This is a genomic window from Paucibacter sp. Y2R2-4 (genome assembly GCF_025717535.1).
Taxonomy (GTDB): domain Bacteria; phylum Pseudomonadota; class Gammaproteobacteria; order Burkholderiales; family Burkholderiaceae_C; genus Paucibacter_A.
The window spans coordinates 442,819-556,847 of the sequence record NZ_JAJIRO010000003.1 but is presented as its reverse complement, the minus strand read 5'-3'; the positions used below and the strand labels follow the sequence as shown (position 1 = coordinate 556,847).

The 114,029-nt window shown below is 61.4% G+C and carries 99 protein-coding genes, 3 pseudogenes and 1 riboswitch (2 of these 103 only partly in view); of the genes and pseudogenes, 56 read left to right on the top strand and 46 right to left on the bottom strand.

Features of this window, described 5'->3' with window-relative positions; translation table 11 throughout:
* The 3 genes in view from LNV06_RS13790 to LNV06_RS13780 are tightly spaced (at most 39 nt apart) and all read right to left on the bottom strand, a layout consistent with a single transcriptional unit that may run on beyond the window.
* Positions 1-804 carry the 5' portion of an S-(hydroxymethyl)glutathione dehydrogenase/class III alcohol dehydrogenase gene (locus LNV06_RS13790; protein WP_263539140.1) on the bottom strand. It extends 303 nt beyond the left edge of the window, so only the first 804 of its 1,107 coding nucleotides appear in the window; it begins with the start codon at positions 802-804; the stop codon falls past the left edge of the window.
* A complete protein-coding gene (gene gshB / locus LNV06_RS13785; protein WP_263538865.1) occupies positions 804-1,766 on the bottom strand; it encodes a glutathione synthase in 963 nt (320 codons plus the stop codon). Before gshB ends, LNV06_RS13790 begins: the two co-directional genes overlap by 1 nt.
* A 39-nt stretch (positions 1,767-1,805) precedes the next feature.
* Positions 1,806-2,972, bottom strand: coding sequence for a benzoate/H(+) symporter BenE family transporter (locus tag LNV06_RS13780; protein ID WP_263538864.1), 1,167 nt, complete (start codon positions 2,970-2,972; stop codon positions 1,806-1,808).
* Positions 2,973-3,083: 111 nt separating this feature from the next.
* Here LNV06_RS13780 and LNV06_RS13775 point away from each other — a divergent pair, with 111 nt between their 5' ends.
* The gene (locus LNV06_RS13775; protein ID WP_263538863.1) at positions 3,084-3,857 is read left to right on the top strand and encodes a class II glutamine amidotransferase; all 774 of its coding nucleotides are present in this window, start codon (positions 3,084-3,086) and stop codon (positions 3,855-3,857) included.
* A gap of 16 nt (positions 3,858-3,873) precedes the next feature.
* On the opposite strand, the gene LNV06_RS13770 is transcribed toward LNV06_RS13775, so the two are convergent.
* The 3 genes from LNV06_RS13770 to LNV06_RS13760 all read right to left on the bottom strand — a co-directional run bounded on the left by LNV06_RS13770 (position 3,874) and on the right by LNV06_RS13760 (position 10,781).
* Entirely contained in the window at positions 3,874-5,721 is a 1,848-nt protein-coding gene (locus LNV06_RS13770) for a potassium transporter Kup (RefSeq protein ID WP_263539139.1), read from the bottom strand.
* Positions 5,722-5,826: 105 nt separating this feature from the next.
* Entirely contained in the window at positions 5,827-7,962 is a 2,136-nt protein-coding gene (locus tag LNV06_RS13765) for a S9 family peptidase (RefSeq protein WP_263538862.1), read from the bottom strand.
* A gap of 83 nt (positions 7,963-8,045) precedes the next feature.
* Positions 8,046-10,781, bottom strand: a complete 2,736-nt coding sequence (locus LNV06_RS13760; protein WP_263538861.1) for a TonB-dependent receptor plug domain-containing protein — start codon at positions 10,779-10,781, stop codon at positions 8,046-8,048.
* 129 nt (positions 10,782-10,910) lie between these two features.
* Here LNV06_RS13760 and LNV06_RS13755 point away from each other — a divergent pair, with 129 nt between their 5' ends.
* Complete coding sequence (locus LNV06_RS13755) at positions 10,911-11,885, top strand: LysR family transcriptional regulator (protein WP_263538860.1); 975 nt, start codon at positions 10,911-10,913, stop codon at positions 11,883-11,885.
* A 28-nt stretch (positions 11,886-11,913) separates the two neighbouring features.
* Here the strand turns inward: LNV06_RS13755 and gshA are convergent, their stop codons facing one another.
* Positions 11,914-13,209 (bottom strand): glutamate--cysteine ligase, encoded by a 1,296-nt coding sequence (gene gshA / locus LNV06_RS13750; RefSeq protein ID WP_263538859.1) that lies wholly within the window; start codon positions 13,207-13,209, stop codon positions 11,914-11,916.
* Between the two features lie 157 nt (positions 13,210-13,366).
* Between gshA and LNV06_RS13745 the strand changes: the two genes are divergently transcribed.
* Entirely contained in the window at positions 13,367-13,786 is a 420-nt protein-coding gene (locus LNV06_RS13745) for a response regulator transcription factor (protein WP_263538858.1), read from the top strand.
* Between the two features lie 114 nt (positions 13,787-13,900).
* Here LNV06_RS13745 and amt read toward each other — a convergent pair whose 3' ends face one another.
* The 3 genes from amt to LNV06_RS13730 are packed head-to-tail and all read right to left on the bottom strand — an operon-like array spanning position 13,901 to position 16,611.
* Positions 13,901-15,451 carry an ammonium transporter gene (gene amt / locus LNV06_RS13740; RefSeq protein WP_263538857.1) on the bottom strand — a complete coding sequence of 517 codons (1,551 nt, stop codon included), beginning with the start codon at positions 15,449-15,451 and terminating at the stop codon, positions 13,901-13,903.
* Positions 15,452-15,483: 32 nt separating this feature from the next.
* Positions 15,484-15,822: a P-II family nitrogen regulator gene (glnK, locus tag LNV06_RS13735; RefSeq protein ID WP_263538856.1), complete on the bottom strand. Its 339-nt coding sequence runs from the start codon at positions 15,820-15,822 to the stop codon at positions 15,484-15,486.
* 30 nt (positions 15,823-15,852) lie between these two features.
* The gene (locus tag LNV06_RS13730; RefSeq protein WP_263538855.1) at positions 15,853-16,611 is read right to left on the bottom strand and encodes a TorF family putative porin; all 759 of its coding nucleotides are present in this window, start codon (positions 16,609-16,611) and stop codon (positions 15,853-15,855) included.
* Positions 16,612-16,915: 304 nt separating this feature from the next.
* Between LNV06_RS13730 and LNV06_RS13725 the strand changes: the two are divergent.
* Together LNV06_RS13725 and LNV06_RS13720 are read left to right on the top strand one after the other, a co-directional pair.
* Positions 16,916-17,059, top strand: a pseudogene (locus LNV06_RS13725) (magnesium chelatase domain-containing protein); the annotation flags it as partial.
* A 457-nt stretch (positions 17,060-17,516) separates the two neighbouring features.
* Positions 17,517-17,726, top strand: a complete 210-nt coding sequence (locus LNV06_RS13720) for a hypothetical protein (protein WP_263538854.1) — start codon at positions 17,517-17,519, stop codon at positions 17,724-17,726.
* Between the two features lie 15 nt (positions 17,727-17,741).
* On the opposite strand, the gene LNV06_RS13715 is transcribed toward LNV06_RS13720, so the two are convergent.
* The 3 genes from LNV06_RS13715 to LNV06_RS13705 form a co-directional block, all read right to left on the bottom strand.
* A complete protein-coding gene (locus LNV06_RS13715; protein WP_411970120.1) occupies positions 17,742-18,449 on the bottom strand; it encodes a DNA/RNA non-specific endonuclease in 708 nt (235 codons plus the stop codon).
* Between the two features lie 218 nt (positions 18,450-18,667).
* Positions 18,668-20,041, bottom strand: coding sequence for a Y-family DNA polymerase (locus tag LNV06_RS13710; protein WP_263538852.1), 1,374 nt, complete (start codon positions 20,039-20,041; stop codon positions 18,668-18,670).
* A 20-nt stretch (positions 20,042-20,061) separates the two neighbouring features.
* Positions 20,062-20,526 carry a LexA family protein gene (locus LNV06_RS13705; protein WP_263538851.1) on the bottom strand — a complete coding sequence of 155 codons (465 nt, stop codon included), beginning with the start codon at positions 20,524-20,526 and terminating at the stop codon, positions 20,062-20,064.
* 501 nt (positions 20,527-21,027) lie between these two features.
* Here LNV06_RS13705 and LNV06_RS13700 point away from each other — a divergent pair.
* The 11 genes and pseudogenes from LNV06_RS13700 to LNV06_RS13655 all read left to right on the top strand — a co-directional run bounded on the left by LNV06_RS13700 (position 21,028) and on the right by LNV06_RS13655 (position 30,586).
* The gene (locus LNV06_RS13700; protein ID WP_263538850.1) at positions 21,028-21,702 is read left to right on the top strand and encodes a hypothetical protein; all 675 of its coding nucleotides are present in this window, start codon (positions 21,028-21,030) and stop codon (positions 21,700-21,702) included.
* A 142-nt stretch (positions 21,703-21,844) separates the two neighbouring features.
* On the top strand, positions 21,845-22,351 hold the full coding sequence (locus tag LNV06_RS13695) for a hypothetical protein (RefSeq protein WP_263538849.1): 507 nt from the start codon (positions 21,845-21,847) through the stop codon (positions 22,349-22,351).
* A gap of 74 nt (positions 22,352-22,425) precedes the next feature.
* Positions 22,426-22,920 carry a hypothetical protein gene (locus tag LNV06_RS13690; protein WP_263538848.1) on the top strand — a complete coding sequence of 165 codons (495 nt, stop codon included), beginning with the start codon at positions 22,426-22,428 and terminating at the stop codon, positions 22,918-22,920.
* 1,695 nt (positions 22,921-24,615) lie between these two features.
* Positions 24,616-25,107 carry a hypothetical protein gene (locus LNV06_RS13685; RefSeq protein ID WP_263538847.1) on the top strand — a complete coding sequence of 164 codons (492 nt, stop codon included), beginning with the start codon at positions 24,616-24,618 and terminating at the stop codon, positions 25,105-25,107.
* A gap of 185 nt (positions 25,108-25,292) precedes the next feature.
* Positions 25,293-25,655 carry a hypothetical protein gene (locus tag LNV06_RS13680; RefSeq protein ID WP_263538846.1) on the top strand — a complete coding sequence of 121 codons (363 nt, stop codon included), beginning with the start codon at positions 25,293-25,295 and terminating at the stop codon, positions 25,653-25,655.
* 67 nt (positions 25,656-25,722) lie between these two features.
* A complete protein-coding gene (locus LNV06_RS13675) occupies positions 25,723-26,283 on the top strand; it encodes a hypothetical protein (protein WP_263538845.1) in 561 nt (186 codons plus the stop codon).
* A 48-nt stretch (positions 26,284-26,331) separates the two neighbouring features.
* Positions 26,332-26,790, top strand: a complete 459-nt coding sequence (locus LNV06_RS13670) for a hypothetical protein (protein ID WP_263538844.1) — start codon at positions 26,332-26,334, stop codon at positions 26,788-26,790.
* A 108-nt stretch (positions 26,791-26,898) separates the two neighbouring features.
* On the top strand, positions 26,899-27,201 hold the full coding sequence (locus LNV06_RS13665) for a hypothetical protein (RefSeq protein ID WP_263538843.1): 303 nt from the start codon (positions 26,899-26,901) through the stop codon (positions 27,199-27,201).
* Between the two features lie 810 nt (positions 27,202-28,011).
* Positions 28,012-29,136: a hypothetical protein gene (locus LNV06_RS13660; protein ID WP_263538842.1), complete on the top strand. Its 1,125-nt coding sequence runs from the start codon at positions 28,012-28,014 to the stop codon at positions 29,134-29,136.
* Positions 29,137-29,241: 105 nt separating this feature from the next.
* Positions 29,242-29,396: pseudogene (locus LNV06_RS22665) on the top strand (transposase); the annotation flags it as partial.
* A gap of 155 nt (positions 29,397-29,551) precedes the next feature.
* A complete protein-coding gene (locus tag LNV06_RS13655) occupies positions 29,552-30,586 on the top strand; it encodes a hypothetical protein (protein WP_263538841.1) in 1,035 nt (344 codons plus the stop codon).
* A 441-nt stretch (positions 30,587-31,027) separates the two neighbouring features.
* On the opposite strand, the gene LNV06_RS13650 is transcribed toward LNV06_RS13655, so the two are convergent.
* Positions 31,028-33,004, bottom strand: coding sequence for a hypothetical protein (locus tag LNV06_RS13650; protein WP_263538840.1), 1,977 nt, complete (start codon positions 33,002-33,004; stop codon positions 31,028-31,030).
* A 1,358-nt stretch (positions 33,005-34,362) separates the two neighbouring features.
* Between LNV06_RS13650 and LNV06_RS13645 the strand changes: the two genes are divergently transcribed.
* The 3 genes from LNV06_RS13645 to LNV06_RS13635 all read left to right on the top strand — a co-directional run bounded on the left by LNV06_RS13645 (position 34,363) and on the right by LNV06_RS13635 (position 39,308).
* Entirely contained in the window at positions 34,363-35,946 is a 1,584-nt protein-coding gene (locus tag LNV06_RS13645) for a P-loop ATPase, Sll1717 family (protein WP_263538839.1), read from the top strand.
* A gap of 226 nt (positions 35,947-36,172) precedes the next feature.
* Positions 36,173-37,381, top strand: coding sequence for a hypothetical protein (locus LNV06_RS13640; RefSeq protein ID WP_263538838.1), 1,209 nt, complete (start codon positions 36,173-36,175; stop codon positions 37,379-37,381).
* Positions 37,382-37,874: 493 nt separating this feature from the next.
* Positions 37,875-39,308 carry a hypothetical protein gene (locus LNV06_RS13635; RefSeq protein ID WP_263538837.1) on the top strand — a complete coding sequence of 478 codons (1,434 nt, stop codon included), beginning with the start codon at positions 37,875-37,877 and terminating at the stop codon, positions 39,306-39,308.
* A gap of 43 nt (positions 39,309-39,351) precedes the next feature.
* On the opposite strand, the gene LNV06_RS13630 is transcribed toward LNV06_RS13635, so the two are convergent.
* Entirely contained in the window at positions 39,352-39,654 is a 303-nt protein-coding gene (locus tag LNV06_RS13630; protein ID WP_263538836.1) for a helix-turn-helix domain-containing protein, read from the bottom strand.
* 121 nt (positions 39,655-39,775) lie between these two features.
* On the bottom strand, positions 39,776-40,036 hold the full coding sequence (locus LNV06_RS13625; protein WP_263539138.1) for a helix-turn-helix domain-containing protein: 261 nt from the start codon (positions 40,034-40,036) through the stop codon (positions 39,776-39,778).
* 231 nt (positions 40,037-40,267) lie between these two features.
* Here LNV06_RS13625 and LNV06_RS13620 point away from each other — a divergent pair, with 231 nt between their 5' ends.
* The 5 genes and pseudogenes from LNV06_RS13620 to LNV06_RS13605 all read left to right on the top strand — a co-directional run bounded on the left by LNV06_RS13620 (position 40,268) and on the right by LNV06_RS13605 (position 46,435).
* Entirely contained in the window at positions 40,268-40,732 is a 465-nt protein-coding gene (locus tag LNV06_RS13620; protein ID WP_263538835.1) for a hypothetical protein, read from the top strand.
* Between the two features lie 48 nt (positions 40,733-40,780).
* A pseudogene (locus LNV06_RS22660) lies at positions 40,781-41,077 on the top strand (HAD domain-containing protein); the annotation flags it as partial.
* A 54-nt stretch (positions 41,078-41,131) separates the two neighbouring features.
* Positions 41,132-41,494: a hypothetical protein gene (locus tag LNV06_RS13615; protein ID WP_263538834.1), complete on the top strand. Its 363-nt coding sequence runs from the start codon at positions 41,132-41,134 to the stop codon at positions 41,492-41,494.
* 73 nt (positions 41,495-41,567) lie between these two features.
* Positions 41,568-43,022 (top strand): alpha/beta hydrolase, encoded by a 1,455-nt coding sequence (locus LNV06_RS13610; protein ID WP_263538833.1) that lies wholly within the window; start codon positions 41,568-41,570, stop codon positions 43,020-43,022.
* 62 nt (positions 43,023-43,084) lie between these two features.
* Positions 43,085-46,435, top strand: coding sequence for a CHAT domain-containing tetratricopeptide repeat protein (locus tag LNV06_RS13605; protein ID WP_263538832.1), 3,351 nt, complete (start codon positions 43,085-43,087; stop codon positions 46,433-46,435).
* Between the two features lie 132 nt (positions 46,436-46,567).
* Here the strand turns inward: LNV06_RS13605 and LNV06_RS13600 are convergent, their stop codons facing one another.
* Both LNV06_RS13600 and LNV06_RS13595 read right to left on the bottom strand, forming a co-directional pair.
* Complete coding sequence (locus tag LNV06_RS13600; protein WP_263538831.1) at positions 46,568-48,763, bottom strand: sensor histidine kinase; 2,196 nt, start codon at positions 48,761-48,763, stop codon at positions 46,568-46,570.
* A complete protein-coding gene (locus LNV06_RS13595) occupies positions 48,723-49,421 on the bottom strand; it encodes a response regulator transcription factor (RefSeq protein ID WP_263538830.1) in 699 nt (232 codons plus the stop codon). Before LNV06_RS13595 ends, LNV06_RS13600 begins: the two co-directional genes overlap by 41 nt.
* A 252-nt stretch (positions 49,422-49,673) precedes the next feature.
* Here LNV06_RS13595 and LNV06_RS13590 point away from each other — a divergent pair, with 252 nt between their 5' ends.
* From LNV06_RS13590 to LNV06_RS13565, 6 genes are all read left to right on the top strand, one after another.
* A complete protein-coding gene (locus tag LNV06_RS13590) occupies positions 49,674-50,603 on the top strand; it encodes an AAA family ATPase (RefSeq protein ID WP_263538829.1) in 930 nt (309 codons plus the stop codon).
* On the top strand, positions 50,600-51,076 hold the full coding sequence (locus LNV06_RS13585) for a CBASS system Cap8 protein (protein WP_263538828.1): 477 nt from the start codon (positions 50,600-50,602) through the stop codon (positions 51,074-51,076). The genes LNV06_RS13590 and LNV06_RS13585 overlap by 4 nt, the downstream gene beginning before the upstream one ends.
* Complete coding sequence (locus tag LNV06_RS13580; RefSeq protein ID WP_263538827.1) at positions 51,073-51,573, top strand: HORMA domain containing protein; 501 nt, start codon at positions 51,073-51,075, stop codon at positions 51,571-51,573. Before LNV06_RS13585 ends, LNV06_RS13580 begins: the two co-directional genes overlap by 4 nt.
* Positions 51,573-52,478 carry a CBASS oligonucleotide cyclase gene (locus LNV06_RS13575; RefSeq protein ID WP_263538826.1) on the top strand — a complete coding sequence of 302 codons (906 nt, stop codon included), beginning with the start codon at positions 51,573-51,575 and terminating at the stop codon, positions 52,476-52,478. Before LNV06_RS13580 ends, LNV06_RS13575 begins: the two co-directional genes overlap by 1 nt.
* Positions 52,479-52,488: 10 nt before the next feature.
* Positions 52,489-53,253 carry a DUF6602 domain-containing protein gene (locus tag LNV06_RS13570; RefSeq protein ID WP_263538825.1) on the top strand — a complete coding sequence of 255 codons (765 nt, stop codon included), beginning with the start codon at positions 52,489-52,491 and terminating at the stop codon, positions 53,251-53,253.
* 434 nt (positions 53,254-53,687) lie between these two features.
* A complete protein-coding gene (locus tag LNV06_RS13565) occupies positions 53,688-54,155 on the top strand; it encodes a magnesium chelatase subunit ChlI family protein (protein ID WP_263538824.1) in 468 nt (155 codons plus the stop codon).
* A gap of 25 nt (positions 54,156-54,180) precedes the next feature.
* Here the strand turns inward: LNV06_RS13565 and LNV06_RS22595 are convergent, their stop codons facing one another.
* Positions 54,181-54,933: a glycine zipper 2TM domain-containing protein gene (locus LNV06_RS22595; protein ID WP_318013492.1), complete on the bottom strand. Its 753-nt coding sequence runs from the start codon at positions 54,931-54,933 to the stop codon at positions 54,181-54,183.
* A gap of 97 nt (positions 54,934-55,030) precedes the next feature.
* The gene (metH, locus tag LNV06_RS13555) at positions 55,031-57,778 is read right to left on the bottom strand and encodes a methionine synthase (protein WP_263538823.1); all 2,748 of its coding nucleotides are present in this window, start codon (positions 57,776-57,778) and stop codon (positions 55,031-55,033) included.
* Between the two features lie 53 nt (positions 57,779-57,831).
* Positions 57,832-57,950, bottom strand: a riboswitch (S-adenosyl-L-homocysteine riboswitch).
* A gap of 86 nt (positions 57,951-58,036) precedes the next feature.
* Here metH and LNV06_RS13550 point away from each other — a divergent pair.
* Positions 58,037-59,230, top strand: a complete 1,194-nt coding sequence (locus tag LNV06_RS13550) for an HD-GYP domain-containing protein (protein WP_263538822.1) — start codon at positions 58,037-58,039, stop codon at positions 59,228-59,230.
* 10 nt (positions 59,231-59,240) lie between these two features.
* Here LNV06_RS13550 and LNV06_RS13545 read toward each other — a convergent pair whose 3' ends face one another.
* From LNV06_RS13545 to LNV06_RS13525, 5 genes are all read right to left on the bottom strand, one after another.
* Positions 59,241-60,299, bottom strand: a complete 1,059-nt coding sequence (locus LNV06_RS13545) for a homocysteine S-methyltransferase family protein (RefSeq protein ID WP_263538821.1) — start codon at positions 60,297-60,299, stop codon at positions 59,241-59,243.
* Between the two features lie 126 nt (positions 60,300-60,425).
* Positions 60,426-61,142 (bottom strand): PEP-CTERM sorting domain-containing protein, encoded by a 717-nt coding sequence (locus LNV06_RS13540; protein WP_263538820.1) that lies wholly within the window; start codon positions 61,140-61,142, stop codon positions 60,426-60,428.
* 197 nt (positions 61,143-61,339) lie between these two features.
* Positions 61,340-62,200: a ProQ/FINO family protein gene (locus tag LNV06_RS13535; protein WP_263538819.1), complete on the bottom strand. Its 861-nt coding sequence runs from the start codon at positions 62,198-62,200 to the stop codon at positions 61,340-61,342.
* A gap of 109 nt (positions 62,201-62,309) precedes the next feature.
* A complete protein-coding gene (locus tag LNV06_RS13530) occupies positions 62,310-62,996 on the bottom strand; it encodes a DUF4197 domain-containing protein (RefSeq protein WP_411970119.1) in 687 nt (228 codons plus the stop codon).
* A 38-nt stretch (positions 62,997-63,034) separates the two neighbouring features.
* Positions 63,035-64,030 (bottom strand): fumarylacetoacetate hydrolase family protein, encoded by a 996-nt coding sequence (locus LNV06_RS13525; RefSeq protein ID WP_263538818.1) that lies wholly within the window; start codon positions 64,028-64,030, stop codon positions 63,035-63,037.
* Between the two features lie 87 nt (positions 64,031-64,117).
* On the opposite strand from LNV06_RS13525, the gene LNV06_RS13520 reads away from it, so the two are divergent.
* The 3 genes from LNV06_RS13520 to LNV06_RS13510 all read left to right on the top strand — a co-directional run bounded on the left by LNV06_RS13520 (position 64,118) and on the right by LNV06_RS13510 (position 67,982).
* Entirely contained in the window at positions 64,118-65,116 is a 999-nt protein-coding gene (locus tag LNV06_RS13520; RefSeq protein ID WP_263538817.1) for a DUF3108 domain-containing protein, read from the top strand.
* Between the two features lie 178 nt (positions 65,117-65,294).
* On the top strand, positions 65,295-65,582 hold the full coding sequence (locus LNV06_RS13515) for a BTH_I0359 family protein (RefSeq protein ID WP_263538816.1): 288 nt from the start codon (positions 65,295-65,297) through the stop codon (positions 65,580-65,582).
* A gap of 99 nt (positions 65,583-65,681) precedes the next feature.
* Positions 65,682-67,982, top strand: coding sequence for an ATP-binding protein (locus LNV06_RS13510; protein ID WP_263538815.1), 2,301 nt, complete (start codon positions 65,682-65,684; stop codon positions 67,980-67,982).
* Here the strand turns inward: LNV06_RS13510 and LNV06_RS13505 are convergent.
* Positions 67,972-68,388: a VOC family protein gene (locus tag LNV06_RS13505; RefSeq protein WP_263538814.1), complete on the bottom strand. Its 417-nt coding sequence runs from the start codon at positions 68,386-68,388 to the stop codon at positions 67,972-67,974. The genes LNV06_RS13510 and LNV06_RS13505 overlap by 11 nt on opposite strands.
* Before the next feature lie 31 nt (positions 68,389-68,419).
* Here LNV06_RS13505 and LNV06_RS13500 point away from each other — a divergent pair, with 31 nt between their 5' ends.
* The 7 genes from LNV06_RS13500 to glcF all read left to right on the top strand — a co-directional run bounded on the left by LNV06_RS13500 (position 68,420) and on the right by glcF (position 75,416).
* Positions 68,420-68,908 (top strand): retropepsin-like aspartic protease family protein, encoded by a 489-nt coding sequence (locus LNV06_RS13500; RefSeq protein ID WP_263538813.1) that lies wholly within the window; start codon positions 68,420-68,422, stop codon positions 68,906-68,908.
* A complete protein-coding gene (locus tag LNV06_RS13495; protein ID WP_263538812.1) occupies positions 68,908-69,870 on the top strand; it encodes a TraB/GumN family protein in 963 nt (320 codons plus the stop codon). The genes LNV06_RS13500 and LNV06_RS13495 overlap by 1 nt, the downstream gene beginning before the upstream one ends.
* A gap of 76 nt (positions 69,871-69,946) precedes the next feature.
* Positions 69,947-70,768, top strand: a complete 822-nt coding sequence (locus LNV06_RS13490) for a PhaM family polyhydroxyalkanoate granule multifunctional regulatory protein (RefSeq protein WP_263538811.1) — start codon at positions 69,947-69,949, stop codon at positions 70,766-70,768.
* A 150-nt stretch (positions 70,769-70,918) separates the two neighbouring features.
* Positions 70,919-72,394 (top strand): FAD-linked oxidase C-terminal domain-containing protein, encoded by a 1,476-nt coding sequence (locus tag LNV06_RS13485; protein WP_263539136.1) that lies wholly within the window; start codon positions 70,919-70,921, stop codon positions 72,392-72,394.
* Entirely contained in the window at positions 72,348-73,475 is a 1,128-nt protein-coding gene (gene glcE / locus LNV06_RS13480; protein WP_411970116.1) for a glycolate oxidase subunit GlcE, read from the top strand. The genes LNV06_RS13485 and glcE overlap by 47 nt, the downstream gene beginning before the upstream one ends.
* On the top strand, positions 73,462-74,154 hold the full coding sequence (locus LNV06_RS13475; RefSeq protein ID WP_263538809.1) for a class I SAM-dependent methyltransferase: 693 nt from the start codon (positions 73,462-73,464) through the stop codon (positions 74,152-74,154). Before glcE ends, LNV06_RS13475 begins: the two co-directional genes overlap by 14 nt.
* On the top strand, positions 74,154-75,416 hold the full coding sequence (gene glcF / locus LNV06_RS13470) for a glycolate oxidase subunit GlcF (RefSeq protein ID WP_263538808.1): 1,263 nt from the start codon (positions 74,154-74,156) through the stop codon (positions 75,414-75,416). The genes LNV06_RS13475 and glcF overlap by 1 nt, the downstream gene beginning before the upstream one ends.
* 235 nt (positions 75,417-75,651) lie before the next feature.
* Here the strand turns inward: glcF and pssA are convergent, their stop codons facing one another.
* From pssA to LNV06_RS13445, 5 genes are read right to left on the bottom strand one after another with little or no spacing between them, the layout of a single operon-like run.
* Entirely contained in the window at positions 75,652-76,269 is a 618-nt protein-coding gene (pssA, locus tag LNV06_RS13465; protein ID WP_263538807.1) for a CDP-diacylglycerol--serine O-phosphatidyltransferase, read from the bottom strand.
* 42 nt (positions 76,270-76,311) lie between these two features.
* Entirely contained in the window at positions 76,312-77,430 is a 1,119-nt protein-coding gene (locus LNV06_RS13460) for a nucleotidyltransferase domain-containing protein (RefSeq protein WP_263538806.1), read from the bottom strand.
* Positions 77,412-78,329, bottom strand: a complete 918-nt coding sequence (locus tag LNV06_RS13455; RefSeq protein ID WP_263538805.1) for an HprK-related kinase A — start codon at positions 78,327-78,329, stop codon at positions 77,412-77,414. The genes LNV06_RS13460 and LNV06_RS13455 overlap by 19 nt, the downstream gene beginning before the upstream one ends.
* Positions 78,326-78,583: an HPr-rel-A system PqqD family peptide chaperone gene (locus tag LNV06_RS13450; RefSeq protein WP_263538804.1), complete on the bottom strand. Its 258-nt coding sequence runs from the start codon at positions 78,581-78,583 to the stop codon at positions 78,326-78,328. The genes LNV06_RS13455 and LNV06_RS13450 overlap by 4 nt, the downstream gene beginning before the upstream one ends.
* Before the next feature lie 60 nt (positions 78,584-78,643).
* The gene (locus LNV06_RS13445; protein WP_263538803.1) at positions 78,644-79,345 is read right to left on the bottom strand and encodes a hypothetical protein; all 702 of its coding nucleotides are present in this window, start codon (positions 79,343-79,345) and stop codon (positions 78,644-78,646) included.
* 294 nt (positions 79,346-79,639) lie between these two features.
* Here LNV06_RS13445 and LNV06_RS13440 point away from each other — a divergent pair, with 294 nt between their 5' ends.
* Positions 79,640-80,428, top strand: coding sequence for a substrate-binding periplasmic protein (locus tag LNV06_RS13440; protein ID WP_263538802.1), 789 nt, complete (start codon positions 79,640-79,642; stop codon positions 80,426-80,428).
* Between the two features lie 30 nt (positions 80,429-80,458).
* On the opposite strand, the gene ypfJ is transcribed toward LNV06_RS13440, so the two are convergent.
* Positions 80,459-81,352, bottom strand: a complete 894-nt coding sequence (gene ypfJ / locus LNV06_RS13435; RefSeq protein ID WP_263538801.1) for a KPN_02809 family neutral zinc metallopeptidase — start codon at positions 81,350-81,352, stop codon at positions 80,459-80,461.
* 110 nt (positions 81,353-81,462) lie between these two features.
* Between ypfJ and LNV06_RS13430 the strand changes: the two genes are divergently transcribed.
* A complete protein-coding gene (locus tag LNV06_RS13430) occupies positions 81,463-82,386 on the top strand; it encodes a GGDEF domain-containing protein (RefSeq protein WP_263538800.1) in 924 nt (307 codons plus the stop codon).
* A gap of 7 nt (positions 82,387-82,393) precedes the next feature.
* On the opposite strand, the gene trhA is transcribed toward LNV06_RS13430, so the two are convergent.
* The gene (gene trhA / locus LNV06_RS13425) at positions 82,394-83,041 is read right to left on the bottom strand and encodes a PAQR family membrane homeostasis protein TrhA (protein WP_263538799.1); all 648 of its coding nucleotides are present in this window, start codon (positions 83,039-83,041) and stop codon (positions 82,394-82,396) included.
* A gap of 71 nt (positions 83,042-83,112) precedes the next feature.
* Here trhA and LNV06_RS13420 point away from each other — a divergent pair, with 71 nt between their 5' ends.
* On the top strand, positions 83,113-83,943 hold the full coding sequence (locus LNV06_RS13420; protein ID WP_263538798.1) for a substrate-binding periplasmic protein: 831 nt from the start codon (positions 83,113-83,115) through the stop codon (positions 83,941-83,943).
* Positions 83,944-83,996: 53 nt separating this feature from the next.
* Here LNV06_RS13420 and LNV06_RS13415 read toward each other — a convergent pair whose 3' ends face one another.
* Positions 83,997-85,694, bottom strand: a complete 1,698-nt coding sequence (locus LNV06_RS13415; RefSeq protein WP_263538797.1) for an alkaline phosphatase family protein — start codon at positions 85,692-85,694, stop codon at positions 83,997-83,999.
* A 93-nt stretch (positions 85,695-85,787) separates the two neighbouring features.
* Positions 85,788-86,453, bottom strand: coding sequence for a diguanylate cyclase domain-containing protein (locus LNV06_RS13410; protein WP_263538796.1), 666 nt, complete (start codon positions 86,451-86,453; stop codon positions 85,788-85,790).
* Positions 86,454-86,817: 364 nt separating this feature from the next.
* On the opposite strand from LNV06_RS13410, the gene LNV06_RS13405 reads away from it, so the two are divergent.
* The 4 genes from LNV06_RS13405 to LNV06_RS13390 all read left to right on the top strand — a co-directional run bounded on the left by LNV06_RS13405 (position 86,818) and on the right by LNV06_RS13390 (position 91,494).
* On the top strand, positions 86,818-87,405 hold the full coding sequence (locus LNV06_RS13405) for an ECF-type sigma factor (protein WP_263538795.1): 588 nt from the start codon (positions 86,818-86,820) through the stop codon (positions 87,403-87,405).
* Between the two features lie 10 nt (positions 87,406-87,415).
* Positions 87,416-90,265 (top strand): serine/threonine-protein kinase, encoded by a 2,850-nt coding sequence (locus tag LNV06_RS13400; RefSeq protein ID WP_263538794.1) that lies wholly within the window; start codon positions 87,416-87,418, stop codon positions 90,263-90,265.
* Positions 90,262-90,615 (top strand): hypothetical protein, encoded by a 354-nt coding sequence (locus LNV06_RS13395; protein WP_263538793.1) that lies wholly within the window; start codon positions 90,262-90,264, stop codon positions 90,613-90,615. Before LNV06_RS13400 ends, LNV06_RS13395 begins: the two co-directional genes overlap by 4 nt.
* Before the next feature lie 126 nt (positions 90,616-90,741).
* Positions 90,742-91,494 (top strand): PEP-CTERM sorting domain-containing protein, encoded by a 753-nt coding sequence (locus tag LNV06_RS13390; protein WP_263538792.1) that lies wholly within the window; start codon positions 90,742-90,744, stop codon positions 91,492-91,494.
* Between the two features lie 39 nt (positions 91,495-91,533).
* Here LNV06_RS13390 and LNV06_RS13385 read toward each other — a convergent pair whose 3' ends face one another.
* Both LNV06_RS13385 and LNV06_RS13380 read right to left on the bottom strand, forming a co-directional pair.
* Positions 91,534-92,136, bottom strand: coding sequence for a PEP-CTERM sorting domain-containing protein (locus tag LNV06_RS13385; protein ID WP_263538791.1), 603 nt, complete (start codon positions 92,134-92,136; stop codon positions 91,534-91,536).
* A gap of 43 nt (positions 92,137-92,179) precedes the next feature.
* Positions 92,180-93,802 (bottom strand): alkaline phosphatase D family protein, encoded by a 1,623-nt coding sequence (locus LNV06_RS13380; RefSeq protein WP_263538790.1) that lies wholly within the window; start codon positions 93,800-93,802, stop codon positions 92,180-92,182.
* A gap of 170 nt (positions 93,803-93,972) precedes the next feature.
* Between LNV06_RS13380 and LNV06_RS13375 the strand changes: the two genes are divergently transcribed.
* Positions 93,973-94,848, top strand: coding sequence for an ion transporter (locus LNV06_RS13375; RefSeq protein ID WP_263538789.1), 876 nt, complete (start codon positions 93,973-93,975; stop codon positions 94,846-94,848).
* A 40-nt stretch (positions 94,849-94,888) separates the two neighbouring features.
* Positions 94,889-96,280: a TAXI family TRAP transporter solute-binding subunit gene (locus tag LNV06_RS13370; RefSeq protein WP_263538788.1), complete on the top strand. Its 1,392-nt coding sequence runs from the start codon at positions 94,889-94,891 to the stop codon at positions 96,278-96,280.
* On the opposite strand, the gene LNV06_RS13365 is transcribed toward LNV06_RS13370, so the two are convergent.
* On the bottom strand, positions 96,277-97,677 hold the full coding sequence (locus tag LNV06_RS13365) for a metal-dependent hydrolase family protein (protein WP_263538787.1): 1,401 nt from the start codon (positions 97,675-97,677) through the stop codon (positions 96,277-96,279). The two genes, LNV06_RS13370 and LNV06_RS13365, sit on opposite strands and share 4 nt — an antisense overlap.
* 201 nt (positions 97,678-97,878) lie before the next feature.
* On the opposite strand from LNV06_RS13365, the gene LNV06_RS13360 reads away from it, so the two are divergent.
* Together LNV06_RS13360 and LNV06_RS13355 are read left to right on the top strand one after the other, a co-directional pair.
* Entirely contained in the window at positions 97,879-98,925 is a 1,047-nt protein-coding gene (locus LNV06_RS13360) for an ABC transporter substrate-binding protein (protein WP_263538786.1), read from the top strand.
* 11 nt (positions 98,926-98,936) lie between these two features.
* Positions 98,937-100,610, top strand: coding sequence for a diguanylate cyclase domain-containing protein (locus LNV06_RS13355; protein WP_263538785.1), 1,674 nt, complete (start codon positions 98,937-98,939; stop codon positions 100,608-100,610).
* Positions 100,611-100,634: 24 nt separating this feature from the next.
* On the opposite strand, the gene LNV06_RS13350 is transcribed toward LNV06_RS13355, so the two are convergent.
* Genes LNV06_RS13350 through LNV06_RS13340 form a run of 3 tightly spaced genes read right to left on the bottom strand, consistent with a single transcriptional unit; the run spans position 100,635 to position 102,803 of the window.
* Positions 100,635-101,234, bottom strand: a complete 600-nt coding sequence (locus LNV06_RS13350; protein WP_263538784.1) for an NAD(P)H-dependent oxidoreductase — start codon at positions 101,232-101,234, stop codon at positions 100,635-100,637.
* Positions 101,235-101,292: 58 nt separating this feature from the next.
* Positions 101,293-101,664, bottom strand: a complete 372-nt coding sequence (locus LNV06_RS13345) for a MerR family transcriptional regulator (RefSeq protein WP_263538783.1) — start codon at positions 101,662-101,664, stop codon at positions 101,293-101,295.
* 56 nt (positions 101,665-101,720) lie between these two features.
* The gene (locus LNV06_RS13340; protein ID WP_263538782.1) at positions 101,721-102,803 is read right to left on the bottom strand and encodes an RDD family protein; all 1,083 of its coding nucleotides are present in this window, start codon (positions 102,801-102,803) and stop codon (positions 101,721-101,723) included.
* Between the two features lie 152 nt (positions 102,804-102,955).
* Between LNV06_RS13340 and LNV06_RS13335 the strand changes: the two genes are divergently transcribed.
* From LNV06_RS13335 to LNV06_RS13320, 4 genes are all read left to right on the top strand, one after another.
* Positions 102,956-103,963: an NAD-dependent epimerase/dehydratase family protein gene (locus LNV06_RS13335; protein ID WP_263538781.1), complete on the top strand. Its 1,008-nt coding sequence runs from the start codon at positions 102,956-102,958 to the stop codon at positions 103,961-103,963.
* A gap of 2 nt (positions 103,964-103,965) precedes the next feature.
* Positions 103,966-104,490 carry a GNAT family N-acetyltransferase gene (locus LNV06_RS13330; RefSeq protein WP_263538780.1) on the top strand — a complete coding sequence of 175 codons (525 nt, stop codon included), beginning with the start codon at positions 103,966-103,968 and terminating at the stop codon, positions 104,488-104,490.
* A gap of 176 nt (positions 104,491-104,666) precedes the next feature.
* Complete coding sequence (locus tag LNV06_RS13325; protein WP_263538779.1) at positions 104,667-106,994, top strand: M14 family zinc carboxypeptidase; 2,328 nt, start codon at positions 104,667-104,669, stop codon at positions 106,992-106,994.
* Positions 106,995-107,586: 592 nt separating this feature from the next.
* Entirely contained in the window at positions 107,587-108,666 is a 1,080-nt protein-coding gene (locus tag LNV06_RS13320; protein WP_263538778.1) for a patatin-like phospholipase family protein, read from the top strand.
* A 12-nt stretch (positions 108,667-108,678) separates the two neighbouring features.
* Here the strand turns inward: LNV06_RS13320 and LNV06_RS13315 are convergent, their stop codons facing one another.
* The 5 genes from LNV06_RS13315 to LNV06_RS13295 form a co-directional block, all read right to left on the bottom strand.
* Complete coding sequence (locus tag LNV06_RS13315; RefSeq protein WP_263538777.1) at positions 108,679-109,035, bottom strand: hypothetical protein; 357 nt, start codon at positions 109,033-109,035, stop codon at positions 108,679-108,681.
* 111 nt (positions 109,036-109,146) lie between these two features.
* A complete protein-coding gene (locus tag LNV06_RS13310) occupies positions 109,147-110,310 on the bottom strand; it encodes an AraC family transcriptional regulator (protein ID WP_263538776.1) in 1,164 nt (387 codons plus the stop codon).
* A 54-nt stretch (positions 110,311-110,364) separates the two neighbouring features.
* Entirely contained in the window at positions 110,365-111,954 is a 1,590-nt protein-coding gene (locus LNV06_RS13305; RefSeq protein WP_263538775.1) for an FGGY-family carbohydrate kinase, read from the bottom strand.
* The gene (locus LNV06_RS13300) at positions 111,951-113,570 is read right to left on the bottom strand and encodes a glycerol-3-phosphate dehydrogenase/oxidase (RefSeq protein WP_263538774.1); all 1,620 of its coding nucleotides are present in this window, start codon (positions 113,568-113,570) and stop codon (positions 111,951-111,953) included. Before LNV06_RS13300 ends, LNV06_RS13305 begins: the two co-directional genes overlap by 4 nt.
* Positions 113,567-114,029, bottom strand: partial view of an FAD-binding oxidoreductase gene (locus LNV06_RS13295; protein WP_263538773.1) — the end only. Its footprint extends 1,163 nt past the window's final position; the window shows 463 of its 1,626 coding nt (coding positions 1,164-1,626); the start codon falls outside the window, past its right edge — the gene reads right to left on this strand; the stop codon is at positions 113,567-113,569. The genes LNV06_RS13300 and LNV06_RS13295 overlap by 4 nt, the downstream gene beginning before the upstream one ends.

Genomic DNA, 114,029 nt, shown 5'->3' with positions numbered 1-114,029 from the left:
CACCTGGGTGTTGCCGATGCACTCAAAGCTGTAGTCGGCGCCACCATCGGTCAGTTGCACGATGTGGTCGACCACATTGGCCACATCCTTGGGGTTGATGAAATGCGTCATGCCGAACTGGCGCGCCATCGCTTCACGCGCCGGGTTCAGGTCAACGCCAATGATCTTGTCGGCGCCCACCATCTTGGCGCCTTGAATCACGTTCAAGCCGATGCCGCCGAGGCCGAACACCACCACATTGGCTCCCGCCTCCACCTTGGCCGTGAACAGCACGGCGCCCACGCCGGTGGTGACGCCGCAGCCGATGTAGCAGACCTTGTCAAAGGGCGCGTCTTCACGAATCTTGGCCAAGGCGATGCCGGGCACCACGATGTGATTCGAGAAGGTTGAGGTGCCCATGTAGTGAAAAATGGGCTTGCCGTCGATGGAGAAACGCGAGGTGGCATCCGGCATCAAGCCCTTGCCTTGGGTCGAACGAATCGCCTGGCAGAGATTGGTTTTGCGCGAGAGGCAGAACTTGCACTGCCGGCACTCGGGCGTGTAGAGCGGAATCACATGGTCGCCGGGCTTGAGCCAGGTGACGCCCTCACCCACTTCCAGCACGATGCCTGCGCCTTCGTGGCCCAAGATGGCGGGGAAGATGCCTTCCGGGTCGGCACCCGAGAGCGTGTAGTAATCGGTGTGGCAAATGCCGGTGGCCTTCACTTCCACCAAGACCTCGCCAGCACGCGGGCCGTCGAGTTGCACCTCTTCGATCGTCAATGGGGCGCCGGCCTTCCAGGCCACAGCAGCACGGGTCTTGATCATGCTTGTTTCTCCGAGAGGAGCGCTGCTTCCAGCGCGTCAATGAACATTTTGGCTACATCAAAGCCGGTTTGGTCGGTGATTTCTTGGAAGCAGGTCGGGCTGGTGACATTGACCTCGGTAAGGTTCTCCCCAATCACATCCAGTCCCACCAGCAGCAAGCCGCGCGCAGCCAGGATGGGGCCGACGCTTTCGGCAATCTCACGATCTCGCTCGCTGATGGCGCGTGCCACGCCCTTGCCGCCGGCTGCCAAATTGCCACGCACCTCGCCGCCTTGCGGAATGCGCGCCAGGCAGAAAGGCACGGGCTTGCCGCCGATCACCAGCACGCGTTTGTCACCGTCCTTGATGGCGGGCAAGTAACGCTGCACCATGACGGTCTCGGCACCGCCCTTGTTCAGCGTTTCGATGATGGCACCCAGGTTCATGCCGTCGGCGCCGACGCGGAAAATACCGGCGCCGCCCATGCCGTCCAGCGGCTTGAGGATGATGTCGCCATGCTCGGCATGGAAGGCGCGGATGGCCGACTCGCTGCGCGTCACCAAGGTGGGAGGGCAGAACTGCGGGAACTGCATCAGAGCCAGCTTCTCCGGGTGGTCGCGCAGCGCTTGCGGCTTGTTGAAGACGCGCGCGCCCTCGCGCTCGGCTTGTTCCAGCAAATGGGTGGCGTAGAAAAACTCGCTGTCAAAAGGCGGGTCTTTGCGCATCAGCACCGCATCGACTTCGGCCACCACGAGATCGACCCGCTCGCCTTCGGCAAACCAGTTGAGGGCGTCGCCCGTCAAGGTGATGGCGCGCGACTGGCGCGCCTCCACGCGACCGCCGGAGCGCCAGATCAGGTCTTGCGGCTCACAGGCCCAGAGCTGATGGCCGCGCTTGGCGGCCTCGCGCATCATGGCGAAGGTGGAGTCCTTGTAGGTCTTGAAGGTCTCCAGCGGGTCGGCAACAAAGAGCAATTTCATGGTTCGGTCTTTCTCTAAAAACATTGAATCTGGAGGGCTTCACCTACGGCGAACTTGTTGCGCCAGCAGCGCCAAGCTGCCGGCCACCACGCCCCAAAACGCCGAGCCAATGCCGGCGATGCTGACGCCGGAGAGCGTGACCAAAAAGGTCAGACAAGCCGCGTCACGATGTTGTTCTTCTTTCAAGGCCGTGGCCAGGCCGCCGGCAATCGTGCCAATCAGCGCCAGCCCGGCCACCGCCGCCACCAGCTCGCGCGGAAAGGCCGCCAACAGCCCCACCACCGCGCCGCCGGCCAAGCCCACGGCCAAATAAACCAGACCCGCCATCATGGCCGCGATATAGCGCCGGCGCGGGTCTTCATGGGCCTCTCGGCCATTGCAAATGGCGGCGGTGATGGCGGCCAGATTGAAGGCATAGCCGCCGAAGGGCGCCAAGGCCAAGCCCACCACACCGGTCGCCGCAATGCTTTTGGACACCGGGATTTCATAGCCCGCCGCCCTTTGCGCCGCTACACCCGGCAAATTCTGCGAGGCCATGGTGACCAAGAACAAAGGCAGGGCCACGCCGACCACGGCCGCCAGGCTCAGCGTGGGCGTGGTCCAGACCGGCTGAGCCCAGGCCCAGTCCACCGCGCCCAAATGCAAGCCGCCCTGGCCCGCCGCCACCAAGACGCCGACCAACAAGACGCTGGGCACGGCATAGCGCGGCCACAGGCGTTTGCCCAAGAGATAGGCCCCAGCCATCATCAAAACCAACAAGGGCGCGGTCTTGACCGACAAGACCGCGTCCAGGCCGAAACGCGTCAACACGCCGGCCAACAAGGCCGCCGCCACCGAGAGCGGAATGCGCCCCATCAAGCGCTCAAACCACCCGGTCACACCGAACAAAACAATCAAGGCGGAGCTGATCAAAAAGGCGCCGATGGCTTCGGGCATGGACAGTCCGGCTGTAGCCGCAATCAGCGCCGCGCCGGGGGTGGACCAGGCGGTCAAGATCGGTTGGCGGGTCCAGGCCGACAGGCCGAAACTGGTGATGCCCATGCCCAGGCCCAGGGCCCAAATCCAAGAACTGGTCTGTGCCGGCGTCGCGCCCAGCGCTTGGGCGGCCTGAAAAATGATGGCCACCGAACTGGTGAAGCCCACCAGCACCGCGACAAAACCCGCCACAAAGGCCGAGACTGAGAGATCATTGAGCCACTGCTTCATGCCCGCAGCATAGCGGGCTGGCGCAAGCGGCGCTGCGCCGTGGGCTTTGCCCGTCAGCCCGCTTCGGTGTTGGTGAATCAATGAAACTTTGAGGAAAGCGAGCGAACACGCATGTGCCGGTTTCTTGCCTATCTGGGTCCCTCGATTTTTCTGGATGAGTTGGTCTGCAAGCCACAGCACTCCTTGGTGCGGCAGTCGCTGCGCGCGGACCAGGCCAAAGCGGTCACGAATGGCGATGGCTTCGGCATTGGCTGGTATGGCGAGCTGAAGTCACCGGGCATTTACCGCGAGGTGATGCCCGCCTGGTCGGACGAGAACCTCTTGGCCCTGTGCGCCAATGTGCGCTCCCACCTCTTCTTTGCCCATGTACGCGCTGCCACCGGCACTGGCATTGCCCGGCAGAACTGCCACCCGTTTCGCTACGGCCCTTATCTCTTCATGCACAACGGCCAGATTGGCGGTTATGGCCAGATCCGCCGTGCCATGGAGGCGCGCCTGCCCGACCACCTCTATGCCGAGCGGCGCGGCGCCACCGACTCAGAGCTGCTCTTCCTCTTGATCGTGGCCCGCATCGAGGCCGGGCAAACCATTCCGGATGCCGTCAGCCAGATCCTCAATGAGACCCTGGCCATGATGCATGTGCTGCACATCCAAGAACCACTGCGTTTTGCCGGCGCCTTGGCCGACGGGCGGCAGGTGCACGCCTTTCGCTTTTCGAGCGACAAGCGGGCGCCGACGCTTTACATCCGACAAGTGGAAGGCTCAGGCCTGGTCGTCGCTTCAGAACCTTTGGAAGACTCGCAAAGCGGCTGGAACTTGATCCCGCCGGGCTCGGTGGTGCACCTGACTGAGCAAGGGCAAAGCGCCATGCTCGCCCTGGACTGAGTTCAGCCGGCTCGGCTCAGATCTCTACCTTGGAGCCCAACTCGACGATGCGGTTGGTGGGCAGATGCAAGAAGTCTGCGGCCGCGGCGGCATTGCGGTGCATGCTGGCGAAGAGCTTCTCGCGCCAGAGCGCCATGCCGCTGCCGACGGTCGGGATCACGATATCGCGCGAGAGGAAATAGCTGGTTTCCATCTCTTCCAATTGCACGCCGTGAGACTGCAGCAACTTCAAGGCGTCGGGCACATCCGGCTCATTCTTGAAGCCGAAGTGCAGGGCCACGGCCCAGCAAGCATTGCCCAGGGACTGGACCTCCAGACGCTTGTCGAAACCAATCCACGGCACCTCATGGTGCTTGACCGTCACGAACAAGTTCTGCGCATGCAGCACCTTGTTGTGTTTGAGGTTGTGCAGGAGCGCATTCGGCGTCACGCCGGCCTCGGCGGACAAGAACACGGCCGTGCCTTCCACCCGCAGCGGCGGATTGACGAAGACCGCGTCCAGGAAGCTCGGCAACTCGATCGCGTCCTCACGCAGCTTGTCGCTGAGTTGGCGGCGACCCTGCTTCCAAGTCAGCATCAGGGTGAACATGCCGATGCCAATCATCAGCGGGAACCAGCCGCCGGCCACCAGCTTGAGCAAATTGGAACTCAAGAACACCACATCGATGACAAAGAAGAAACCGGTGGCCAAGATGCACAGCGCCAGCGGGTACTTCCAGCCATAGCGGATGACGAAGAAGGTCATCACCGTGGTGATGGTCATGTCGATGGTCACCGCGATGCCATAGGCGCCGGCCAGCTTGCTGCTGGAGCCAAACAAGACCACCGCCAGCACGATGAAGACAAACAAGCCCCAGTTGACGAAGGGCACATAAATCTGGCCGATATCACGCACCGAGGTGTGCAAGATGCGCATGCGCGGCAAGATGCCCAGCTGCACCGCCTGCTTGGTGACCGAAAACGCTGCAGTGATGAGCGCCTGCGACGCGACGACGGCCGCCATGGTGGCCAAGACGAAAAGCGGGATCTCGGCCCAGTCCGGCGCCAAGAGGAAGAAGGGGTTCTTGATGGCCGAGGGCTCGTTCAAGAGCATCGCGCCTTGACCGAAGTAATTGACCACCAAAGCGGGCATGACGACGCCGTACCAAGCGATGCGAATCGGCTTTTTGCCGAAGTGGCCCAGGTCGGCGTACAGCGCTTCACCCCCGGTCACGACCAGCACCACCGCACCCAGGGCGATGAAGGCGACCAGCTTGTGCGACATGCAAAAGTCCCAGGCATAGGCTGGATTGACGGCCACCAGCACATGCGGGTTCTCAAAAATATGCGGCAAGCCCAAGAGCGTCAGGCTGCCAAACCAGGCCAGCATCACCGGGCCAAAGGCCTTGCCAATACCGCCGGTGCCGAAGCGCTGCACGGCGAACAGGCCCGCCAAGACCACCAAGGTCAGCGGCAGGATCAGGTCATGCAATTGCGGCGCATAGACATCAATGCCCTCTACCGCTCCCAGCACCGTCATGGCCGGGGTGATGACCGCGTCGCCGTAAAAGATGGCGGTTCCAAACAGGCCCACCAGCAAGAGCACCCGGCGCAGCGTTGGCTTGTCATTGACCGCATTGGTGGCCAGCGCCAGCATGGCGATCAAACCACCCTCGCCGTTGTTGTCGGCCCGCAAGATCAGTAATACATACTTGATCGAGACAATGATGGTCATGGTCCAGAACAAGAGCGACAAGACGCCCAGGATGTTGTCCGCCGTCGGCGCCACATGGCCGCCATGGAAGACTTCCTTGAGCGCATACAGCGGGCTGGTACCGATGTCGCCATAGACGACCCCCAGAGCACCGAGGGTCAGACCGGCCATGGCCGATGGCGAATGCGCCGATTTGGGTGAACTCACGTGATGTTGCTGCAGCCGAGGCAGCGTCAAGCCAAAAGCGCTATTTTGCGCCTGCTTTGCTGCACCGCGTCAATCAGCACTAGCAGCAGCCGAAGCGGCCTTGTCTTTTGAACTCAGCGCCTCAGGGTCCGAGACCAGGGCCGGCGTTGCGGCCGGGGCCTTGATGACCTGGCGCACAAACTCCAAGGTCGCCTGGAATAGGTAGTCGCGGTTGTCCGCCTTGGTGAAGCTGTGGCCCTCATCTTCGGCGGTCAAGAACCACACCGGCGTGCCCTGCGCACGCACCGCCTGCACCATCTGCTGTGCCTCGGCATAGGGCACGCGCGGGTCATTGCGGCCATGCACCACAAAGAGTGGCTTCTTCACCTCGGCGGCCCGGTTCAGCGGGGAGATCTGCTGCAGGAACTCGCGCATCTTGGGATCACGCTCGTCGCCGTACTCGGCGCGACGGTTGTCGCGGCGGTAGCTTTCGGTGTTCTCCAAGAAAGACACAAAGTTGGCAATGCCCACCCGGCAAATGCTGCCGGCAATGCGCTTGGACTCATGCGTCGCCACCGCCAGCGACATATAGCCGCCATAGCTGCCGCCGGCCACCACCACCTTGGCGGCGTCCATATCGGCGCGGGTGGCGATCAAGTCCAGCAAGGCGCTGATGTCCTTGACCGAATCTTCGCGGCGCCGGCCGTTATCCAAGTTGAGGAACTTTTTGCCGAAACCGTCCGAGCCACGCACATTCGGCAAGATCACATGCATGCCCATTTGCTCGACCAGATGGCGCAGCGTGGCAGTCAGATAGCCCGGGCGAGACTGCGAAGCCGGCCCGCCGTGGATGCTGATGTAGACCGGCCGCGGGCCTTTGAAGCGGGCCGGCGGCGCGATGTGCAGGCCCGAGATGCTCAGGCCGTCAAAACTGGTCCAACGCAGGCTGGCGTATTCGCTCTTGGACTCACTCCTGGCATCGCCCTTGTCCTGGCCTTCATCGCTACCAGTCCAAGCGCGCAATTCATCGCGGCTTTGGTCATAGACCTGGATGCGCCCAGGGTGCTGAGCCGACATCTGATCAAAGGCCAAGAGCGGCAGCCGCGCATGCCAGCGCGGATTTTGAATCAGCCCGGCCGGCAAATGAGCTGCAATGCGCTGCGGCGCCGCGCTGCTGCCCGGCGTGTACAGGCGCAGCACCGACACGCCGTCTTCGTTGTGCACCAAGGCCAGCGGGCGATCGCTGCCGACGGGCGGTGCAGCCAGCACTTCGAGATCGGCCTTGAACTCGCCCAGCAAGCCGGAACGCCGGCCATTTTGGAGGTTCAAGGAACTGAGCTGTCGGAACTCACCGTTGTGGACACGGCGGCTCCAGAGCATTTCTTCATCGGCCTCAGCGAAAGCCGAGAAGTCCGCCTCGCTGGCCAGCACCGAGGCGCCCAGCGGCTGGGCTCGGCCGCTTTCTGCATCGATGCGCATCGTCTGAGTGCGGCCAGCGAGGGTGCGGTTCACCACCACCTGGCCACTGGGAGAGACACGCAAGTCGGTGTAACGCCCGCCTTCGACCAGGCCCAGGGTTCGGCCCTCTTCCGGCTTGAGCGGGTCCACCCAGCGCAGCTGGCTGACGGACTTGCGCGCGCCGCCTTGCAAGGCCGGATCGGCCTGGCGATCGAGACTGTCCATCACATAGACCAAGCCACGGCCTGCGGGCAGGAATGCGTATTCGCTGACGCGAACGCCGACCGGCGTCAGCGCCAAGGGCTCTTCAACCGAGCTTGCTGCTTGGCCTTGGCTATCCTGCATCTGCAGGCGAAACAGTCGATAGGCCTCATCGCCGCCCTGGTCGCGGCTGAAGACCAAGAACTCACCCCTGCCTGGCTCCCAACGGGCGGACTCCACCTTGTCGCGCCCCCGCGTCAAAAGCCTAGGCTTGGCGCCGGGCTCGTTCAGGCTGTGCAGTTGCTGGCTGCCGCCGGCCATCGCCAGCACCAGCATCTCGGCGCGCAGCGGATGCCAGTCCAGAAAGCGCACCGCGCTCGGCTCCTTGCGCTCGGCGGTGCGCAGGCGCTCAAAAGCGGGAATGCCATCCGCCACCAGATTGGCCGCGGGCAAGACCGGCTGAACCCAGCGGGCCTGCGTGCCGAGTGCGGAGAGGCACAAACACAGAGCAAGGCTCAAATGAAGCAGGCGGCGGGGGTAGCGAGGATGGCGGGGCGATAGATTCATTGCGATGGAGGCAAAGAGGAAAGCAAACGCCGGGCCTCAGCGCATGGCGGGCCCGGCATCGAAGGATAAAGGCTGGCGAAGAATCAGAACTCGTAGCTGGCCGTCACGGACAGGTAGCGTCCATAAGGGTTGCTGTAAGTGCTGTCGAATCCGGTATCGCCTTCGGTCGGGTCAAACGGTGGCTTGGCCCCAGTGAAGTTGCGCAAGGTAGCGCTCAGCTTGAGTCCGTTAAAGCCCCGGTAGACCATGGCCAGGTCGCCGGTCACCCAGGCCGCCATGGTGCACAAGTCCTCGCGCTTGGCTTCGACCAATTCGGCCTGGCAGCTGCCCGTGGCGCTGTGGCTGCGGAAGCTGCCGGCGTAGTTGCTGGTCAAGGTGAGCGACCAAGGGCCGCGATCCCAATCCAGGCTCACCTTGCTCTTGACGCGCGGCACACCATAGAAGCCCAGCGTCTCGATGACCGGCTGACCCTCCTCGGCCTGGCGCTTGCGCGTCAGCATGCGCGAGCCGCTGAACTTGATCTTGAAGTCATTGCCCTCGCTGGCACTCCAGCGGAAGCTGCTCTCAAAGTCGATACCGCCGGTCTTGGACTGCGCCAAATTGCGGAACTTGCGCAGCACCTGGGTGATCTGCCCCGGTTTGCCGGGCACATCGCTGGCAAAGCGGATCACCGAATCTGAGAACTCCGATTCGCGGTCAATCACCTGCTGCGCCGTCAGGCGGTCGACCTCGCCCTTGCGGTCGAAGTACCAAGCGTCCAGCACCAGTTCCGCCCCCTTGGCAGGTTCAAACAAGAGTCCCAAGGTGTAGGACTTGGACTTCTCCGGCTGCAGATTCGGATTGCTTTGGTTGACGCTGGAGATGCGGCGTTCGCAATCGTCGTTGCCGGTGGATTTGACCGGGCAGAGTTGCTTGTCTTGCACGGTGGAGAAAGCGAACACGGCCGACTTGGCGATCTGCGACAGCGAGGGGGCGCGGAAACCGGTGGCATGCGTGCCACGCAGCGCCAGCCCGTCCATCAGCTTGTACTTGGCGCCCAGCTTGCCGGTCACGGCCGAGCCGAAGTCGCTGTAGTGCTCCCCGCGCAGGGCCACCTGGGTTTCCAGGTTCTTCACCAATGGCAATTGCAACTCGGCATAGGCGGCCGCCACGTTTCGACTGCCCTGGGCCTCACCGATGCCGCGGCCGATGATGTCGCCCTTGGCCATCAAGGGGTCGGCCTCGACCGAGAAGGTCTCGCGCCGCAGTTCACCGCCCAGACCCAGCATCATGGCGCCTCCGGCCAGCTCCCCTAACTCTCGACTTCCGCGTGCATCCAAGGAGCTGGTGACGCTACGACCCTCGTCCAGCGTATTGCGGGCAATACCGGCAATGGCCTCGGCAGAATTGCTGCCGCCAAAGCGGTAGCTGCCGGTTTCCAGCGCCTTGTTCAGGCCCGACAAACTCAGTCGCCCCTCACCGATGCGCTGGTTTTTCTGGATATGGTGCAAGAAGCCGGTATCGACGTCCCAGCCGGCGACCAGCGTCGTGGCGCTTAGCACAAAGCGCAGGTTGTCCGCCACGCTGCTGCTGGCGGACGGGATGTCGGCAAAGCGATAGCGCAGACCCAACACCGTGGGTTTGGTGAAGCTGTAGCTATTGCTGCCGACCTTCATCACCACCGGCTTGGCCACGGTGGCCAAACGGGTCGGATTGTCAGGATGGCTGCCCGGCAGCGCCAGCCCGTTGAAGAGCACTGCATTGCCCTTGGCATCGCCCCATTGCGTCAGCGCTTCGGTGCGCGAGGTCGAGGCCTCGGCGTAGGCGCTTTCCACCCGAGAAGCCAGCAACTCGGCGGAAAGAATCGTGTCCTTGCCAAGCGCCAAACTGCCACGCAGGAAGCCGGCCTTGCGGGTCTGGTCGCCGGTGTATTGAATGCCGGCGGCGTCCGCGTTGAATTTGCAAACCGGCACCGCATTGGTGGCCGAGGTCGGCAGCTGATTCTCCGGCGCGCAGCCCGGCATCATGGCCCGGAAGCTGCCCGACTTGCCGGCGTTGTAGGTGTAGAGATTGCCGGGGTAGGCGCTGGTGCTGTCGGTGGTCAAGCGGCCAAACAAAGGGCCGAACAAGTCTTGGCGCACACGGTCCGGCGCCTCGGCAATCATCACGCCGTCACGCTTGTAGACGTCGATGCCGCCAAACAGATTGAAGCCATCGCTGTCCAGATTGCCAAAGCCCAGCATGGCACTGCCGGTGGCAGTCTTGAACAGGCCGTCGAGCAGGCTTTGCTGGGCGTTCAGAGAAACCAGTTGGCCGCGGTAGTCCTTGCGCAAGATGATGTTGACGACGCCGGCCATGGCGTCCGAGCCATACAGGGACGATGCGCCGTCCTTGAGGATTTCAACCCGCTCAATGGCCGAGACCGGAATCGAGTTGACGTTGAACACCGTGGACTGACCCGAGTTCGGGTCCACCACAGCGGCCGGGGCCAGGCGGCGGCCGTTGATCAAGGTCAGCGTGGCCGCCGAGCCCATGCCGCGCAGGCCGATGGAGGCCGTGCCGGTGGCGAAGCCGTTGCCGGTGTCCATATCGTTGAGGCTGCCGGTGCCGGTGCTGCTGTCCATGCGCAGCAGCTCGTCCAATGAGGTCGCGCCGCTGCGCTCAATCATCTTGCGCGAGATCACGCTGACCGGGGCCGGCGTCTCCGAGTCCAGGCGCTTGATCATCGAACCGGTGACTTCGACTCGCTCCAGTTTGGACGCCGGCTCGCCCTGCTGCGCCTGGGCAAGCCCGCAAGTGCTGAGAACGGCCAAGGCAATCAGATGAAAACGCTGCTGCACGAATATCTCCAGTTTGAAAAGAAAGAGGGGGTCCGGTGCTGCAGCTGAGACTGCCTCTGCGCACTAGCGGCGCAAAGTTAAGGGAATGTGTCGAAGCGGCCATGAGCTATGGTTTGCTAAAGTTTCCGAATGGTTATTTCAAGCACGGCCGCCCCGCAAACCCCTTCGCCCGAGGCCGCCGAGAGCTTCATCAGCCGACGCCTGAGCCTGCGTCATTTGCGGGTCTTGCAGGCGCTTTCAGAGGCAGGAAGCCTCAGCGAAGCGGCCGAAACCCTGCATGTCACCCAACCGGCCGTCAGCAAGGCGCTGGCCGAAATTGAGGCTGGCCTGGGACAAACCCTGTTCCAGCGCCGCGGCCGCAGCCTGCGCGCAACACCGCTGGGCCAACGCCTGGTGGCCCTGGCCCAAAAGCTGGAGGCCGATCTGCAGCGCGGCAGTGGCGATGTGGCTTCGATGGTGCGCGGCGCTTCGGGTGAGTTGCTGATCGGCGCCACCAATGCGGCCCTGGCCCAGGTCTTGCCTGACGCGATGGCCGCCATGAAGCGGGACTACCCCAACATCACCTTGAGTGTGCGCACCCATGCGCTGACTTCGCTGGTGGCGGAGCTGCGTGAAGGCCGTTTGGATCTGGTCATCGCCCGCATGCCGCCACAAGACATGCCGGCCGACCTGGATGCGCATTGCCTGTTGGCGCAACGCGAGGTGCTGGTCATCAGCACCGTGCACCCGTTGGCCAAGGGCAGTGCCAAGCTGGGCTGGGACACACTCAACAGCCAGGGCTGGATCTGGCCGCTGCCCGGCACCCGCTCACGCCTGCTGCAAGACCGACTGTGGCAAAGCATGAAGCTGCCCTTGCCCACCAATCTGATCGAAACGGGCGACATCACGCTGACGCTCAGCATGATGAAACGCATGCCGCTGCTGACCCTGCTGCCGCTGCATGTGGCCCGCATTGCGGCGCAGAATGAGTTGGTGAAGATCTTGCCGCTGGACGCGGACCTGGGCCTGGCCAATCTGACGCTCTGGCACCTGCCCGAGCCTCAAAGCGAGGTGGTTGAGCACTTCAAACAATTGCTGCGCACTGCGGCCGAAGTCCGGGCCTGAATAAAGGCCCGAAGGCCCAGCTCTTGGCTTAAGCGTAAACCTCGGCTTCGGGGTCGGTCACTTCCAGCTCATAGCTGGCCGCCAGCATGGCCAGGCGAGCAATCACGCCATACATATAAAAGCGGTTCGGGCCGCTGGCGCCGGGCTTCTCGCCGGGGCGCGGCAGCTGCGAAGCCTGCGAGAAGGCCAGCGGCACAAAGCTGGAGCCGGGCGAGTTGAGGTTTTCGTCCGCGCCGCGGTCTGCATGGACGCGGTAGAAGCCTCCCACCACATAGCGATCCATCATGTAGACGACCGGCTCGGCCACCGCTTCGTTGACCCGCTCATGCGTGACCACGCCCTCTTGCACGATGACCTGGTGCACTTCTTGGCCGTCTTTGATGACGCTCATCTTGTTGCGCAGGCGCCGGCTCGGGTCGGCCAATTCTTTCGCATCGCGCACCGTACAGATGCCCATGCCGTAGGTGCCGGCATCCGGCTTGACGACGACAAAGGGCTTCTCCTGAATGCCGTACTCCTTGTACTTCTTGCGCGTCTTGCTCAACACCAGATCGACCTGGGTCTGCAGCGCTTCCAGGCCCTGGCCTTCGTTGAAATCAATGCCGGTGACCGGCACGGTCAAAGGGTTGATCAGCCAAGGGTCCATGCCCAGCAGCTTGGAGAACTTCTTTGCCACGTCTTCATAGGCCTTGAAGTGCTGGCTCTTGCGCCGCACCGTCCAGCCCGCATGCAAAGGCGGCAAAAGGTACTGCTCATGCAAATGCTCCAGTTCCCGAGGCACACCGGCCGACAAGTCGTTATTGAGCAGAATCGTGCAGGGGTCAAAGTCCTTCAGGCCCAAGCGGCCTCGGTTGCGCAGCAGCGGCTCCACCGTCAGCGTGCTGCCGTCAGCCAGCCTGAGCTCGGTGGGCTCGGTCACCTGCGGGTCCAGCGAACCCAGGCGCACATTCAAACCCGCCTGGGTGAAGATGCGCTTGAGCGTGGCAACATTGCTCAGATAGAAAGTGTTGCGGGTGTGGTTTTCGGGGATCAGCAAGAGGTTCTTGGCCTCGGGGCAGATCTTCTCGATGGCCGCCATTGCCGCTTGCACCGACAGCGGCAACATCTCTTGCGTCAGATTGTTGAAGCCGCCCGGGAAAAGATTGGTGTCCACCGGCGCCAGCTTGAAGCCGGCATTGCGCAGGTCCACCGAGCTGTAGAAAGGCGGCGTGTGCTCCATCCATTCGAGCCGGAACCAGCGTTCGATGGCCGGCATCGATTCCAGCACGCGCTGCTCGAGTTCATTGATCGGGCCAGTCAGTGCGGTGATGAGGTGGGGGACCATGGTGTGAAGCTCGGAGCTGGGTAGCTGGGTTGAGGTCATTCTAGAGACCTCAGCATCTGGGGCCGGGCCTTTAAAAACCAAGGCGTTTGTCCGAATAAAGGTCAAAGAAAGGCCGAACAAACAAAGCTATGCTGAAGCTCAGCGCAGCGTACCTGCAATGGACAAGGACTCTATGCAAGCCAAGATTCTGGTGGTGGAAGATCACGCCGACATCCGGCGGTTGATTCGTTGGGCGCTCGAAGACACCGGCCACACCTTGTATGAAGCGCCCAATGGCACTTTGGGACTGGAGATGGCCCGCACCGTGCAGCCCGATTTGGTCTATCTGGACCTGATGATGCCCGGCGGGCTGGACGGCATTGAGGTCTGCGCCCAGATTCGCAAAGAACCGTCCCTGGCGCACACCTTGGTGGTGATGCTGACCGCCGACGCGGCCCAAGCAACCAAGGCCAAGTCCTTGGCCGCCGGCGCCAATTTCTTCCTGCCCAAACCTTTCAGCCCCGCCAAGTTGCTGGAGCTGACCGAGGTGCTTCTGAAAGCACGGCCCAGGCCCGAAGCCGGGCCGGAGCGCAGTTAAGAAGAACGGCTCTGCTGCGGGCCGAGAGGGCCATGAAAAAAGGGCTGCCTCGCGGCAGCCCTTGGTATTCAACAAGCGCGACGCAGAGGCGCGCTTGTTTATCTTGACTTGCTCTTACTTGTGATAGGCCGTCTCGCCGTGCGAGCTGATGTCCAAGCCTTCACGCTCTTCTTCCTCGCTGACGCGCAGGCCGATCACCAGATCGACGATCTTGTAGGCGATCACCGAGACGACAGCCGACCAAACCACGGTCACGCCCACGGCCTTGGCCTGGGTCCAGACCTGGGTGGCAATGGAGTAAGCGTCCGGCGTGATCATGGAAGCCGTGACCCAGTCACCGACGGCGCTGGGGCCACCCAGAGCGGGTGAGTTGAAAACACCCGTCAGCAAGGCACCCACGATGCCGCCAACACCGTGCACGCCGAAGACGTCCAAGGAGTCGTCAGCACCGAGCAGCTTCTTCAAGCCGGTCACACCCCAGAGGCAAGCGAAGCCCGCCACGAAGCCGATCACCAAAGCGCCCCCGATGCCCACATTGCCAGCGGCCGGTGTGATGGCCACCAAGCCCGCCACAGCACCCGAGGCCGCACCCAGCATCGAAGCCTTGCCCTTGTGCAGCGCTTCGCCGATGGACCAAGCCAGCACCGCGGCCGCAGCGGCCACAAAGGTGTTGATGAAGGCCAGCGCAGCGAAGCCGTTGGCCTCCAGTGCAGAGCCGGCGTTGAAACCAAACCAGCCCACCCACAGCAGCGAAGCACCCACCATGGTCAAAGTCAGGCTGTGAGGTGTGAAAGCTTCCTTGCCGTAACCGACGCGCTTGCCAATCATGTAAGCACCCACCAAGCCGGCCACAGCCGCGTTGATGTGCACCACGGTGCCGCCGGCGAAGTCCAGCGCGCCCCATTGCCAGATCAGACCGGCCTTGCCATTCATCTCATCCACCACCGCAGCGGCGCTGTAGGCATCCGGGCCCATCCAGAACCAGACCATGTGGGCAATCGGCAAATAGCTGAAGGTGAACCACAGGGCCAGGAACAGCAGCGCAGCTGAGAACTTGATGCGCTCGGCGAAGGCACCCACGATCAAGCAAGCCGTGATACCGGCAAAGGTGGCCTGGAAGGCGGCGAACACGACTTCCGGAATCACCACACCCTTGCTGAAGGTCGCGGCGTTGGCAAAGGTTCCGGCTACGTTGTCCCAGATGCCCTTCATCATCAAGCGATCGGTACCGCCGATATAGGCATTGCCCTCGGTGAAGGCGAAGCTGTAGCCGTACAGCACCCACAGCACCACAATCATCGAGAAAGCCACCATCACTTGCATCAGCACCGACAGCATGTTCTTGCTGCGCACCAGGCCGCCGTAGAACAGGGCAAGACCTGGCACCGTCATCATGATGACCAGCAGGGTGGACAGCATCATCCAGGTGGTATCGCCCTTGTTGGGCACCGGTGCCGGGGCAACTGCAGCCGAAGCGGCCGACGCTGCATCAGCGGCAGCAGGCGCGGCCAGTGCTGCAGATGCAGCCGCCTCAGCCGCGGGGGCTGCGGCGGCAATCACGGCCGAGGCCGCCGCCACAGGGGCGGAAGCGGCATCGGATTGAGCCCAGGCGGTCGGCGCGAGCACCGCAGCGGCCAGGGCCAGACAAGCAAACAATTTCTTCATTCTGGTATCTCCAAATGTCTGCTGAGCCGGGCTCAGAGCGCCTCGTTGCCGGTTTCGCCGGTGCGGATGCGCACCACCTGATCAAGCGGCGAAACAAAAATCTTGCCGTCGCCAATCTTGCCGGTGCGTGCCGCACCTTCGATGGCCTCGATCACCTGCTCGACCACCGCATCATCGATCGCGGCTTCGATCTTCACCTTGGGCAAAAAGTCGACCACATACTCGGCGCCGCGGTACAGCTCGGTGTGGCCTTTTTGGCGGCCAAAGCCCTTCACCTCGGTGACGGTCAAGCCCTGCACGCCAATGGCGCTGAGGGCTTCGCGCACCTCGTCGAGTTTGAAGGGTTTGATGATGGCGGTGATCAGTTTCATGCTGCTATCTCCTGTCGATCTTGTTTGGGCTTAGAAGGTCTTTTTGACGGACACCACGAAACCATCTTTGCCCAGATTCTTCATGCTGGGGCCGCCCATATAGGCCTTGGTGTCAGTGCCGATGATGGCCGCGCCGAAGGTGAAGCCGGCGAAGTCTTTGTTCAGCGTCACCGAGTAGTCGGTGTAGGTGCCGGCATCGTTGTTCTTGACCTTTTGGTAGCCCACATGGGGCACCAAGGTAAAGCCGCCGCCGACATCAAAAGTCGCCGACACGTCCAGATAGCCGCTGCCCTTGCTGTCGGCGGTGCCGAAGAGATTGGTCACGCTGTGCGAATACTTGGCGGTGACCGGGCCAAAGCTCAGGGCGCCGTAAATCTCGGTGGTGTTGGCGCTGGGGTTCAGGTCATTGCTGGGGTAGATATAGCTCAGCGCACCGACGTCCAGCGTCAAGCCGCTGGCGATCTCGGTCTTGTAGCCACCATAGACGTCAATCTCGACCGAGGCGCCACCGTTGTAGGGCGCGTCCTTGATCCATTTGATGGTCGAGGCCCAGGTGCCGATGTAGAAGCCGCTCTCGAAAGCGTAGTCGGCCCCGCCTTGCAGCGCTGGATCCAGGCGGGACTGAGAGATGCCGCGATAGCGGTACTCGTTGACCAAGCTGATGTTGAAAGACAGCGGGCTGGCGGCCGGCGCAGCGGCGGCCTCTTCGGCCTGAGCCGTTTGCGCGGGCAGCGCCATCAAGGCGACCAGGGCCAAAGGAGCAAAGCTTGCAGCAAGAGTCGACTTCATCACGAGTTTCCTATCAAGGGGATGGGGAAGAGGAGGAACTACAAAAGGACTTAGCTGCACCTTTGCAGCTTTCGTGCCAAGTCAAAAAAGCTGCGCTTTGGGGCTAGAAGGCCTGAGCAGGGCCTGAATTGGGGTCGATCAGGCGCGAGCGCGCACCAATCTGGACCGTTCGCCTCGGCCCTGGCCATCCGGTGATGCACTGTTTTTGGGCGCGCACCGCAAACAACCGCAAGGCGGTCACAATCCAAGGCTTGGGTCGGCCGCGCCGCAGCGGCACCCGCAATGCCCAAGAGCCGAGCACGCGATGTCACTGGCCATTGTTCATAGCCGCGCCCTGGACGGGCTGGCCGCCGCGCCGGTCAGCGTCGAAGTTCATCTGGCCAACGGTTTGCCGTCTTTCGTCTTGGTCGGTTTGGCCGACACCGAAGTCAAGGAATCGCGCGAGCGGTGTTGGTCAGAAATAGAACCCGTCGAGCGGCTCCCTCTGAGGGCGGTTGACCCGGAAATGCCTTCAAACCTGTCGGACTTCGCCCCGGAGCCCAATGCCGTAAGAGCACACGGACTAGTAGCTGTCGGAACGTGTAACGGGTGACCTAGAGTGTTGGCGCCGACGCGCTATTGATCCAATTTGAGTGCCGGTGCCGACATTCCATTGAGCCATATGGATCGCTAAGTAGGCCCCGCAGATACTGACAATCTGGCCGCAAAGACTGGCTCAGTCAAATGTCGGCGCGGTGGCTCAACCTTGTGTCGGCGCCAACACGAAGCGCAAGAAAGAGAAGGCCGAAGCCGCAAAGCCAGAGCCGGCTCTAGATTTCGGCGATTGCCAGTTACACGACCACGAGCACGGCGCAGGGATACACCAGGTCCTAGTCTCACCCGACACCATGCAACGGCGGCTATCGATGCTGAAAGATGGATTTCAAAGCGATGAAGACCATGCAAAACGCGAAGAAGCGCAGTTTCAGCAGCACTCAAGACCAAAGTCGGACGACCCGGATTTCTGGGCAGTATGGTCAGGCAAGGACGGCACGGGGCAAGCAATAGAACGTACAGCAGATTGGAAATCAGTTGCGGACGAATGGCAGCAAGTTGGTCCGCAAACGCAAGGTTGATGTCTTCCGTTGGGATCAACGTGCCAATGCCCCTGGCGGGAGCCACTCCACACCTGTGCGCTGCACCAACTCCGAATAGCTGATTGGCTTCGATGCGACCTCATCATCCATGTTTCTCTGCCAGTGAGCCCAAGCTTTCCGAGTCTGACTGTCGAACACCAATTTGAAGATATGAGTAGGTACACGGACACCATTGGCCCCGATCCGCAAGCTTTCAGAGCCAAAAACCGGCCCGGTAATCACGAAAACATCGCCGTTGGCACGCTGTACATACTTCCGCGTGTCTTGTTCGATCTTCGACCAGGCACCGGAATTGTGTCGAATCGACTGAGGCACCATATTTGCCAACGAGAAGGATTGGGCAAGAGCCTCCTCCGTGGCCATATCACCTGACGGCGCCATGTGGCCGCGGGAATAGCCAGACCGCTTGTAGTCGTCAAGTTCGGCCCGCTCAGCAAGAGGCAGCCTTGCATCAGCAAAGAATCGCTCATTCTGGCGTTTGATACCGCCCAGGGCCTGCTTGTTGAGGCGCTGAGCAACGAATACTGGTGTTTTCGTATCACCACTGTGCAGTACCGCAAAGCTCCCATAGCAAAGCTCACGAACACGCGGATTGCGAGGAACGGCAGGCGGCTGGCGTTGGACGAAGAAGTGGGCGCAGCGCGCAAATGAGGTCGGCAACTGCGCTACCTCCTCTGCTAGCGAAGCCGCACTGGCCGGCAGTAGCCATGTAAAAAGACCGGCAACAGCAAGTGAGATTAGGGAGCGGGAAACCAAGAAGTGCACTTGAATTTGAGGGAGGGATAGCAGCGAGGGCCTATTGGATCAGATGCATTGTTGACAACCGTGCTGGTTATACGAGGTTGCGAAACATCCCTTGGTGCGACGGGTGAGCAGGCATTCTTCGTTCAAAGATGAAAGAAGCCTCAAGGCCCTCCGACCTAAGCCCTCACAACCGCGATATCACCCCAACAAGTCGTGTACTGGGGCGTGCGCCGCTCCTGTTTCATGGTCCACCCTTTACGGTCCATTTCCAATCCGGCGCCAGCAAGTTTCAACGAGCCTCGCCCGTACCGTCTATTGACCGCATCCATCGCTGACATCAATTTCGCGCTGCCTCGCTGTCCGCTTTGATGGCAAGAAACTGCCGACCCAGACACGCCCTGCCCCCCTTCGCGGTCATGCCCTGGCGGGGTCTCGATAGCATCAAAATCCAGCTCACCCTGCTGCACGTCAGTTGACTGCAAATCGACCAGCATCACCCCTGCTTTGGCGTATTTGAAACCCGCCTTGTAGATGCCTCGAAGACCTGCAATCGCCGAAGTGGTGAGTAGCGCGCTATCAGCAGTCGGTCTAAGCAAGGGCACGGTCACGGTCGCGCTGTACTGCGGGTCATCCTTCCGAAACGGGCTTGTTCGAATGAACACAACGATGGCCCCCGCTGCACTACCTTGCCCTCGCAGTTTCTCCGCCGCGCGACTTGTGTATTCAGTGATGGCGGTGGCAAGGTCACGACCCTTCGTCACCGCATGGCCGAAGGAGCGGCTCACCATGATTTGCTGTTTCGGCGCAGGCTGGTCATCGACCTCAATACACGGGGTACCCTTAAGTTCGCGGACGGTCTTTTCCAGGATCACCGAGAAATGCCGCCTGGCCGTTGAGGCATCAAGCCGCACCAAATCAAGAACTGTGCACACGCCCCCCTCTCGGAGTTGTGCCCCGATGCGCTTGCCAACGCCCCAGACTTCCCCGACATCCGTTGCAGCAAAAACGGCATGCAATTCGTCCTGCGACATGGCACCGAGATGGCAAACCTGCCCCAGCTTCTCCGGGTAGCTGCCAGGCTTGCGTTCGGTGGTTTTGGCGATGTAGTTGGCAAGCTTGGCCAGAGTCTTTGTCGGTCCGATGCCAACGCCACAGGGGATACCAACCCACTGCAATATTTGGGCTCGCATGTTCCGACACATAACGACCAAATCACCCTGAACTCCCGTGAAGTCAAGAAATGACTCGTCGATCGAGTAAATCTCTTGCCGAGGAGCGTAGCTCGACGCAACAACCATCATCCTGTCAGACATGTCTCCATAGAGCGCAAAATTTGCACTCAGAGCCACTAGGCCATGGTCGCGTTCGAAATCCTTGCATTGAAACCATGGGTGGCCCATTCGCACGCCAAGGGCCTTGGCCTCGTTTGAGCGCGCAATGGCGCAGCCATCATTGTTGGAAAGCACGATGACGGGCCGGCCAAGAAGGGACGGCCTGAAAACCCGTTCGCATGAGACATAGAAATTGTTGCCGTCGACAAGCGCAAACATAGGCTTTCCGCACGCCGATCTTAGACACGCATCGATTTGATGGCCGTCGTGACGACACCCCAAACTTCGACGGTCTGACCGTCACGAGGGAGAATGTCCGGGTAAGTCGGATTGGCTGCCTGTAGCTTCAGGTTGATCCCACGCTTCCAGAGCCGCTTAACAGTGAACTCGCCATCTACAACGGCGACAACGACATGCCCATGTGACGGTTTGACAGCACGGTCTACGAGCACCACGTCACCATCATCGATACCTGCTTCACGCATGGATGCCCCGCGCACACGCATCATGAACGTGGCCTGAGGGTGCTTGATGAGCTCTTTGTTGAGGTCAATGCGCTCGACACCATGGTCCTCTGCGGGCGAAGGAAAGCCGGCTTGGACTGAGCCGAGGAGACCCTTAACCCAGGCGCCATCTACGGCGACAACGGCAATTGGTGCGTGTGGGCCTTCTATCGAGGACTGCGCTTGAAACATACTGTACATACATACAGTTTACGCCTACTGGACACTTTTGAGACTTTGAACATGTCCCCGCAACGGGAACTGGAAAGTGGCAAGGCCACCAAGGTCAACAATGTGCCCGTTGCAGTCATCCGTATTGGCTTCTTGAACCTGGGGGATCGTCCAATTGCAGACATTCGTTGAGGTCCGCTTTGTTGCAGGGTGACTGAACGCAGCGCCGGCAGTGCAGGTGAGGTCTGCGGATGCAGGGTTTTGCGGGGTGGCAAAGCCTCGCTCGAGCGTGGCAACATGTGGTCGCCTGAGCTCCGGCAAGGCACAGAAGAAAAAGTAACAAGCTGCCGGGTTTGGTTGGAAATTTGGTACTGTATGGAAATGCAGTATGGGGAGGAATAGTACAAATGCATCAAGCACTTGAGACACGGCATGGATCCGACGTTAGGGCGCACGGGCTGTCGCCCTACAACACGTTAGGCCGAGTCAAACAACCGTACCGTTACTCGAGATGTTACGAAGGGAAGCATCTTGCTTACAGAAGAACTACATAAACGCGCGCAGCAATTGATTGCGACAGGCAAGGCTGTACTTGCTACGGCATACAGCACCGGAGGCCAGTACAACGTCAACTACGTACAAGATGCACCCATGACAGGGTTCAGAACGGCTGCGTTGTCATTTATTGATCGCACATACGGTCGAGAGCACCCACACTACGAGCAGTTCCATAAAAGCACCCTGCGCCACTACAAAAGTGATGCTGAGGCAGGAGTCGCAATACTTGAAGCAATCGCGGACGAAATTGCAGGCGGCTGGCTGCTTTCCATCAAAAGCTTGGTGTCTGCGGAAGTCTTTGCGGATTTTCTCGAGATGGCTGAACACCTGCTTGAGTCTGGCTACAAGGATCCTGCGGCCGTCATGTGTGGATCAGTATTAGAAGAGCACTTAAGACAGCTATGCCAGAAGCACTCCGTGTCTACCGAGGAAGAAAAAGAAGGAAAATTTATTCCTCGCAAGGCTGACAGATTAAACGCTGAATTAGCAAAGGCGGATGCGTACACGAAGCTGGATCAAAAGCTTATTACGGCTTGGCTCGACCTCCGAAACAATGCCGCGCATGGGAAGTACGAACTTTACTCAGCAGAGCAAGTAGCTCAAATGCTTGCCGGTGTCACTGAGTTCATGGCACGAGTGCGTTCTTAAACCAATGCCTAACTGTCGGTTCAAAGTGGACGCCAGCACTGGCCATGGCTTCGCCATTTTCATGGCCAATGTTGGTGCCCTACGCGCATCGCGCTCCGGCGCTGATTAACCTTGGCGTTAGGCGTCGCAATCTACTTCCCGTATGGTCAAGCTCGTAGATTCAACCCCCTGGATTCCGCTGATTGGTAGGTTGTTCATTGCCTTCGGCAGCATTGAACGAACCTCTCATGACTGCATTCGCGAGTGGGCAGGAGAGAAGATTCACAAGCACTTTGCCAAGGCATCTCTTTCTGCCCGCCTTGCCCTCATCGCTGATCTTTGCGAATCCCGAGAAGCATCCGAATCCACAAAGAAGGCGTTCAGTGCAGCGGTCTCGGAGGCCCGATCACTGTCAAAGTATAGAAACCTTGTAGCCCACAATCCGCTGTGCTTAGTATTCCTACAAGGTGATCTTGATACTCAGGTCCTCGAGGCTATAGCTTCAAACGTCGACGACAAACACTTGAGGCTTGAAGATCTATCAAAAATTGCTGAATCGGCGGAAAGATGTGAAACAAAGTTGCTACAAGCGTTCGTCACTTTTCGCGCGGAGGCTCTTGATCTTGAACACATAGAGCACTTCCCTGGTTTGGGGAGCCGCGACGGCTAACCCTTCAATCGAGAGGTCGTCACCCGGCAAGCCTGGCGCCGTCTCTCATCTCAAACGCTAGGACTCACGTTCGCATGTCAATCTCCACGCCATCCCAAGTCGCAGCGTCCGACCCGCTTCGCGAAATCACCAGGAAACAAGGTCGAAGTCTCGTTGTGACCTCCTTTCTTGCACTCGCCGTCGTCTGGGGCGGGTTTGTCCCTGGTGAAATTCAGGCATTGGGAATCAAGCTGACTTCGGCCAATCAGTGGGCGCTCATCCTTCTTATCGCATCAAGCTGTACTTTCCTGCTTCTCTCGTACTGTCTGTGCCTCGCCTCGGACTTTGCCACTTGGCATCTAGCAAAACGCGCCTCCCACAAGCATTGGCACACGCAACGAGCGCGAGCCGAAACGCAGGAATCCAACTTGATCGCCCAGGCTGAGTTCACCCTGCATAGCCGCACTTTGCGCATCGTGAACCTGATCACGCGGCACCACCTCCGAATGGTGCTTGCCGTCCACCTTCTCGCTCCTGTGTCGTTGGCGCTCCTAGCCATCGGAGCCTGTGTGGTCAGGCTTGCACGGTGAGGCCTAACCCCTCGGTCAACAGGAACACCAACGGCGGTGTTACCAGCACCCGCCCGGTGGTGGTACGCAGTACATTTTTGCCGGCCGGGCACTGGCCTCCCACCGGTGGCGCCCGATTACCTCGAACGTTGGGGCCCAAGAAGACCGTTTTGTGATTCGCAGATATCCTGAAATGCGACCGTCCAGTTATCGTCAATACGCGTGAAATGAAATCAATACACATTCTTGTCGCCGGAATCATCCTTCCTGGGGCAATTGCCGTCGCGTCGAAAAGCAAGATCGTTCGAGGCGCGGCTGTCAGTGTTCAGCTTGGTGTTGCGCTTCTCGCGGTATCAGGCGTGTTTGGCTAGCCTATGGTGCTCCGTACAAGCTCGACGCATTGCTCTTACCTGCAATCCACTGGCCCTCAACTGCCGGAGGGGTCCAACCAGTCCCTCGAGTGGACCACCACCAACTGGCCGCACCTTGCTGCCGGCTTATTCTCAGCTCCGCGCGGCAAACTGGCTCCGACCCTTCAAATCGAGAGTTAGGCCTCTGAAAGCTCATTGGTCATGTCCGAAACTCTTTCTAGTCTCACTGATAGTCAACTGCATCGTTTGATCTACTCGAACTGGGACTTCCAGCACGGCTGTCTCCCTACAACACGTTAGGCATCGAACTATGGCGAAGTGCCCTAACTGTGGATTGACGCTTAACATTCGAAGCAGCAGTTGCCCATCTTGCGATGCGCAGTTCACTGATCCGAAGGGCTGGAGGCCGGTAGCAGAGTCAGAGAGTGAGGCAGAAGTTTGGAAGGATCAAACCGTTCCTGATAGTCGACTTGATGGTGCAATGAAAGCCTTCTTCATAGCACTAGTTGCGTTCCCTGTTCTCGCTGGTGCCCTATTCGTGATACCCGGAATTGGATTCTTGATTGGCAGTGCATTCATTGTCTCCGGCGGTGATCCAGTGGCCTTGCTCGCCATGATCAGTCTTGCGGTTGCGTTCGCGTCTGCTCTGGTTGTGTACTTAATTCGAAGCAACGATGCCTAACACCTCGCTGGAGCCGAGGCCCAACGGCATTCCACCTTGGCCCGGCCTGAGGTACGCGCTTCATTCTCTCAGTCCGGGCCAAGGCGTCCTGCCGTCATACCCGGCTCAGCTCAAACGTTAGGCATCGCATGGAGAAGATCTGCATCTTTTCTCTAGAACGCCATGAAGGCCCTTACGAAAAGTGGCCGCTAAGGACTCGACTCTTTGTGAACGGTGAGCCGATCAACGCCACTGTGCCGGGATACACCCTTCTCCATCAGTTCAGAACGGACTATGGGTACCTCTTGGTTACAGATTGCGACTGCCCCTTCGAAGAGACGACGAACTTCGTTCTCATTGACTCAAACTCAATGAGAACCTTGTCTTGCAGGCAGTTCTTCGTTCCCTATCGTTCGTTCAACCTCGACAGCTTGGAGTGGCTCGACAACAAGACCGCCAAGGTCACTTTCTACAAAGACGATCATTGGCTACTTACACTTCGGTCAAATGGCATCCCGTTCATTTCACCCAGGATAAAGGTCGAACGAATCCAGTCGCCAACCGAGGCCGCCAATGCCTAACCATTCCATCGAGGGGACGGCCAACGGCGAGCACGGTTTGTGCTGCTTGCCGAGGCTGGTGCCGCCGTCGTCCGCCCCTCATGTCAAACGTTAGGCCTCACAAATGCGACTCCTCGCCGCCGCCTTGCTCCTTTCCTTCTCGATTGCTGGCAATGCGTCGGAGGTTGCTTTCCCTGGATCTACAGTAACGCTGAAGATCGACAAGGCTCCCGCAACACACAAAATTGATCAGCTGGGCCGGGTCGTCGTCGTTCCAGCGCCAGGTGTCGCGTATCAGTTGAAACTCGGGCCTACAGGTACACGTCCAGCCGGGGCACCGCCCTTCGACGCAAAGGGTTTTGTAGAAGAGCTCGCGAAGCGGAACAAACGTGATCTGTTAGAAGTTCCTGGAACGAATTACACAGCCTTCGTCGAGTACACCAAAGTACAAATTAGAGACGGCTATAGAGTTCATGAAGTATTCGGTGTTCAGGCCATGCGGGCACACTACATAATGTTCACGGCGCTGGTCTCTGAAGAGTTTGTCGCGGCGGAGCAGGTTCGTCAGCATCTCGGCGAGAGACTGTGGGCCGTTCTCGCAGCGGCGTCCGAGTGAGGCCCACCCCCTCGCTCAAGCCGAGAGGCAACGGCGCGCCGCCTGGCCCGCGAGGCCGCTACTCATATCATCGGCCTCGCGGGCCAGTCGTCACACCGTCGGCCCCCGCTTAGCTCGAACGTTGGACCTCAGACTCCGCGACATCGCGATTTCCAGCCTGCAAAACCTGACAAGTCGGATTGCCCATGCGATCGCCCACGCCCCTCATCATTGCCTTGGCGCTGATCAGTTCAAGCCGCGCCGCGCCAGATCATCAAGCTCCCGCAAAGCTGACTGGTACCTATTCGATCGGCACATCCAGCTTGACCGATCCGGCCCCAGGCGACGCGAAAGATTCACTTCTTCGCCTGTACTTGACCGGCAGCGCGGCCAGGGATCTTTTCAACGCAATATCGTCCAAGCAAAAGCGAGACGAGTGCTTTGACGACGGAACGATGACGAAAGTATCCGGAGAGATCATGTGCGCCAAGCACCCAAAGGGGGCGCATGAGTGCTGGATCGGCATCGATCTGAAGAAGCAGGCGCTAGCCCCTGGTTTCGTATGCTGAGGTCCAACCCACCGCTGCAGCAGACGGCTTCGCCGCCCGCTGACCTTGAACGTTGAACCTCGCAGCGATGCGTTTCTATACGTTCCTGAAGACTGGCGTCGAAGTGTTGCACCTCGGCAGCCAGCATTCGAATGGCAATGCCTGGCCGCTCGAACATTGGAAATCAAATCCTGGACGTTGGCGGCTTTTTACACCTGGCATCGACGCCTACTTAAATCAACGACTCGCCGGGCGGTCCTTTGGAGCATCGATTGAAATCTTCATGCTTGTGCTGGAAGTTGCCGACTTCGAGTCTTGGGGAACTGGAGTAGCTTTTGCGGGGCCGGATGGCCGCACCTCGTACATGCCCAAGCATCGCGAACTTCGTAGCGTCGGGCAGATCAATTGGTTGGATGTTCAGATGCTCACGCCTACGAAGCAACTCCGTGCGTATCGGACTGCAGCGCTTGCTGCGATCCAGCGAGCCTCCGAGGCCACGAGAAAGCCAAAGGATTTTTTGTTCGCGGAGTTCTATCAGGCTATTGATCTAGTGCTCGGGGCGACCAAAATCTCGCAAGTATCTCGTTCGGCACTTGAGGCAAACGAGGTTCAACCCTTCACTGCAGCGGCCGGCTTCGCCGCCCGCTGAGATTTCACGTTGAGCCGCACATAAGACCACTTCCAATTGCCCTCTGCCTTGAAGTTGCATTCCACCCCAAGCGATCGCGTCCCCTTTGCAGCAAGGGTACGGATGAACGTCGCATCAAAGTTCGAACTCGTGGCTGAAGCCTTTGGTTTAGCTTTCGCTGCATCTGGCGCAACAGTGTCTGTATTGCTGGGAAAGTTCATCATCGGCATCGTCCTGGCTGCACTCGCCGTTGGGTTCCTCCTACGATTGAAAGGCCGAAAAGCCAGGAGCGCAAGAGCGGAGCTGGTGCGGCCCACAACTTTCGCGCGGTTCGTGGCTGCCCTTGTCTCGGCATGTGAAGTTGCTGTATTGGTTGAGGCAACAAACCTGCCCATTCGATTTGACCAAGCTGCCTTTCACATGGGGCACTGGTACCTCGTCCTTCTGGCGTTCTTCGCCTCCTACTTCTTGCAGCTGCCGCTCATTGCCAGGCTGTTCGGCAAGCGGGGCACGCGCGGTGCGACCTAACCTCTCACTCAACTGGACCCGTGACGGCATGCCACCTACGGGCCTCATTTCATTCTGGCCCTACGGCGTCCTGCCGTCGCGAGCCGGTTAGCTCAAACGTTGCCCAACATGAAACTCGTTGTCACCAAAGAATTGGTTTGGTCTGCAGTCTTTGCAGGCGTCGGTCTAGCATTTACTTACCGCGCCGCTTTTGGAGTCGATCGAAATATTTTGCATTCGATGCTTTTCAACCTTGGCTGCGGTTTGTCAGGTTTTGCAATTGCAATTCAGCCGCACGCACTTTTTGAGCGAGTCGAGCGCAAGGGATTGAGTTTGCAACTGCCAAAAGCGAAAGGAATCGCAAGTGTCCTCAACGTGGCAAGCCTTTTTTTCTTAGGCTGTGCGTGCGTCGCTTGGCTTGGGTCAGCGTGACCGAACTCGCACTTCTCTCTTGTCTGGAGGCGAAAGAGTGCTTAATAGACTATCAGTCAAACACGGACCGCCTGCGGCGTCCGTTAACTTAGTGCGTTGAACGACAGCATTCGGGCGCTGCAACGCAGGCGGGCAACCTCAGCTTTCGGGTCTCAACTTCCTAGTGGTGTTCTGACGCGAATGTCCACTACGGGCACTGACCTGCCCATCGAAATTCAAGCCAGCGGGCCTTCGGCAGCTCCGTGCCCAAAGCCGATATTCCAGATCCAAGGGCGTGGCCAGCACAGAAGGGATTGGAGTCGTTCGCGTTTCCAACCTGACTTCACGGTGGTGCGCGCGCAGCAGGCGTTGACTCATCCGCAGACCACCCGGCTTCAATGACCGGTCGATGGCCACGTAGGTAAGCGCGGCCTGACGGCCCTCTTGGGGAAGCGCAGTAGATCAGATGTCGACCACGTGCGCCGCAATACTCCAAGGGTCACCGCGCCATTCACCCGGTCTTCTGGCAGCTTTCCAGCTCAAGGCCACGGCGTGACGGACCTCTTCGACTTGCTGGGCTGGCGACTCCTGCACGCCCCTTTAGTCCCACCCAAATCACGGCTTGGGGTTGACCGTGAACGATCCGGCAGCCAAATAGTAGTAGCCCCATGTGCCCTCCATTGCATCAACAAAGCTAGTGACGCCTGCTGTTGCTCAAAGGCAAGCTTATGTACATGATCTCTGGGAAAGTCAGAAACTGGTTTAGCAATCCGGTGGAGCTCACCGTCTAGGTGCAAGTCACCCGGTCAACATTTTCCGAGCGGAGACCTTATGCAACTGCTGCGACACCACATGAAGTGCAACCTCCTGATCGCGCCCCTGCTGCTTTGGCTTTCGCCTGTTGTTGCTCAGATTCCGGCAGAAGTTTGCAAGTCCCTCTTTCAGGACGGCTTGTATGAAGTGAATTCGTCGAAGTCGCGCTATTCGCAGGTCAGTATCGCGGTTGAACACCTGTGCTCGTCTACAGCCTCCACTGTGGAGCAAGCCCGGGCGATTGGTCTGGACTTCAAAATTCCGAATTTGCCAGTGGCAATCGGTTTCACCGGGTCTTCAACGGACTTCAGTAGCTTCAAACAATCGTTCTGCTCTGACTATTACTCAAGCACGAGTACGAGCGTCAAGCTAGACGAGTACACAAAGAGGGTCTCGACAAATGCGGCCGAGATAGTCAAAGCCTGCACTGGGCAACGCGGCTTTTCCGCTTACATCACCGGGGAGTATCCGCCGACCGATGATTTTGTCATCACGATGGTCTACAACGCACCGCCATCGGCGCCGAAGAAATTGAAGGTAACGACTGCATCGCCGGGAAAAAAGATCGTGTGTGACGGCGGAACAAACCTAACCGCAACGACAACGGCGGTGTGCAGTTTGATGCAGGGCGCGCAGAGTTCCATCATCGCATTCAACGTTGACCCAGCTGCCGACATGCTAGTCAGCACGATCAACTATTCCAAGACAGTCCCAACACCCCCACCTCGACTGACGGATAGCAAGTCAATCAAGGTGCCAGTCTCAGGAACCGTCAGCTTGAACATGGGAGGACCTGGCCAGGCGATATTGACCGTATCCGGGCGCATGAGCATGAATGGCACCAAACCCGGCCCGAGCGCTTCGATCAACGTGTATGTTGACGAGAAGCATCAGCCACGCTGCAACGCCAACGTTAGCGGCCAAGATGGCCCACAGGCCGGGGACTATTACTGCGATATCCCGATGTATGTGCCTACAGGTGTCACCTCAGTGAGAGTCGTTCAAGATTCCAATAACGGCGACCCCGCCGGCCTTACGATCAGCGCCAAGCTAGAGCCGGTAGGGTACATGCAGAAGTCAATCTCACTGGATAAGTTCAACGCGCTCAAGGACCTTCTTCACATCACCATTGCAAAGCCATAGCGAATGCTCACGCTGCGCTGCAATAGCAATAGACATCCCGTAAGCGCTCCCCATAAGTAGACAGCCTATAACTGGAGAAAGCGACCCGAGGAGGAAAAGGCCCAGATAAGGAAGATCAAGTTCAGCGAGAGCCAGATCGTGGAGATCCTGAAGGAAGGCGAGGCTGTATTGCCGGTTGCAGGTTGCAGGTTGCCGAGGTGTGCTGCAAGCACGGAACCAGCGCAGCGACCTGGTACAGCTGGAAGAGCAAGTACGCAGGCGCCAGCGTTCAAAGTACGAGTTTCACACGCTCTAACGCTGCCATCGTCCTCATTTCTATGGATGTGAAGCCCGCGTTCTACGCACTCCAATCCTACTGCATCAATGCCTCGGGAGGACGCTCGTGACCTGGTACTGCAGCACACTGCGGCGAGCCATGCTCGCCTTCGCCCTTGGGGGCTTCTTCCCTGACTTGGCAGCGGCCGATGAACTGGATGACCGCTACACCGGACTCTGGCGCCCGAATGCCTTCCTCTGCGAAGCCACGCCTGGCGGCGTGAGGTTCCCCAGCCGGCCGACCGGAGAGGCGGCTCAGCCGTGCGACGACGGCGACATGACCCTTTTTAACGGCCTCCTGTGCGCCGTTGGTGAGCCTCTGGGATGCCTGGGCGTAAAGGAAGCGCTCGATAGAAACTCGGGCCAGTGGTACCGCTCGCCGCGGATCCGCTTGAACGGCAACGACCGGGGTGGCGCCAGCTTCTCCCCTGACATGGCAATGGGCGTCCAGCTCTACCTCTTGAAGACCAAAGACATCGACTCGGCGTTACGCTGGCTCATGTGGCTTCACGATCACGTGCCTTGCTGGGTCGAGCTCGGCGGCGCCTGTCTGGTCAGGGCCCCGGTGCCGAGGTTCTGCACTGACCCACCCAAGCCTGGCGACAAGCAGAACTTCGAGTGCACCGTGCGGCCTGGTGATGCCGCGGCGCTTTCGGCGACCGTGAGCTGGCTCCAGGAGAAGGCTGGGATGCAGCCGCTGCCCAGCGGCAGCTTGCGCGCCTACCTAGGGTCCTGGTCAGGCAAGACCGCGGGCTTTGTGAAGCTCGGCGCCGAGTGCAACCGGGTTGGCTTCTCTCAACACCTGGTGGCGGTCGGGATCCTGCTCGAACGCATGATGGGGTCGACCCACCCAGATCTGGAGGTGGCGGCCAAGCTGCTCGTCTCTGGGGAGGAACGGAGCTGCGCGACGTTCAAGACCATGGGCGACCCGAATAACGCGTTCTTCCGGTGGTTGGCCGAGGGGTCGACTCAGGCGGTGAAGGATCAGGTCCTTGCGCGCTGCCCGGCGCCCGACCGCCTTCCCACGCCCCCGCTGCACCAGTGGCAGTGGGAGAGGGAGGACGCCGACAAGGCCTGGGAGCACTCCAGCTACTGGGACTGCGTCTTTATGTATCGGCTGCTCAAGCCGAGCTGAGCAACTTGGCTGCGACCGGGTGGTCGTGAGACGGCCAGGGAGCTGACGTAAGTTCGGATTAGTCTTTGACCTGCCCCCAGAACCCGTGCCAGTCTATTTGAGAAATCCGCTGGGTTGGATTCATCTCTATTGCCGTGGTACGGATCGCGGGTTGCATGTCACCCTGGTTCCACGGCTCGCGCGAAAGGATGTTGGCTGCAGATCATATGATGGTCTCCCATCGAGTGGGCGGCCCACCATCGTGCGCTTTTGCAGCGCTGACAGTGTGGGCTCCCGTTCGCTGCATGAAGGCTGTCCGGCGCTTGGGTCGCCCCACGCTGTTGGCCAGAAGCCGTCGGTCGACGCCAAGCCGGATAGCTGACGTCCACAATCCTAGCGAGACGAGGCATGCACGCGACGCCCCACGGTGTCAAATTGACGCATTCGCACGCAGTGCATAGTTCAAGGCCTCGCACGCGACGCCGTTGCCACAATCGTTTCCTTGTTCGGCACTACGTTGACGACCATTGCGACGCCGCCGACAGTTTGCTTCGGGATGGCCAACTTCACTGATGCCTTCTGGTCCTTGAGCGTGTAGTCGACCTCTCCTTTCAACTGCGGCACGAAAGGCGTCAACGCTACAACGGTGGGGGCAATGCCGGCGAGCACCGGACACTTGAGTAGAAGTTCGGGACTGCTGACCAGGAACTCCGTGGGGCCCGGCTTGAGCTTAGCCTTGACGTCAATGTTGTCCACGGCAAAGTTTGCCCGTGCATCGCCGTTCGCTGTTGAGAGTTGGACGTTCGACGCGATGCCCACACGGGACTCACGTAGTGACGCGGTGAAGTTCTTAGACTGCGACCATGGGAACTGACAGGTCAGGTGTCCGACGATGTCCAATGGAACGAACTTGACATCAACATCGGCCTTCGCCTCACCTTGCACTTCGAGTGCGAACTGAACTCGGTCAAGGGCCGGCGACATGTCGAAGTCGCGAAGGCAGACCTGAAGGTTGTCGGTCGCGAACCGCGAATCGACATCGAGATTGGCAAAGTTCCCAGTGGCCGCGAGGCGATTGAGCGCCTCCTTCTTCGCTTCGCACAGCAACTTCTCGCCAGCCTTTTCCACCTCACAGGTGGCGTTCTCTGTCTCCCTCAACCGGTCGCAGTCCGCCTTGCGCAAGTTGGCGTCTGTGTCGTAGATGACGTTCTGGGCCGCTTTGGCAGCCTCACAGAATGGGTCATTCCCTCTGAGGGTGCACTGTCCGCCGACGCAGCCGCCGAATGCGCAAACTCTCGGAGCTCGCAGCAGGCAGGCACTGCAGTCCCGAGTGTCTCGGTTGGCACTGAAACTGCACTGCTTGTCGGACTTGCACACACGGTCGGAAGAGCAGTTAATTCCAAGTCCGTTCGGCAACTTTATCTTCGTGCTGGTGTGTTGGTTAGGCACCGACACAGATGCCTTGACGCAAAGCTGCGCCTGAGAAGTAACGCTGTTCATCGCCAAGGCGACCACGTCTCTCTTCACGGCTACCCACGTTCCCTCTGGGGTAGGAACTTCGAACACCTGCTCGACAATTTCGTTTACTCGATCTTGGATGCCGCTGAAGGTAGGTTTAACGTCGACGGCCTGCACGGCTGCTGCAACGCTGACCGGCGATAGCTGTACTAACGACGTAAGGTGATCCTTTGCGACCAGCCAAGCGATGCCGTCCACCTTGAACGGAATCACTATCGGCTTTGACACCACTTCGATGGTGGCCTTGCCGCCGGCGTCGTCGATAGAAAACGTGTCGCTGGGGTTAAACGGCTTGTCAGAGAGTGCGGGCAACGTGACCCGTGTCAGAGGGGAGCGGCTTAGTTCTCCCGAGATGTTGTCCTTAAACTGGTTTAGGACCGCGACGATAGCGGACCCAACCAAAGTGACGTCTACCTTGTCTGCAAGCTCGATTTTCTCGACATGCACGGACGAAAATGCTGGTAGCAGCCGCAACTCAAGTTCTGGACCGGATGCGCCAGCCTGAGCTATCGCTCCAGTGAGCCCCGCATAGGCAGTGACGGTTCCTTCAATGCGCGGTTTCAGCGCGCCTAGCGCCGCGATTGCTGCCTGATTGTCTCCGGCATCGTCCTTGGAGAACTGCCGAGCGAAATCGATCGACACCCTAAGCAACTGCTCATCACCACGAAGGCTGAGCTTCGCCACACCCTGCTTTTTGAGCTCTTCCGTAAGCAGCGCGGCTGTCGCATCCGACATTGCTACTCCAACTCCAATGTTTGGAGTGGCGAGCTTTGCCAGTGCTTGAGCGGTGGAGGTGATTGCTGCTTGCCGCTGTTCCTCTACGGTGATGGGAGGAAACTTCGCATTCACCATCCTGGTTAGCGAATCCCCACACCCACTAAGCAGCATAAATGTCAGCAGTCCGAAAAGGCGAAGGAACATTTGCAATCTCCTTAGACACTACATCGACCAAGAAGCCGCAGAAATCGGCTTCCGGAAACTTGGTGCCGAACTGTTCGGTCCTACCGAAAGAGGCTGCGTAAAGTCCAAACCGCCTTCAGGACGTCCAGTTTGACGGCACTTGGTAAAGCCGGGTCCAGCCCGCGGCGTTCAGCAACAATCAGGTAGCTCCGCTGCATTGCGATGAATCTCGCTAGGTCGCCGAAGGGCCCCGGGCCAAGGGGGGGGCAGCGCCAATCGGCCCGAAACTGGGGTTCTCCCCCTATCACCGCAGTGGCTGAGTTCGATCGTCTTCAGCGGTAAGCAGTGCCGCGAGCGCGGCAAGAATCAACCGGATCCTTCAGAATCTGTCCTCCCACAGGTGAATCCGGTCCCCAAACTTTACTGGCCACTCTGGCAAGCGCATCCCCAACTTTGATAAAGCCAGCCAACCACGAAAGGCAGCAAGCGCTGCTACCGACTTTGCGTGAACGCGGTCGACCGTAGCGAATGCAGTGTTTGCCGATGCCTGGGTCTACCGCACGACTGCTGCTTCCCGAGCTGGCACGCGGGCTGCGAGTGACCGGCAATATCGGCCGTGCGCGGCGGCATAGCTGCCGCATCGACGCCGGCCGTGATCGGCGACAACCGCTGCGGTACTGTCCATCCCTTGGATCCGGAACTTCGGCTTTGGGCACTTTGCCGCAGTTCAATTTCAGCGTCCCGTAGGACCGGAATCGCCGAAAGCGGCCAGCTTGCCAAGCCACCCGACCCACAAATGCTATGGGGCAGTCACCCAGCATTGAAAGCACCCTGAACCCCTCGCCACAACGTAGCCTTCGCAACACACGGTAGGTCAGTCGCATCAACTAACGCCCGTCAGTCGCAAAGGAGAGGCGCGAGTCGCAATTGCTTCGCCGACCTACGAGTCCAATCTTCCTAGGCTATCGCGGGACCAGGCAATGCTGACGATCGCAGGAGACTAACCCGCCCTTGAGTCTCGCGATCGCGCCGGACTGCCATCGTATCGCCACTGGTTTGCTCAAGGTTACGCAGGGATTCTGGAGTGGTCGAAGGGGCTTGCTGCAGGTAGGTCAAGCAAGTAAATCCGATGCGCTGGGCTTAAAGTAACTTTGATAAGCTGCGTCATTGCAAATGAGCAATGGCATGAGGCCAGAAGGCCATCCGGCTAGCGTTCGAGACGCTTTAGGATGCATTGCAGATCCAGCACTATGGCCGGGTGTGCGTATCGATTGAGAGTTGTCGAACGGCTTTGTTAGGCCTCACTTATTCCGCACCCCGCTCCTGCCAAGCCAAGTGATAGCCCACTTCGATTGAGAGAGATCTAACCAAGCAGCCCTATGGATCGAAAAACAATCAACGAGATACTTGGCAGCGATATGGCGCAGCACGACAGGAGATTCCTTACATACTGTATTGAGAGAGAGGACATTCTGCAGTCGCTCCGCGACGAAAACGAACAGCTGCTTGTCCTCAATGCTCCACGAGGCTCTGGCAAGAGTGGCCTTCTCCTTCAGTTAAACCGTGACCTCAATAAGTGCCCCCGCCACATTGTCATAAACAAAATTAGCGGGCAAGTCGAATATCCACGAGAAAACCTAGATGTCCATGGGTATGTCAACTTTTGGAATACACAACTACTAGGTTGGTTATTTACTGAAATTGGGCGGCAGCCGCAAATCGCCTTTTCCGAAGCAGCTATTAACGCTGTTGAATACGCTGAAAAAAAGGGCGCCAAACAGAAGAATATAGTAACTCACGTTCTAGACAAGATTAACTTCAAAGCGCTTCCAATTGAACGTGCAAAAATGGACCCGGTCGTTCGCCATGAAGAAGTCCTTGGTCTAATAAAGACCATCGACAAAAACTTTTGGCTACTGCTGGATGAGTTCGATGACAGCTACGACAATACGGAAAGGTTTAACACAATTCTTGCGGGACTTTTAATATCGGCGCAGACCATTTCACAGCTTGTGACGAACGTTAAGATCAGAATAACCGTCAGGCCGCACGTAATGAAGATTCTTGAGTCGACATTCGACAAAATACCGACTCTTCGTGAAACACAGATTAGTGTCGGGTGGACTACCGAGCAGCTCGGTGCGATTCTGGCACGACGTATCGAGTCATATCTCGAGCGAACTGGCGATGATATGGAGGCGCTTATCGCCGGAACACTTAGCGAGAAGCATGTTCGGAGTCGTCAAGAAGCGCTAATTCGGCTCTACTTTCAGAATTTTGATCTCGAATTTGACTCTCCATTTGGCAATGAGAACAAAACATGGATTACGCAAACCTTAGCGACCATAAGTATGTATCGACCTCGCTGGCTGATTGAGTATTGCAAACTGTGCCTCGAAGCATGCAACATTCCTCCAGTATCAAGCACTGAAGCCAGATCCGCCCTATATAAATTTGGGAAGAATCGTATCGCATTTCTTCAGGCTGAGCATCGCGCTATTTATGCAAAAATAGAACTAATGCTCAATCAGTTCTCTACCTACGGCAAAAATTCATTCCCAAGCTCCAACTCACTTAGATCGTTCATCGTCGCCAAAATCATTGGCGTTGGGATATTGCCAACCATGCCGGAGTGCGTCGACACAGCATCCTTGCAAATAGCAAGATTCCTCCACATGATTGACTTCATCCAAGGAAAGCAGTCTCTTGGGCCTGGAGTCTATAAGCACCATCACTTTATTGATCGGCCAGAACTATTCTCCAGTTGGACAGAGCATCCTGATTTGCGTTGGGTGATTCATCCGTCGTTTGCAAATGCGCTTGATCTTGATGGCAACCGGTCGTACCGGGCCGGCGAGCAAATCAAACAAGCAAAGCCAAAGTACGTTGAACTGCAAGAGCCCCTACCCGGATTTACGGAAGCTCAGAAGCCTGCGCCCCGGAGACGCAAACGTCGACACTGAAATGCTGAACTGAGGCATACGGCTAAGCCTCGCAAATCTAAATAGGACCGCCAGATTGCATCCCGGTATCCGGATCATTGTTCTGTGCAACTAATAAGTGCTAGCTACCCCCGAGCAATGCAATATGCCCTGTCATACGGTTCTTACAAGAACGTTATTACAAACTTCACAAAATAGAGTGCCTTGCAGAGAGGTACTGCCAGCTAGCTAGTTTGGAGATGCCCCCATGGAAGCAGGCCAGAATAACGACTCACAGTTGGCAATCAAGGTTCAGTTTGACAAGCACCCATTTTTGGCAACACTGATCAAGAACCCAACTCACCATTTTCGGTCACCTTGGACTCAGGAGGTAAGTCAGCACCTCCAATCTCAGTTTGGGAAGCCGGGCGAAGAGGTCTTTTATCGTATCGTGTACAGACCCGGGGCATCCGGCGAATTAATGACAATTCATAAAGGCCCGTTGACCGGCCTTCAGACAACCAGCGTTGTCCAAGGTGGAAGAATTACTTCTGTTGCGGCCTTGGAGAAGGTGGACGGTCATGTTGCCCGAAACATGATTCCGATGCTGCTGACGATGGGAGCACTCAACTCAATTCATGCTCGTTTGAGTTACATAACCGACATCTGTACCGACATAAGAAACCGCCAGATATCTGGCGACAAGGCGAAACTTGAGAGAATATCCGAAGTTATCGTTGACTGCTTTGAAAGCTTAATTGAAGGGGACGAGAAACTAAATGAGGCTAATTTGCGTCGTGTGACTAACAACACCGACGATTGTTTTGAAATTTTGAGCGCACTCCTGGATGACCTGGCAGTGCAGCACAAAGCAAAGGAAATGGACTCCGAGAGCTTCGACGAGTACACGGGTGTAGCTTTTAATGAGTGCCGAAAGCTTGACAGACCGACCGCAGCAATTCGCGAGCTTATGCAGCACAGCGTCTTCGCCGCCTACGAACGGTATGCTGCCGCTAGGGCTTGCCAAGTCGTGCTTAGTGGTATCTACTCACCAAGTAATATCGGACGCCACAAACGAGCTTTAGAGAAAGCAAGAGATTCAATCCGCAAAGTTTTTAATGAACGACTAGAGCGACATACCAGAGGTGCTGATTCTCTCCGTCGGAAGATCAACAACCTCAAACATGGCTATGAGGAACTCAACTGGACGGCGGAGAGCGCTCAGCGTGCACTTAACCAGCAATTGAGTGTTATTGAGAAACTTGAGAGCGAGCTACACTTGCTGCTGGACGCGAGAATCGCAGATTTTGACGGTCTTGCCCAAATATTCAGAAAGGGTAAGTTTGACATCATCGTCATTGAAGGCGCCATGATCTTTAGCGAGCAGGATTCATCTGCACTAGAGAACGAAAGTACTCTATCTATAGAGGGCTTGCCGATTAAAGTCCAAGTTGCATCAGGGCCTGGAATTGTCTAAAGCTGCAATAGGTTTTTTTCTGACAACTGCGCGACGTCAATGCCCGGGAAATAGATATCTCAAGGCTATCCTCCCTTTATCGAGATTCTTCTATTGGCCAGAAAATTCAATTCTACGCCCAAATTCCGCATCGACACCCCTCCCCGGTTGCAGAGCAGCGATACCCCTCAACTAGACCGTCTTCTTTAGTCCATCGATTTCACACTTGTTTCATGGCTTGCGATGAGAAGTATTCCCTGTAGCTTCCATGATAGTCCTCCGTCGAGTTGCAGCATATGCAGAGTGCGCTGTCGCCATAAGGGGGCTGTCAACGGCAGCAGGCCCGCAGAATGGGGTTGATTCTAGCTTTCAGACAGGTTTCAGAGATTCTGAGTGACTCACAGCCTCTATCAGAATCAGTCGTAACTAAAGGGAGGTTCGCGTGTGTTAATATTTTCGTTCATCATTTTTTCGATTGACCAAAGAAAATATAAATTTAGGGCGAGGTGGATGAATGGCAGAACGAATAACGCTTGACCATTTTAAGGCTACTGATAGTGGCGAGCCGATCTATGCAATCGGACTGGCCGACAATCTGGTGACTATTCGCAGCCAACAACTGAGGGCAATATGTCTTGCCGAACTTCTTCACTCGGCCACGCCAACACTTGAGCGCAAGAACATCGCAATTATTGGGGGTGGAATCGCGGGTCTAACGCTATCGGCGAGACTGCTGCAGTTGGGCTGGATGGATATTCGGATATTTGAAAGATTGACGGATCTTCTCGCAGTTCAGAATGGGTGTGACACCCGGTGGATCCATCCTCAGATAATTGACTGGCCTCTGCCCGAATCGAAGGTCGATATGTCAGATCTCCCGATATTGAACTGGACAACTGATACCGCCTCCAATGTGTCGTATGAAATCGAAGCTGGCTGGCAAAAGATTGTTGATTCCTGTGCCGTTAAGCCTTCAAACGACCGTGGAAGCATTAGGCGCGGAAAATTCACCCGCACCATATCGGTACTATTGGGGGTTACACATTTAAAAATATCTATGCGTCCATCAAGTTCGAAGGGACGCAAACGTATTAAGGACCATCCAGTCGTTGAGTGGATACGGGACACCAAGGTATCGAATAGAAAAATCGATGGTGACACGGCGCAACCATCTGGGCAAGAGAGCTTTAGCAAAGTAATCCTTGCCACCGGCTTCGGCATCGAGACCGGCACTTCCGATTCGTACTGGCGAAATGAAAGCCTTGGTCAACTAAATATTGACGGCGCGCAGAGAAGATTTTTGGTTTCTGGCCTCGGAGATGGGGCGATTAGTGACCTACTTCGATTGACAACAAAGAACTTCCGTCCAGATAGAGTCGTAAATGAACTGTCTTTGAGTGCGCTTGAAGGCTTTTTACGGGGGCAAGCCAAAAACGATTTGCTCAAGACACTTGAGTCACTTACTACTAGTCGGAAGCAAGCACTTCAAATCGCAAAGCATGATTTACACGAGTTAATTGATTATTTCTCTGATCGCAAGCGCGATGACACATATGTCGTTTTGCATGCAATCGGAAGACTCGGTTTCAGGGAAGCTTTCCGGCAGTCAAAAGCGTCCACCTTGAACAAAGTATTCCTATATGTGCTCTATAAGAATGGTGCCTTTCAGTATGTTGAGTCAGCTAAGTACAGAGAAGAGGAAGTAGTTGCCGCTAACAAAGATGTTCCAGCGGAAAACATAATTCGGCGACATGGCGTAGATAGGGCAAAAGTCGTTAGCGATCTTTTCGCGACCTACAGAATTGCTTCGGGCCGGGAATATCCGAAAGTTTTTCTCAGAGAGCAGGCGACTGATTGTTGCGAGCAGCACATCAAAGCACAAGCGACCTACCAGCGCCTAGTGGCGGCGCTGGCCGCATTTTGTCGAACCAAATCAGTTGTGCCCTGAACGCCCCTGCAATTCACCAAGAGTGCGCAATCGAAGCGATTTTCTATTGTTGACTTCGCTCTCGAACGGTGTCCTCAACGAGGCTCACGATCGTTCCGCTATCGGTTCCAAGAGCCGTACAAATTTTAAGTAGGACAAACAAGGTAGGCTGACTCTCGCCTCGTTCAATCCGACCATAGTACGAGCGCTCGACGCTCGCCATGTGCGCCATCGACTCTTGCGAGATTCCCGCGGCTACTCGGCCTTCACGTATAAGTGATCCAAAGGCAATCGCGACAACGGCGTCAAAGCTTGTTGAACCACGTGGGCGGCCGCGAGCAGGTGCTGGTTTGGGGCGGTATGACATCCCCCTAAGCGTCCCGCAGTGGTCCCATTAAGGCCACGTTATTTAAAACGCAGGCGTACTTGGGGCCAGTCAGCTTTTATTGGAAGTTAGGTGGTCGCTAGCCCTCAATGGGGCCAGTTGACTACTTTTTCTTGGGTGTAGCTTGATGCCGTGTTTTCCGGAACCTCGAATCGGGCACAGGATTGGCTCTCAACCTTTGGTCCAGCTCTCGGTTGAACGTTACAAAGTCGATGTCAAGGGCATTCAGCCATGCCCAGAGCTCAACCACGTCCAATCTGCGCGCTCCACGCTCAACTTTGCTGACGGTGGCTTGGCCACGCCCCAGGCGCGCGGCCAAGTCCAACTGGCGCAGGCGTTGAGATTCGCGCCGGCCGCGGAGCATTCGTAGGAAAACATCGTTGTGTCGGGAATGTAAAGACTTGAGCATGGTCCACCTTGAGCAGCCACCGTAGCTCAATTTGCTCCGTATTCCGAAAGCGAATCTATGACCGTTGCAGGCGCCGCCCATCGCGCGCTAGCTAGGTGTTTCGACGTGATGGCGCCAGAATAGTTGCGTTTTATATAACGCGAAAGAGAGCTTTCGGATCTGTTCAGTTCCGGAGCCAATTTGACAATGTTCGTTACCCTTCCTGCGCTCGCTATCAGCCTTCCTCCAGGTCTCGCCCCCGCACTCACTTCTGCAGGGGCGCGATACTGGAGTGCGTTCCATTTGACCTTCCCGCATCCGTGGTTCATCGCGAGCGTCATTGAGGGTTCTGGCGATGAATCGATCTGCTTGTCATGGGCTGTGGCCTCGGCAGACGACGTCGTGGATCGAGTCGAGAACATGGAGCGTGAAAGACTGGTGGGGCTGGTCTGCATGATTCCGCCCCAAGATTCGTCCACCGGCCAGTGGACAAGCCGAGAAGTCGCCTCAATCTGGCGCGCGCGTGATCCTGTTGATGGGAACCTCACGGTGGTGTTTCGAGATCGGGCAGGCCAGGACTTTGCCGCCGGTTTTCGCATCGAGTCAGCTGAGCACTTCATTGATCAGCAGCTTGTCTTCGCCCTTTCTCAGAGCGGTGCGAAGAGGTCGTGAGATGCTTAGAGTGAGGATGCAGCTAGGTCAAGCGACTCATGCCGAGGAATAAGAGAGCCGTGGCTACGGCAGCGCCCAGATGTCGACGTCGTGATCAGCTCAAGTTGGCGGGAGGCACATCCGCTTGATGAGATTCGGGAGTTCTTCACAGAAGACCTGCGGCTTCGCATAGTCGGCTCGACTCCAGTGGTACGCAATGAGAAGGGTGAGCGCGAGGCCGAAATACGCTGCTGGCTCCATGACAACGGCCACACGGGGCGACCGTGGGCCGCTTTGGATGACCAAGCCTCCCTGTTTAGCGCGAACTGCAGCAGATTGGTTCTTTGCTGCGGAGCGTTAGGGATATCGCAGGCTGACCTTGATCGACTAGATTCAATTCTGAGAACGTCTGGACAAAGCTTGAACCCGCGGCAGGTGCTTGAACAGAGAACCGTTGCGGCAGTTCTATCTGGCACGACCTGGCGCAGAGTTGAAGACGCTGGCGCCAATAGATGGCTGAATGAAATGCATGTCTTTGCGATTGAACAGGAGGGGCAACGACGGTTGCCTGCCTATGTATTTGACCCACACGGAGAGCCCTATGCAGCGTTGGCTGAGGTTATTGGCATCTTGGCTGGCTACCGGCCGTTCCAGCTCGCAAGCTGGTTTGAATCCATCAGCGCGACGATTGGCGGCAGGCGCCCGCGAGAGATCTTGGCCAGCAACCCGGAAGTAGTCATCGCTGCTGCTCAATCGCATGCGGCAGGGCCTCAGCAGGGCTGATTGCGTCAGATCCAGCCGAGTAGCGTGCAAGATGCGAAGAGATCTGGAGCTAGCAACCTAAAGGAGAGTATCAATGTTTTCCCGATTCATTCAAGCCAGGTGGATTGCAGCGCTTTCGCTACTCTTACCTGTTGTGGCCACAGCGCAAGTGACCTTGATGTGCGTACGTGGGAAATCATTCGAAAGAGACAGGGAATTCCTGCAGACTCGGCAGCTCAAGTTCAGCGCAGACGGGCCACCGCTCGGTGACCTCTTGCAGGTAGTGGCAAGCCGCGCTGTGCGAGAGAAGCTTTGGCCGGAGCTTAAAGCAGACGAAATTCAGGTAGCGAACTTCGATGCACAGTTGTGCGGTAACGAACCGATCGCCGAACTGAAAGTCAGCTACGAGCAGGAAGATCTTGCGGTGATCCTGACCGAGAGAAGCCGAGGTGCAGGAGATCAACCTAGGCTCAACGCCGTAGCGCGTCAATCGGCTGCTCGGAACGCACCCGCGAAGTTACCTCCGCCTGGTACTGTCGCAGATGCCAAGCGCCACGACTGGCTGCGTCTCTACTTCGCAACTACTCGCGAACCCACTGGGACGGCGAAGACTGCTGAGGCGTTCGGAAAGGCTCGCAGTGATAAGTTGAGCTTTGGTTCCGTGGATGTTTCAATTCCCGCGGATCATCGCTGGGCAAATCTCGAGAGCCCATCCTTGCTGCGCCTTGAGTGGGACCCCTCGCCAGACCGACATATCGTATTGTCCGAGGCATTCAAAACCTTCACGATCCCTGGCTGGAAGGCCGAATTAGCTCTTCGCGCGGGGGCCTTTGACAAGAGCGGCGTGCTGCTCTTCGTCCACGGATACAACACTACATTTGCGACGGCGGCGGAGCGCGCCGCACAGCTGGCTTACGACCTAGCCTTCCCGGGGCCGACAGTGTTGTTCAGTTGGCCGTCTGATGGTGATTTACTGTGGTACACCCGCGACGAAGAGAAAGCACGCACAGCCTGGAGGCAAATGGCCAAGGTTCTCGACCAATTGACTCGCCTGGGTCCTGGAGTACCGGTCTATGTAGTGGCACACAGCATGGGCAATCGAGTTCTGACGCAAGGCCTCGCCGAATTACTCCGACAGCGTCCTGGTGCCGACAAGGCATTCAGGCAGGTCATCCTGGCTTCACCAGACCTTGGTGAAGAAGAATTCCGCCAACGTTGGATCTATGAGCTGAAGAGCGCTAACGCCCCGCGCTATACCCTCTACGCGTCAAAGCAGGACGTGCCGGTGGCACTATCGGCCTGGCTGCACGGAGAGCGACGACTGGGTTCAGGAGGGACGGACATCGCCGTTCTTGCCGGCATCGACTCCATCGACGCAAGCGCGATTACGAAGGAGTGGTTTGGCCTGTCACACAGCTATTTCGGGGACAGCGAGACCGTAATGAGTGACCTCTTCCTGATAATCCACCAAGGCCTTGAGCCAAACAAACGGCCACGTCTGATGAAGGCAAAAGGGAGTCAGGGTGAATTCTGGGAGTTCAGGCGATGACACCCCGAAGTTGGATTTGGGCCTGGCTGTTCGTTGGGTTCCTGACAAGCCCAATCCTTGCGTTGGCCGACGTAGCGACTCTCAACGGGAAGGTCTTCCAGCTCTACAGCCAGGGCAGGTACGCCGAAGCGATGGATGTCGCACGACAAGCGTTGGCCGAAGCGGAGGTCGCATATGGCCCGGAACATGCGAGTACGGCGACAACCATCAACAACCTGGCTGTGTTATGTCGGGAAATGGGCCGCTACGAGGAGGCCTTGCCGTTGTACAAGCGGGCGCTGGCGATTAACGAAAAAGCCATCGGTCCTGAGCATCCAGACACCGCGGTTGATCTAAATAACCTGGGATTGTTGTACAAGACAATGGGCCGCTACAGCGAGGCCTTGTCACTCTACAAACGGGCGCTGGCAATCACCGAAAAGGCGTCGGGCCCCGATCATGTTGACACGGCGCGGGGTCTGAACAATGTAGCCGGGCTTTACGTTTCAGTGGGGCATTACGACGAAGCCCTTCCGCTATACAGGCGGGCACTGTCGATTGTCGAAAGGGCATTCGGCCCGAATCATGAAAGAACATCTACGGTCCTGAACAACCTAGCCGGGTTGTACGAGTCAACGGGCCGCTATGGCGATGCATTGCCGCTGTACAAGCGGGCGATAGCGATCACCGAAAAGGTGTTGGGTCCAGAACATGCGAGCAATGCGGCGGGCCTGAACAACCTAGCGGGGTTGTACCAGTCGATGGGCCGGTACGAAGAGGCCTTGCCCCTGTACAAGCGGGCGCTGGCAATCGACGAAAAAGCACTCGGTCCTGAGCATCCGAACACTGCGATTGATCTGAACAACTTGGCCCACTTGTATGTGGCAATGGGCCGCTACGACGACGCCCTGCCGCTCTATAAAAGTGCGCTGGCGATCACAGAAAAGTCGTTAGGCCCTGATCACACGGGTACGGCGACGAGCCTGAACAACTTAGCATCGTTCTACCTGTTGATGGATCGCTACGCTGAAGGCCTGCCGCTGTTCAGGCGAGCGCTGGCGATCAACGAAAAAGCATTGGGCCCGGATCATGCGGCCACTGCGGCGAGTCTAAACAACCTAGCGCAGCTATACGAGTCTATCGGCCGGTTCGACGAATCTTTGCCGCTGTACAAGCGGGCGCTGGCGATCACCGACAAGGCGTTGGGCATCGATCATGCGAGCACGGCAACGAGCCTGAACAACTTAGCGGGGCTGTACGCGTTGATGGGCCGCTTCGACGAGGCCTTGCCGCTGTACAAGCAGGCGCTGGCGATCAACGAAAAGGTGTTGGGCCCGGATCACGTGAGCACGGCGACGAGCTTGAACAACTTGGCAGGGCTGTACGTGCCGATGGGGCGCTACGACCAGGCTTCGCCGCTGTACAAGCGGGCGCTGGCGATCACCGAAAATTCGTTGGGACCGAATCACGAAAGCACAGCGACTCGCCTGAATAACTTGGCGCGGCTGTACGAGTCTATCGGCCGCTACGACGAGGCCTTGCCTCTGTATCTTCGGGCGCTGGCGGTCACCGAAAAGGCGTTGGGCCTGGATCACGTGAGCACGGCGACGAGCTTGAACAACTTGGCAGGGCTGTACTTGTCGATGGGGCGCTACGACGACGCCTTGCCGCTGTACCGTCGGGCGGTGCGCTCTGTGTTGGTGACCAACATCGTCGACCCTGAGCGCAATCAAAGGGCGATCAATGAACTGGCAGTCTTCTCGTCCAATCTGGCCTTTGCCCTAGATAAGCGCCAAGACGGTGGCGCTCTGGATGAAGCGATCTTCTACTTCAAGCTCTCGGTGAACACGCGCCAGCGCATGCGAGCCGGTACCCGGGGGCTGGATGCGGCCACGCGCGAGTCCTTCACCAAGAAGTTGGCTGACCCCTATCGGGCGCTGTCCGCATTGCTTATCCAACGGGGGCGAATCGCCGAAGCGGAGCGCGTGCTGCTATTGTTGAAGGAGTCGGAGCTGACCGAGTATCTGCGTCGTAATGGTGGTGCCGGCTCGGGCGCTCAGAACTTGACTTGGACGGCCGAGGAGGACGCATATCGCCAGGATCTGGATCGGGTAGCCGGCGAATGGCGGGATTTCGAGCGCCGCCGCGCTGCCGTGGCGGACGCCGTCAAGGCCGGCCGCGCATCGTCGACTGGGCCTGAGATGACGGACCTGGACGAGAGGCGACTTCAACTCGACACCCGCACCCGCAACATCATGGAAGCCGCCACGCAGAGGTTCGTGGCCGCTAGCCGGCAGGCCAACGAGCGGCGCCTGCAGGCTTTCGACAGCGCCCGCACCGAACTGTCGGCCAAGCTCACCGAACTGCGCGAACGGGGCGATGGCGGCTTGAAGACCGCCGGTCTGTTGCTGCTACCCGGCGCGCGCGGTTTGACCCTGATCCTCACCACAGAACAGGGCGCCGTTCCGCTGATCGCAAAGGTCTCTGAGACTGAGTTGGATGCGCTGGTAAAGGCCTTGCGTGACGCCATCCAAGCCCGCAAGGACTACCGGGCACCAGCCCAGGCTCTGTATCAGCATCTGATCGCTCCAGCCGAAGCGCAGCTCAAGAACGCGCCAAACATCCGACAGTGGGCGATCCTGCCGTTCGGCAATCTGCGGGCGCTACCGTTCGCGGCGCTGATGCGTCCGGACGGGACGCACCTTGTCGAACACTATGCCGTGTCAATCCTGACCGCAGATGGCAGCGGCAAGCTCGAAGGGCTGGAGACACCAACACGCGATCTCTGGCGCGGCGTAGCCCTGGGTGCATCACAGTCCGATGCGGAGTTCGGCAGCGTGGCGCTGCCGGGTGTGCGCCGGGAGGTCTGCGGCGTGATCCGTGAGGTCGGCGCGAAGGATTGCCGTGCCGATGAGGGCATGATCAGCGGGCAGCGCTATCTGGACGCCGCCTTCACGCCCGAGCTCCTGCAACGCCTGCTCGGACCCGCCGGTGGAGGCGCCAGCTTCCTGCACATCGCCACGCACTTCAAGGTCGAGAAGTCGCTTCTGTTGCTCGGTGATGGCAGCAAGCTGAGCACCGGTCAGATCCTCGGCTGGACGCCGCGCCTAGGCCAATACGACCTGATCGCCTTATCAGCCTGTGAATCCGGCGTGAGCGAAGGCGCACTGGACTCTCTTGGAGGCCTGTTCCGATCAAAGGGTGCCAAGGCTGTGCTGGCCACTCTGTGGCCGGTGGCCGATGTAGGCGCTGCGCCGCTGATGATGGAGTTCTATCGCCAGCGCGGCGAGAAGAGAAGCATGAGCAAGGCAGCCGCACTGCAGCAGGCTCAACTGGGCATGCTGAAGGGAGCTATCAAGGATGAGGCCGCAAGCGCTGACCTGCGGCATCCGTACTTCTGGGCTCCATATGTGTTGATGGGGAACTGGCTTTAAGATGGAAGCAAGTAGTCCAGACGTGGCGGGAACCGGACGGCTCGGGGCACGGTGTCTGCCCAAGCGCTCGCGTGGCTGCGCAGCAGCTTCAATTGCGATTGCCGCGGCGTGAGCGCGCAATGATGAGCGGCCTTACTTGCTGGCGCGCCAGGGGAACTGCAGGGCAAAGGACACACCCGTTGGCTCATTGCGAGCAGACAGCGTTGCCTCCATCGCCAAAGCGTAAATGCGTGACGCAAAGAGCCCCAGCCCGCTGTTCACACCCGAATGGCCGTCGGAGACACCCAAATCGAAAATTTGCTCGATACCCGCCTCTGGAATGGCAGGACCTTGATTGAATACGGCCAACTCAACGGAGAAGGCCCCTTGTTGAAGTCTTAGCTCAATGTCGGAGCCAGGGATACGATACCTCTCCGCGTTATCCAGCAGACTGTCCAGAATTTGCTCCAGCTGCATTGAGTCCATCTGAACAATGATTTCATCGATCGGGCCGACGTACTTCACTTTTCGCCCTGCCTCGTCGAGGTTACGTGCGTATCGACTCAACCAGTCAGCCAAGTCATGTGGCGACAGGGCGATTTCTCCTGACCGCAGGCCCTCTTCCACGCTATTAGCCGTGAAGAGCGCCGTGACAGCTCGCCGAATGCGACCTAGCTGCTGCTGCACGGCGGGCAATTCCTTCGTGATGTTCAAGAGCGATTGCAGCGGCGAGCGAATTTCGTGCCCGATGGCGTCAAGAATGGACTTGCGGTTCTGTAGATGACCTTCTTGCAACCGAAGCTTTTCGGCTCGCATAGCCTGTTCTTCACGTAACCGCTTAACCAAGTTGGAGTCCCGAGAGCGACTCCGCCGCAGAACTAGGTAGAACACGCGTGCAAGTGTCCCGAGTTCGTCTCGCGCAGCAAATTGCTTTAAGTGTTCCTCGCCCGTTCGCTTCACGACAACGGCATAGGCTGTTTTTCGAATTCGCCGCAACTGCCAATTGTTGTGCCCCCAGTAGAAGGTCATTCCCAGGATGAGGAAGAGGGCCCCAGAAATCCAGGTGAACGCTCTCGTTGCAAGGTCGGGCAACATGAATGGCGTCGAAGTCAGCGTAGCCGTAGCGTTCGCCACACCTCCAATCCGCAGGTTCTGGGACTCGACCATCGGCGAGCTTTGCAGAAAAGCCTTCGAGATAATGAGTTCGGTCCACTTGTCGGCAAGCCACTGCCACCTTCCGTCTAGCCGGGTTGTGGATTGACTAACGCTGTCATCGTCGGAGCGCCAAACAACGGACCTATTCCCACCGGCCCCAGTTGCTCTGACCTGCAGCGATGCACGGGAGGGGATCGCAGCCAAGTAGGCTTGGGTCAGTGAAACAAGGGGCGTACCCACCTGTCCGGCAGAAACTTGGAACAAGGCCTCGGCCTTGCCGTCCGGCCCCGCCTTGTCGTAGACCTCGACGCCGATGTTTACTTTCTTGAGCGCGCTAGTCGGCCACTGTTCATCGGAAGACGGGACCTGAAAAAGCGCTGCATCAAGGCGTCCCACAACCGTCACGTAGTTGCGCGCCGCACTGCCATCCTCTTCGACCAAGCTCTCAAAGGCTTGGCCACTCACGAGCCTTGACGGCTGCCCGCCCTCACCGGCGTAGAACCCGGCCAGTTCATGAACCTGGTCAAAGCGTGCCAGCTGCGACGGGTATTTGGACTTCGCCAGCGGAGGAATTTGGTAGGAGAGAGTGAGTCGCCCTTGCTTTTGTCCGCTGAATGTGAACACCACCCTATTGACCTCTGCCAGCGGGCGACCTGGACGGTGGCGCTCAATCTTGCTTGAGGGGTAGCGCAGAGAAAAGTAGACGTACCGGCCGCTTTGGTCGGCGAGCACGGCAGCAAAGCAGGTGCGCAGACTCCCAGAAGAAGTTCCGTCCTTGCGCACGCCCTGGTATTCGACTTGACACGCACGCGGTGCTTCGAAGCTGATGTCGCCAGTCTTGAATACTTTTGCGTTACCAGTCTGCAAGAGATAAGTGAAGAATGACCGGCGCAGGGTCACCACATTCAAAGGACGCGACCCTGCCGAGAACTCCTGAGGGTTCTCCAACAACGAAGAGCCATCCGGCTCTCGAATGCTGAGAAGGAACTGCGCAAGCTGCCCCTTCAGCTCCGACTCTCGAACTCGTTGCTCCTTCTGGAGCGCCGCGAAATTGATATCGGCTAAAGCCCCAATGAGGCACAGAGTGAGGGCAACGAGGAACGCGATGGTGCCGAGCGTGAAGTTCCAGCGTTGGAGACGCTGGAACCAGCGCTTACGGTAACGTCTTCCAGAGGTAGCCGCGGCCGGGTTCATTATCGATACGGTCAAAGTCAACGTCGACGTCACGGAACTTTCTGCGGACACCCGACATTTGGGTTGCGAGAGCTTTGGGGGTCAGGCCAGATTTCAAATTCTTAAGTAGGTCTCGCGCCTCGACCAAGACTCCAGGGCGCTCAACCAGGGCCTGGACGATGCTGAGCTCCGTAATGGTCAGCTGGACGGGTAGCCCCTTCCAACGAAACCGATTCTTCCGCTGTGGGTCAGCCGTCAGGCCCTCGGGTAACCCAGGCTGTGCGGCGAGGTCACGCGCCACATCCGACTTGGCCCAGATGAGCGCATGCTCAATGGTGTTGATGAGGTCTTGCTCTTCAATCGGCTTCGGGATGAAGTCGTACGCATGTAGCGTCAGCGCGAGACCTCGAAGGTTCTCTTCCGGCATCCCGGACACCACGATAGTCGGCCAATTCGCACGGATATCGCTCAGCAGGCCAAGCCCTGCGTAGCGGTTTTTCGCACCGCTTCCGAGTTCGACGTCCATGATCACTAGGTCAAACGGCTCTGACTTCAACAGCGTGTCTGCGTCTTCCTTCGTGAACGCCTGCCTAACTTCGGCATCCATCGAGTTCTGAATGAGCGTCTTGATGTTCTCGCTGTCAATAAGCACATCTTCAATGATGGCAATACGGGTCATGGCTAGCCTCGGCAGAGCTATTTCTAATGACGCGAGCATCTCACGTCTTGGCTTAAGTATTCCCTGCTTGCCGATTCAGGATTCTGAACCGGCAAGGCACCCGGATTAGGAGATCCTAGACAAGTCGCGGAAATCTTGTATCCGGGAACCGCCGAGATAGCACACCTGAACCGAGCTTCAACCAATCCTTTCCGTGTTTCGGGAACACTCAAATCCATCGTAACAACGGCGTCCCCAGAGGACGGAACAGCATTGAAAGCCCCCTCCGCAGCACAGTATCTCGTGCGACCTGAAGACCTTCCGCCCGGCATAGCAGCCGTGCGTGTTTTGCCCCATGAAACCCTGGATGCCCAATGGGACGGCATCGTCGTCGCAGACGACATCAAGGAGCGTCTGCTCTCCCAGGCTCTCTTGAACTTCAAGCTGCGTCCCGTGGTGTCGCGCGACCAGTTGCCGATGCACGGCGTGATTCTGCTCTCAGGACCACCCGGCACGGGCAAGTCCTCCTTGGCCCGCGGACTGGCCAGCAAGGTGGGCGGCATCATGAAGGGCCAGAAGCCCCGGCTCGTCGAGGTTGACCCTCATGCCCTGACCAGCTCCGCAATGGGCAAGACGCAGCGCGCCGTGAGTCAGCTGTTCTCGCAGACCATCGTCGAACAGGCCGAGCAGGGCCCGACGATGGTCCTGCTCGACGAAGTTGAGACGCTGGCGGCGGACCGCACTCGCCTGAGCCTGGAAGCGAACCCGGTGGACATCCATCGCGCCACCGATGCGGTGTTGGTTCAACTGGACGCCCTCGCCGAGCGCCACACCAACATCCTCTTCCTCGCGACAAGCAACTTCCCGCAGGCCATCGACGGCGCGTTCACCTCGCGCTGTGACTTGGTCATCGAAGTTCCGCCGCCGGGCCCTGAAGCTGTTGAGCAGATTCTCCAGCTCTGCCTGGGCAGCCTCGCCAAGCAATTCCCGGCGCTTGGCGTCATCGCTAACTCTTCGCATATCACCAAGATTGCCAGAGCCAGCCACGGCCTGGACGGCCGCGCGCTGCGCAAAATGGTCGTGAACGCCATGGCCATGCGCCGCGAGACGGCTCTCGACCCGAACAAGCTGACCGCCGACGACCTGCTCGCTGCGGCCAAGCTGGCAAAGTCCGCACGCGCACTCAAGGAGGGCTCCAAATGAGTACAGTGCGCCGCGACTTCCGCAGCGTTCCATTCCGCGACGCTTCGGCCACCTGGACCGCCATCGTCGACCTCCTTGGTGGGAGCAGCTCGAACGTGGAAGCCCGTGCTGAGCTGATGAGCGTGGCTGGCATTGCGGCCAGCGTCATCACCGACCAGTCACCGAAGGCCAGTCCGATTGTCGTGACCTGCGACGGCCCACGCACCCGCATCTATTGCCTGTTCGACGACGAGTCGCTCGAAACGTCAGCCGGCAACGAAGCGAAGCTGGGCTTCGACGCCCTCAAAGGTGACTGGCAGGTCTCCCTGCCAGTTGCGGCCGAAGACCTTTCATGGGTCGCCGCAGCACTCAAGAAGAGCGGCAGCCACGTGGTCGCACGCGACGCGGCCAGTGGCATCGCCACCGAGGCAGCTGAAAAGGGCTCGGCAGACACCGAAGTGGAGCTTGATTTGGAAGGATTCCTGAAGCTATGAGTGCCGTATCCATCAACACGTACACCCACTCGGTAACCTACGTAACTGACAACATCCTAAAGAGCCTGAAGGACATCGTCCGCCTTAGTGGCCTCAACCCGGAGAAGCTGACCACGGATTGGGACAGCAACCAGCGCGCCATCAAGACCTGGATTGAATCTGGCTACCTTGAGCGCGTACAGCTTGAGATCTTCGACCCATCCACCAACGGCTTGATTGTTCGCTGGGACATCGACATCCTCTATTCCACTGGCGGCGGCAATGGCACCTTCTACACCGATACGGAGCAGTTGAAGTACTCAATCAAGAAGGCCGGCGTTGCGCCTGCATCGGCGTATTACGACGTGCTCTTGCAGAACAAACCGGGTCGTCCAGATGTCGACGGATGGGGCCCTGTTTCCGCCCGCTCTACCGAAGGCATGGTGCGCCAAAGCCTCGGCTCAACGATTGAACACAACGGCCTCGGTGCGAGTGCTGCTTACTGGAGAACCCGCTAATGATTACCACCGACGACGCATTCCGCAAATTCAAGTCCCGCCTCGAGCTCAATACCCGAGAGCAGGACAACGCCTCCAAGCGTCACATCGAAGTGCGCGAGTTCATTCGCACAAAGTTTTCCATCGAGCGCGACTTCCTGACAGGCTCGTATGCCCGGTACACCAAGACCAAGCCGCTCAAGGACATCGACATCTTCTTTGTGATGGGCGATTCCGACGCCAAGAAGTATCGAGGCCAAGCTCCGTCAGTCGTCCTGGGGGCCTACTACGACGCGCTGGTGGAGAAGTACGGCAAGGACGCTGTGCGCAAGCAGGGCCGCTCTATCAACGTCGATTTTGGCGTGGTGGTCGACTCTGATGACAACACCGACTACCGCGTATTAAGTGTTGACGTCGTGCCGGCCGCCGCAGCCGGCGACGACTACGAGATTCCCAATGCCGACACCGGAAAGTGGATGAAGACAAACCCGGACATCCACGCTGAGAAGGCCAAGAAAGCACACCAAGCTTTCGACAGTGAATGGAAGGGCCTGGTGCGAATGGTCAAGTACTGGAACAACAACGCTAAGCATGGCGCCGACAAGCCGGTCAAGCCTTCATTCCTGATCGAGGCCATGGCGCTTGAGTGCCTCCATGGCGGTTGGCAGGGACGGTTCGACTATGAGATCCAAGCCTTCTTTTCATCGCTTGCCGACCGCATCAAGGACGAGTGGCCAGATCCAGCCGGCCTGGGTTCGCCTATCAGCGACGGCATGGACGCTGCCCGCAAGGAGCGCGCTGGCCAACTGCTGACTGCAGCTAGCCGCGAGGCGTCTCATGCCATCGACCTGGCACGCAAGGGCCAAAACGGCGAAGCGCTGAGGGCATGGCGCGCGCTTTTCGGTTCGAAGTTCCCTCTGTCCTGAGCGCCACATCATGAAGCAAAACCCCACCCCTAACGCCATCGCCCTCACCGCAGCCCCGGGCGATACGACCTGGATGAAGGAGGCTTTCTCCAACGTCCGATTGGCGCTGCGCGCCAAGATGACGTTGGCCAACCAGTCCGTGAGCCATGCAGGGGTCATGGGCGCAGTCAACGAGGACCATTGGGTCGAACTTCTCCGTTCGTACTTGCCCAACCGCTACGAGGTAGCGACTGGAATCATCATTGATTCAAAGGGGGGCCGTAGCGAGCAAATCGATGCGGTCATCTTTGACCGCCACTTCACGCCGACTCTACTTGACCAGAAGAACCACCGCTACATCCCTGCCGAAGCCGTTTACGCAGTCTTTGAATGCAAACCGGAGGTCAGCAAGGGCTACATCGAGTATGCAGAGGCCAAGGCCGCATCGGTGCGCAAGATGACCCGCACCTCGGTTCCAATCTCGCACGCGGGCGGTACATACCCAGCTAAGCCGCACTTCCGCATCCTCGCCGGTCTCCTTGCACCGAAGGCGGGCTGGACGACTGGTCTGGGCAAGCCGTTCCTAAAAAACCTGGGCACTGACCCCAACTCCGCGCTCGATTGCGTCTGCGCGCTCGACCATGGCTCGTACGATCGCTACAGCGGGAACCCGCTCGTCGTCACCGACGACGCAGCAATGATGTTCTTCTTGTTCCGCCTTCTCGATCGGCTGCAATCGCTCGGCTCAGTACCTGCGATTGACTGGGCAGCCTACAGCCGCATCATCCAGCCCTAACCCGCCTTCTGACGCCGCCGTCAAACAGCTCCGGAGATTCCAGAACTCGATGCCAATAGTGACTCTTAGCATCGCGCAGTACAGCGAGCGCACCATCGACCGGGCACCGGTCAAGCACCCAGTTGGCTGCACCTGAACTGAGCTCACCATGCACTTGCCCGTTGCCTCACACGGTACTTTGAACTGTCGAAGATCAGCCGCTCTCCGGCGACGGGGCATGGCCAGCTGCAGACGGCGGACTCGCACATGGTGACAGGGAGCACACGCTGCGGTGCTGTCGGTCAAGTTGACGACCTGAAAGGCAGTGTTGGGTCGATTGGCCCAGTTCACACTGAAGGAGCAGTCGTTGCTCGGGCCTCGCTGCCCGCTGATGGACTCGCCGATGGGTCTTGCTAGGTACAAATCTTGAAAAAAGTCGCTTGACAACCCTAGCCATGAACCCATGCCCTTGCGGGCATCTGGGCAATCCGCTCAAGGCCTGCATCTGTGCACCCGGTCAAATTGCGCGTTATCAAAGCCGACTCAGCGGCCCGTTTTTGGACCGTTTGGATCTGATGATCGAAGTGCCCATGCTGGCCCCCAAAGAGCTGGCCGGCCTGCCGGACGGCGAAAGCAGCGCCGTGGTGGCTCAGCGCGTGGCCGGCGCACGCAAGATTGCCATGGAGCGCCAAGCTTGCTGCAACGCGCGCTTGAGTGCGCGCCAGCTGGAGCAATACGCTCAGGCAGAGCCTGCGGCGATGGACTTTTTGCAAAAGGCCGCCGCTCAGCTGGGGCTGTCAGCGCGCGGCTACCACCGCCTTTTGCGCGTGGCCCGCAGCATCGCCGATTTGGAGCCATCGAAACGCATTCAATTGCCCCATATGGCCGAGGCCATTCAGTTGCGGCGCGGGCTGATGCACTGAGGCCCGGCCTCAATTCCGCAAAGTCTTAGTAGCGCTCCAACACGCCGTCGCGCTCGCGCACCACCATATCGACCCGCAAATCGGGCTGATGCTCATATTCGAAGCTGCGGGTGCGGCCGTCCGGATAGCTGACGCGCACCACCCAGACCTGGCGCGCATTGTGATTCTTCTCCACGGCATTGCCAGCAAAGCCGCCCGCGGCCGCACCGGCGACTGTCGCCAGAGTCTTGCCGGTGCCGCCGCCAATCTGATTGCCCAAGAGGCCGCCCAGCACCGCGCCACCGACGGCACCTAAGCCGCTGCCCTTGCCCTCGCGATGCTCGCTGCGCACCTGCACCACAGTGGCACATTCGGCGCAAAGCCTGGGCGCAGCCGGTTCTGCGGGCTTCTGAGGCTGAGACTCGGTCACGTCAGGATCCGCCTTGGCCACATGGCTGTGCTCCTGCGGTGGCTGCGCTTGAGTTGGCGCTGGGTTTGCCGGCTTGGGCGCCGGACGCGCTGCGGGCTTGCTCGGCGCCTTGGTCGCCACCTGCGGCGCAGGCGTGCTGGCGGCTGGATTGACCGCAGGCACCGAGGCGGGCGGCTCCGCGACCAGGGGCACCGAGGCAGCAACTGCTGCTGAAGCCAGCACAGCACTGGCTTCTGGAGCGGGCGCCGAGGCCGACACGGCAGATCCATTGGCAACGACGGCCGGCGTTTGGCTGCGCCCCGCCTGATAGGCCAGACCAGCAATAGCAATCGCGGCGACAGCGCCGATGGCGATTTGTGCGGGCTTCATCTGCAAAACTCCTTTGAAATACTCGGTCAACAACTAACGCCCAACCCTAGCACGCCGTGCACCGCTGATCCGCCCAAAGCCCGGCTCTTACTTCGGCTTACAAAAGCGGCGCCAAGGCCCGCTCGGCCGCCTCTTTGTTCAGCCGCATGCGCTCTGCCCAATCGGCCACCTGGTCTTCGCCGATACGGCCGACATTGAAGTAAGCCGCTTCGGGATGCGCGAAGTAAAAGCCTGAGACGCTGGCAGCCGGCGTCATGGCCATGCTGTCGGTCAGGCCCATGCCGATCTCTTCGGGGTTCAAGGCTTTGAACAACTCACGCTTGACCAAGTGGTCGGGGCAAGCCGGGTAGCCTGGAGCCGGGCGAATGCCTCGGTACTTTTCTTCGATCAGCTCCTCGCTGCTCAAGGCCTCGTCCGGGGCATAACCCCAGAACTCCGTGCGCACCCGCTGGTGCAAGCGCTCGGCAAAGGCTTCGGCCAAACGGTCAGCCAGGGCCTTGAACATGATGGCGGAGTAGTCGTCCAGATCGGCCAGGAACTGGGCTTCCTTTTTCTCGACGCCCAGGCCCGCGGTGACGGCAAACAAGCCGATGTAATCCGGCACCACACCTTTGGGCGCGATGAAATCGGACAAGCAGCGGTTTGGCCGTTTGACGCCGTCCACCACCGGTCGATCCGACTGCATGCGCAGACCGTGCCAGGTCATCAAGACCTCGCTGCGGCTTTCATCGGTGTAGATCTCGATGTCGTCGTCGTTCACCTGCGCGGCCGGGTAGAGCCCGAACACGCCGCTGGCCGTCAACCAGCGACCGGCGATCAGGCGCTGCAGCATGCGCTTGCCATCGCTGAAGACGCGCTGCGCCTCGGTGCCCACCACCTCATCCTTGAGGATGGCCGGGAAGGGCCCAGCCAGGTCCCAGGTCTGGAAGAAGGGGCCCCAGTCGATGCTCTCGGCCAACTCGGCCAGGTCGTAATTGCGGATTACCCGGCGGCCGATGAACTGCGGCACCGGCGGCAGATAACTCGCCCAGTCCAGGGCATGCTTGTTGGCGCGCGCGGCGGCCAAGCTGACCATGGGGGTCTGCTTTTTGTTGGCGTGCAGATGGCGCACCTGCTCGTAATCGCTGCGCAACTCGGCAATGAACTTGGCGGCGCGCTCGTCCGAAAGCAGGTCGCTGCAAACACCGACGCTGCGCGAAGCGTCCGGCACATAGACCACCGGGCCTTCGTAATGCGGCGAGATTTTGACCGCCGTGTGCACCCGGCTGCAGGTGGCGCCGCCAATCAGCAGAGGCGTGCCGCGCGAGCGGAAATGCTCGTCCCGCTGCATCTCGGCGGCCACGTGCTGCATCTCCTCCAGGCTGGGCGTGATCAGGCCGGACAGGCCGATGATGTCGGCGCCCTCTTCCTTGGCCTTGGCCAAGATGTCCTGGCAGGGCACCATCACGCCCATATTCACGACTTCAAAGTTATTGCACTGCAAGACCACGGTGACGATGTTCTTGCCGATGTCGTGCACATCGCCCTTGACGGTGGCAATGACGATCTTGCCCTTCGGTTTCGCCTCGCCGCCGGCGTCGATCAAGGCCTTCTTTTCGGCCTCGATATAGGGCAGCAAATGCGCCACCGCCGACTTCATCACGCGGGCCGACTTGACCACCTGGGGCAAAAACATCTTGCCAGCGCCGAACAAGTCGCCGACCACATTCATGCCGGCCATCAGCGGGCCTTCAATCACATGCAGTGGCCGACCGCCTTTGGCCTGAATCGCTTGCCAAGCTTCTTCGGTGTCGGTGGTGATGAACTCGGTGATGCCGTGCACCAGCGAATGGCTGAGGCGCTCATTCACATCGCCAGCGCGCCAAGCCAGCCGGGCCGTGTCGTCAATGGCCATGCCCTTGGCGCGCTCGGCCACTTCGATCAGGCGCTCGCCGGAGTCGGGTCGGCGGTTCAGCACCACGTCCTCCACGCGCTCACGCAATTCGGCGTCGAGATCGTCGTACACGCCGACCATGCCGGCGTTGACGATGCCCATGTCCATGCCCGCTTGAATCGCGTGGTACAGGAAGACGGTGTGGATGGCCTCGCGCACCGGGTCATTGCCCCGGAAGCTGAAGCTCACATTCGACACGCCACCGCTGACCTTGGCACCGGGCAGGTTCTGCTTGATCCAGCGCGTGGCTTCGATGAAGTCGACTGCGTAGTTGTTGTGCTCTTCGATGCCGGTGGCGATGGCGAAGATGTTCGGATCGAAGATGATGTCCTCGGCCGGGAAGCCCACCTCGTGCACCAGGATCTTGTAGGCTCGCTCGCAAATCTCGATCTTGCGGGCAAAGGTGTCGGCCTGGCCTTGCTCGTCAAAAGCCATCACCACGGCGGCAGCGCCATAGCGGCGCACCAGATTGGCTTGGCGGCGGAATTCTTCTTCGCCCTCTTTCATCGAGATCGAGTTGACGATGCCCTTGCCCTGAATGCACTTCAGGCCGGCTTCGATGACGGCCCATTTGGAGCTGTCGATCATGATGGGCACACGGGCGATCTCGGGCTCACCGGCGATCAGGTTCAGGAAACGCACCATGGCGGCCTTGCTATCCAGCATGGCCTCGTCCATATTGATATCGATGACCTGCGCACCGTTCTCAACCTGCTGGCGCGCGACGGCCAGGGCGTCCTCGAACTGCCCATTCAAGATCAAGCGCGCAAAGGCCTTAGAGCCCGTCACATTGGTGCGCTCGCCGATATTGACGAAGAGCGTGCCGGCGCCAATCTGCACCGGCTCCAGGCCCGAGAGCTTCATCGCTTCGACGGGGACGTTAGGGGTCAGGGCAAGGGTTTCAGCAGACATGGCGGCCTCGAGGGAATCTTGGGCCGCGAACTCACCGCGGCCACGAAATCATGGATCGGTGAGCGTCGTTGTCAACAACCCAGATCAGTGTGGGCTGCCCGTTCAAGCCTGGCGAGCCGCCGCCAATCTCACGATCAATGCGGGTGGGCTGGTCGCAACGCTCCTTGAACCGTGCGTGATTTTACGCGCAGTCCGGGTCCAGGCCTCAATCGCCAGCAGGTTCAGCCGACAATCCACACAAAACATGTGCGAGGCCTCTTGGATCTGATACAGCTTCCCCCCCACAGCCTGCGCGCCGGTCAGGTGCTCACCTTCTCCTTGCGCGACGCCGAGGGAAAGCTGCTGGTGGCCAGCGGCCAGACCTTGCCCAACACGCCGCAGATGCAGGCCTTGTTGGCGCGCCCGATCTGGGTGCTGGCGCATGAGACCAAGGAATACCAGCGCGCCCTGGCCCACAAGATGGACACCATGATGCACCAGGGCGCCAACCTGGGCGACATCGTCAAGGTGCAGGCCGACTACAAACCCGACAAAGTGCAACGCCTCGATCTGGGCGAGCAAGCGGCCTGGGCCGATCTGCAGATGCATGCCCACAGCCTGCTGCGCGACCCAAATACCGAGGACTTCCGCGGCCGCTTTCAACAACTGCACACCGATGCCATCGCCCGGCTCTCCCACCGGCCCGATGCGATTTTGATGTTCCTGATCTTTGACGCCAGCCAGGGCTTTGAGCGCTACAGCGCCCGCCACGCCCTGCTCTGCCTGGCCTTGGCCGAGCAATGCGCGCTCAAGCTGGGCTGGCCGGACGATTGGCGCTTGGCCCTCACCCAAGCTGCGCTGAGCATGAATATCAGCATCAGCGCACATCAAGACCGCATGGCGGCACAGTCCGACGAGCCCAGCCACAACCAGCAGCAAAGCCTGATCTCACATGGCGACCGCTCGGCAAAACTGCTGGCCGAACTCGGCGCCAAGTCAGAGCTCTGGCTGAAGACCGTGTGTTTGCATCACGACGCCGGCCCCGGCCCGCTGGCGGGCCGCGCCCCAGCCGAACAACTGGCGCGGCTGCTGCGCCGCATCGACATCTTTGCCTCGCGCGTCAGCCCGCGCGCCTCGCGCAAAGCGCAAACCGGTGCCATGGCCGCCCGGGCGGTGTTTTTGGATGAGCTGAAGCAGCCCGACGAAGCCGGCGCGGCCATCGTCAAAACGATTGGTCTCTACCCGCTGGGCAGCCTGGTACGGCTGGCCAATGGCGAGGTCGGCATCGTCTTCAAACGCGGCCACAGCGCCACCGAGCCGATGGTGGCCAGCCTCTTGGGCAAGAGCGGCAACCCCTTGAGCGAACCGGTGCCGCGCGACACCCGCTTGGCCGCCCAAGCGATTGCGGCCAGCTTGGCCCCGCACGAGTTAAAGCTGCGGGTGTCGATGGAGAAGTTGCTGAAGATGAGCTGAGGCCGCTCGCTCAGGCCTCGGCGACCAAGCCGCTGAAGAACTTTTCGCCGCTGACGCGCGGCCGATACGCCGACACGCCCTTGGCGATCGCCGCGATGTGCTCCGGCGTGGTGCCGCAGCAGCCGCCGGCGATGTTCAAGAAGCCGCTGCGGGCAAACTCTTCCATCAAACGGCCGGTCACATCGGGCGTCTCGTCAAAGCCGGTGTCGCTCATCGGATTGGGCAGGCCGGCATTGGGGTAGCAGCTGATCGCCGTGGCCCCAGCAGCTTTGGCCAACTCTTCGATGTAGGGGCGCATCAGCGTCGCACCCAGCGCGCAGTTCAGGCCAATAGCCAGCGGCTTGGCGTGGCGCACCGAGTGCCAGAAAGCGGTCACCGTTTGGCCGGAGAGGATGCGGCCCGAAGCGTCGGTGACGGTGCCGCTGATGATGACGGGCAGACGCTCGCCGGTGTCTTCCATCAACTCATCCAGCGCGAAGATGGCGGCCTTGGCGTTCAAGGTGTCAAAAATGGTCTCAACCAGGAACAGATCGACGCCGCCATCCAGCAAGCCCTTGGCCTGCTCGTAGTAAGCGGCGCGCAGCGTATCGAAGTCGACATTGCGGGCGCCGGGGTCGTTCACATCGGGGCTGATGCTGGCGGTGCGCGGCGTGGGGCCGAGGGCGCCGGCGGCAAAGCGCGGCTTGTCGGGCGTGCTGTATTGGTCGCAGGCCTCGCGGGCAATGCGCGCGGCCGCCACATTCATCTCGTAGGCCAGCGCTTCCAGGCCGTAGTCCTCTTGGGCCACGGTGGTGGTGCCGAAGGTGTTGGTCTCGATGATGTCGGCGCCGGCGGCCAGGTATTTCTCGTGGATCTCGCGAATCACATCGGGCCGGGTCAGCACCAACAAGTCGTTATTGCCCTTCAGATCCTTGGGGTGATCGGCAAAACGCGGGCCGCGGAAGTCCGCCTCAACCAGCTTGTAGCGCTGGATCATCGTGCCCATGGCACCGTCCAAAATCGCGATGCGCTGCTGCAGGATGGCGGGCAAGGCCGCGCCGCGGGTGTAGGTGCTCGGGTTTGCGTTCATGACGCCATTGTAGAAAGGCGCGGCGACCCGGCGCCGGCGAAGGCCAAAAGCAGATGCAAACTTGCATTTGCGAGCCCGCCAATAAAAACGCCCACCAGCGGTGGGCGCTCTTTTCAAACGCTAGTTTCAGCCTTGCTGACGACGGCGGCGCGCGATGGCGCCGACCGCCAGACCACCAGCCAACATCAGCATATAGGTGCTGGGTTCAGGAACGGCGGCCGTGATGCCGTTGATGGCGAAGGGCAGTTCCACACTCAAAGTTGAACCTGCGTCGGTGATAGTGCTAAAAGAAGCGCCAGACAGGGCCTGCGCAGCGTTGCCGACGCGAGCATCGGAAGTGGGAGGCTGCCAGGGGCCGGAAGCCAGCGAACCCGTCAGACTCCAGCGAAGCCAGTAGTGCCCTTCGCTCAAGGAGAAGTCTGCGACGTCAGCACTTGCCTTGTAGATGCCACGCTGCGTGTTTGTCAACGTGGTTTCAGTGACGCGATAGCCTTGCAAGCCACCATTGGTCACGGCAGTCGTACCGGAAGCCACAACGGTTCCGGTATTGACATCACCCGAAACGAGGCTCCAGGTCGCGTTGCTGAAGGTGAACCCTGTAGAACCAGTCTGGTAACCGAAAAAGTCCAGACTCTGGACGTTCCAAACTTGGCCAGCCGCCACATTGAAATCGTCGGCTACGGAAATACCAGCAGCGGTATTCATGCCAAAACCAAAGGTCGTGGCTGGCGAAGTCAGCACGGATAAACCTGTGCCGTTGACGACCGGACCATTGTTGTAAAGCTCAGCCGCATTGGCCAGACCGCAAGCCGCGGCGATGCTCAGAACCAGCAGACGTTTCATGATCACTCCTCACTGATAAACCATTGAACTCGGAGTGAAGCGATGAGGCCTCCATCGACCCTTCGCTTCAACGAAGTCATAAGTTATCAGTGCGGCAATCCGAGTGCTCTCCCGTCTTCTACGCAATGGCTTTCAGCAGCTTGACAGAAATATGTCAAGCTGCTTAGACCAAAGGGTTTAAAGAAAGCGTGAAGAAATTAACGACGCGGACCGGTCTTTTGGGCGCCACGCGGGCCACCTTGATTTCCACCCTTAGGCCCATGTCCGCGGCCACGCCGCTCATCCGGCCGGCCACGCTCGCCATGCGGGGCTTGGCCCGGACGAGACTCACGTGGGGCTTGGAACTGAGGGCGCTGCGCCGCGCGCTCGGCGGCCTCGCGGCGTGCCAAGTCCAACAAACCCGGCAACTCTTCGGGCGTCACGCCCTTGAGGACGCAGAAGTTGGGCAGTGTCAGGGTGGTACGTTCGAAGTCGTGCAAAAGGCCGGCGCGGTTGCGCGCCTGGGTTTGCTCCAGCGCTTGGCGCTGCTGCTCCAGTTCGAGACGCTCTTGCTGCAGGCCACGGCGGCGGTTCAGTTCCTCGACGGCCGCCGCGCGGTGCTCATCGCTCAAGTCGCCGGCCGGCTGACCATCCAAGTCAAAACGATGTTTGGCCTTGCTGAGGGCAATCAGATAACCGGTGCCACCGGTGTGACGGCGCAAAAAGGCGGACAGCTGCGCCTTGGTGAACACGCCGGGCGCACGTTCTTGAATATCGGCCTGCACGCGCAGCTTCAAGGGCTTGATGCCACCGCCCACAAACAGCGCGGGAAACAGCTCTTTCAGCTTGGCTGCGACGGCAGCGGGCGAGATGTCTTTGGCAGCTGCGGCCTCAGGTGCAGCATCGGATGCGACACCTTCAGCGGCTTCAGCGATTTCAGCAACTTCAACTGCGGGTGCTTCAGCCGTGCTCTCGCTTGCGGTCTCGACCACAGCGGCGGCGTCGACCACGTCTACTTCAGCAGGAGACTGCGATGCATTCGGCGCCAAAGTCGGTGCCGTATTAGGAGTTTCGTTCATGGGCAAGCGCCTCGGCGCAACTTCAAAGACAAAGGAAAATCAGGGCGCTATTGTCCACTGCGGCGCCAACAACGCGACGACCCCCCACTTCAGGGCGAAAAACTCACCCTCATGCGCCGCCGCCAAACACCTTTTTGAGGATGGCGCTGCCACTGCCCAGCGGGTCTTTGCGGATCTTGCGTTCCTCTTCGGCAATCATCAGATAGAGACCATCCAAAGTCTTGGCGGTGACGTACTGCTGAATATTGGCGTCCTGGCTTTTCACCAAGCCCAAGCCGACCGCCTTGCCCGCCACCGCGTTGTATTTGTCGGCCAAGGCGACTTTCTGCGTCGCTTGGGTGACGATGGGCAAGAGTTGCTGACTCAGCGGCTGACGGGTCTTGCCGGCAAAGAACTGGGTGACGGCGTCATCGCCCCCCTTCAAGATTTGCAGGCCGTCCTCTACGCTCATGCTCTTGATCGCCGACACCAGCAGCGGCTTGGCTGCCGGCACCGCCGCTTCGGCGGCACGGTTCATGGCCAGCAGCAACTCATCGACGCTCTTGCCCTGCCCGGTCATTTGCAAGAGCTTGGCGCCATCTTTCAAATACCCCGGCAACTCAATCCGCACCGTCGGGTTGTTCATGAAGCCATCCGGCTTGCCCAAACCCGCGATCGCCGCATTGGCACCGCGCTCCAAGGCAGCGCGTATGCCGGAGGCCGCGTCGCTTTCGCTCACGCCCGCAAGCGCCAAGCGGCTGGCGGCCCCAAGTCCAAGCAAGAGGCCCGCGGCCCGCAAAACAGTTCGACGCATCATCATTTTGGTTGACTCCCTAGGTATCTCAGCGCGAGTTATCAGACCGGCACCGAAGCCTCTTCCGGCTCATCGTGCAGGGCCAGCACATCTTGATCGATGGCCCCAAACACGCTCAGGCCGTCCGCGCCCTTCATCTCGATGCGCAAGCTGTCCCCAAAGGACATGAAAGCGGTCTTGGCTTGGCAAGACTCCAGCTGTTCAAGGGCGCGCTTCTCCGCAATGCAGCTGTAGCCGCGGCTGCTGTCTTTGTTGGACACCGGGCCGGAGCCGATCAAACTGCCGGCCCGCAATGCCCGCGTCTTGGCGGCCTGGGCGATCAGCTGACCAAAATGAAAACTCATCTCTGGCCCGGCCTCGCATTGACCGACCTTGCGCCCATTCCACATGGTTTGCAAAGGCAAATCGACGCGGCCGCCGCGCCAGGCTGGGCCCAGCTCATCGGGCGTCACCGCCACCGGGCTAAAGGAAGTGGCAGGCCGACTGTGAAAGCGGTCCTGCGCGCCAAGCAAGCGCAGCGTCCAGCCATTGGCCAGCATCAAGAGCCGCACGCCTTCCAAGGCTTGGCCGGAACTGACGCCTTGCGCCACATCGCCGGTAAGCGCCACCAATTGCGCCTCAAAGTCGATACCCATGGCCTCGGAGCCCATACGCACGGCACTGCAGGCGCCCAGCAGCGAATCGCCACTGCCCTGCCGGAGCACAGGCTCGGTCGGCAGCTCTAGCGCCGCTTCAGTCGGTGCAGCTTTCTGCAGCAGCTCCAAATGGTTCAGATAGGCCGAACCCTCGATCCACTGAAAGGCGCGCGGCAGAGGCGCCATGCATTGCTTGGGCTCAAAGTTGAACGCATGACGCAAACGGCCATGGTTGAGCCCGACATACAACTCCTCCAGCTGCGGCGCCAGAAAACCCCAATCGTCCAGCACCTGTTGCAGCCGCCCTGCGATGCCGCTGGCGTAATGGGCCTGGCTCAGATCACGCGAAACGACGACCAACTGGCCGTCACGCGATCCATCGTTCAAGGTGGCAAGTTTCATCGGTGGGTGAGAAAAGCAGCAAAGCAATGGCAGCATTGTCCAATGCGCCGCATGACTTCGTCTCTACCGCCTCAAACTTCCAGCCTCGTGCCCCGCCGAAGTGCGCCCGCGCAGCGTCAGGCGGCGGTAGTGGCTTTGCTGCTCAGCATTGCCGCCCATCTGCTCTTACTGACGCCCGGCCACGAAAAGAGCGCAACGCAAGGCCAGGCCGCGCCCTCTCTGCGCCAAGGCCTGCAAACGCGAACCTTGCACAGTACGCCTGGGCCGCAAGCGGGCGCCCAGCCCAGCCCGGACGCGCCCGTTTCAAGACCGTCCAAACCTGGGCTGGCAAAGGCCAAGCCTGTCGATCAAGAAACACCGTCAGAACCAAGCCCCAGCAGCCTTGAACCGACGCGGATAGCGCAAACCAGCGCGACAAGCTCGCAGCTCACCCCGCCCCCCACCCAGGTCGCCACCGCGGTCGAATGGCGATTTTTGTTGCTGCAAGACGGCCGCCAAGGCCTGGCTCGGCTGAGTTGGCTGCCGCAGCGTGACACCAGCTATCAGCTGCGTCTGGATCGTCAGCTCGACGGACGCCCTCTGCCCGGCTGGCGCAGCGAGGGCAAGGTCGGCCCGCAAGGCCTGCTACCGGAGCGATTTGCTCAGCAGCGCCGTGGCCGCGATGCGCAAGCCACCAATTTCCGCCGACCAGAAGGGTTGATCAGCTTCTCGTCCAACGCCGATGTGTTCGAGCTGCCGGAGGGCGTGCAAGACCGCCTCAGCTGGTGGTTTCAGCTGGCGGCGCTTCTGGACGCCGCACCCGAGCGCTATCCGGCAGGCGGAACTCTGCACATGACGGTCATCGGACTGCGCGGCGAAGCGCGCGACTGGGCCTTTGAAGTCATCGGCCCCGAGCTGCTGGACCTGCCGGACCGCGCGGCACTACCGACCTTGCACCTGCATCGGCCGCAAATATTTACCTACAGCGGCGAAATCGACGTCTGGCTGGACCCGAGCCGGCGCCACCTGCCGGTGCGGCTGATTTATCGCCTGCCCGACGAACGCAGCTGGGAGCTGCTTTTGCTGGACGATGGCCTACCACCCTGAACAAGGGGGAGGGAAGCCGTTATCTTTTGACGCTTTAAACACGAAATAGGAGATAGAGATGCCCCGATATCCTCCGAGTTCTGCCACTATTTATCCACGGCCAAGCGTTCAAGGTGCCGATAACTCTTGAAACAGACGCTGCTGGCCGCAGTTGATGCTGAAAGGAGCCGCTATGCACATGCTTTACAACTCCCCCAGCTTCAGTGTCGTCAAGTTCGACGTCCAGGTGACTGAGCCCGTGCCGGGGGAATTTCTACAAGCCAACCCCGAGTTGCAGCTGCACCGCGGAGGCTATGAGATCGTCGACAAATTCAGTCGCAAAGAAATCTTCATCGAAGGCGCGCTGGCCCAGCAGTTCCAGGACGGCGTCGAAGCCCTGATCGAGCAAGATCCCAGCGAAGAAGACCTGGATGATTTCATCGAGGCCTATGCCCGCATGGGCCATCAGCCGGTGGTGATGCATTAAGTCCCCCCATTAAGGCCCTTGTCCTCGGCGCGCGGCTGGGACAAGATCGGGCAGCGTCACGCAGTCTGTGACGCACGAGACTGCGAGGAGCTGCCCACCATGGTCAAGCGTTTGGCTGACGCGCGTGTCCTGCCCTCACCGGGCCTCAAAGAGGCGCCGGTGCTCGACCGGATGTGCACCCAGTTCGTACTCACGCTGACGGTCAAGCACGCCGGGCGCTTCAATCTGCGCCGCGACTTCAATGGCTTGCTGTCCTTCACCGGCCGCCACTTGGTCTGGCCGCTTCGCGTCTTGAGCCGTTTGCGCGAGTACCTGGAGCAGCGCTGCCAGGGCAATGAGCTCTGGCTCGGGCAAGCCGATCTCAGCGACGAAGCCTTCTTGCAGCGCTATGGCGTCTGGAGCGGCCCTTACTCGGAAGCCACGCTGTTCTTTTATCTGGACGAATACGTCAAAGACGCGCCCAAGGACATGATGTCCCTGCTGGCCACCACCAGCGAATGGCTGGACCGCCAACTCAAGCGCGAGTCCACCCTGGTTGAAACCAATATCGCGGCCTTGGGCACGCTCTTGCAGCTGAACCCGGCCGAGCGCGCCTTGCTGCTCTACGGCACCCTGGCCCGCTACCAGCGCGAGTTGCGTGGGGCGCTGGTGGAGTTCAAGGTCAACACCGCCCAGGAAGCTTTTGCGGCGATTGCCGCGGTGGCCGGCGTCAATGCCCAAGAAGTGGCCGAAGCCCTGCGCGCCGGCTCGCGGCTGGAACGCATCGGCATGGTGGAGAACCTGATCTCCGAACACAACATCACCGATCTGGCCGACCTGATGAAGGTCAGCGATCAACTGCCGCCGGTGCTGATGCGCGAATACAAGGGCCCGCATGATTTGATGGCGGTCTTCACCCGGCCCGCCACCAAGAGCAGCTTGTCGCGCGAAGACTTCCAGTTCGTGGCCGAAGACCTGGCGGTGCTGCAGACCCTGCTGAGCCAGGCCGTCAAGCGCCATGAGGCTGGCGTCAATGTGCTGCTGTACGGCCCACCCGGCACCGGCAAAACCGAGTTGGCCAAGGTGGCCGCCGCCGCCGCCCAGCTCGATTTGTACGAGGTGGAATATGCCGACCGCGAGGGCAACTCACTCTCCGGCCGCGACCGCTACCGCTCTCTGCAAATCAGCCAAGTGTTTTTGAAAGCCAGCGAGAACGTGGCCTTGCTGTTCGACGAAGTCGAAGACGTGTTCCCGCCGCTGTCCAGCGACACCGCACAGCTGATCGCCCGCATGGACTCGGCGCTGGAAGCCCCCACCTCCGGCTCGGTCAGTGGCAAGGCCTGGGTCAACCAGATTTTGGAAACCAACCCGGTGCCGGTGATCTGGATCACCAACCGCATTGAGCAGATCGACCCTGCCTTCAGACGGCGTTTTCAGTACCACCTGGAGTTGAAGTCGCCGCCGCCCGGGGCCCGCCTGGGCTTGGTCACTAAGGCCTTGGCCGATGTGCAGGTCAGCGCCGAGTTCACCGCCCGCTTGGCCGACCGCCGCGGTCTCACGCCGGCGCAGATCCGCACCGCGGTTCGCTTTGCCCAATTGGCCGCGGAGGCCGGTGACTGCGAACGGATGATTGAGCGTCAGCTGGAGAACGCCGACAAAGCCCTGGGCCACCAAGCGCGCGAACGCGGCGCACGGCCGGTGGTGACTCAATATGCGCTGGACTTGCTCAACTGCGAGTCGCGCTTTGAGATCCCGCGCATCGTCAGCGCGCTGCAGCGGCGCGGCTGCGGCAATCTGTGTTTTTATGGCCCGCCCGGCAGCGGCAAGACCGCCCTGGCTGAACACATCGCGCAAGCCCTGGGCCGCCCCTTGATGATTCGCTTGGCCAGCGATCTGGCCAGCAAGTTCGTTGGTGAAACCGAGCAAAACATGGCCCGCATGTTCGAGGCCGCCAGCAACGAAAACGCGGTCTTGCTGCTGGACGAGGCCGACAGTTTCTTGCGCAGCCGCCGCATGGCCGAGCGCAATTACGAGGTCAGCGAAGTCAATGAGATGCTGGCCGGCATGGAACGTTTTGCCGGCATCTTCATCTGCACCACCAATCTGTTCGAGGACCTGGACGAGGCGGCCCTGCGCCGCTTTGCCTTCAAGATCGCTTTCAAGCCACTGAAGCCCGAGCAACGCGAACGCATGTTTGTGCAAGAAGCGCTGGCCGGCCGCAGCGAGTTGATCGATGCCGACCAATGCGCCCGACTGGCCGCCTTGGATTCACTGACCCCCGGAGACTTCGCCGCCGTGCGCCAGCAAGTGGAGATCTTGGGCGAGGCGCTGACGGCCGATGAGTTCTTGTCTCAGCTCGAAGCCGAGCACAAGCTCAAGCCCGATGTGCGCAGCCGCCGGTCCATAGGCTTCAAGCACTGAACACCGTGTCCAGCGAGGCAAAGCCCTTCATCTCGATCGGGTTGCCGAAGGGGTCGCAGAAGAACATGGTCCATTGCTCACCCGCCTGACCCGCAAAACGCAGCTGCGGCGCAATCACAAACTCAACACCGGCCTGCTGCAATCGAGCCGCCAGCGCCTGCCAGTCCGGCAAGGACAGGATTAAGCCCAGATGCGGCATGGGCACCATGTGCTCACCGACGCGGCCGGTCAAACTGGTCGCAAAGGGTTCACCCAAATGCAGTGAAATCTGGTGGCCGAAGAAATCGAAGTCCACCCAGGTCGTGGTGCTCCGGCCCTCGGCGCAGCCCAAAAGGCGGCCATAAAAATCGCGCGCCAGCTCCAGATCTCGCACATGGAATGCCAGATGAAAAATGCTCTTGACCATGAGTCCTCCTCTTTCATGGCATCGTAGCGGCATGAGTCAACACAAAGAACTGCCCAGCAGCCTCAAGCTGCTGACCATCTGGGCGCTGATCTTTCTGCTGGTGTTCCTGGGTTTCCAGGCCTGGGAGCGTCAGCGCCAGCAAAGCCGTTTCGCCCTCAACGCCGGTGAAATCGTTTTGAAGCGGGCGCCCGACGGGCACTTCCACTGGCCAGGCGAGGTCAATGGCCACGCCGTCGATTTCTTGGTGGACACCGGCGCCACCGCAACCGCCCTGCCCCAAGCCTTGGCCGAGCGCGTGGCACTGCGGTCCGAAGGCCAGGTCAGCTCCAGCACCGCCGCCGGCATCACCCAGGGCTATCTGGCCCGTGCCAGCATCCGGCTGCAAGGCGGTGTGAGCGCCGAGCAGTTGCCAGTGACCGTCTTGCCCGCCTTGAGCGCGCCGCTGCTGGGCATGGACATCTTGTCCAAGCTGGAGTTCAGCCAGCAAGGCGGTGAGTTGCGCATCGCGGCGAGGCCTTGATGAAAAACTTGCTAAAAGCTTTCAGTGCCGCCCTGCTGCTGTGGGGCTCAGCGCAGGCCCAACCCCCAGGCACGGCCTGCCCGCCACCCGTCTTGCCTATTGCTGAAGCTCCGGGAGAACAGAGCGCCGCGCCCCAAGATGTGGGCCTGCTCTGGCGTTTGCAGCGCGATGGCCGAAGCTCCTATCTCTACGGCAGCATGCACATCGGCCGCCCGGCCTGGGCAAGACCTGGCCCCGCGCTGCAAAAGGCGCTGCAAGAGGTCGATGTGCTCGCCCTCGAGCTGAACATCAGCGACGCCCACACCCAGGCGGACCTGGCCCGCAGCAAACGGGCAGACCGAAACGCATTGCCAGCCAAGTTGCAAAGCCGTTTGGACGCGCAGGTCAGCGCCGCGTGCCTGCCAGCCAAGGCCTTAGCGGCCCTGCACCCGATGCTGCAGCTCAGCACTTTGACGGTGCTCGCCGCCCGCTGGGACGGGCTCGATATGGCCTATGGACAAGAACTGATGCTGAGCAGCCAGGCTCAAGCGCGCGGCATGCCCATCGTTGGCCTGGAGCGGGCCGATGACCAAATGCAGGCCCTCTTTCCCAAAGACAGAAAGTCCTTGCTGCGCAGCTTGGACGAAGGCTTGCAACAGCTCGAACAAAATCGCGTGCGCCCCGCCGTGCTGCGCCTCGCGCGCGCCTGGGAACAGGGCGATCTCGGTGACCTACAGCGCTACGAACAATGGTGCGACTGCGTGCAAAGCGAGGACGATCGCGCCTGGTTGGGGCGCTTGAACGATGGACGCAATCCCCATTTGGCCGCCGGCATCGCAGCCCTGCATAGCAAGGGCCAAAGTGTCTTGGCCGCTGTGGGTGCCTTGCATATGAGTGGTCCGCAAGCCTTGCCCAAGCTGCTGAGCGAACGGGGCTTTAGGGTTGAGCAGATCCATCCGCCGCCAACGACTCCCCGGCGCTGATACAGCTCGACGCATCGGTGGGCGTACCATCCAGCCGGCAGCGATCCATGCACCCCAAAAACCCTCAGGAGACCTCATGGCAGACAACGCATTCAGCAAATTCGTCCCGGGCTTTGATTTTTTGCAGGGGCTGGTCAAGAACGCCGGCGCGGCCATGCCAGGCATCGGCCAATGGGTCGCGCCCACGCTCAACCCCGAAGAGCTGGGCAAGCGCATTGAAGAGCTGCGCACGGTGCAGTTCTGGCTGGAGCAAAACGGCCGCATGCTGGGTGCCACCATCCAGGCGCTGGAGGTTCAGCGCATGACGCTGTCCACCTTGCAATCGATGAATGTGCCGCTGGCCCAACTCAGCGATGCGCTGAAGATGCCCAGTGCGGACGCCGCACCCATGGCTGCCTGGCCGGGCGTGCCGCCCGAGATCATGGCGGCCGCGGCCAAGTCCATGACGATGCCGGCTGCCGCCGCAAGCGCTCCCAGCGCCAAAACTGCCCCTGCACCCGCCACCGCACCCAGCGCCGCCGCTTCAGCCAAGGCCAAGAAGGGCGCGTCGCCTTCAGCGGCTCCGGCCCTGGCGGTCGACCCTATGCAATGGTGGGGCGCTTTAAGCCAGCAGTTCACCCAGCTGGCCGCCAATGCGATGAAAGACACGGCCACCGATGCCGCCAAGAATCTGGCCGGCAGCATCGTCAAACAATCTTTTGACGCCGCCGGCGAAACCCTGCGCAAGGCAGCCACGGTGCCCGGCGCTGTGGCCGGCTCCATGGTGGACACCATGGCCAAGACCTTGGCCCCCAAAGGTACAAGCCTGGGCAAAACGCCGAGCAAGGCAGCCACCAAGACCAGCGCCAGCAAGCTGGCGCCTCGCACGACCGCAGCAGCGGCGAAACGCAAGACCTGACCCTCACAGAAGGATCGCTGGGGAATCAGCGCATTCAGCTTGACGCAAGCCTGGGCAGGCTACAGTCCTCACAGGAGATCACGCCGATTGAAACCTGCCGCCGCCCGTTCTTCCTCTGCTGCCCACGCATCCAGCGCCAGCACAGCGACCGTGGACCCCGCTCAGCGCAGCCATGCGCAGGCTCGGGTGATCCAAGCACTGGCCGAGGCTTTGCCGGCCCATGCGCTGCTGTGGCACAAGGAGGACACCACGCCTTATGAGTGCGACGGCCTGACGGCTTACCGGCAGCGCCCGCTGGTGGTGGCCTTGCCGGAGACCGAAGCGCAGGTCGCGTCGGTGCTGCGCATCTGCCATCAGCTGCAGGTGCCGGTAGTGGCGCGCGGTGCCGGCACAGGGCTATCGGGCGGCGCCATGCCGCATGCTTTGGGCGTCACACTGGCATTGGCCAAGTTCAAAAAGATTCTGCAAATCAACCCGGTGGCGCGTACCGCCACGGTGCAATGCGGGGTGCGCAATCTGGCCATCTCCGAAGCTGCGGCACCGCATGGCCTGTATTACGCCCCAGACCCGAGCAGCCAAATCGCCTGCACCATTGGCGGCAACGTGGCCGAGAACTCCGGCGGCGTGCACTGCCTGAAATACGGCCTCACCTTGCATAACGTCTTGCGGGTACGGGGCTTCACGATGGAAGGCGAAGCGGTGGAGTTTGGCTCCGAGGCGCTGGACAGCGCCGGGCTGGACCTGCTGCCGCTGATCGTGGGCAGCGAGGGCATGCTGGCGGTCATCACCGAGGTCACCGTCAAGCTGGTGCCCAAGCCGGCGCTGGCGCGCTGCATCATGGCCAGCTTCAATGACATCCGCCAAGCCGGTGCGGCCGTGGCCAATATCATCGCGGCGGGCATCATCCCTGCGGGCTTGGAGATGATGGACAAGCCGATGACGGCGGCGGTGGAAGACTTTGTCCACGCCGGCTACGACCTGGAGGCCGAGGCGATTTTGCTCTGCGAAAGCGATGGCACGTCGGAAGAAGTGGCCGAAGAGGTCGAGCGCATGCTGGCCGTGCTGAGCGAGAGCGGCGCCACACGCTGCGAAGTCTCGGCCGATGAGGCGCAGCGTCTGAAGTTTTGGAGCGGCCGCAAGAATGCCTTCCCAGCCTCGGGCCGCATCAGCCCCGACTACATGTGCATGGACTCCACCATTCCGCGCAAGCAGCTCGCCGCCCTGCTGCTCGCGATTGCCGAGATGGAGAAGAAGTACCAGCTGCGCTGCGCCAATGTTTTCCACGCTGGCGACGGCAATTTGCATCCTCTGATTCTGTTCGACGCCCGCGACCCCGATCAGCTGCGCCGCTGCGAGGCCTTTGGCGCGGAGATTCTGGAAACCAGCGTGGCACTCGGTGGCACGGTCACCGGCGAACACGGCGTGGGTGTGGAGAAGTTGAACTCCATGTGTGTGCAGTTTTCTGCCGCCGAGCTGACGCAGATGCACGGCGTCAAAGCCGCGTTCGACCCGGCTCAGCTGCTCAACCCCGGCAAGGCCGTGCCCACCCTGCACCGCTGCGCCGAGTACGGCCGCATGCATGTCAGCCGCGGGCTTTTGGCCCACCCTGAACTGCCGAGGTTTTGACGTGCAACTGACGCAGATTCAAAACCAGATTCGCGAGGCTGCCACACGCGGGGCGCAACTGGAGATTCGCGGCCATGGCAGCAAGGCCTTCTACGGCCAGACGCCGCTCGGCGAGCCCTTGGAACTGAGCGGCTTCAGCGGCATCAGCAGCTATGAACCCAGCGAGTTGGTGGTGACGGTGAAGGCCGGCACGCCCATCGTGGACTTGGAAGCCGCACTGGCCGAGCAAGGCCAGCACCTTGCCTTCGAGCCGCCCCGCTTTGGCGGCCGCGGCACGGTGGGCGGCATGGTGGCCAGCGGCCTGAGTGGCCCGGCCCGCGCCAGCGCCGGCTCGCTGCGTGACCATTTGCTGGGCCTGACCCTGCTGAACGGGCAAGCCGAGCTACTCAGCTTTGGCGGCACCGTCATCAAGAATGTGGCCGGCTATGACGTGGCGCGATTGATGGCAGGGGCCATGGGCGTTCTGGGGCCGATTCTTGAGGTTTCGTTGAAGGTGCTACCGCTGCCGGTGGCCCAGGCCACCTTGCGCTTTGAGCTGAGCCAGGCTCATGCCTTGAACCAACTGAACCGCTGGGGCGGCATGCCCTTGCCGATCCAGGCCAGCGCCTGTTGGGATGGCGCCTTGGTGCTGCGCCTGGCCGGCGCCGAGGCGGCGGTGCGTTCAGCGATTCAGACCCTGGGCGGAGAAGAAATCCCCGATGTCTTGGCTCTGCCCTTTTGGCGTGGGCTGCGCGATCACAGCGATGAGTTTTTCGTCGGAGCCGCACGCGCGGTACAGGGCGGCGCGCAGCTCTGGCGTTTGTCGCTGCCGCAGACGGCGCCCGTCTTGAATCTGCACGGCGAACAACTGGTGGAATGGGGTGGCGCGCAGCGCTGGGTCACCACCGCGCTGCCCGCAGCTCAGGTTCGCGAAGCGGCGGCCAGCCACGGCGGCCACGCCACCTTGTTCCGCAGCCACGACAAAAGCGTTGGCGCCTTCGCCCCCCTCACTGGCCCGCTGCTGCGCATTCACCAGCGGCTGAAGGCCTCCTTCGACCCGCAAGCCCTGTTCAACCCAGGCCGACTTTATGAGCAACTCTGACCCCATCGCCCAAGCCTCGACCGAGCAACACATGCCGCGCTACTACGCGCAGCGCGCCAGCGAGTACGAGCGTGTATTCGACCGCCCGCATCGCCAGGCCAATATCGCCACGCTGCAAGCCTGGCTTCGCGCCCAATTCTCCGGCCGCCGGGTGCTGGAGGTGGCCACCGGCACCGGCTTCTGGCTGCCCGCCGCCACCGCCGAGGCGCAGAGCTGGCAATGCACCGACATCAACCCCGAGGTGCTGGCCGAGGCCAAGGCCAAACCCTTGGACTTTGAGCGGGTGAAGTTCCAGTTGGCGGATGCCTATGCGCTGGATCTGGTGGCGCCCAAGGCGCCCTCCCCTTTTGATGCGGGCTTTGCCGGGCTGTGGTTCTCACATGTGCCGGTTTCACGGCAGGCCGCTTGGCTGCAGCAATTCCATCAGCAATTGCAAGCGGGTGCACGCGTGGTGCTGATGGACAACCGCTATGTCGAGGGCGACAGCTCGCCAATCTTTCGCATTGACAGCGAAGGCAATGGCTACCAAATGCGCGAGCTCTCCAACGGCAGCCAACACGAGGTGTTGAAGAACTTCCCCAGCGAAGCGCGCATGCGCGACTTGCTCGGGGCGCAGGTGTCTGAGTTCGAATGGACCGAACTCGACTATTTCTGGACCCTCAGCTACCGCCTGCGCTGATGCAAACCCAGCTCGCTCCCGAGTTCCAAGGCACGGCCGAAGGTGCACAGGCTGAGGCCATCCTCAGCCGCTGTGTGCACTGCGGTTTTTGCACCGCGACCTGCCCCACCTACCAATTGCTGGGCGACGAGCTGGACGGACCGCGCGGGCGCATCTATCTGATCAAACAGGTGCTGGAAGGCGCTCAACCGAGCCGCAGCACTCAGCTGCATCTGGACCGCTGTCTGACCTGCCGCAATTGCGAGAGCACCTGCCCATCCGGCGTGCAATACGGCCAGCTGCTGGACATAGGACGCGGAATTGTGGAAGCCAAGGTGGAGCGGCCGCTGGCGGAGCGCAGCGTGCGCTGGCTGCTCAAAGAAGGCCTGACCTCGCCCGCCTTCAAACCCGCCATGAAGTTGGGGCAAGCCTTGCGCCCCTTGCTGCCCGCCAGCCTCAAGGACAAGGTGCCAGCGGCCACGCCCGCACGCGCCCATGACTGGCCGACACGCAGTCACCCCCGCAAGATAGGCCTGCTCTTGGGCTGTGTGCAGCCCAGCATGGCACCCAATATCAACAGCGCAACGGCCCGAGTCTTGGATGCCGCCGGCATTCAAACTCTGGTGGCCGACGCCGCCGGCTGCTGTGGCGCCATCCGCAGCCATATGAACGACCACGCCGGCGGCCTGGCCGATATGCGCCGCAATATCGACGCCTGGTGGCCGCTGGTCGAAGGCCTGACCACGGCTGGCAAGATCGAAGCCCTGGTGATGAACGCCTCGGGCTGCGGCGTTACCGTCAAAGACTATGGGCGCCTCTTGGCGGGCGACCCCGCCTACGCCGACAAAGCGGCCCGCATCAGCGCCATCACCCGCGATTTGAGCGAGCTGCTGCCCGATTTGGTTCAGATACTCAAACCCAAGCTACAAAGCCGGCCTGGCGCCAAACTGGCCTATCACCCGCCCTGCACTTTGCAGCATGGCCAGCAGTTGCGTGGCGGCGTTGAAACGGGGCTGCGCGAGCTGGGCTTTGAAGTGCAACTGGCCAGCTGCGACAGCCATCTGTGCTGCGGCTCGGCGGGCACTTACTCGGTCTTGCAGCCGCAACTGTCCAAGCTGTTACGTGACCGCAAGCTGGCGGCCTTGGCGCCCGTGCATGCCGAAGCCATCGTCTCAGCCAATATCGGCTGCATCCAGCACCTGCAGAGTGGCACTGAAACACCGGTGCGGCATTGGATCGAAGTCTTGGACCAAGCCTTGAACTCAAACTCAGGCTCTCACTAGTCGCGACATTGCGCACACTCGAGTGGACCAGTGTTGTTCGCATAGCGCGCAAACCAGGGCAAATACCAAGACCACTTGGACTCCAGCTTCACACAATAGCCAGCACAAACGATGGAGGGGAGGGTCGAGGAGACCCTCAAGCCAGCCAACTCGGCCCCGCCGAGTCAGCCAGCCAAGCAAAAGGCCGGATCGCTCATCAGAGCCATCCGGCCTTTTTTTGTCTGCGCACTCGAAGTTAAGGCTTGGGAATGCGGATGCGGCTGATCATCAAAGAGCCAGATACCGCGAACAAGAGCACCAATGGGTGCAGATAAAAGCCAGCCAGCTCAATCTTGCCGAACCACAGTTGCTCGCCCACGGCCCCTTGAGCCGCCGCCACCCACAAAGCCAGTACCAGGACCAAAGAGGTCGGGATCGGCGTGCCTTCAAAGTACTTGACCTTGTCGCCGCCCTCGCTGAGTGCTTCTGCCGTGACATTGAAGCGCGCCAAGCGCGACACGCCACAGGCGACGAAGAACACCAGAATCACCCGGTCGTACAAGCCCTGCATGCCGCAACCGTAAGCGATGGCCGCCGGCGCCACGCCGAAGGAAATTACATCGGCCAGCGAGTCCAGCTCCCGTCCCATGATGGAGGACTGCTGCCGCCACCGCGCCACGCTGCCGTCCAGCACATCGAAGACAAAAGCCAAGGGGATCAAAGCGCAGGCGTAGTAGATGTGTTTCACATCCCCGGTCTGCAAAAAACTCATCACCGCGAACAAGGACCCCATGCCGGCGAAAGCATTGGCCAAGGTGAACCAATCCGCGAGATGGAACTCGCGGATCATGGAGAAAGGTTTGGGTCGGGTCATGTCAATTGGGCCTTGCGAAAGAATCCAGGCCGATCACTCGCCTCAGGCTTGAGCGTCTTGCTCAGCTTCAGGGCTTGTAAAACTGCGAAGTATCAGTTTTCGGGCCAAATGATAAGCGAGCAGGTGGCTTGGCATCCGCAAGTAATGCGAGCGGATGTACAGGCCAGACAGTGCCAAATCGCTGCCAGGCAATTTACAGCTGGCATGCTGCGGGCGCAGGGCTCGCAAATACGCAAAGTCCAAGGCACGCGTCACCAGTCCTGACGCTGATTCAGCCTGGGTATTCAACAGCAAATCAGCGGGCAATGGCGTCCCGAGCAAACGTCGAACACAGCGCAGAGCAAGCCCCAAGACTTGTTCAAGTCCCAAACGCTGAGCACGACTCAGCAAACTCCGCCAGTCCATCGCCTCGCCACCCAGGGTCCGCAGCAAGACATCCAGGTCGACCAGGTCTCGCAGCCCGTTGTCGAACTCACCCTCATGAAACAAGTGAGTGGCACTGTGCAACAACATGGCTTCTGGGCTCAGCACGAACACACCAGCTTGACCCTCCACCGGCACTAGATCTTCAAACAGTGCCTGCGAATTGATCTTGGTGCTCGCCGTCGGCGGCAAGATGGTGTGATGCACATCCAGTGTCGTTTGACGCCGCATATGCATCAACGGCGGCAACTCATGCATCCATTGGCGGTAATAGCGGCTGTCGTAAGCATCCAAGTCACCGAACTGCCAGCCATTGACCATCAAGGCCGCTTCCACTTGGCCCAAATGCTGCTGAGGCACCAGGATATCCACATCCGAGAACATCCGACCCGCGGCAGCGGGATGTGAAGACAGCAAATAGGCTGCGCCCTTGAGCAAGACCAGCGGCGCATCGACTGCCGCCAAAGCCTTGCGGATATGACCCACCTCATTCGCCACGGCGGCCGACTGTCGACGGACCAACACTAACGCTGATTCAAAATGAACCCAGGCACAACTCGGCACTTGTGCTTGTTGGCCGCTGCTTTGAAGGCGCAGGCCCAAGGTAGCCAGAAGATTTGCGCGGCGCGCTTGTCTCACCAACAGGTCCCAATCCGAGAGGCTCAATGCGCTGCAGGAGGCGGGATGCAGCAAAGCCGAGACAAGCAAGGGAGACGGATTTATTTGATGGGCCGACATGCCAGCTCCGCAAAAACTTCGGCCGCCTGATTCAAATCGCTGTATTCGAACTGGAAGGTCTCACAACTGTCCACCAAACGACCCAGCGCGCGAAAACCTTGTTCACCATGGATGTCGTAATTAAAAGACTGCTCGGCAAGCGTCATGAAACTCTGAGCTCGCTCCATGGGACGCAAGCTTGCTGAAGACCCGGCTACATACTTAGGCAACACGATCCAGGCCGCTCGAGCCGGCTCCAACACCCGACGCACGGCTTCCGCGGGCGCTTTCATCAGGGCGACAGTGCCCTTGTTGGTATTGGCTACAGACCGTGTCAACACCGCCTGGTCAGCAAATTTCCGAATGACTTCAATCGACGCGTTTTTCAGATTGACGGGTCGCGCCATGCCGTAAATCAGGCCACTTTGCATGTCCAGCAAAGCCAACTCGTCCGACAGCAATCGCCAACCACGATGCACCAAACCCGCACTCAGGGTACTTTTACCCGAGCCCGGCGGCGCAGGAAGCACTACCGCGCGGCCATCGCGCTCAATCGTAGCGGCGTGAATCAACAGGTATTGATGGGCATGCGCAGCCACACACCAATTCAGCCCCCACTCCAGCATGGTGAAACACTGATCCTGCGGAAGGGGAACAAAAGATCGAGCGCCGTCAAAGGAGAACTCTGCTTGAGGTTTGAACCAACGGCGCAATCCACGTGAGCGCAAAATCTCAACATGGAAATCACAAAACCCAAGATCTGGCTGCAGCGAAAACTCGCTGTACATCGCAGCCAGATGCAAGGCAAGGTCATCTACATCAGAGCGAATGCGAACTGAAAATGGAGGCATGGTCAAAGCCAAACCACCGGTCTCCAATCGTTGCCGCATGTCGGCCACTGAAAGCTCAGACAGCTTCAAACGGCTTGTTCCAGCAAGAAACCGACCTCTGCCAAGCGTGGCATATGCATTTCCAAAACCTGGCTCACATCCGCTCCGCTCAGTAACTCGGGATCGGCTTGATCGAGCAGCCTCTGTCGGATTTCGGTTTGGGTAAGGCCATCGCCTTCCATCACTTCAGCCAGCAACAAGGCAAACACACTGAGCAAATGCGTATCACCGGAACTGGCATCGAAAAATACAAAATGGTCCTCGCCTTCCCAGGCCAGGACCATGTCTTTCAACCGCTCAGGCAGTCGCCACTTCGTCACGCTAGCTGTATGCCTCGACTGAAATCAAGCCAGCCAATTGGCCTTGAGATATTGCTTGATATTGTCTGCAGTCCAAGCAACCGTCGAATTGGTCGGCTTGAATAGGCCCGCCCCCAACTTGGCCATTTGCTGCGTCATGTCGGTTCCGTTCGAAACGGTGCACTTGGCAACGTCTTTATTGGGTGCATACAGGGCGTTCAAACGTGCAGCAATCAAATAGGCCCTGTAATCGTCCCCTGAAGCCAGTCGGGCAAGAGCAGCGTTTACGGTATCGGTCGAAGTAACACCAGTCAAACCCAAGGGAAAGATCTGGCTGATCTTCAGATTCGCCTTCGTGTACGTCGCAGTGTTCTTCGGAGACGCAAAAGCCAACTTACCCGCAGCAGTCCAGGGCTTGACGGTCAGATTTGTCCCTGTGCAGGTATCCGCAACCCAATTGGTCAGATACCAGCATTCGGTACCTTGCAACTGCTTAGCCTCCGCCCGAGCCTTCACACTGGCGCCGCCATTCAACAAGATGGCTGAACCCCAGGCTGAAGTTGTATTGCAGTGCCAAGCCATCACCGGCCGGCTGCTCAAAGTCAGTGAAACCGGCACTGCGCTGGCGCCGATTTTCATGAAACGGCGGCGCCGCTGCATTGCGGCAGCGTGAGCCTCGGCGGCAACGCCGTGCTCGGATGACGCATTGGCGTCAGTCTGCATATCGTGTTCGTTACGAGTACTCATTGGTGGATTCCCTTGTCCGTTGGCTCAATCTGCCCTGTAGCGAATGCTAACGGACCGCCCGGTTTTCATACGTGGAGTGTTCCACACAAACCTTCTCAAAGAAACACTGCAGCCCCCCTTGAACAGGTGGAGCCAATCGGCATGGGCCACTCACCCCTAACAATGACACCTCATTCTTAGACCGAAATCGGCCAGGCAAGGGCGCCGGTTTTCAAAGAAAATCCTGCGGTAGGTCAAAATACTGCAATAAACAAGCCAAGATGGCTGAACTCGAGTTCCAGGAAAGGTGTTGGCATGCATAGATCGCGCTTGCGCCTACTGGCAGCGCTGTTGCTGGCGAGCGTGAGCCATGCATTGTCTGCACAGGTACCCCTCAACGAGGCAAGCGATGAGGCGGTACTGGTCTTGTTAGAGCCTGTCCCCCCCTTCTCCTATTCGGACGCCAATGGCCGACCCCTCGGCTACGCCGTGGAGTTGATGGAAGAGCTGATGCGGCGCAGCGGTCTGCGCCACCGGGTTGAGTTCAATAGTTGGGCTCGAATTTATCAACGCGCCCAGACTCACAACAGGACGCTGATCGTCAGCATGGCCCGTTTGCCGGAGCGCGAGGCCTTATTCCACTGGATTGGTCCAACGGCAGCACGAAAGGTGTACCTGTACCGTTTGAAATCTAGAACCGATGTCCAGCCCAAAACCTTGGAAGCTGCCAAGGCCTACAAAATCGCCGTCGTGCGCGAAGACGCGGCCGAGCGAACGCTGCTGACCCATGGATTCGAATTTGGCACCCATCTGGACCGCAGCCCCGACCACGCAGCCATGCTGCGTAAGCTCTTCATTCAACGCGATGAATTGGTGGCGGCCAACAGCACCGTGGCTGCCGCAGTGATGGACAAGCTGGGCTATGACTTCAAGCAGATTGAGCCGGTGGTGAAGCTCTCTGATGTCAGTCTGTTCATGGGCTTGGCGCGCATCGAAGGCAATCAGACGCTGTATGTCAAATTGCAACTTGCATGGGACAGCATGCGGCGCGACGGCACAGTGGCTGCGATTGCCGCACGCCACCCCTTCGTCGCGCTCGAATAAATCACGACTGTTTGAGCCTAGCTCAAAACCTCAAACCGCCCCACCCCTGAACGTATCGCAAGCCTTCAAGTCGCCAGCCTCCAGGCCACGCTTGAACCAAGTCATGCGCTGTTCGCTGCTGCCGTGGGTGAAGCTTTCGGGCACCACGGTGCCGCGGGACTTGCGCTGCAAGGTGTCGTCGCCGATTTGAGCGGCGGCGTTCAGGCCTTCCTCGATATCGCCTTTCTCCAGCCAGCCCTTGCTTTGCTGCGAGCGATTGGCCCAGACCCCGGCATAGCAGTCGGCTTGCAGTTCCAGGCGCACGCTCAGCGCGTTGTATTCACGCTCCGAAACGCGCTGGCGGGCGGCGTCCATCTTGGCCGTGGTGCCTTGCAGGTTTTGCAGATGGTGGCCCACCTCATGGGCGATCACATAGGCCTGAGCAAAGTCACCCGGCGCGCCGAGCTGGGTTCGCAAGGTGTCATAAAAACCCAGATCGATATAGACCTTGCGGTCGGCCGGACAGTAAAACGGCCCCATGGCCGCCTCGCCCATGCCGCAACCGGTCGGGCTGCGGCCACGGAACAGCACCAGGGCTGGCGCCGGGTACTTTTGCTGACTGGCCGCGAAATAGTTACCCCAAACATCCTCGGTGTCCGCCAGCACCACGCTGACAAAGCGACCCGCGTCATCTTGCGGCTTGGCACCCGGCTGTGCATGTTGAACCGCAGGGGCCGGGGCACCCCCACCGCCGCCACTCAAGAGCCCCAACACCGTCATCGGATTGATGCCCAAGGCCCAAGACGCCAGCAAGGCGATGACAATACCGCCCAAGCTCAAGCCACGGCCGCCGCCGATGCGCAGCCCACCTCCTCCACCACCGCCCGCGGATTCACCGCGTCGATCTTCCACGTTATCGCTCTGTCTTTGGTCTTCCCATTTCATGATCAGCTCCCCTGCTTTGATTCATCTGCGCATGGTATCGACTTCAACAGCGGGCTTCCCCTCGCACCAGTGAATCCAGCAAAATCAAGCCATGCCCCGGAGCCCTTGCCATGACTGAAGCCGAATTGCCGCTCGAGCAGGGCTTGGCCGAAATAATGCTGCGCCTGCACGAGGACAGCCCCTTGCTGGTGGCCTTGTTTGATGAGCACGACCGGCTGCGGCATGCCAACCCCGCCTGGCGCCAGGCCTATTTCATCGGCCCGGGGGAGCACCCCACCTGGGCCGAGATCATGCGCGACAACCATGCCCACAAGCATGGCGCCGTCGTCGACACCGACCATATTGAAACCTGGATCGCCAGCATCAGCGCGCGCCGCGGCAAGCTGCCCTATCGCGCTTTTGAGGCCGACCTCTGCGATGGCCGCTGGCTGTGGATGACCGAAACCGCGCAGGCCCAAGGCTGGATGCTGTGCATCGGCAGCGAAATCACCAGCCTGCGCCAAGACAGCCGGGCCTTGCGCATGGCGCACACCAAGGCCTTGGCTGCCGCCCAAACCGACAATCTCACCGGGCTCAGCAACCGCCGCCACGGTATGCAATTGCTGCAAGACGCCCTGAACCAGACCGAGCCCTGGCCGATCTGCGTAGCGGCCATTGACCTGGACCACTTCAAGCAAATCAATGACAGCCTGGGCCACGCCGCCGGCGACCGCGTCATCTGCGACTTTGCCAGCCAGATGCAAGCCGGCAGTCGCCGCGAAGACGGCTGCGCCCGCATTGGCGGCGAAGAGTTTTTGCTGATCTTGCCCGCGGCCGGCCTGCCGCAAGCCCAGGCCATCGTCGAGCGCCTGCTGGGCCGGGTGCGGCAGTCGCGCCCCTTGCCGGAGCACCCGGACCATGGCTACACCTGTTCCGCCGGTTTGGCGCAAGCCATCTGGGGTGAATCAGCCGAGGCCCTGCTGGGCCGGGCCGACAAGGCGCTTTATCTTGCCAAAGCCGAGGGGCGCGACCGTATCGCCATCGCCCCCGAGTGATTCCTACTCAGAAGGCGTAACCCAGCACGGCCGCGAAATGGCAGCCGCTGCCGGCCAAGACAAAGAGATGCCAGACAAAGTGGGCATAGCGCACCCGGTGGTCCAGCAAGAACACCACCGCGCCCACGGTGTAGGCCACGCCACCGGCCACCAGCCAGGCCAAGCCGGCTGCGGGCATGCGCCCGACCAAAGGCCCCAGAGCGATGATGACCAACCAGCCCATGGCCACATAAAGCCCGGTGGACCACAGCGGGTGGCGCAGACGATTGAAGAGCTTGGCTGTCACTCCGGCGATGGCGCTGGTCCAGACCAGTCCAAACAAGAGCCAACCCCAGCCCCCATGCAACACGCCCAGCGCAAAAGGCGTGTAGCTGCCGGCAATGAAGAGATAAATCGCCGCATGATCGAGCCGGTTCAGCCAGAGCTTGGCGCGCCCCTCGGGCAGCGCGTGATACAGCGTCGAGACCAGATAGAGCAAGATCATCGTGGCCGAAAACACCGAGGCCGCAATGACATTGCGAACCTGCCCCTGCTGAGCCGCGGTATAGGTCAGAATCGGCAGCGAGGCCACAGCCAGCAAGAAACCCAGCCCATGGCTGATGGCATTGGCGATTTCTTCGCCCAGGGTTTGATCTCGCGCTGTCATGCCGACCATTGTGCCCCGGTCTCTTGACGGCAGAAATGACATCAACGTCGTGCAAACTGGAGCCAAACAGGCCAGTACCGATGAATCACCGTCTGATCGAGACCTTCTTCATGGCACAAGCCCTCAGCCGCCGCTCGGCCCTGCTGTCGTTTTGTGGAGCAGCACTCTGCCCAAGCCCGGCCAGTGCTCAGGCTGCGAATGAAGCCGCCAAGTCCGAGCCCCTCAAGCTCACCGTGCTGCTGGAAGACCTGCCGCCCTACTCCTTCCGCGACACCGATGTGCGTCCGCGTGGCTATGCCTTCGAACTGGCGCAAAGCCTGCTGGTGCACGCCAAGATCGAGCCGGTGTTCGAATTTGCCTCCTGGCCGCGCATCCTGCTGCGGGCGCGCAACGAAGCCAACGTCTTGGTGCCGGCCATGGTCCGGCTGCCGGAGCGCGAGGCGCAGTTCTTCTGGCCGGCGCAAATCGCAGTGCGCCGTGGCGCGCTCTACCGGCTCAAATCCAGGCCCGACATCAAGGTGCTCAGCATCGCCGACGCGAGCAACTACCGAATTGCGGTGGTCAAAGACGATGTGTCTGAGCGCGAACTGCTGGCCCTGGGCCTGAATCAAACCCAGAACCTGGACCGCAGCGTGGACCACGCCAGCCAGCTGCGGCGCTTTTTTGCCGAGCGCACCGAGCTCTTGGCCCTCAACCAAACGCTGGCCAACAGCCTGCTCACGCAGCTGGGCCATGACCCCGGTTCGATCGAGCCGGTGCTGCGCTTCTCAGACTCGCGCCCGTCCATGGCCCTGAGCCTGGCCAGTGGCGAGGCCCTGCACTTGCGCCTGCAAAAAGCCTGGGCCGAGATGCGCCAAGACGGCAGCCTCGCGCTGATCCTGAAGCGCTATCCGATGATGAGCTTGGATTGAATGAGTAAGTCAGTGAGGGGCGAGCAGCCTTAGGCCTTCGCCCCCTTTCACGCTTACTTAACAGCCTGCGGCCAAGGCAGCGGCTTGCCCTGCGCCTGCGCCGGGGCCTTCACGTGCAGCATCTGCGCCAGCGAGGGCGCAATGTCCACCACCTCCACCGCCTGCGTCACCTCGCCGCGGCCCACCCATTGCGGGCCCCAGGCCAAGATCGGCACATGGGTGTCATACGCATGCGGCGTGCCGTGCGAGCTGCCACCGGGGCGCGAGCTGAACAACCAATTCGGCTTGATGACGAACTGCACCGGCGCCGACACCTCCGGGTGCCAGGCCTTGCGCATGGCCTTCAGGTAGGGCGTGCTCTCATCGCGGCTGAGCAACTGGTCCGGCGTGAAGACGGCCAAGACCCCATTCACCTGCAACATCAAACGCTTGGCCTCAGCGTACACCTCGGCCGGCTGCAGGCCGCGCGCGGCGATCTGCTTGTGGTCGAACAAAACCCCCGCCGCCGAGAAGCCCACCACCCAGCGGCCCTCGCCGAACTTCTTCACCAAGCCCTCGTTGACCGTGGCCTGCAGCAGCGCCGGGTTCAGCAGCTCGGCGTCGCGGCCCTGGCTCTTGGCCCAGGCCGGCGTGTCGGCAAAACCATGGTCGGCGGTCAGCACGGCCACATAGTTGCCGGCGCCCACCTTTTCATCCAGATACTTGAAGAAGCCCTGCAAGTAACGATCCAGATGCAGGAAGTGGTCATGCGAGAGGCGCGACTCCGGGCCAAAGGCATGGTTGACGTAATCGTGGCTGGACAAGCTGACCGAGAGGATGTCGGTCTTTGCGTCAGCGCCCAGCTGCTCGCCCTCGATGGCGGCGCGGGCAAAGGCCAGCGTCAGCTCATCACCATAAGGCGAGGGCAAGATATTGCCGTAAAAGCGCGGGCCGGGGCCGTCCATCTTGGCGCCCAAGACTGCCGGCAGCTTGTTGCCATTGCCGGCATTGCTCTGCCAGGGCTGGCTGTCCGGCACCGAGCGCGCATAGGCCGCCTCGGGCAGCAGCGGCGCCCAGGTCTTGCCAAAGAAGGCATCCGCCGGCTTGGCCGCATTGAAGGCCTTCACCCACTGCGGATGGCTGGGCATGTAATAGGTGCTGGAGGCGAACTGGCCGTCCTCGCTCATGTACATGTATGCCGTGCCCTTGTGGCCGGCCGGCAAAATCGCGCCGCGGTCCTTGCCCGACACGGCAATCACCTTGGACTCCGGCTGCACGCTGCGCAAGACATCGCCCACCGTTTCGGCGCGCAGATTGCGCGGGCTGGTACCGGCCAGCGGCTCGGTCCTGTGCTCGATGTACTGGTAGGCCGTGTCGCCGGTGTTGTAGACCTGCTCGAAGCTCTTGGCGTCGCGCCACTCATTGCTGATGATGCCGGTGCGCTCGGGGTAGGCGCCGGTCAGCATGGTCGCGTGGCCGGCCGCCGTGACCGTGTGGCCGTGGCCGTAATGGGCATTGGCAAACCAGGCGCCGCGCTCCAAAAAGCGCTTGAAGCCGTCCGGCTGCAGCTGATCGCGGTAGCTCAAGACCTGGCGCATCGGCAGGCCGTCCACCACCAAGAAGACGATCAATTTGGGCGCGGCGGCTGCGGTCTTGCTCGCGGCAGGCGCTGCCATCGCGGCCTCAGGTCCGGCGCTGGGCGCGGTGCCGCAGGCGGTCAAGACCGCCAGGCTCAGGGTCAAGAGTGCAAATTGAGGCAGGGTCTTCTTCATGATGGGCGTCGAGTCAAACGAGGCCCGAGCTTAGTCGATTCCGCCGCAGCCCAAACTGGCCCGCGCCCACAAAACTCAGGCGCCGCAGCCGGCTCAGGTGACCGACAGGCCCCGCCCGGCATAGCCGCTCAGGCTCAAAGACGCAGGCACGGGCATGCGCAGATCCAGGCTGCGGCGGCCATCCGCGCCCGGCCAACGGGCATCCACCGCGCTGGCCTGCAGCGCCGCCTCGGCGGCCTCAGTGATCTCGGCAGCGCTGACGCGCGGGCCTTCGCACTTGGCCGCGCCCATGTTCAGCACCGCATGCAAGCTCAGGGTTTCCAGCTCATAGTGGCCGGACAAAGCCTTGTTCAAACGCGTCTGAATCGCCATGACGTTGGCGCGCTCCACGTTTTGCAAGATCACGGCCAAACGATCGCTGCCCACGCGCAGCGCCACATCAGCGGCCCGCACCCGGCTGCGCAAGCGCCCACCCATGATCTCCATCAAGCGCTCGGTCAGGCCCTGCAAGCGCGCTTGCGCCTGCTCGTCAGGCAGCTGGCGCGGCCCCAGCGGTGAACGCACCGCCACTTCCATCAGCAAGAGTGCTGGCCGCGTGCCCACCCGACGTGCGGCATTCAGCTCGCGGCTCAAAACCTGGGTCAGCCCCGCCAGATCCGCCACCCGGCCCAGCTGCGCCAAAGCCGCACGCGGCGGCGGGCCGTACAGCGCGGCCGGGTCGGCTGCTGCAGGCTTGGGCGCTTCGGGTTTTGCTGTCACTGGCTTTGGTGCTGAAGATGGCGGCCAGGAACTGTTGTTGTTCAACATGGGCTGTGGCGTTGCGGTCTTGGGGGGCCCGGCTGGCAGCCTGGCCTGTTTGAATTAAGTGAGGGCCACAACGTCTCGACAATCGCCCCGAACCGCTGGTTCAGGCCTCCCCGCTCTCGACGCTCCGTCATGCCCTCAATAGGTAAAACGCAAAGCGACAGCGCAACCCGACATGACAAGGTAAATATTTTTGGGGTCGATCAAGAAGAGAGCGCGGCGCTGCCGCTAGAGTGCGGCCTCAAGCCCCGCTAACCCCCGTTACCCCAGTTACCCCTCCCCGTTCTCTCAGGGCCCCAGCCCTGAATTCCCGCCCCGCATGAGCATCAGCAGCCCCAACAACCCGCCAAACAACCGCGACATCACCCAGCTGCTGCGCGCCGCCGGCGCCGGCGACGGCGTGGCCGCCGAAAAAGTCGCCACCCTGCTGTATGAAGACCTGCAGCGCCTGGCCCGCAGCCGCATGCGCCAAAGCGGCCACCTCACCCTGCTCGACCCCACCGGCCTGGTGCACGAGTCCTGGCTGCAGCTGCTGAAGGCCGGCGACCTGAGCTTTTCAGACCGCGGCCAGTTCCTCGCCTACGCCGCTCGGGTGATGCACAACATCGTCATCGACCTGGTGCGCGCCCGCGCCGCCCAGCGCCGGGGCGGTGATGTGGAGCACCTCACCCTGAACACCGCCGTGGCCGAGCTGGCGCCGCAGGGCGACGACGAAATCCTGCGCGTGCACGAGGCGCTGGAAGAACTCGCCGCCCTGGAGCCGCGCCTGGCCCAGGTGGTGGAGATGCGTTACTTCGCCGGCCTGCTGGAGTCCGAAATTGCCGAGACCCTGGGCGTGACCGAGCGCACCGTGCAGCGCGACTGGCAAAAAGCCCGGCTCTTTCTGTCCATGGCCTTGAAGACATGAGCCTCCACCCATGAGCGACGCCCGCCGCGACATCGACAAAGCCCGCTGGCCCCTGCTCAGCCCCCTGCTGGACGAACTGCTGGACCTGCCCGCCGAGCAGCGCGGCGCCCGCCTGCGCGAGCTGCATGCCCAAAGCCCCGAGGGCCCGGCCCTGGCGGCCGATCTGCAAGAACTGCTGCGCCGCCAAGACGCGCTGGAAGCCGCCGACTACCTCGCCACCCCCGCCCTGCAACAGATGGAGCAGCACGCTGCGGCCGCTGTTCCCAGCAACAGCCCCGGCCAGCAGATCGGCAGCTACACGCTGGAGCGCGAAATCGGCCAGGGCGGCATGGGCACCGTCTGGCTGGCGCGCCGCACCGACGGGCGCTTTGAGGGCCTGGTCGCCATCAAGTTCCTCAACGCCGGCCTCTTGGGCCATGGCGACGCTGGCCGCTTCACCCGCGAAGGCCAGATCCTCGGCAAGCTGGCCCATCCGCATATCGCACGCCTGCTCGACGCCGGCGTCAACACCGCGCTGGGCCCGGCCCAGGCCCAGCCCTATCTGGTGCTGGAGTATGTAGACGGCCAGCCACTGGACCGCTACTGCGAGAGCGCGTCGCTGGACATCCGTGCCCGCGTGACGCTCTTCCTCGACGTGCTGGCCGCCGTGGCCCACGCCCACACCCGGCTGATCCTGCACCGCGACCTCAAGCCCTCCAACATCCTGGTCAACACCGCCGGCGAGGTGAAGCTGCTGGACTTTGGCATTGCCAAGCTGCTGCACCAGCCCGGCGACGGTGACGATTCTTCATCATCCTCCGGCGCCGCCACCGAGCTGACCCGCCAGGCCGGCCGCGCCTTCACCCCGCGCTACGCCGCCCCCGAGCAGGTGGAAGGCGGCGAAGTCACCACCGCCACCGACGTCTATGCCCTGGGCGTCTTGCTCTATCTGCTGCTCAGCGGCGGGCAACACCCCACCCAGCAGCGCGACGATGAGCGCACCACCCCGCTGGAGCGCCTGCGCACCGTCGTCGAAGTCGAGCCCAAAAAACTCTCAGAGCGCGCCCGCAGCGCCCGCCGCGCAGACAGCGAGCAATACGCCGGCGGCCAAAGCAGTAGCAGTAAAAAGGAAGCCCGCGCCCGCGCCAAAGAGCTGCGCGGTGACCTCGACACCATCGTCGCCAAAACGCTCAAGAAAGCCCCCGCCGAGCGCTACGCCAACGCCGCCGAACTGGCCGAAGACCTGCGCCACTGGCTGAACCATGAGCCGATCAGCGCACGGCCCGACAGCGCCGCCTACATCCTGGCCAAGTTTGTGCGGCGGCACCGCCTCGCCGTGGCGGCCGGCAGTCTGGGTCTGCTGACCTTGAGCGTCAGCATCGGCGTGGCGCTGCGCCAGGGCCAGGAGGCGCAAGCGCAACGCGCCCAGGCCGAGGGCCTGATCGAGTTCATGCTCGGCGATCTGCGCAAAAAGCTGGAGCCGGTGGGCCGGCTGGATGTGCTGGATGCGGTGGGCGAAAAAGCGCTGGGCTATTACGCCGCCCAGCAAACCGGCCGCCTGGACGCCGACGCGCTGGGCCAGCGCGCCCGGGCGCTGCACCTGATGGGCCAGATTGCCCAGCAGCGCGGCAAGCTCGACGAAGCCAGCCGGATGTACGACGCGGCCGCCGGCAGCACCGCCGAACTGTTGCAGCGCGCGCCCAAAGACGGCCAGCGCATTTATGACCATGCACAAAGCGTGTTTTGGCTTGGGGAGGCGGCTTGGCGGCAGGGCCAGACGGACGAGGCAGAAAAACAATTCAAGCGCTACCTCGAATTGGCCGAGCAGCTGGGGCCGCTGGCGACGGGCAAACCGGATTGGCTGGCAGAAAGGGCCAATGCCGGGAGCAACCTGGGCGTTTTGCAAGTCCAGTCGGGCAAAGCTGAGGCGGCCCTGCAAAGCTTTCAAAAAGCACTGGCTGTGTATCAAGAACTGAGCCCCTCGCAGCCTGACTTGCAGATTGAGGTGGTCAACACCCTGGGCTGGATCGCCAACGCCCAGAAAACCTTGGGCAACTATGTCGAGGCCATTCAGGCCGAGCGAGCCAAGCTGACAGCACTCAGCCAGATCCCTGGCGCCGCCAACGACCGGCAACTGCAATTGTTGGAAGCAAATTCCCATCATGAAATCAGCCGCTCGCAGTTCTTCCTCGGCCAGACCGAAGCGGCGCGCCTGGCTTCAGAGCAGGCCGTGGCCCGACTCCAAGCGTTGAGCCAAGTTGACAAGGGCAATCTCGAATGGGTCGAGCGTTACAGCACCTTGCGCCTGGGCCTGGCCGAGATTCGCTTGGCCAGCGGCGAGACCCAACTGGGGCCGTTTCTCGTCGAGCTACAAAACGACATCGAGCGTTTGTTGGCCAGTGATGCCAAACAACTCAGATGGCAATGCGATCTGCGCGGCCGCCTGCTCGATTTGCGGGCCCAGATCGAGCAGACCGAGGCTCAACGCCGCAGCCTCGCCGGGGAGATGCAGCGTTACTTAGCCGATATGCAAGCGCTCGGCCAAACAGGCTCCCGCTTCAACCAGCCACAGCGCTGGGTCCTCGCCCGGGTCGCCTTGAACTTGGGCCACTTGCTGGCCGAGACCGATGTGGCGCTGGCGCAGCGCTATTGGGCGCAAGCCGCGCAGCAGGTGCGTGAAGATGTCACGCAAGCGGATGCGCAAGCGATGGCTGTGAGCGCTTTGGCTCAATTTCGCCTCGGAAGGATTGCAGAAGCGCGCGCTTTGGCCGAAAAGCTGGAGGCCTCCAGCTACCGACATCCAGACCTCATTCGGCTGCGAACGCTGTTGCAGGAGGGCGCTACGCGAAACACACGCCTAACAGGGAACCCAAAGCCATGAGCACCACATCCACTGACAAGCCGGTCTTCACCTTCACCGTAACCGCCAGCGATGCCACCGACCCACCCACCGTCAGCTGCACGCCGGGGGAAATCACGGTCGACACCAGCAACGCATTGATCGAGTTCGATCTGGTCACGCCAGGCTACAGCTTTGACCCCCAGAGCCCGATCGTCTTCGGCGAAGCCACCACCGACTTCCCTGACCTCTGGGCCATCAGCGCCACGCAAATTGCGATGCGCGACCGCTGCAGCAAAGCGGCCGTACTGAATTTCACGATCAATGTAATGCAAGACGCCACCGGCCTGTGCTTGAGCCATGACCCGGTGATCCGTAACGTACCCACCTGATCAAACTTTCTTACTTCGTCACGCCCGGCTGCGATACTCGCGCGCCGGGCAGCCGCGCTGATGTGTCGTTTGCCCTTCGCTGATTGAAATCCACTTTCACCGACTCCACGCAGCATTGCAGACGATATGACACAACGGCCCATCTTCCGCCTGACCCTGTTGGCGGCCTTCGCTTCGTTTTTGAGCGCCGCGCCCGGCTGGGCCAGCGCCGCCGAGCTGTACAACAACGGCCCGGCGGTGGACGCCAACGGCTTGTCGATCAAGCCGAACAACGCCTTCACCCTGAGCTTTGGGGTGCAAACCAGCTCCAAGAATGCGGTGGCCGATGACTTCACTGTCAGCGACGCCAGCTGGCTGATCCGCAGCATTGACTTCTTTGCTCTGCAAAACAATGCAACAGCCTTCACGCTGAAAGAAGTCAGCTGGAGCATCCTGGCCAACGACGCCAACAATGGCCCGGTCGTGGCCAGCGGCATCACCCCGCTGAGCGACGGCGGCCTGCTCGGCTACCGCGTGAGCCCGACCACCTTGACCAGCAAGGTGCGCCCGATCTACCGCGCCAGCGCCGACATTCCCGACCTCAGCCTCAGCGCCGGCCACTACTGGCTGCGCTGGAGCATGAGCGGCTCGCTCAGCTCCGGCCCCTGGCAGCCGCCCACCGCCGATGCCCGCGAAGGCAATGCCCAGCAATCCATCGCCGGCAGCGCCTTCGGCACCATTCAAGACCAAGGCAGCCTGCTCAGCGTGGAGTTCCCCTTCGCGCTGCAAGGCACGGTCGTCGAAACGGCGGCCATCCCCGAGCCGAGCAGCGCCGCACTCGCCCTGCTCGGCGGCCTGGGTCTGGCCTGGCGTCTGCGCCGCAAGGCTCAAGCGTCTTGAGCCTTGCGGCTGAATTAGCGCGCTGACCTAACGCACTTCTTAGCGCGCTGTCTTGGCGCGCCGACGCGCCAAGCCCATCAGCGCCGCGCCGCCCAGGCTCAACAAAGCCCAGCTGCTCGGCTCCGGCACGGCGCTGCTGATGCTCAGCGTCACCGTGTCGCCCGCCTTCAGGCCCAGGCTGCCGATTTGCCAGTCGCTCTGGCCGGCGTGGGCAAAGGGGTTGCCCACATCAACGCCAAAGCTTTCGGCCGGGCTCAGCTGATAACGCTGAGCCACAGCGTCACCGCTTTGCGCCGCCACGCTGGCAAAAGCCGGCGTCAGGCTGCCCACCCAGGCGAACTCGGCGCCGCCGCTGAGGCGCACTTCCAGGTTCTGCAACTCAAAGCCTTGCAGCGCGCTGATCACCGCGTTGAAGCCAAAGGCTTGGCCTTCGTCGGCGGCGTCCAGCGTCAGATCAAAGCGCACGGTGGCGCCGCGCGCAAAGCCGATGTCGGCGCTGAGCAGGCTGCCACCCAAGCTGTCGCTGGTGACTTGGGCCGAGGCGCTTTGGCCTTCGGTCTCGATGTGGCTGACGGTCAGGGCCTGGGCCGAGCCGGCGGCCAGCAGGGCCAGGGCGGCCCCTGTGAGTGAAGTGAATTTCATGAAGTCTTGTCCTTGATGCAAATGCTGCCGAGGTCCACGCGGCTTAAACCGGGCTCAAGGTCTTGCTGTAGACCTCGTTGCCGTCGATGTCCTTGAAGGCCACGCGGAACTGGCGGCTGCTGGCGTCGATGTTCACTTCACCAAAGAACTGCAGGCCGGCAAAGGGCGAGAGGTTGGCCTGACCGGCGGGCGGGGCCTTGAAGAAGTCCACGCGCGGGCCGAAGGTGGCATCCAGGCCGTTGGGGCCGAAGCTGCCGGCATTGAGCGGGCCGGCGACGAATTCCCAGAAGCCGTCGAAGTCTTGGAACTGGGCCTTGGCGGGCTCGTACTGGTGGGCGGCGCAGTAGTGCACATCGGCGGTCAGCCAGACCACGTTCTTGATGCTGGCTTGCTTGATGGCGCGCAGCAGGCCGGCGATTTCCAGCTCGCGGCCCTTGGCGGGGCCGTTGTCGCCGTTGGCGATAGCTTCCCACTTGTTGTTGCCGGCGGCGTCTTTGCCGTCACCCACATTCAAGCCGATGGGCATGTCGGCGGCGATCACCTTCCAGGTGGCGCGCGAGCGGCGCAGCGCGGCCTTCAGCCACTCGACCTGTTCTGCCCCGAGGAAGGCGGTGACATTGCTTTCGGTCAGCTGAAGATTGTCGGTATTCGGGCCGCGGTAGCTGCGCATATCGACGACGAACACGTCCAGCAGCGGGCCGTAAGGGATGTGGCGATAGACGCGCTCGCTCTCTTCGGCGGTGAAGGGGCGGAAGGGCGCGTATTCCTGGAAGGCGCGCGAGCCGCGAGCGATCAGCAGCGGCACGTCTTTGACGGTGTAGCGCGCGTCGTTCATCAGGTCTTTGGAGGCCGACCAGTTGTTGACCACCTCGTGGTCGTCCCACTGCCAGATTTGCGGCACTTCGGCGTTGAAGCGGCGCACGTTTTCGTCCAGCAGGTTGTACTTGAAGCGGCCGCGGTACTCGGCCAGGGTCTCGGCGACCTTGGACACTTCGGGCGTGACGATGTTCGTCCAAGTGCGGCCGCCCTCGGCGGTGACGGTTTCGCTGATGGGGCCGTCGGCGTAAATGGTGTCGCCGGAATGGATGAAGAAGTCCGGCTGCACACGGCGCATGGATTCATAAATCTTCATGCCGCCGAAGCTGGTGTTGATGCCCCAGCCTTGGCCGGCGGTGTCGCCACCCCAGACGAAGCGCACATCGCGCTTCAGCGCGGGCGTGCGGAACTGGCCCAGCACCGGCTCGCTCTTGGCGCGGCTGTTGCTGAGGCTTTCGAACCAGGTTCGCACATAGACGGTGCGGTCAGCGGGCAGGCCGGTGAGGTCCAGGCGGGCGGTGAAGTCGGTGTTGTCGAGCGCATGTGGGCCGACGCGTTTGACGGCATTGGTGAACTGCGGGTTCAGCGCGTATTCCACATGCAGGCGGGCCGGACGGTCGGCGCGGCTCCAGAGCATGGTGCTGCCCAGGGTCATGTCGCCGAACTGGATGCCTTGCTCCATCAGCGGGCGCTCAGCGTCCGAGGCCACGATGGCCGGGGCTTGGCCAGCCGCCCAAGCGCGGCCGAGGCCGCCGGTCATGGGCAAAGCCAGGCCGCCGCCCAGGGCCAGGCCAGATTTCAACAAGAGACGACGGCTGTCGGGGGATGGCTTCTTCGTGCTTTCGCTCATGGCTCGCTCCAAGCTCAATGGGGTGGGGGGGTGAACAGATGGCGCGAGATTAGGCGGCGCTGATGATGCGGGCGTGACCACAAATGGGCGGGCCATGAGCCGGATGGCGGAAGCCTGCCGAGCCCATGCCTGGCCCATGAATGCCGCTGGCTCTCAGCTACGCTTGCGGCATGAATAGCGCAAGTACAAAGCCTCCCGAGTTTGGCAAACCGCTGCAAGGCTGGCGGCTCAAGGCCTACACCATCATTTTTGAGGCCGACACCCGCGCCGGACGTAACTTCGATCTTGCGCTGATTGCGGCGGTGCTGCTGAGCCTGGTGCTGGTGATGCTGGAGAGCGTGGCGAGCTTCCGCGAATCGCACAAAGGCTGGCTGAGTTGGGCCGAAATTGCCTTCACCGCGCTCTTCACCATCGAGTACCTGCTGCGCCTGGCCTGCGTGCGCCACCCCTGGCGCTACGCCACCAGCTTCTTTGGCGTGGTGGACTTGCTGGCGGTGCTGCCGATTTACTTGGCCTTCTTCTTCCCGGAGCTGTATGCGCTGGTGGACATTCGGGTGCTGCGCCTGCTGCGGGTGTTCCGCATCTTGAAGCTGCAGGGCTATATCAACGCCTATATGAGCTTGGGGCGCGCGCTCAAGGCCAGCGCCAAGAAGATCTTGGTGTTCTTGTCGGCGGTGCTGATGATTGTCTTGATCATGGGCACCATCATGTATGTGGTGGAAGGGCCGGAGCACGGCTTCACCAGCATCCCGATCAGCGTGTACTGGGCCATCACCACCGTCACCACGGTGGGCTTTGGCGACATCACGCCCAAGACCGACCTGGGCCGCGCCATCGCCTCGATGATGATGCTCTTGGGCTGGGGCGTGCTGGCCGTGCCCACCGGCATCATGACGGCCGAGATGGCCGCGCAACGCATGGGCGATGAGCGGGCCGTCACGCCCACTACGCGCACCTGCCACGCCTGCCTGCGCGAAGGCCTGCAGGCCGACTCGCACTTTTGCCGGCATTGCGGCGCGCCGCTGCCCGAGTATCAGAGGGACTGACCCGATGCGCGGGCCACGGGGCGGCCACTAGACTGCGGCCATGTCTGCATCCCGTTCCCTGACCCGTAGTTTTCGCGACGGCCCGCGCGCCCTGCTCTGGCTGGCCCTGGTCTTGAGCCTGGGCCTGGCGGCTTACTTTGCCGTCAAGCATTTCAGCCCGGCACCGCCCAAGTCCATCGTGATGGTGACGGGCAGCCCCGACGGGGCCTATCACCAGTTCGGCCTCAAGTACCAGGCCCTGCTCAAGCTCAATGGCATCACGCTGACGCTGCAGCCCAGCAGCGGCTCGGTGGAAAACCTGGCGCAACTGAATGCTGGCCAGGCCGATGTGGGCTTTGTGCAAGGCGGCCTGGGCCCCATGGCCACCGCCGCACACAGCCAGCTGCCGGACTTTGAAGCGCTGGAGGACGATGAGCAGCCCAACACGCCGCTGCGCTCGCTGGCCACGGTGGCGCATGAGCCGGTGTGGATCTTCTCGCGCACGCTGCGGCTCTCGGACGGCCTGGGCCCGCTGAAAGGCCAGCGGGTGGCGGTGGGCGTGGCCGGCAGCGGCAACCAAAAAGTGGCGCTGGAGCTGTTGAGCAGCTACGGCGTGACCGACAGCCACCACCACCCGCTGGAGGGCACCACGCTGGTGAGCGAGGGCGGCATGGCGGCGGTGGAGCTGCTGCTGGCGGACCAGATCGACGCCTTGATCTTGGTGGCCTCGGTGCAGTCGCCGGTGGTGCAAAAGCTCTTGGCCTCGGACGGGCTGCGCCTGGCCTCGCTGCACCAGGCCGAGGGGCTGGCGCGGCGCCTGCCTTACTTTGAAACCGTGGTGCTCAAGCGCGGCTCGGTCAGCCCCTTGCTGGACCGGCCCAACAAAGACATCACCCTGCTGGCCACCACCACCAATTTGGTGATTCAAGAAGACCTGCACCCGGCCCTGGCTTATTTGCTGCTGGAGGCAGCGCGCCAAACCCACCGCGCGCCCAGCCTGCTGGCGCGGCCGGGCGAGTTCCCGAACCCGCAGGGCACCGACTTCCCGCTGGCCGAGGAGTCGGCGCGTTACTTCAAAAACGGCCGGCCCTTTTTGCAGACCTATCTGCCCTTTTGGATGGCCAATCTGGTGCAGCGCCTGGTCTTGATGGCGCTGCCGGTGCTGGCCTTGCTGCTGCCGCTGATTCGCCTGCTGCCCTGGTTGCGCAGCTGGCGGCAGAGCCGGCGCATCTATCGCCATTACGGCGAGCTGAAGTTTCTGGAGCAAGACCTGCTGAGCCACCAGCTCAGCCCCGAGGAGCGGGCCCAGGCCCGCGAGAGCCTGGACCGCATCGAGCGCGATGTGCTGGGCACCCGCTTCCCGATAGACTTCACCGACCGGGTCTACACCTTGCGCCAGCATGTGGAGCTGGTGCGGCGCAATTTGGCCCGGCCCGGCCCGACTGAGCCTTAGCGCAAGGTGTTCTTGTAGACCTTGCCGTCTTTCATGATGACGACGAAGTTCTTGGCCGCATCGGCCACCAAGTTGATATTGGCGATGGGGTCACCGTCCACCAAGATCAGGTCGGCCAATGCGCCTTCTTGCACCACGCCCAGCTTGCCGGGGTAAGGGCTGCGCGGGCCGCTGAGCGCCAGCAACTCGGCGTTGCCGCTGGTGGCCATCTTCAAGACCTCGACCGGGCTGTACCAGCGCACCATCTGCGCCAGCTTTTGACCTTGCTGCGCGGCCTCCTTGGCATTGAACAAGGTGTCGGTGCCCCAGGCGGTTTTGATCTTGTACTTCTTGGCCAGGGCGTAGGCGGTCTCGGTGCCACTCATCATCTGCTTTTGCTTGATGCGATTGGGCGAGCCTTCGGCAAAGGCGGATTTGCCGTCATCCACGAAAGGCTGCAAGCTCCACCACACGCCCTTTTCGGCCATCAGCTTGGCGGTGGGCTCGTCCAGCATCTGGCCATGGTCGATGCACTTGACGCCGGCTTCAATGGCCTGGCGCACCGCACGCGGGGTGTAGGCGTGCACGGCCACATAAGTGCCCCAGTTCTCGGCGGCCTCTACACCGGCGCGCAGCTCGGCGGTGGTGTACTGGGTCACATCCAGCGGGTCGTAGTCCGAAGAGACGCCTCCGCCGGCCATCATCTTGATTTGCGAAGCGCCCAGGGCCAGTTGTTCGCGGGCGCGCTGGCGCACCATGTCAGGGCTGTCGGCGATGGCGGCGGCCGCCACGCGCTCGCTGTGGCTGAAGTCGCCGGGACGGGCCGGCAAGTCCACCGGCAGACGGAAGTCGCCATGGCCGCCAGTCTGCGAGATGAAGGCGCCCGAAGACCAGATGCGCGGGCCCGTGGCCAGACCCAGGTCGATGCCCTTCTTCAGACCCAGCGAGGGGCCACCCAGATCGCGGATGCTGGTGAAGCCGCGCATCAAAGTATCGTGCGCCTCTTTCACCGCCACCACATTCACAAAGCCGACATCCGAGGTCAGGATGGCGAGCTTCGACATGCTGGAGAACATGATGTGGGTGTGGGCGTCGATCAGGCCCGGCATCAGCGTGCGGCCCGCGCCTGCCACCTTGACCAGATTCACATCGGCCGGCGTGGCAATCGGCGTGCTGGAGATGGCTTGGATCTGATTGCCCACCACCAAGACATGGGAGGGCGGCGACAAGCGGTCGGCCGTGCCATTGAAGATGCGCACGTTCTCAAACAAGACCGCGCTGGGCTTGGCCACGGCCGCGGCAGGCGCCTCGGCGGGCTCGGCCGAGGGTTCACCATGCGCCATGGCGGCGGGCAAACCTTGGGCCAAGAGGCAAGCGGCCAACAAAGACCGGATCAGGGGACGGCGGCGAAGCTGCATGGGAATCCTTTAGCGGAATAGAAGCGCGAACGATTCTGCCCCATAACCAGAAAAGCCAACGCAATGCCCGAGCGCCCGACCCTGCGAAGCTACACACAACAGTCATACAAGCGGTTTCGAACTCAGGCGCCGCGGCGCGGTCAGAGCGGCGCTTCATGTCAGAATCAAAAGGCAAGGGTGTGAAAAGTCAGGGGCGGGATGATGGATCGCGGACGAACCCAGGAGCAGCAAAAGCCCAAGTCAGCGCGGCAGCGCATGACCCAAGGCTTGGGTGCGCCGCAAGGCTTGCGACGCGCTTTGCTGATGGCCCTGGCCTGCGCAGCGTGGGCTCCGCAAGTGAGCGCTGCCGAAGCGCTGCGTCTGGCCGTGTCGGCCACACCGCTGAGCCTGCCGATTTTTGTGGCCGAAAAGCTGCGCTACTTTGCCGACGAGGGTTTGAAGATTCAGCTGCAGGAGGTGCTGGGCGGACACCGCGCCATGCAGGCCTTGCTGGACGGGCAGGCCGACCTGGCCACCGTCTCTGAGACCGTGGTGGTCTTCAGTAGCTTCAAGAGCCAGCAGTTCGCGGTGATAGCCAGCTTTGTCAGCAGCAACAAAGACAGCAAGGTTGTCGTGCGCGCCGATGCAGGCATCGCGCAGTGGGCCGATATGAGTGGCAAACGCATCGGCACCGTGCAGGGCGCCGCCAGCCACTATCTACTGGACACCACCTTGTTGGCTGCTGGCCTGGACCCGCGCCTGCTGGAGGTGCAGCACGCCCAACCCGAAACCATGGCCGACAAATTGAAGAGCGGCGAACTCGATGCCGTGGCCGTCTGGGAGCCCTACCCCTTCAAGATTTTGCAAACGGTGCCCGGCAGCCGCGTGCTGCCCAGCAGCATCGGCTACCGACTCAGCTTCAATCTGCTGGCCAGCCAGGCGCTGTTGGGCGCCAGAGACGATGAGTTGCGGCGCCTGCTACGCGCGCTGGATCGGGCCGAGCGCTTCATAGCCGAGAAGCCCGCGCAGGCCCAGGCCCTGCTGCGCGAACGACTGAAACTCGACAAGCACTTCATCGCCTGGATCTGGCCCAGCTACCAATACCGACTCAGCCTGGATCAAGCGCTGCTGACCACGCTGGAAGCGCAGTCGCGCTGGGCCCAGCAAGAAGGCCATGTGGCGGGCGAGCGGCCGCGCAACTATCTGGAGCTGATTTACTCCAAGCCGCTACGGCAGGTCGCGCCCAGCGCGGTCAGCCTGATTGAGTAGCGCCCAGCACCATGCGCCTGCGCAGTCTCTTGCTGAGCCTGGTTTCATCGGCCTTGTTGCTGACCTTGGGCTTGGCACTGGGCGTGGCCCATTTGACGCGCCAGTCGCAAGAGGTGGGCCAGCTGGAGCAGCAAGCGCACCAAGCCGCCACGCAGATCAGCGCCCTGCTGGTCTTGACGCATGAGTACGGCCTGCATGCCGAACCACGCACCGTGCAGCAATGGTGGGCCTTGCACAGTGAAATCAGCGAAGCCTTGGCGGCGACCGCCAAGTCGCCCCTGCCCGCGCCACTGGAGGCCTCGGCCGGCGTGGCGCAGCTGGGTGAGACCTTTCGTCCGCTGGTGGCTGGAGAAAACAAGGCCGGCACCGGTGCCGAAATCGGCGCAAAAGACACGCAGCAACAGTCGCTGCAGGGCCGCCGCAAGGCCCTGCTCCTGAGCCAGCTGCTGGCGGATTCGCAAGCCGTGACCGAGTCGGTGCAGCGCTGGAGCCTCGCCGCCAATCAACAGCGCCAGGCCTATGAAACCCTGACCGCGCGGCTGGCGGTGGGCATCCCGGTGCTGATGTTGCTGCTCTTTGCCGGGCTGGCGGTGCTGCTGTTCAAGCGGGTGCTGCGGCCGTTGCAGCAAATGAGCCGCGCGGTGGAGGCCATCTCCAAAGGCGACCTGAGCGTGCGCAGCGCGACCGGCACGCAGGACGAGCTGGGCGAGTTGTCGCGCCACTTCGACGCCATGGCGGTGGACCTGGTCAGCGAGTTGCGCCGTGAAGTGAAAGAGCGCCAGCAAGCCGAGGCGCAGCTGCGGCTGGCGGCCAGCGTGTTCAGCCATGCGCGCGAGGGCATCATGATCACCGCCGCCGATGGCAGCATCATCGAAGTCAACGCCACCTTCAGCGAGATCACCGGCTTCAGCCGAGAGGAAGTGCTGGGGCAGAACCCGCGCCTGCTCAAGTCGGGCCGGCATGATGCGGAGTTCTACCGCGAGCTGTGGGCCAATCTGCTCGAGAAGAGCTTCTGGGCGGGCGAAATCTGGAATCGGCGCAAATCGGGCGAGATCTATGCCGAGATGCAGACCATCAGCGCGATCCGCGATGAGCAGGGCCGCATCAGCCAGTTCGTCTCGCTGTTCTCCGACATCACCACGCTGAAAGACCATGAACGGGAATTGCGCAACTTGGCCTATCACGACGCCTTGACGGGCTTGCCCAACCGCGTCTTGCTGCAAGACCGCCTGCAGCAGGCCATGGCCCAGGCCAAACGCCGCGGCAGCCATCTGGCGCTGGCCTATGTGGACCTGGACGCCTTCAAGGCCATCAACGATCAGTACGGCCATGCTGCCGGCGACGCGCTGCTGGTGGGCGTGGCGAAGCATGTCAAACAGGTGCTGCGCGAGGGTGACACCTTTGCCCGCTTGGGCGGCGATGAGTTCATCGTGTTGCTGGCCGATCTGCCCAGCGAGGCCGCTTGCGAGCCCATGTTGGAGCGCATTCTCGAAGCGGCGGCCCTGCCGGTGAGCTGGCAAGGCTTGCGCCTGCAGGTCTCGGCCAGCCTCGGCGTGACCTGCTATCCCGGCGAAGAGGAGCTGGACCCAACCCAGCTCTTGCAACAGGCCGACCACGCCATGTACCGCGCCAAGCAAGAGGGGCGCAATCGCTTTGAGATGAGCGGACCCGGTGATTTGCTGTAGGGGCCAGGCTTTGCATTGCCTGCATCAATGCGCTTCGGCGCCAAGCCGGGCGACCCTTGCCAACCAGCGCTCACGCTGGACCGGCGAGCTCGACAAGACGGGCCCAAACTCACTGATGCGCACCGGCTGGATGCCGCAGAACTCCAGCACGGTGCGGCGCATCATGTGGTGCGCCGGGGCGCGCTGAAACCAGCGGAAGTACCAGGGCGGCGTGTCCATGCAAACCAGCAGGCGCGCGCTGCGGCCCTTCAAGAGCTTCTCGGGGATGGTCTTGCCGGCGTGGTACTTGAAGGCAAAGCCGGGCAGCAAGATGCGGTCCAGCGCGCCCTTCAGCAAGGCCGGCACCGAGCCCCACCAAACCGGATAGGCCCACACCAAATGCTCGGCCGCTTGAATGGCTTGCTGCAGGCGCTGAAGATCGGGCTCCAGCACTTGTTCGCCTTGATAGCCCAGGTCCAAGCTCAGCTTGAATTGCAGCTCGCTCAGATGAATCAGCTCGACGCTGTGGCCCGCTTGCGCGGCGGCTTGGGCGTAGCGCTCGGCCAGCGCGCGGCACAGACTGCTCGGCTTGGGGTTGCCGTTGATGATGAGAATTCGTTGGCGCTGGGACGGGTTCGGTGACATGCGGGCCTTGTGATGGACAAGAAAGCCCGCAGTCTGCGGTCTGCCCCATGGGACAGAGTCAAGCCCCGGATGTCAGTTTTTTGCGGGCTTGCTGTTGCTGTTGCACCTGAGGGCAGGCGCAGGCCAGCTCATGGGCACCGGCCAAGATCGCCGCGAAGGCCGCCAGATGCCCGGCCTGCGCCTGCAAGTCAGCAATTTGCTGCGCCAGAGCTTCGCGTTTTTGCTCGACGGCTTGGCGCGCAAAGCCCAGGCTGACAGCTTCTACCAAGGGCCCTTGGCTGGCCAAGCTCTGCAGCTCCTTCAGCTTGAAGCCGAGCTGCTGTGCCTGACGGATCAAGGCCACGGCATCCACATGCTCTTGATCAAAGACCCGGTAGCTGCCGCGCCGCCGCGCGGGGGGCAACAAGCCCAGGCTTTCATACAGACGCACCGCCTAGGGCGTGGCGCCGGTGAGGCGACAGATCTGGCCGATCAGCACCCCGTCGCTCATGGCGAGTCTTTGGGCGCCTCAAGGGCCGGCGCAGGTTCGGTGGGCGCGGCCTGATCCGCCAAGGCCACGAAGGTTCGCGCCGGCCGGCGGGTATCGATCACCACGGTATGCGCAGTCTTATCTTGAATGGCCTGGCGGTTCGGGTCCCAGATCAGCTGCAAAAAGCCTGCGAAGCCGGTGGCCATGCCGGCGGCATAACCGCCATAGCGCTTGAACAGAATCAGCGGCGTCAGGCGCTTGCCGGTCAGCTCCAAGATGCGCAGACCGAAGAGCCGCTTGCCCACCGTTTGGCCGGGCCACAGCGCCGGCAGCAAGGTGAAGTAAAGCGCCGGCAAGATCAGGAAGCCGAACTTGTCGCGCCAGTAGCGGTACTCCTCCATCAGCGCCAGGCTGCGTGGCGCCTTGGCGCGCTCCAGCTCGGCCTCCAGTTGGCGAATGCGGCGAGATTGCTTCTTGGCGCGGCGCTCGACCTCGCTGGCGGAGGCAGCACCAGAAGCGGGCTCGGCGACAGCTTGCGCGATGGCGGCGACGGCATTTGCTGTGGCCGAAGCCGCCTCCTCAGGCGACACGCCCGACGCACTCGATGCATTGGTCAGCGGCTTCAGCGCTTCTTCCACGGCCTCGTCCGCCTCCTCTTGCTCTTCCACGGCCGGAGCGGTCTTGTGCCCGGTGCGCAGCTCATCCACCATCTCCATCACGCCGAGCACGCCAAACATTGCCACCAGCAGCCAGGCAGCCAAACGCGGAGGCCGCCCTGGCGTGATCGCTTCGGAACTTGGCCCAGCAGTTGCCCCAAGTTTTCGGCGCAGCCCCAGGCCGGCGCGCGAGAACAGATCGGGCCGCTTCCACTTCAGCCAAAGCCAGGAGCCCAAGCCCATGGCGATCACCAGCAAGGCATTGAGAAAACCGTTCAGCACCGCCAGCAAGGCCACATCCACGCCCATGGCCAACGCACGCTGGCGCGGCGTGGCCAAGGGCTGGCCCAGCACCTCAGGGGCGAGGTTGAGGTCTTCGGGCGTGACCCAGGCGCGCGGGTCGAATTCAGGCTCGGACGCTGGGGCGGAAGAGGTCACGGTCATGAAGAGGCAATTGGCGTTGGGCGGAACAAGGCGCTGCATCTTAGTCCGGCCCCTGCATCCCATGACGCGCCCCATGACGCACCCCATGACGAGCGGCAAACCCGAGCAATGCTGAAACAATCCAGCCCTACTGCCTCTCTCCAACAAGCCTGATGAAACTGCTGATCCTCGGTGGCACCCAATTCCTCGGCCGCAACTTCGCCGAAGCGGCGCTGGCCGCCGGCCATGAGCTGACGCTCTTCAACCGGGGCCATCATGGCGCCACGCTGTTCCCCGGCGTCGAGCAGATCAAAGGTGACCGCACGCAAGACCTGACCCCGCTGCGTGGCCGGCGTTGGGATGCGGTCTTTGACGGCAGCTGCTACCTGCCCAGCGCCGCGCGGCGCAGCGCCGAGCTGCTGGGTGATGCGGTGGAGCATTACTGTTTGATCTCGACCATTTCGGTCTTCCCGACCCTAGCCGCCAGCACGCGAGAAGATTCGCCCAAAGCGCAGCTGACGCCCGAGCAAATCGCCGCGGCCGAGGCCATGGATGTCGCCACCGGCTCGCGCGCCGGCGGCGGCTATGGCGCGGCCTATGGCGGTCTCAAGGCCTTGTGCGAGCAAGAGGTGCAAGCCCGTTTTGGCGAGCGCGCCTTGATCGTGCGGCCGGGCTTCATCGTCGGCCCCTATGACTACAGCCCGCGTCTGCCCTATTGGCTGCAGCGCATGGCCGAGGGCGGCCCAGTGCTGGCGCCCGGGCGGCCCGAGCGCAGCGTGCGCTTGATCGACGCGCGCGACATCGCCGAGTTTTGCTTGCGCCAAGCCCAAGCGGGACGTGGCGGCGTCTTCAACACCACCGGGCCCGATGGGCAGAGCATGGGCGAGCTTTTGCAAGCGTGCCAAGTGGCTTGCCCGTCGGAAACAAGCCTGGTCTGGCGCAGCGAGGCCGACTTGCTGGCCGCCGGTGTGCAGCCCTTTGCCGACCTGCCCTACTGGCTGCCCGAGGCCGACAACGCCATGATGGACATGCGCAGCCAAGCCGCCGAGGCCGCTGGCCTGCGCTATCGCCCGCTGCTGCAAACGCTGCGCGACACCGCGCGTTGGCTGGCCGAACAACCGCCGAGTCCGAGCCAGGGTTTGAGCCGGGAACGTGAGCGCGAGCTGCTGAGGGGCGCTTGATCATGGCCGCTGTTGAACTGCTCGCCGCCAAGACCCAAGGGCAACTCGACTGCATCGAAACCATGATGCAGTACTTCAACTACGAGCTCAGCGCCTGGTATCCGATCGAGTTCACCGCCGAGGGCCGCATGCCGGTGTCGCCCAAGGCCGCACTGTGGGCCACGCCGGGCGTGCAGCCCTTTTTGATCCAGGTGGGCTCAGCCTTGGCGGGCTTTGCGGTGGTGGACACCGAGACCCAAAGGTCAGGCAGCCAACACAATATGGCCTACTTCTTCGTCACCCGGCGCTATCGCGGCCGCGGCGTCGGACGCGAGGCTTTCCAGCAAGTGCTGGCCGCCTTCCCCGGCGTCTGGGAGCTGTACTACCTGCAGGCCAACGAAGCAGCCGCTGCCTTTTGGCCGCGCGCGATTTCAGCAAAGGTGGGCAGCCGCTTCGAGCGCGCTGAGCAAGCCATCGACGGCGAAGACTGCGTGCTGTTCAGCTTTGATACAGCCGCCGCTCCCGGCCTGCCACAGGCAGCGGGCTGAACACCGACTCGGCGTCATGCCACCGCATCTTCCCTGCCGGGTTTTCACCGCTGGCCTGGACCGAGCTCCCTGCTGAAACTGGCGCTTTGGCGAGCACGGCTGATCCGGCCTGCGCTCGCAGCCAATAGCGATCCGCCAACAGCCAACAGCCAACAGCCACGAGCGAGGGAGACCCCATGAGCCTGAAGAAAAATACCTGGCGCGCTGCCCTGGGCACTTTGACCCTGCTGAGCTTGCCTGCCCTGCCCTTGATGAGCTGGAGCCCGCATGCCCAGGCCCATGAGATCAAAGGCCAGGAGAGCGCTCCGCGCAGCGTGATCCGCGCCTACTTCCGCGACATCAATCAGGCCCGCGCGATTGCGCACAGCCGCTTCGAGACGCTGGAGTCCAAATACGAGCGCGGTTATGTGATCGTCAACGCCAGCCCCAGCGAAATGCGCGAGCTGCGCGCCCTGGGCTTCCGCCTGGAACTGGACGCCAAATGGCAGCAGCGCCAACAAGCGCAAGCCCGCGCCGAGAGCCAGCAGCGCCGCCAATCACTGCTGCGCCAAGGCCTGAGCGGGCCGGAGGCCTTCGCTGGCATCCCTGAGTACAGCTGCTACCCGACAGTGGAAGAAGTCTTCGCTGCGGGCGACGCCTTGATCGCCGCCCGCCCCACGCTGGCCAGCTGGGTGGACATCGGCGACTCCTGGGAGAAGACCCAGGGACTGGGCGGCTATGACCTGCGGGTGCTCAAGCTCGGCAACCAGGCCGGCAGCCGCAGCCAGGAAGGGGCGCGCAACACCAAGCCCAAGCTCTTCATCAACGCCGGCATCCACGCCCGCGAGTACGCCACCACGCCGCTGGTGCTGGAGTTTGCCAAGCGCCTGGTCAATGGCTACGGCGTCGATGCCGACATGACCTGGATCCTCGATCACCACGAGATCCACCTGCTGCTGGCCACCAACCCCGACGGGCGCAAGAAAGCCGAGACCGGCCTGCTCTGGCGCAAGAACACCAACCGCAACTATTGCGGCGCCACCAGCAACAGCCGCGGCGCCGACCTGAACCGTAACTTCGGGTTTGATTGGTTCAGCACCGCCGCCGGCTCCAGCGGCAATGCCTGCGCCGAAACCTATCGCGGCCCCAGCGGCGCCTCCGAGCCCGAAACCCAGGCCATCGAAGCCTATATCCGCAGCCTCTGGAAAGACCGCCGCGGCCCGAACCGCAACGATGCTGCACCGGCCGACACCAGCGGCATCCACCTCGACATCCACAGCCACGGCCGCCTGCTGCTCTGGCCCTGGGGCTCGAACGGCACGCCTTCGGCCAATGACACGCAGCTGGCCACTCTGGGCCGCAAGTTTGCCTTCTTCAACGGCCACACGCCGGAGCGCTCGGTGAGCCTGTATGAAACCGACGGCACCAGCGATGGCCCCAGCTATGGCGAGCTTGGCGTGGCCGCCTTCACCTTCGAGCTGGGCACCGCCTTCTTCGAGCAGTGCAGCTACTACAACAACACCTTGCTGCCCAGCAATCTGCAGGCCCTGATCTACGCCGCCAAGGTGGCACGCACGCCTTACCAAACCCCGGCCGGCCCGGATGCGCTGAACGTGGCCGTCAGCGGCCTGGCCTCGGTAGGCATTGCCCCGGGCACACCGGTGCAGTTGAGCGCCACGCTCAACGACACCCGCTACAACAACAGCAATGGTGTGGAACCCAGCCAGGCGATTGCAGCGGCCGAGTACTACGTGGACATCCCGCCTTGGCAGTCGCGCAATGTGGCGCAGCCGATGGCGCCCAGTGACGGCACTTTTGACAGCAGCGTCGAAGCCGCCCGCGCCAGCATTGACACCAGCGGCTGGAAGCCCGGCCGCCACATCGTCTTCGTGCGTGGCCGCGACGCCGCCGGCAACTGGGGCGCCTTCAGCGCCGTCTTCATCCACATCGACCCGCAGGCCTCCACCGCGCCGGTGGCCGCCTTTGACTTCAGCGCTCAAGAGCGCTTGGCCAGCTTCACCGACCGCAGCCTCGACAACGGCCAGATCGTCAGCCGACTCTGGACCTTTGGCGATGGTCAAAGCAGCAACCTACCCAACCCCAGCCACGAATACGCCGCCGATGGCAGCTACACCGTGACGCTGAAGGTCGATGACGACGAAGGCAAGAGCGCCAGCATCAGCAAGCCAGTGACGGTCAAAGCCGACGGCATCCCGGTGCTGGTCAATGGGCAGGTCCTGACAGGTTTGTCCGGCGCCACCAACAGCTGGAGCTACTACAAGATCAAGCTGGCCGCCGGCACCACCAAGCTCTCGGTCACAAGCTCAGGCGGCAGCGGCGATATGGATCTGTACGTTCAATACGGCAGCGCCCCCGACGCTGGCAACAACGTCTGCGCGGGTGAAAGCAACGGCAACACCGAAAGCTGCCAACTGAACAACCCACCCGCCGGTTTTGCCTACATCGGCTTGTTTGCCTACTCGGCTTACAGCGGCGTGACCTTGAGGGTCAACACGACGCCGTGAGGGTAGAGAGGGCGCCTTAGGGCGCCCTTTTTCTTTGGCTGGACCTTGGGCTGAGGCTTTGCCTGATCTTCGCCTTGAAGCCTTGCGCTAAACGTGCGCCGCAAAGCCAAGCCCTTAGCCGCTTACAGACAAATCGCCTCGGCCATGTGTGGGATCAGGACGCCACGTTGTGCCTCACTGCTGACTCCAAAATCCAAGTTGGGCTCTTCGCAAACAAGCGCCCTTGAGTGCGGGCAAGGTTCAATGCAATCGCAGCGCTTTTTGTCCGCAAGCAACGCAAAGTGTTTGCGCAATCACCTGCGACGCGTTTGCCTGCGAGAGCTGCTGCTGATGCACAAGCCATCTCTCAAGCGGAAACGATCAGCGAGTAGAGCCTCGGGACACACTTGAGCGTCGGCTTCATGCGAAGCGGTCCTTCGTTTGGGCGGAGCTCAGGACACTTGGGGGCTCTGCGCCGCTCCTGTCTGGGCCAAAAAGCCTATGGGCGGCCTTGCCCTGAATCGCCCGCCAAAGCAAAAGCACACGCACGCCAAGCAGCCGCAGGCATACTGGCAAACCAGGGGTTAGCACGCAACCCCGAGGAGCTTTGCCCATGCCGCGAAACCCAAGCCGCAAGACCGAGCCGAATGCCAACAAGGCGGTCAAAGCCATCAATCTGGCCCTGCAAGGCGGTGGCTCGCATGGCGCCTTCACCTGGGGCGTGTTGGACGCACTGCTGGAAGACGGACGCTTGCAGCCGCAAGCGATCAGCGCCACCAGCGCCGGCAGCTTGAATGCGGTGGCGCTGGCCGATGGCTGGCGAAAGGGTGGCGTCGACGGCGCGCGCCAGGGACTGCAAGACCTGTGGCGCGCGGTCGCCGGCGCGGGACGGGTGCATCCGCTGCAGCCCAGTTGGTTCGATGCCTTTATGCAAGGCCTGCAGCACAGCACGCAACAGGCTGTGCCACTGGAATGGTCGCCGGTGCATCTGTGGGCGCAGACCATGACGCAGCTGTTCTCGCCCTATCAGCTCAACCCCTTGAACTTCAACCCGCTACGCCAAATCGTGCAGGCGCAGGTCGACTTTGAGGCCTTGCGGCAGGACTCACCGATCCAGCTGTTTCTGAGTGCCACCAATGTCGAGACCGGCAAGATCCGCGTCTTCAGCGGCGCCGATGTCAGCGTGGACGCGGTGCTGGCCAGCGCCTGCCTGCCGACCTTGTTCCAGGCGGTGGAGATCGAGGGCGAGTTTTTCTGGGACGGCGGCTATATGGGCAACCCGGCGATCTTTCCGCTGATCTATGAAAAGCTCGCGGCCGATGTTTTGATCGTCCATGTGAATCCGGTCTTACGCCCCGGCGTGCCGCGCAGCTCCACCGAGATTGCTAATCGCATCAACGAGATCAGTTTTAACTCCTCGCTGATGCGCGAGATGCGCGCCATCGCCTTCGTCACCAGCCTGATCGACCGCGGCAAGCTCAATCCCGAAGACGCCCGCCGCATGCGCATCCACTCGATCCGCTGCGACGAGTTGATGGTCGCCCAAAGAGTGGAAAGCAAGATGGACACCGCCTGGCCCTACCTCTGCAGCCTGCGCGATGCCGGCCGCCAGCAGGCGCAGGCCTGGCTAGAAGCGCATTCGGCGCAGGTGGGCGTGGAATCCTCGGTGGATATCAGGGCCGAGTTTCTCTAAGTCCCGTTTACATCAATTGCAGCTCGGCACCTCGGGCTTGCCGCTGGACTTCATGCATTGCTTGTAGCCAGACGGCAGATGGTTGACCTGGCGGGTTTGGCCCACGTTGAGCTTGAACTGCTCGAACACCTGGTGGGTGCAGGTGGTGGTGGGCGTGTTGCTGTCGCCGCCCACGGACTCACAGCGGCTGGTGTAGAGCGCGTAGTTGCACTCGCCACTCGGGCTGGCCACGCATTCGAACTTGGCCGAGCCGGGGGTCTTGACCGAGGCGCTGTCGCCGTCCTTGGTGGTGGTGATGTGGATGGCGCAGCCGCTGAGGGTGGCGGCCAATGCAAATGCGGCCAAGGCAGTGAGGCGGGTCTGGATCATGGAAAAGAACTCCTGAAGATGTGTGAGCAGATGCCCGCATCCTAGGAAAGCTCGCAAGACCTGACCCCGTGCTTGCGACGAACTGCAGATGGCGCTTGACCGGCTGTTGATTCAGCCCGATGCGCGCGAGCGCCAGGCCGCCGGTGTGCAGCCAAACCAGCCGCGAAAGGCGTGGTTGAAATTGCTCTGCTCGCTGAAACCCAGCAGAAACGCGATCTCGGTCAGCGAGAGCTGCGGGTCGCGCAGCAAGACCTGCACCTGCTCGCGGCGCACCGCTTCCACCAGTGCGGTGAAGCTGGCCTCGGCCTCGGCCAGGCGCCGCTGCAAGGTGCGCACGCTCAAAGACAAGGTGGCGGCCACTGCCGGCAGTTGGGCGCGGTCATGCCGCAGCTGGGTGCGTATGCATTCGCGTACCGCTTGCACGATGGCGGGCTCGGGCGCGGCTGCATTCGCGCTGGCTTGCCCCTCAACCAAGCCCGCTTCGCGCAAGCGCTGCGCCAAGCGCTCCTCGGCGGCGCGCAGCAGCGGCGGGAACATGCCGACATCGGCATTGGGCAGTGGCAGATCCAGCACCAAGGCCGGGAAGCTGGCCTCGGTGACGCGGGCGCCAAAGCGCACCGGTGCGCCAAACACCCGCTGATACTCGGCCAGATCGGCGTCCTCCGGCGCGGCGTGCACAAAGGCCAGTGCATAGGCCGGCACACTGGCGCCGCCGGCCAACCAGCTGACAAAGGTATGGATGCCGGCCATCACGCTTTCGCTCAGATGACGCGCGCCGGGCTGATCCAACCAGGGCGAATGCCAGCGGTAATGCGCCAGCGCCAAGCTGCCATCGACGGCATCCTCGACCACGATCTCCGAGCGGCCCAGATCATGGGCCAAGCCTTCGAAGCGGCGCGTCTGCTCGGCGGCTGCGCGGAAGTTGGCGCAGGTGCAAAGCACCAGGCCGTAGCTGGCAAAGGTCGAGAGGCCCATGCGCTGGCCCACATGCAGGCCGAAGAACACATCGTCCAATTGCAGCGCAGCAGCATTCAGCAGCGCGATATAGCGCTGTACCGGGATGGCCTCCGGCAAGGCCGCGCCGGGCTGGGCGATCTCCGGCAGGCCACAAGCCTCGGCCAGCTGCGCCATATCGGCGCCCAGCTCGCGCGCGGTGTCCACCGCCGTCTTGGCATAGGCCCCAACCACGCGGGCCTGCGCGGGCGGCGGCAGGCTGCTCAAGGGGGAATTCAAGAGCTGAGGCCCGTGCTGAATATCAGGAGAAGAAACCGACATGGCCGGCAGTGTGCCGCAGGCCCAAGGCGGCCACCATCCTTGCTCACCCCAGGATCAGCCCTCTCTGGCCGTATTCAAGATCTCTTGCAGATCGCCATACAGCGGGCCGAGCCGCTCGTACATGCGCAAATAGACCCGCTTGTAAAGCTCGTCATACAGCCGCGCGTTGGCAGGCTTAGGCTCAAAAGTGCGGCCCAGCCGCGTCATCGCCGCCACGGCTGTGGGGAAGTCGCGATGCAGGCCCAGCCCCACCGCGCCGGCAATCGCCGCGCCCAGGCCCGAGGTTTCAAACGTGTGCGGGCGCGAGGTGGGCAGATTGAAGATATCGGCGCTCAGCTGCATGGCGGCGTCGGACTGCGAACCGCCGCCCGACACCCGCAGCGAGGTGAGTTTGACCTTGCTGCGCGCCTCGATCTTTTCTTTGCCCTCGCGCAGCGCATAGGCCAGACCTTCCAGAATCGCCCGGTACAAATGTGCGCGGGTGTGCACATCGGAGAAGCCGATCACCGCGCCGCGCGCGTCCGGGCCGGGGTGGCGGATGCCGGGGGTCCAGTAAGGTTGCAACATCAGGCCCTGGCTGCCGGGCGGCACGGTGGACACCATGCGGTCAAACAAGGCCTCGGGCGTCACGCCCTCCAAAGGCGCGGCGGCCAACTCGGGGTGGCCGAACTGTTCCTTGAACCAACTGACCATCCAATAGCCGCGAAAGATCTGCACCTCGGTGTTGTACTGGCCGGGCAGCACCGCCGGATAGGGCGGCACAAAGGGCGTGGCCTCCACATATCGCGGCGTGGTGATGTCAATGGTGGCCGTGGTGCCGTAAGAGATGGCGCCGATCTCCGGGCTGATAGCGCCGGCGCCGATGATCTCGCAAGCCTTGTCGGCCGCGCCAGCAATCACCGGCAGGCCCTCATCCAAACCGGTCGCTTCAGCGGCCTCGCGCGTCAGCCCGCCGATCAAACTGCCCACCGGCAGCAACTCGGGCATCTGCTCACGCCGCACCTGCAAGGCCTGCCACTTCCAGTCCCAGGCCGGGGCCCAGTCCTGGCGCTTGAAGTCAAAGGGCAGATAGCCCACTTGCGAGCCCACCGAATCGGCAAAGCGGCCGGTCAGGCGGTAGTTCAACCAACCGGACACCAAGAGCACCTTGTGCGTCAAGGCATGGCGTTCGGGCTCATGCTCGGCAATCCAGTTCAGCTCGGCCTCGCGGCCGAAATAGTCGATGGTGGCGCTGACTCCGGCGGCCTTGAAGGCCAGCGCCCACCAGGGGCTGACGCGCGGCGCACGGCTGGCGCGGCGCTGGTCCAGCCAGATGATGAAGGGCCGCAGCGCCTTGCCGGCCGCATCCACAGGCACCAAGGTGCCGCGCTGGGTGGTCACCACCACGCCTTTGACGCAGGCCCGCAGATCCGCATGCTGGGCCCACAAGCCCCGGCACACCGACGCCGCCGCCTGCCAGAAGGCCTCAGCATCATGTTCCAGCCAGCCGGGCTGCAGCGAGCTGTAGTCGTCCAGCGGCTGTTGGCATTTGGCGCGGATATGGCCTTGCAAATCGACCAGCAAGGCGCGCACGCTTTGGGTGCCGCAGTCGATGGCGAGCAAGAGTTCGTCTCGACTGGTGGATGGGTGTTGATCCGTACTCACAGGCCCTCCTCCGCAGGCACCGCGTAGCAGCGCGCCACCCGGTCCAGATAATGCGCCACTTCAGCGGCCCATTGCTCGGCCGACCAGCCCAGCTCTTCGCGCATGATGGCTTCTAACTGCGGCAGCAGCTCGGCGCCGCCCTGCGGCAGCAACAAGCCCAGGCGGCTGCGGCGCAAGAGCAAATCGTCCAGATGCGCCACCGCTTCGGCGCGGCAGGCGTAACGCAGCTCGACCCAGCTATTGGGGCTGCGGCCGATGCGCGCCAACTCTTGCGGGTGCGCTTTCGCGCAGGCCAGCAGCGCCAGCGCCTCGATGCCGTACAGCGCCTGCCAGCGGGCACGCAAGTCATTCGGCCATTTTTTTCGCCAGTCGGCCGGCCAATGGGCAGACAAATCCGCTTGGGGAGCCAGCACCGCCGCATCCGGCCGCACATGGGCCAGGGCCGGCACCCGCGCGGCGGCCAAACGCAAAGCCTCGACGGCGCTGGCGCGGAAGGTGGTCAGCTTGCCGCCGGTGACGGTGATCAGCCCGTCTTCGTCCTTGATGAAATGCTCGCGGGTGGCTTTGGAAGGGTCTGCGCCCTGCTGGCCCTCTTCCGCCAAGACCGGCCGCACGCCGGACCAGGTGGACAGCACATCGGCCTCGCTCAAACTCAGGCTGGGGAACTGATGGTTCAGCGCCTGCAGCAGATAGTCGAACTCGGCGCGACTGATGGCGGGCTCTTGTCCCAAGTCAGGCGCATGATCCAGATCGGTGGTGCCCACCAGGGTGGCGCCTTCCCAGGGCAGGGCGAACACCGGCCGGCCGTCTTTGGGGTGGAAGAAGGCCAGGGCCTGCGCCACCGGCAGGCGCCAGGCATTGAACATCAAATGGCTGCCGCGCAAGGGCCGCAGCTTGGGCGCACAGCCCAGGCTGGCGCGCAGCTGATCGGCCCAGACGCCGGTGGCATTGATGACGCAAGCCGCCTTCACATCGAAGCACTCGCCGCTGAGCGCGTCTTGCAATTGCACGCCGTCCACTCCCTCTGTGTTGCTCTCGCCTCGACTCAAAGACCGCACTGCCAGATGGTTGAGCGTCAGGGCACTGAGGCTGCGCGCCTCGGCCAAGACGCGCAGGACTAGGCGCGCATCGTCGGTCTGCGCATCGGTGTACGACCAGCCGCCCAGCAACCCCTGCAGACCCAGGATAGGCGCCCGCTCTAAGAGCGAACTCACGCTGTACCAGCAGCGCGAGCGCGCCCGCGCCAAGGCGTCGTACAGGGCCAAGCCTATGCCCAACACGCGCCGGCCGGTCTTGTCACCCACGCGCACCGGCAAGAGAAAGCGCAGCGGCGTCACCAAGCCCGGCGCATCGCGCAACAAGGCCTCGCGTTCGCGCACCGATTCGCGTGTCAGGCCGATGCGGCCTTGGGCCAGATAGCGCAGGCCGCCGTGCACCAGCTTGGAGGAGCGCGAGGAGGTGCCGCTGGCAAAGTCGCGCGCCTCCACCAGGGCCACCGAAGCGCCGGCCCGCGCTGCCTCCAGTGCCACGCCGGCCCCGGCGATGCCGCCGCCGATCACCAAGACATCAACCCGGCCGAGCGCGCGCAGCCGCGCCAGATCTTCGGCGCGCTTCACTGCGCCTGCCCTTGAGTCGGCGCACCAGGCAGCAGATTGCCCGAGTCCAGCAAGCGCTGCGGATCAAAGTGCTGGGCCAAGGCCTGCAGCGCCGCCATGCCGGCCGCACCCTTCTCGGCCGCGAGATATGGCGCATGGTCCTTGCCCACGCCATGCTGGTGCGTGATGGTGCCGCCGTTCTGCACAATGGCCTCGCAAACGGCGGTCTTCAGCGCCTGCCAGCGCGCCATCGCGGTTTCAAAGTCGGGCCCGATGCGGAAGACAAAAGTGCTGTAGACGCTGCTGCCCTGCGCATAGACATGTGAGAGATGGGTGTAGGCATGGCAGCGCTCGCCCTGCGCGGCCAGGGCCTCGCGGCCGGCGGCTTCCATCGCCGCCATCATGGCTGGCACGCGCGGCCAGTCCACCGCCGTCTCCATGGTGTCCACCGCATAACCTTGTGCCCACAGGGCATTGCGC

What these genes read in the sequence shown, in the direction of transcription:
- gshB (WP_263538865.1), bottom strand. Translation starts at nt 1,766, where the DNA reads ATGAAATTGCTCTTTGTTGCCGACCCGCTGGAGACCTTCAAGACCTAC.
- LNV06_RS13780 (WP_263538864.1), bottom strand. Translation starts at nt 2,972, where the DNA reads ATGAAGCAGTGGCTCAATGATCTCTCAGTCTCGGCCTTTGTGGCGGGT.
- LNV06_RS13775 (WP_263538863.1), top strand. Translation starts at nt 3,084, where the DNA reads ATGTGCCGGTTTCTTGCCTATCTGGGTCCCTCGATTTTTCTGGATGAG.
- LNV06_RS13770 (WP_263539139.1), bottom strand. Translation starts at nt 5,721, where the DNA reads ATGGCCGGTCTGACCCTCGGTGCTCTGGGGGTCGTCTATGGCGACATC.
- LNV06_RS13765 (WP_263538862.1), bottom strand. Translation starts at nt 7,962, where the DNA reads ATGAATCTATCGCCCCGCCATCCTCGCTACCCCCGCCGCCTGCTTCAT.
- LNV06_RS13755 (WP_263538860.1), top strand. Translation starts at nt 10,911, where the DNA reads ATGGTTATTTCAAGCACGGCCGCCCCGCAAACCCCTTCGCCCGAGGCC.
- gshA (WP_263538859.1), bottom strand. Translation starts at nt 13,209, where the DNA reads ATGGTCCCCCACCTCATCACCGCACTGACTGGCCCGATCAATGAACTC.
- LNV06_RS13745 (WP_263538858.1), top strand. Translation starts at nt 13,367, where the DNA reads ATGGACAAGGACTCTATGCAAGCCAAGATTCTGGTGGTGGAAGATCAC.
- amt (WP_263538857.1), bottom strand. Translation starts at nt 15,451, where the DNA reads ATGAAGAAATTGTTTGCTTGTCTGGCCCTGGCCGCTGCGGTGCTCGCG.
- glnK (WP_263538856.1), bottom strand. Translation starts at nt 15,822, where the DNA reads ATGAAACTGATCACCGCCATCATCAAACCCTTCAAACTCGACGAGGTG.
- LNV06_RS13730 (WP_263538855.1), bottom strand. Translation starts at nt 16,611, where the DNA reads ATGAAGTCGACTCTTGCTGCAAGCTTTGCTCCTTTGGCCCTGGTCGCC.
- LNV06_RS13720 (WP_263538854.1), top strand. Translation starts at nt 17,517, where the DNA reads ATGCTGAAAGATGGATTTCAAAGCGATGAAGACCATGCAAAACGCGAA.
- LNV06_RS13710 (WP_263538852.1), bottom strand. Translation starts at nt 20,041, where the DNA reads ATGTTTGCGCTTGTCGACGGCAACAATTTCTATGTCTCATGCGAACGG.
- LNV06_RS13705 (WP_263538851.1), bottom strand. Translation starts at nt 20,526, where the DNA reads ATGTACAGTATGTTTCAAGCGCAGTCCTCGATAGAAGGCCCACACGCA.
- LNV06_RS13695 (WP_263538849.1), top strand. Translation starts at nt 21,845, where the DNA reads ATGGTCAAGCTCGTAGATTCAACCCCCTGGATTCCGCTGATTGGTAGG.
- LNV06_RS13690 (WP_263538848.1), top strand. Translation starts at nt 22,426, where the DNA reads ATGTCAATCTCCACGCCATCCCAAGTCGCAGCGTCCGACCCGCTTCGC.
- LNV06_RS13685 (WP_263538847.1), top strand. Translation starts at nt 24,616, where the DNA reads ATGCGACTCCTCGCCGCCGCCTTGCTCCTTTCCTTCTCGATTGCTGGC.
- LNV06_RS13680 (WP_263538846.1), top strand. Translation starts at nt 25,293, where the DNA reads ATGCGATCGCCCACGCCCCTCATCATTGCCTTGGCGCTGATCAGTTCA.
- LNV06_RS13675 (WP_263538845.1), top strand. Translation starts at nt 25,723, where the DNA reads ATGCGTTTCTATACGTTCCTGAAGACTGGCGTCGAAGTGTTGCACCTC.
- LNV06_RS13665 (WP_263538843.1), top strand. Translation starts at nt 26,899, where the DNA reads ATGAAACTCGTTGTCACCAAAGAATTGGTTTGGTCTGCAGTCTTTGCA.
- LNV06_RS13660 (WP_263538842.1), top strand. Translation starts at nt 28,012, where the DNA reads ATGCAACTGCTGCGACACCACATGAAGTGCAACCTCCTGATCGCGCCC.
- LNV06_RS13655 (WP_263538841.1), top strand. Translation starts at nt 29,552, where the DNA reads ATGCTCGCCTTCGCCCTTGGGGGCTTCTTCCCTGACTTGGCAGCGGCC.
- LNV06_RS13650 (WP_263538840.1), bottom strand. Translation starts at nt 33,004, where the DNA reads ATGTTCCTTCGCCTTTTCGGACTGCTGACATTTATGCTGCTTAGTGGG.
- LNV06_RS13645 (WP_263538839.1), top strand. Translation starts at nt 34,363, where the DNA reads ATGGATCGAAAAACAATCAACGAGATACTTGGCAGCGATATGGCGCAG.
- LNV06_RS13640 (WP_263538838.1), top strand. Translation starts at nt 36,173, where the DNA reads ATGGAAGCAGGCCAGAATAACGACTCACAGTTGGCAATCAAGGTTCAG.
- LNV06_RS13635 (WP_263538837.1), top strand. Translation starts at nt 37,875, where the DNA reads ATGGCAGAACGAATAACGCTTGACCATTTTAAGGCTACTGATAGTGGC.
- LNV06_RS13630 (WP_263538836.1), bottom strand. Translation starts at nt 39,654, where the DNA reads ATGTCATACCGCCCCAAACCAGCACCTGCTCGCGGCCGCCCACGTGGT.
- LNV06_RS13625 (WP_263539138.1), bottom strand. Translation starts at nt 40,036, where the DNA reads ATGCTCCGCGGCCGGCGCGAATCTCAACGCCTGCGCCAGTTGGACTTG.
- LNV06_RS13620 (WP_263538835.1), top strand. Translation starts at nt 40,268, where the DNA reads ATGTTCGTTACCCTTCCTGCGCTCGCTATCAGCCTTCCTCCAGGTCTC.
- LNV06_RS13610 (WP_263538833.1), top strand. Translation starts at nt 41,568, where the DNA reads ATGTTTTCCCGATTCATTCAAGCCAGGTGGATTGCAGCGCTTTCGCTA.
- LNV06_RS13600 (WP_263538831.1), bottom strand. Translation starts at nt 48,763, where the DNA reads ATGAACCCGGCCGCGGCTACCTCTGGAAGACGTTACCGTAAGCGCTGG.
- LNV06_RS13595 (WP_263538830.1), bottom strand. Translation starts at nt 49,421, where the DNA reads ATGACCCGTATTGCCATCATTGAAGATGTGCTTATTGACAGCGAGAAC.
- LNV06_RS13585 (WP_263538828.1), top strand. Translation starts at nt 50,600, where the DNA reads ATGAGTACAGTGCGCCGCGACTTCCGCAGCGTTCCATTCCGCGACGCT.
- LNV06_RS13580 (WP_263538827.1), top strand. Translation starts at nt 51,073, where the DNA reads ATGAGTGCCGTATCCATCAACACGTACACCCACTCGGTAACCTACGTA.
- LNV06_RS13575 (WP_263538826.1), top strand. Translation starts at nt 51,573, where the DNA reads ATGATTACCACCGACGACGCATTCCGCAAATTCAAGTCCCGCCTCGAG.
- LNV06_RS13570 (WP_263538825.1), top strand. Translation starts at nt 52,489, where the DNA reads ATGAAGCAAAACCCCACCCCTAACGCCATCGCCCTCACCGCAGCCCCG.
- LNV06_RS13565 (WP_263538824.1), top strand. Translation starts at nt 53,688, where the DNA reads ATGAACCCATGCCCTTGCGGGCATCTGGGCAATCCGCTCAAGGCCTGC.
- LNV06_RS22595 (WP_318013492.1), bottom strand. Translation starts at nt 54,933, where the DNA reads ATGAAGCCCGCACAAATCGCCATCGGCGCTGTCGCCGCGATTGCTATT.
- metH (WP_263538823.1), bottom strand. Translation starts at nt 57,778, where the DNA reads ATGTCTGCTGAAACCCTTGCCCTGACCCCTAACGTCCCCGTCGAAGCG.
- LNV06_RS13545 (WP_263538821.1), bottom strand. Translation starts at nt 60,299, where the DNA reads ATGAACGCAAACCCGAGCACCTACACCCGCGGCGCGGCCTTGCCCGCC.
- LNV06_RS13540 (WP_263538820.1), bottom strand. Translation starts at nt 61,142, where the DNA reads ATGAAACGTCTGCTGGTTCTGAGCATCGCCGCGGCTTGCGGTCTGGCC.
- LNV06_RS13535 (WP_263538819.1), bottom strand. Translation starts at nt 62,200, where the DNA reads ATGAACGAAACTCCTAATACGGCACCGACTTTGGCGCCGAATGCATCG.
- LNV06_RS13530 (WP_411970119.1), bottom strand. Translation starts at nt 62,996, where the DNA reads ATGATGCGTCGAACTGTTTTGCGGGCCGCGGGCCTCTTGCTTGGACTT.
- LNV06_RS13525 (WP_263538818.1), bottom strand. Translation starts at nt 64,030, where the DNA reads ATGAAACTTGCCACCTTGAACGATGGATCGCGTGACGGCCAGTTGGTC.
- LNV06_RS13515 (WP_263538816.1), top strand. Translation starts at nt 65,295, where the DNA reads ATGCTTTACAACTCCCCCAGCTTCAGTGTCGTCAAGTTCGACGTCCAG.
- LNV06_RS13510 (WP_263538815.1), top strand. Translation starts at nt 65,682, where the DNA reads ATGGTCAAGCGTTTGGCTGACGCGCGTGTCCTGCCCTCACCGGGCCTC.
- LNV06_RS13505 (WP_263538814.1), bottom strand. Translation starts at nt 68,388, where the DNA reads ATGGTCAAGAGCATTTTTCATCTGGCATTCCATGTGCGAGATCTGGAG.
- LNV06_RS13500 (WP_263538813.1), top strand. Translation starts at nt 68,420, where the DNA reads ATGAGTCAACACAAAGAACTGCCCAGCAGCCTCAAGCTGCTGACCATC.
- LNV06_RS13495 (WP_263538812.1), top strand. Translation starts at nt 68,908, where the DNA reads ATGAAAAACTTGCTAAAAGCTTTCAGTGCCGCCCTGCTGCTGTGGGGC.
- LNV06_RS13490 (WP_263538811.1), top strand. Translation starts at nt 69,947, where the DNA reads ATGGCAGACAACGCATTCAGCAAATTCGTCCCGGGCTTTGATTTTTTG.
- glcE (WP_411970116.1), top strand. Translation starts at nt 72,348, where the DNA reads ATGTCAGCCGCGGGCTTTTGGCCCACCCTGAACTGCCGAGGTTTTGAC.
- LNV06_RS13475 (WP_263538809.1), top strand. Translation starts at nt 73,462, where the DNA reads ATGAGCAACTCTGACCCCATCGCCCAAGCCTCGACCGAGCAACACATG.
- glcF (WP_263538808.1), top strand. Translation starts at nt 74,154, where the DNA reads ATGCAAACCCAGCTCGCTCCCGAGTTCCAAGGCACGGCCGAAGGTGCA.
- pssA (WP_263538807.1), bottom strand. Translation starts at nt 76,269, where the DNA reads ATGACCCGACCCAAACCTTTCTCCATGATCCGCGAGTTCCATCTCGCG.
- LNV06_RS13460 (WP_263538806.1), bottom strand. Translation starts at nt 77,430, where the DNA reads ATGTCGGCCCATCAAATAAATCCGTCTCCCTTGCTTGTCTCGGCTTTG.
- LNV06_RS13450 (WP_263538804.1), bottom strand. Translation starts at nt 78,583, where the DNA reads ATGGTCCTGGCCTGGGAAGGCGAGGACCATTTTGTATTTTTCGATGCC.
- LNV06_RS13445 (WP_263538803.1), bottom strand. Translation starts at nt 79,345, where the DNA reads ATGAGTACTCGTAACGAACACGATATGCAGACTGACGCCAATGCGTCA.
- LNV06_RS13440 (WP_263538802.1), top strand. Translation starts at nt 79,640, where the DNA reads ATGCATAGATCGCGCTTGCGCCTACTGGCAGCGCTGTTGCTGGCGAGC.
- ypfJ (WP_263538801.1), bottom strand. Translation starts at nt 81,352, where the DNA reads ATGAAATGGGAAGACCAAAGACAGAGCGATAACGTGGAAGATCGACGC.
- LNV06_RS13430 (WP_263538800.1), top strand. Translation starts at nt 81,463, where the DNA reads ATGACTGAAGCCGAATTGCCGCTCGAGCAGGGCTTGGCCGAAATAATG.
- trhA (WP_263538799.1), bottom strand. Translation starts at nt 83,041, where the DNA reads ATGGTCGGCATGACAGCGCGAGATCAAACCCTGGGCGAAGAAATCGCC.
- LNV06_RS13420 (WP_263538798.1), top strand. Translation starts at nt 83,113, where the DNA reads ATGAATCACCGTCTGATCGAGACCTTCTTCATGGCACAAGCCCTCAGC.
- LNV06_RS13415 (WP_263538797.1), bottom strand. Translation starts at nt 85,694, where the DNA reads ATGAAGAAGACCCTGCCTCAATTTGCACTCTTGACCCTGAGCCTGGCG.
- LNV06_RS13405 (WP_263538795.1), top strand. Translation starts at nt 86,818, where the DNA reads ATGAGCATCAGCAGCCCCAACAACCCGCCAAACAACCGCGACATCACC.
- LNV06_RS13400 (WP_263538794.1), top strand. Translation starts at nt 87,416, where the DNA reads ATGAGCGACGCCCGCCGCGACATCGACAAAGCCCGCTGGCCCCTGCTC.
- LNV06_RS13395 (WP_263538793.1), top strand. Translation starts at nt 90,262, where the DNA reads ATGAGCACCACATCCACTGACAAGCCGGTCTTCACCTTCACCGTAACC.
- LNV06_RS13390 (WP_263538792.1), top strand. Translation starts at nt 90,742, where the DNA reads ATGACACAACGGCCCATCTTCCGCCTGACCCTGTTGGCGGCCTTCGCT.
- LNV06_RS13385 (WP_263538791.1), bottom strand. Translation starts at nt 92,136, where the DNA reads ATGAAATTCACTTCACTCACAGGGGCCGCCCTGGCCCTGCTGGCCGCC.
- LNV06_RS13380 (WP_263538790.1), bottom strand. Translation starts at nt 93,802, where the DNA reads ATGAGCGAAAGCACGAAGAAGCCATCCCCCGACAGCCGTCGTCTCTTG.
- LNV06_RS13375 (WP_263538789.1), top strand. Translation starts at nt 93,973, where the DNA reads ATGAATAGCGCAAGTACAAAGCCTCCCGAGTTTGGCAAACCGCTGCAA.
- LNV06_RS13370 (WP_263538788.1), top strand. Translation starts at nt 94,889, where the DNA reads ATGTCTGCATCCCGTTCCCTGACCCGTAGTTTTCGCGACGGCCCGCGC.
- LNV06_RS13365 (WP_263538787.1), bottom strand. Translation starts at nt 97,677, where the DNA reads ATGCAGCTTCGCCGCCGTCCCCTGATCCGGTCTTTGTTGGCCGCTTGC.
- LNV06_RS13360 (WP_263538786.1), top strand. Translation starts at nt 97,879, where the DNA reads ATGGATCGCGGACGAACCCAGGAGCAGCAAAAGCCCAAGTCAGCGCGG.
- LNV06_RS13355 (WP_263538785.1), top strand. Translation starts at nt 98,937, where the DNA reads ATGCGCCTGCGCAGTCTCTTGCTGAGCCTGGTTTCATCGGCCTTGTTG.
- LNV06_RS13350 (WP_263538784.1), bottom strand. Translation starts at nt 101,234, where the DNA reads ATGTCACCGAACCCGTCCCAGCGCCAACGAATTCTCATCATCAACGGC.
- LNV06_RS13340 (WP_263538782.1), bottom strand. Translation starts at nt 102,803, where the DNA reads ATGACCGTGACCTCTTCCGCCCCAGCGTCCGAGCCTGAATTCGACCCG.
- LNV06_RS13335 (WP_263538781.1), top strand. Translation starts at nt 102,956, where the DNA reads ATGAAACTGCTGATCCTCGGTGGCACCCAATTCCTCGGCCGCAACTTC.
- LNV06_RS13330 (WP_263538780.1), top strand. Translation starts at nt 103,966, where the DNA reads ATGGCCGCTGTTGAACTGCTCGCCGCCAAGACCCAAGGGCAACTCGAC.
- LNV06_RS13325 (WP_263538779.1), top strand. Translation starts at nt 104,667, where the DNA reads ATGAGCCTGAAGAAAAATACCTGGCGCGCTGCCCTGGGCACTTTGACC.
- LNV06_RS13320 (WP_263538778.1), top strand. Translation starts at nt 107,587, where the DNA reads ATGCCGCGAAACCCAAGCCGCAAGACCGAGCCGAATGCCAACAAGGCG.
- LNV06_RS13315 (WP_263538777.1), bottom strand. Translation starts at nt 109,035, where the DNA reads ATGATCCAGACCCGCCTCACTGCCTTGGCCGCATTTGCATTGGCCGCC.
- LNV06_RS13310 (WP_263538776.1), bottom strand. Translation starts at nt 110,310, where the DNA reads ATGTCGGTTTCTTCTCCTGATATTCAGCACGGGCCTCAGCTCTTGAAT.